The following is a 114,673-nucleotide window of genomic DNA, read 5'->3' as shown; positions in this document are numbered from 1 at the left end:
GGCAAAGTCGTTATCGGCAGCGGCCAGACCGGCATGGACAAGGTTGCAACGCTGCGCTGGGACGGTGCAACTGCTCAGGCCCGCATGGACTCGATCCTTTCGGCCTATTATTCCGACAAGAAGCTCGATGCAGTCCTGTCGCCTTATGACGGCATCTCCATCGGTATCCTGTCGTCCCTCAAGGGTGTAGGCTATGGCAGCGGCGACATGCCAATGCCGGTCGTTTCCGGTCAGGATGCGGAAGTGCCTTCGGTGAAGTCGATCCTCGCTGGCGAACAGAACTCGACCATCTTCAAGGATACGCGCGAACTCGCCAAGGTCACGGTCGATATGGTCGATGCGCTGATGACCGGCAAGGAGCCGGAAGTCAATGACACCAAGACCTATGACAATGGCGTCAAGGTTGTGCCGTCGTATCTGCTCAAGCCGGTGATCGTCGACAAGTCGAACTGGAAGCAGGTTCTGGTCGATAGCGGTTACTACAAGGAAGACCAGATCCAGTAATGCGGTTTTGGGCGTATCGGAGGATATGCCCGTAACCTTTCTGCATGCCATTGCCCCAAATCCCCAGCCTTTCGGCTGGGGTAGGCTCGGCGATTGACAGCGTTGTCTTTTTGTTGAGGGCAATGGCAAAGCAGATTTGTAATGGGAGCGAGCGATGAATGTAGCCAATCCTGTCCCGCGTGAGCAGCCTGACGGTGAGCCGGAAATTGCCGGCAAGCCGCTTCTGGAAATGCGCGGCATCAGCAAGTCTTTCGGCGTCGTCAAAGCGCTGAGCGATGTCAATTTCTCGGTCATGCCGGGCGAGATTCATGCCTTTGTCGGCGAGAACGGAGCAGGCAAGTCGACCTTGATGAAGGTGCTGTCGGGTGTCTATCCGCATGGCAGCTACGAGGGGTCGATCTTCTTCGACGGCGAAGAGCGGCAGTTTCGCGACATCAACGATTCCGAGGCGCTTGGCATCGTCATCATCCATCAGGAGCTGGCGCTCATACCGCTCATGACGATTGCCGAGAACATTTTCCTCGTCAATCCGCCGGCAAGCTACGGCGTCATCGACCGCAGCACGGTGCACAAGCGCACTCGCGAGCTTTTGCAGAAGGTTGGCCTGTCGGAATCGCCCGATACGCTTGTCACCGATATCGGTGTCGGCAAGCAGCAGCTGGTCGAAATCACCAAGGCATTGTCGAAGCGCGTGCGGCTTTTGATCCTTGATGAGCCCACCGCAAGCCTCAACGAGACGGACAGCGCGGCATTGCTGGCGCTTCTGCGTGAGTTTCGTGCTCAAGGCATCACCTCGATCCTCATTTCGCACAAACTCAACGAAATCCGCGAAGTTGCCGACAAGATCACGGTGTTGCGCGATGGCAAGGCAGTGGCGACACTCGACTGTAATGCGGGCGAAGTCGAGGAAGACGACATCATTCGCAAGATGGTCGACCGCGATCTAGAAAGCCGCTACCCAAAGCGCGATCCGAAGATCGGTGAGGTGATTTTCGAAGTCGACAACTGGTCAGTGCATCACCCGCTGCATCCGGAGCGGCACTCGGTCAAGAACGTGTCGTTCAAGGTGAGGGCAGGCGAAATCGTCGGTATTGCCGGATTGATGGGGGCGGGACGCACAGAATTCGCCATGAGTCTGTTCGGGCGTTCATGGGGCACGAATATCAGCGGCGAGGCGCGTATCAACGGCAACAATGCCGATATTTCCACTGTGGCGCGGGCCATCAAAGCGGGGCTTGCCTATGTGACAGAGGATCGCAAGAAGCTCGGCCTGGTCTTAGGTGAAAACATTTCGCGCAATATCTCTCTTGCGCATTTACGCGGTGTCAGCCCGAAAGGCATCATCGACGATATTCGCGAAATGAAGATCGCGAACTCCTATCGCGAACAGATGAGCATTCGCTGCCACAATGTCTATCAGGAGACAGGCACGCTTTCGGGCGGCAACCAGCAGAAGGTGGTGCTGTCGAAGTGGCTCTTCACCGGACCCGACGTGCTGATTCTCGATGAACCGACGCGCGGCATCGATGTCGGTGCGAAATATGACATCTACACAATCATCAATTCACTGGCGGATAGCGGCAAGGGTGTAGTCGTCATTTCTTCGGAAATGCCAGAGCTGATCGGCATCTGCGACCGCATCGTCGTCATGCATGAAGGTGCCTTCGTCGGCGAAGTCGCTGGCGAGGAAGCAACGCAGGAAAACATTATGCGCGCCATCATGCGGAACAAGGGAAAACGGCCATGAGCGAGAATATCATCGGAAGCAGTGGATCGAAAGCTCCGGCGAGCAGCGTGGGGCGGTATCTCAAGAACAATCTGCGCGAATCCGGCATGCTGATCTCGCTGGTCGCGATCATGATCTTTTTCCAGATCGTGACTGGCGGTGTGCTTATGAAGCCGCTGAACCTCACCAATCTAGTTCTACAGAACAGCTATATCGTCATCATGGCGCTTGGTATGCTGCTCATCATCGTCACCGGTCATATCGACCTTTCGGTCGGCTCGGTCTGTGGCTTTATCGGTGCGCTCGCGGCTGTGATGATGGTCAAATGGGGCGTGCCATTTCCTATTGCCGCCATTCTGTGCCTGCTGGCCGGTGGCATCATCGGTGCGATGCAGGGCTTTTGGGTCGCCTATTTCAATATTCCGTCCTTCATCGTCACGCTGGCGGGCATGTTGGTCTTCAAGGGCTTGACACTTGCCGTGCTTGGCGGCCAGTCGGTCGGGCCGTTTCCGGTCGTGTTCCAGAAACTTTCGTCCGGCTTTATTCCGGAAATCATCGGCACGACAGGCGGCGTCTATCTGACATCGCTCATCATCGGCGTGCTACTGGCCGGTTTCATGATCTGGCAGAATGTCAAATCGCGTCAGCGTCATATCGCGCATGAAGTGGAAACCGAGCCTTTTGGACTTTTCGTCATCAAGAACATCCTGTTCTTTTCGGCGATTGCCTATCTGTCGCTTTTGATTTCCATGCATCGCGGCTTGCCGAACGTCCTCATCATTATGGCCGTTCTGATTGCGGCCTATGCGTTCCTCACCAATCGAACCATACTCGGGCGGCAGATTTATGCAGTCGGCGGGAACCGGCATGCAGCCAAGCTTTCGGGCGTGAAGACCGAACGGCTGACATTTCTGGCTTTCGTCAATATGGGTGTGCTGGCGGCGTTGGCCGGTCTGGTCTTTGCGGCGCGCCTCAACACGGCAACGCCCAAGGCCGGTATCGGCTTCGAGCTGGACGTGATCGCGGCCTGCTTCATCGGCGGTGCTTCCGCCTATGGCGGTGTGGGCCGTGTGACAGGTGCCGTGATCGGCGCGCTCATCATGGGCGTGATGAACAACGGCATGTCGATCCTCGGCATCGGCATCGACTATCAGCAGGTCATCAAAGGGATCGTGCTGCTGGGGGCTGTCTGCATCGACGTCTATAACCAGAAACGCTGATATTTCGGCTCTGGCGGCCTGCAAATGGCGTTGTTTTGCGCTTCCGGTGCTCACGTACCTTGTTTAGGCACATAATCTTATCCGAAAAGTCTGCAACTTTTCGGGATTATATTCAGAAGTACGCTGCGCTCCGGTTCTCAAACTTCACCATTTTCGGCTCGCCATAACCAAAATCTTAGCCGCTTCACTGACGTGCGGCGGTTCAGTTTTCAGATTGCCGTTCGGCGCGCGTGATCGAGATAGATCTCGCGCAGGCGCTGGGCAACTGGACCGGGTGTGCCAGTGCCGATGGTCTTCTCGTCGATGACGGTGATCGGTGTGACGAATGTGCCAGCACTGGTGAGGAAAGCTTCCTTCGCCGCATAGGCTTCATCGATGGTGAAGAGGCGCTCTTCCAGCTTCATGCCGGTCTCGGCGATCAGCTGCAGGAGCGAAAGCCGCGTGCAGCCGGGCAGAATGGAATTGCTGTTCGGGCGTGTAACGACGACATCATCTTCGGTCACAATATAGGCGGTCGACGATGCGCCTTCGGTCACATAGCCGTCCTCGATCATCCAGGCTTCATCGCAACCGGCGCTCTTGGCGATTTCCTTGGCAAGCGCTTGCGGCAGCAGACAGACCGTCTTGATGTCGCGGCGCTTCCAGCGCAGATCGCCCAGCGAAAGCACGCGGGCGCCGGTCTTCAGCGCAGGCTTGTCGAGCAGATTGGCTTCCTGCGTGAACAGGACAACCGAAGGCTGCATGCCTTTCGCGGGCACGAAATCACGGTCGCGTCCGTCGCCGCGTGTTACCTGCAGATAGACCAGACCTTCAGTCAGATTGTTGCGGCGGATCAGTTCACGCTCGATGGCCACGATCTCGTCTTCGTTCATCGGCATCGGAATGCCGATTTCACGGGTCGAGCGGCGCAGGCGTCGCATATGCGGCTCGCTGTCGATGAGCTTGCCTTCGAGCACGGCAGTCACTTCGTAAATACCGTCGCCGAACAGGAAGCCACGGTCAAAGATGGAAATGCGCGCATCGCGGGCGGAAACATATTCGCCGTTGACATAGACGATGCGGTTTTCAAGTTCTTCTGCTGAAACGGCCATGATTGGATGTGTCCTGAAATGAAAGGGCCGCGACAAAGGTCGCGGCCCTTTCATAGTTCACTCGATATTCTCAAGGAACCATTAATTTCAGGCAGCCTGCTTTGCCGCCGCAATGGCTTCGCTGCGGATTTCTTCCGTCAACTTCAGGCGTAGTTCGGAGAATTCCGGGCTTGCCTTGACGTGGTAGGTGCGTGGATGCTCGATATCGACCGGCGTGATCGATTTGATCTTGCCGGGACGGGCCGTCATCGTAACCACGCGGGTTGCCATGAATATGGCTTCTTCAATATCGTGGGTGACGAAGATGACCGTCTTGTGCTCCCGCTCCCAGATGCCGAGCAGCAGCTCCTGCATCAGTCCGCGGGTCTGGTTGTCGAGTGCGCCGAACGGCTCGTCGAGAAGCAGGATCTTTGGGTCGTTGGCGAGTGCGCGGGCAATCGCCGTACGCTGCTGCATGCCGCCCGAAAGCTGCTTTGGCCAGTGATCTTCAAAGCCGCGCAGCCCGACCTTGTCGATATAGCTGTCCACGATTTCACGCGCCTGTTTTTCCGGCACGCCTTTCTCACGAAGCCCGAAGCCGACATTCTGCCGGATGGTGAGCCATGGGAACAGCGTGTAGGACTGGAACACCATGCCGCGATCTGCACCCGGTCCGGTGACAGGGTTGCCCTCCAGCGTCACGGTGCCGGTGGTGGGCTTGTCGAGACCGGCAATGATGCGAAGAAGCGTGGACTTGCCGCAGCCCGAGGGGCCGAGGACGGTCACGAAATCATTTTTCGGGATGATGAGGTCGGTCGGCTGCAATGCCAGTGTCGGCTTGCCGCCATGCACGCCCGGAAAGGTGCGGCTCACGCCCTTGATGACAAGTTCCTGGTCGCTTTTGGTAACCATTATGCGAACCTCCATGCAAAGAGCCAGCGGTTGAAATATTTGAAGGCAAGGTCCGAGATCAGACCGATGACGCCGATCACGATGATGCCGAAGATGATCTGGCCCGTGGCCATCAGCGCCTGAGAGTTGATGATCATGTAGCCGATGCCGGACGATGCGCCGATGAGTTCGGCCACGATCACATAGGTCCATGCCCAGCCGAGCACGAGGCGCAATGTTTCGGCAATGTCTGGCGCGCTGGCAGGCATGAGCACGCGGCGAATGATGCCGCTGTTCGACGCGCCGAGCGTGTAGGCTGCTTCGACAAGATCGCGACGCGTATTGGAGACCGTCACGGCGATCATGAGAATGATCTGGAACACCGCGCCGATGAAGATGACGAGCAGCTTCTGTGTTTCACCAATGCCTGACCAGAGGATCAACAGCGGAACGAAAGCCGAAGCGGGAAGATAGCGCGCAAAGGAGACGAAGGGCTCCAGCAGCGCTTCAATCGGCTTGTAAGCACCCATGGCGATCCCGAGCGGAATGGCAACGACGCTAGCGAGTATGAAGCCGCCAAGCACGCGCCAGACAGTCATTCCGATATCGGACATAAAGCCTTGATTGGCGATAAGATCCCAACCGTCTTTGACCATGGTGATCGGGTCGGCGAGGAATGTCGGGGAAACGAAACCGCCCAGAGTGGCGATACCCCAGAACACAAAGAAGAGAACGAAGAATAGAATGCCCAGAAATATTCTGGCTCCATTCCCGATTGGTTGCATAGGCTGCATAGACATATCCGTTCAGTCAGACGGTCGCCTCAAGCGCGAGGCGGAAATGAAACAGACCCGGACGAGCCCCGGATAAGGGCAGGAAAAATGTCCGAGTCTGCTCTCTCGGTGCTGTTACTTGATAAAGCTGGTGTCGACAATGTCGTCGAGATTCGGCTTGGTCTTGATCACACCCGCTTCAAGCAGAAGATCGGCGGCTTCTTTAGAAAACTCCTTGAACTCACCCTCAAAGAATTTCTGATTGGCGGCTTTGTCCTGCCAGCGCAGATAGGCTGCTGATTTGCCGAAGTCTTCGCCAGACTGTTTCACATCCTTCCCCATGATTTCATAGGACTTGGCCTGATCGGTTGCGATCATTTCAAGCGCTTCGAAGTAACTATCGGCCAGTGCTTTGGCTGCTTGCGGATTCTTTTCAAGGAAATCCGGGGTGCAGCCAACGGTGTCCATCACAGCTGGATATTCCAGGGTGGTTGCAAGAATCTTGCCTTTATCGGGTGCTGCACGGACCGTTGAGAGATAAGGTTCATAGGTCATGGCCGCATCGTTCTGCCCGGCAACAAAGGCCTGTGCAGCAGGTCCCGGTTCCATGTTGACGACTTTGACGTCCTTGGTTGTCATGCCGTTCTTTGCCAGCATGAAGGCGAGGAAGAAATAGGGCGACGTACCGGGAGCGGAAGCGGCAATCGTTTTGCCCTTCAGATCGGCGAAGGAATTGACGTCTGCGCGAACGGCGATGCCATCAGCGCCATAGGACTTGTCCATCTGGAAAATCTGCTTGGATTTGACACCGGCCGAGTTCCAGATGATCCATGTTTCAACGGTTGTTGCAGCACATTGAATGTCGCCAGAAGCCAGTGCCAAATGGCGGCTGGCCTGCGGAATTTTATTGAGCGTGACGTTCAGGCCGTTTTTCTTGAAGATGCCTGCTTCCTTGGCAAGTGTCAGCGGTCCAAAACCGGTCCAGCCCGAAAAGCCAATAGAGACATTTGTTTCTGCCTGCGCAGCAGAAGCAAAGGTAAGAGCTGCAACAGCAGCGCCAGCCAACCAAGACGTTTTCATACGCGAGTACCCCTTTTATAGTGTTTTAAGCATATACATATTGCCAGCAACAAATTAGCAGGACCGTGGTTTCTGTCCAGTGCGGCTCTTAAAGAAACCTGTTCTCGGGAATCTGACCAGAAGTCATATAAGTATTTGATTACACTTTCATTATCGCGATCATATAGGCTATTCCCTTGCCGTTAAGTTCTATAGGAATCTGAGTTTTTTCCGACATGATTGAGCAATCATGCAAATTCAGATGCGTGATTCCACTGTCTGTTTTTAGATCCAAACTGCCTTCTGCACAGAAAATAAGCATAAGCTCATCGATTGGCTCGACGATCACTGAGTCGCTAACTGCAAGGCGTTTGACCCGATGGTTAAAGCGTCCGCGTCGTGTCATGACGTTGAGATCGATGATTGTGCCGTCGATCAGACGAGCGCCTGATTTGGCATCGGCGGCAAAAGAAAATGGCTCGGTCGTTGTTGTGAGTAGAGTATCAGTACCCTCTACGTTGAGAACAATGCCATTGCCTTCCAGCACTGACAATGTTCGGTCGATGCCGGGGAAGATAGAAAACGGACCATCATTCGCCACCGTTGCGGTGGAGATGCGCCAGTCGAAATTGTCGACTGACGCTCCTTCCGGATGGACGGCGATTTCGACTGTAACGCCGCCGCCGTTTTTCCACGGCATGCGGCGATGATTTTCGGCTTTGAGGATTTCGACCATCAACCGAGCCATCCATTGGATGCTGCCCAGAAGGCAATTGGTGCCGTAAGCAGAATGCTGAGTGCCGTACGAATATACCAGATAACGATCAGGTCCTGGAACTTGAGCGGGATCGAGGTCGCAAGAATGCAGGGGATCGAGGCTGAAAGGAAGAGAACCTGGCTGACCGAGACGACGGCGGCGACGAACTTCAGAACGACATCGGCGTCCTTCAAGAGGATGGCGGGCAGGAACATTTCTGCAAGGCCGGACGCTATGGATTTTGCGGCAAGCATCGGATCGGCCAGTTGCGCAAGCCATGTAAATGGATAGAGCGCCAGACCGAGAATGTCGAAGATCGGCGTATATTTGGACGCGAGCAGGCCGAGAAGCCCGACCGCCATGATGCTGGGAAGGATCATGGCTGCCATGCGCAGGCCATCAAGGAACGTCGCCCCGAGAAGCGGCAGAAGCTTGGGGGCATTTTGTGCCTGCTGGATGCCGGTGTCGATTGCCGTTTGAATACGGCCCTTGCCTTCAGGCAATGGGGTGTCGCGATCGCCGGGATGATCCATGCGGCTCAATGGCCAGATGCGTGCGGTGATCGCGGAGACAATGAAAGTCACGAAGAAAGTGGTCCAGAAATAGAGGTTCCATGCATCCATAAGGCCCAGCGTCTTTGCGACGATGATCATGAAGGTGGCTGATACCGTTGAAAAGCCGGTAGCGACGATTGCCGCTTCGCGGGCGGTGTATTTGCCTTCCTTGTAGACGCGATCGGTGATGAGAAGTGCCAGCGAATAGCTGCCGACGAACGATGCCACAGCATCGATGGCCGACCAGCCCGGCGTGCGCCAGATCGGACGCATGACTGGTTGTACGATGACGCCGGTAAATTCGAGCAGGCCATAGCCAATCAGGAAAGCCAGTGCCAGCGCACCAATTGGAACAATCAGACCGACCGACAATACGAGCTTGTCGAAAAGAAAGGGCAGCATGTCAGGTGTGAAAAGTGCAGCCGGACCGATATTGGCGAGATACATGGCAGTCGCGATGAGGCCGAGCAGACGCAGAACCGAGAAAATTCTTTCGGTTACATTCTTTTTCCACGTGCCCGTTACGAAAGGTGCAAAGGCTCCATAAGCGATAAGCAAGCAGACGAAAACGAGAGCGGCAGGGCGAAGCTGCGTGGCAATCGCGGTCGCTGCGTGGTCGAGCAGGATGGTCGATTTACCGCCAATGGTGACGGGCACGAAAAAGAAAAATATGCCTATGAAGCTGTACATGACCAGTTTCAAAGCCGCCGATCCACGAGAGGACTCATTACGGCCAAGCGCTACGTCTGTCATCGTTATTCCCCAGTATTTACGTATTATCCAGCTATGAAAAAGGCGGCCCCCGGAAGGACCGCCTTTCATTGATTTCTTAGTTGCCAAGGATGGCTGGAAGGCGCAGGCCCTGCTGCTTCGCCCAGTCGAGCGCGATATCGTAGCCCGCATCGGCATGGCGCATGACGCCGGTGGCCGGGTCGTTCCACAACACGCGACCGATGCGCTGATCGGCATCTTCGGTGCCGTCACAGCAGATGACCATGCCCGAATGCTGGCTGAAGCCCATGCCGACGCCGCCGCCGTGATGGAGCGACACCCATGTTGCGCCCGAAGCCGTGTTGAGCAGCGCATTGAGCAGCGGCCAGTCGGAGACTGCGTCCGAGCCGTCCTTCATGGCTTCCGTTTCGCGGTTCGGCGAAGCCACCGAGCCGCTATCGAGGTGATCGCGACCGATAACGATTGGTGCCTTCAGCTCGCCATTGCGGACCATTTCGTTGAAGGCGAGGCCGAGACGATGGCGGTCGCCGAGACCGACCCAGCAGATGCGTGCTGGCAGGCCCTGAAACTCGATGCGTTCCTTTGCCATGTCGAGCCAGTTGTGCAGGTGCTTGTTGTCTGGCAGCAGCTCCTTCACCTTGGCGTCGGTCTTGGCGATATCTTCCGGATCGCCGGAAAGGGCAGCCCAGCGGAATGGGCCGACGCCGCGGCAGAACAGCGGGCGGATATAGGCAGGCACGAAGCCTGGGAAATCGAAGGCGTTTTCCAGACCTTCTTCCAGCGCCATCTGGCGGATGTTGTTGCCGTAATCGACGGTTGGAATGCCAGCATTCCAGAAGTCGAGCATGGCCTGAACCTGCACCTTCATCGAAGCGCGGGCGGCTTTCGCAACGCCCTTCGGATCGCTTTCCTGCTTGGCGCGCCATTCGGCGACGGTCCAGCCGATTGGCAGATAGCCATGCACCGGATCATGCGCCGAGGTCTGGTCGGTGACGATGTCGGGGCGCACGCCGCGCTTGACGAGTTCCGGATAGATTTCAGCCGCATTGCCGATGAGCGCGATGGACTTGGCTTCACCTGCCTTGGTCCATGCATCGATCTTGGCCAGCGCTTCGTCGAGGCTGTGGGTCTTTTCATCGACGTAACGGGTGCGCAGGCGGAAATCGGCGCGGGTTTCGTCGCATTCGACCGCAAGGCAGCAAGCGCCTGCCATCACAGCTGCCAGAGGCTGTGCGCCGCCCATGCCGCCCAAGCCGCCGGTCAGAATCCACTTGCCCTTGAGATTGCCGTCGTAGTGCTGGCGACCGGCTTCCACGAAGGTTTCGTAGGTGCCCTGAACGATGCCCTGTGCGCCGATGTAAATCCACGAACCGGCGGTCATCTGGCCATACATGGCAAGACCCTTCTTATCCAGTTCGTTGAAGTGATCCCAGGTCGCCCAATGCGGCACGAGGTTGGAATTGGCGATGAGAACGCGCGGTGCATCCTTGTGGGTGCGGAACACGCCCACCGGCTTGCCCGACTGCACCAGCAAGGTTTCGTCGTCATTGAGCGTCTTGAGGGTCGCGACAATCTTGTCGAAATCATCCCATGTGCGCGCAGCGCGACCAATGCCGCCATAGACGACCAGCTCATGCGGGCGTTCGGCGACATCGGGGTCAAGGTTGTTCATCAGCATGCGAAGCGGCGCTTCGGTCAGCCAGCTCTTGGCGTTGAGTTCGTCTCCGCGAGGGCTACGTACTTCGCGCTCGTTATGGCGTGGATTGGACATGGTGTTCTCCTCAGGATTTCAGTTCTGCGGCTATTGTTTCCAGCCGCTGCAAAAGGGTTTTGAGATGTACGCGAAGCTTGTCCGCCTTGGCCTCGTCATAGGCGAAGGGAACCGCTTCGGTCGCAAGATGCGTGGATTGGGCAAGCTCCATCTGGATGGCGTGAACGCCAGTTTCCGGCTTGCCGTAATGGCGCGTCGTCCAGCCACCCTTGAAGCGGCCATTGAGAATCGACGTGTAGCCTTCGGCCCGTCCCATAACCTCAACGGCTGCAGCTTCGATCTTCGGATCGCAGGTCTTGCCCATGTCCGTGCCGATGTTGAAATCCGGCAATTTGCCTTCGAACAGGAACGGAATATGCGAGCGGATCGAATGGCAGTCATAAAGGATGGCGACGCCATGGATCGCCTTCACACGCTCGATCTCGGCTAAAAGCGCGTCGTGATAGGGCTTGTGGAAGCGCGTGATGCGGTCGGCAATATCGGCTTCCTTTGGTGCTTCGCCGTCTTTCCAGATGGCAATGCCGTCAAAGTCGGTTTCCGGGATCAGCGTCGTGGTGTTCTGGCCCGGATAGAGGCTGACACCCGCCGGATCACGATTGGCATCAATGCAATAGCGATGGAAGGTGGCGCGCACCGTGGTTGCGCCATCAATAAGGCCATCATAGAGCTGGTGAATATGCCAGTCGGTATCGGCAAGGATGCGGCCATTGTCGTTGAGCCGTGACCAGATGTCGTCGGGAACATCCGTGCCCGTATGGGGAAGGCCCAGAATGACGGGCGAGGTTCCCTGACGAACTTCGAACGGGCTCATGGTCACGCCTCCAGAGAGGGCAGGATGCCGCTCGAAATCGCCCCGGCAAGCACACCGTCAGCCACCAGCTCAGCGGCATTCCTGAGGTCGTCTGCCATATAGCGGTCGTCTTCCAGCGTCGGCACGCGGCCGCGCAGCGCGGCTATCACCTTGGCAAGCTCGGGGCTGGTGGTCAGCGGTTCGCGCAGTTCGACGCCGAGCGCACCGGTCAGTGCTTCGATGCCGATGATGGCATTGAGGTTGGCGGTCATCTGAAGAAGACGGCGTGCGCCATGGCAAGCCATGGACACATGGTCTTCCTGATTGGCCGAAGTCGGAGTGGAATCGACCGAAGCTGGATGCGCCATCTGCTTGTTTTCACTCATGAGTGCCGCAGAAGTGACTTCTGCGATCATCAGGCCGGAATTGAGGCCCGGCTTGCGAGCCAGGAAGGCCGGTAGGCCGAAGGAGAGGGCCGGATCGACCAGCAACGCGATGCGGCGCTGCGAGATCGCGCCGATTTCACAGACGGCCAGCGCAATCTGATCGGCGGCGAAGGCAACAGGTTCAGCATGGAAATTGCCGCCCGATACGGCGCGACCGTCCGAGAGAACGAGCGGATTGTCGGTGACCGCATTGGCTTCGATTTCCAGCGTGCGGGCTGCCTGACGCAGAATGTCGAGGCAAGCGCCATCGACCTGCGGCTGGCAGCGAATGCAATAGGGGTCCTGCACACGCTGGTCGCCCTCAAGGTGGCTCTGGCGGATGACGGAACCTTCGAGCAGGGCGCGCAGTGCCCGGCCAGCGTCGATCTGGCCCTTATGGCCGCGTAGCGTGTGGATTTCCTCGTGGAAAGGTGCATCCGATCCCATTGCGGCATCGGTGGACAATGCGCCGGTGATGAGCGCTGTCTGTGCGGCGCGATGCGCACGGAAAAGACCTGCCAGTGCCAGAGCAGTCGAGGTCTGCGTGCCGTTGATCAGCGCCAGCCCTTCCTTGGCAGCAAGCACAACTGGCTTCAGCCCGGCCTTTTTGAGTGCCTTCGCGCTCGGCAGGCGTTCGCCCTGATAAAAGGCTTCACCTTCACCGATCATGGCCGCAGTCATGTGCGCCAGCGGTGCAAGGTCACCGGACGCGCCAACGGAACCCTTTTCCGGGATCATCGGGATCACGCCTTTTTCCAGCATGTCTTCGATGAGGGTGATGATTTCAAGCCGCACGCCGGAGGCGCCGCGACCGAGCGAAATCAGCTTCAGCGCCATGATGAGGCGCACGATATTTTCGGAAAGCGGTTCGCCGACGCCGCAGCAATGCGACAGGATCAGATTGCGCTGGAGCGTGGCGACATCGCCCGCCGCAATACGGATCGAGGCAAGTTTTCCGAAGCCGGTATTGATGCCATAAACCGGTTCATCCCCTGCCGCGATTTCCGCAATACGCGCCGCAGCCTTTTCGACGCCTGCGTGAAAAGCAGGGTCGATGCGGACGGGGAGACCCTCGCGATAGATTGTTTCAAGTGTTTCAAGCGGCACGCTGCCGGGCTTCAATACGAGGGTCATGGAAAACTCCCAAAGAGCGCATCTCGAAAAACGTGAAGCGGTTTTCGGATAAGATGCGCGTTGAAACAAAAACTCAGATTTGGCCTTTGAACACCCGCTTCCAGAGCGGGTTGAAGCCGATGCGGTAAACAAGCTCTGCCGGGCGCTCGACGTCCCAGATCGCGAGGTCGGCATCCTTGCCAATTTCCAGCGTGCCGGTCTGATCAAGAAGCCCGAGTGCGCGCGCTGCTTCGCGGGTTACGCCTGCGATGCATTCATCGACCGTCATGCGGAAGAGCGTTGCGCCCATATTCATGGTGAGTAAAAGCGAGGTCAGCGGCGAGGTGCCGGGATTGTTGTCGGTGGCGAGCGCCATCTTGGTACCCGCGGCACGGAAAAGCTCGACCGGCGGCTTTTGTGTTTCGCGAATGAAGTAGTAGGCGCCGGGCAGCAGCACAGCTACCGTTCCGGCCTTGGCCATAGCGGCAGCGCCGTCCGCATCCGTATATTCCAGATGATCGGCTGAAAGCGCATCATAGGAAGCGGCAAGAGCTGCGCCATGCAGATTGGACAACTGGTCGGCATGAAGCTTGATCGGAATATTATGCGCCTTGGCAGCATCGAAGACACGGGCGATTTCATCTGGCAAGAAGGCGATGCCTTCGCAGAAACCGTCAACCGCATCGGCCAGATTTTCAGCGGCGATAGCCGGAAGCATATCGTTGATGACGCGGTCGATATAGGCGGCCTTGTCGCCATTCATTTCCGGTGGCAGGGCGTGCGCGCCAAGAAAGGTGGTGCGGATTGTCACGTCGCGTTCTTCGCCAAGACGGCGGGCGGCTTTCAGTGACTTGATTTCGCTGTCGCGGTCGAGGCCATAGCCGGACTTGACTTCAACGGTGGTGACGCCTTCGGCAATCAGTGCATCGAGACGGGGCAGGGTTTCGCGCACCAGATCGTCTTCGCTGGCAGCGCGCAGGTTCTTGACCGAGGAAACAATGCCGCCGCCTGCACGTGCCACTTCTTCGTAAGTGGCGCCATTCAGGCGCAATTCAAACTCATGCGCGCGGTTGCCGGCATGGACAAGATGCGTGTGGCAGTCGATCAGGCCGGGCGTGATCAGGCGGTTCTTGCAGTCGATTTTCTCGAAAGATGCATATTCAGCAGGCAGAGCATTTTCCGGACCGACATAAACGATCTTACCGTCTTTCACGGCGAGCGCTGCATTGTCGATGAGCCCCAGACCCTCGGCGTTTTCACCCAAGGTGGCGATACGGGCGTTGCTGAAAATGTAGCTTGTTTTATCTGGCATGAGCGTTTTCTCGCTTCCCCTGTTTTTCAATAATGTATATACATATTAACGGAGCCGCCAAGAGAAAAAATGCATCCATTTGCGATCTGTTGAAAGATCGGCGTGTGAATTTGGCGAAATGAGGAGCTTGTTCGAATGTCTGCCGCAGCCACAAAAACGCAATTTATCCATGCCGGTCAGGCGCTTCTGCAAACAGGTTGGGCGGATGATGTGCGTCTTGGCATTGTCGATGGAAAAATCGCATCTGTGGAAATCGGCGTCAGCGCGCAGCCGGGCGACGAACACCATGCAGTGATTGTTTCAGGCATGCCAAATCTGCACAGCCATGCGTTCCAATATGGCATGGCAGGACTGGCTGAGCGGCGTGGACCTTCTGCTGACAGCTTCTGGAGCTGGCGCGAGATCATGTACAAGTTTGCGCTCACCATGTCGCCGGAACAGGCCGAAGCTGTGGCGCTGCGGCTTTATGTTGATATGCTGGAGGCAGGATTTACCCGCGTCGGCGAGTTTCATTATCTGCACCATGATCGCGACGGCACACTTTACGGCAATATTTCCGAGATGGCGGATCGCATTGTTTCCGCGGCCGGAGCAGCGGGTATCGGCCTGACGCTCCTGCCGGTCTTTTATGCGCATTCGACATTTGGCGGTGCTGCTCCGAATGAAGGCCAGCGCCGTTTCATCAATGATGAAGCAAGCTTTTCCCGTTTGATTGAAGGCTGCCAGAAGGCGCTTATCGGTTTCGATGGTGCCGTGCTTGGTGTCGCCCCGCACAGCTTGCGTGCTGTGACGCCGGACGAGCTGGCTTTTGCAGCAAAACTTCTGCCCAATGCACCGATCCACATTCATATTGCCGAGCAGGTGAAGGAAGTGGACGATTGCATCGCATGGTCGGGCCAGCGACCGGTCGAATGGCTGCTCGATCATCAGGAATTGTCTTCGCGCTGGTGTCTCATTCACGCGACCCACATGACCGATGCGGAAACTATGCGCATGGCCGAGGCGGGCGCGATTGCTGGTCTTTGTCCTGTGACGGAGGCCAATCTTGGTGATGGCACGTTCAACGCCACGGTCTTCCATGAAGCAGGCGGCAAGTTCGGTGTCGGCTCGGATTCCAATGTGCTAATCGGCATTAGCGATGAGTTACGCCAGTACGAATATTCGCAGCGTCTCCTGCACCGCGCGCGCAATGTTCTGGCCGAGAACGAAGGCTCGACAGGCCGCGCATTGTTCGATGGCGCGGTGACGGGCGGCAATATCGCCATGGGACGTGCAGGCGATGGCTTAGAGGTCGGAGCTTCAGCCGATTTCATCGCACTTGATGCGGCGCGTCTGCCACATGCAAAAGGCGACGTAGTGCTCGATGGCTGGATTTTTGGCGGTCGCGCACGACCGTCCGATGTGTGGGTGCGCGGCGTTAAACAGGTGGAAGGCGGGCGTCACCGCTTGCGCGATGAAGCCGAGCGTGCTTTCCAGAAAGTGATCGGCGAATTGCTGGATTAAAAAGGGGCGCATGATGCAGGACAATTCATCCAGAAATGGCGATCCGACCATATCGCTGCATCAGCGCATTCTGGATGATATCGAAACACGCATCATCTCTGGCGAATGGCAGCCGGGACATCGCATCCCGTTTGAACATGAACTGACCGAACATTATAATTGCTCGCGTATGACCGTGAACAAGGCGCTGACGCAGCTGGCAAAGGCTGGTCTGATTGAGCGCAAACGCCGTTCGGGCAGTTTTGTGTCTTTTCCGCAATCGCAGGCAGCGATCCTCGAAATCCACGATATTCGCGATGAAGTGGCAGCCCTTGGTGTTCCCTATCGCTATGAACTACTGACACGACGTGATCGTCTGAGCGGCCCAGCGGATGCCAAACATATCGATATGCCGCGCCATACACCATTGATCGAACTCGTCTGTCGGCATTATGCAGGCAAGCGTGTGTTTGCGCTGGAAGAACGCTTCATCAGTCTTGATGCTGTGCCGAGTGCAGATAGTACCAATTTTGCGGAGCAATCGCCGGGGCCTTGGCTGGTTGCTTGCGTGCCATGGAGCAGTGCTCAGCATTCGATTCGGGCAGTCGTTGCCACACAGGACAATGCCGCAATGCTTGGTGTTGCGGCTGGATCACCTTGTCTTGTGGTTGAGCGCCAGACATGGAATGCCGATCAACCGGTCACGCATGTGCGCTTCACCTATCCCGGCGATAGTCATGCACTGGTGGCAAAATTTACGCCATCGCAAGGCTAATCATACCGATGTAATGTTACGTTATTACGCTTTTGATGCCCTCGCGCATAGCGGCCGCTAAAATGGCAATATCCCGAATCCCTTGCGCGACTTTCCACAGAATGCGATTCATAAAAAAGCCGCCGCAAGGGAAGCGGCGGCCAAGTTGCGGCGTCTCTGGGTGGTGATCACGCCGCGCGTTTAAGAGCATCTCCGATCATGGAAACGATGGTGTCGATTTGTTCTTTTTCCACGATAAGTGGTGGTGAAAGGGCAATGACATCACCGGTGACGCGGATCAGAAGGCCCTTCTTGAAGCAATCGACAAAGACATCGTAAGCGCGTGCGCCGATGGCACCTTCGCGTGACGAAAGCTCGATTGCACCAACGAGGCCGAGGTTGCGGATATCGATGACATTCGGCGCATCTTTGAGCGAATGAAGAGCATTCTGCCAATGCTCTGCCAATTCAGCACCACGGGTCAGAAGACCTTCTTCGGCGTAGATTTCAAGCGTGGCAAGACCGGCAGCACAGGCAACGGGATGGCCGGAATAGGTATAGCCGTGGAAGAGTTCGATGGCGTTTTCCGGGCCGGTCATCAGCGCATCATGCACTGCGCGGCTGGCAAAGACTGCACCCATCGGGATTGCGCCGTTGGTGAGGCCCTTGGCGGTTGTGACGAGGTCAGGTTTTACGCCGAAATAATCAACCGCAAATGGTGTGCCGAGACGTCCGAAGCCGGTGATGACTTCGTCATAGATCACCAGAATGCCGTGTTTGTCAGCGGTTGCGCGGATGCGTTCGAGATAGCCCTTTGGTGGCAGAACAACACCGGCAGAGCCGGACATCGGCTCAACGATGACGGCTGCAATCTTTTCTGCGCCGTGCAGCTGAACCAGACGTTCCAGATCGTCAGCCAGTTCAATGCCGTGTGCTGGCAAGCCCTTGGAAAATGCATTGCGGCCAATATCAAGCGTATGACGCATATGATCGGCAGGGATTTGCGGGAAAACGCGGCGGTTGTTGACGAGGCCGCCAACCGAAATACCGCCAAAGCCAACGCCGTGATAGCCTTTTTCACGGCCGATCACGAGGGTGCGGGTGCCCTGACCGATGGCACGCTGATAAGCGATGGCGATCTTCAGTGCTGTATCGACAGATTCCGAACCGGAATTGGTGAAGAACACGCGGTCGAGTTTGGCATCCGGTCCGCCGGGCGCTATGGCTGCGAGCTTTTCTGCAAAGTCGAAAGCAACATTGTGGCCCATCTGGAAGGTCGGCGCGAAGTCCATGGTCGAGATCTGGCGTTCAACAGCCTGTGTGATCTGTTTGCGGCCATGACCGGCATTACAGCACCAAAGACCGGCCGTGCCATCCAGAACCTGCTTGCCGTCGACATCGGTGTAGTACATGCCTGAAGCGCTTGCGAGCAGGCGTGGAGCGGCCTTGAACTGGCGGTTCGCAGTGAACGGCATCCAGAAGTTATCAAGGCTTGGCGCGTTGGTGTTATTCAGCATTAGGACCTCCTATTTGTAGGCTCAGGACCTGTTAATTTGATGGAAATGGCACCTGAAATGACAAGGGCTGCAAGGAGAGACGTGAAGAACGGGGTGGTTCCCCCGGTCGAGCGGCTCGACGTAGCAGAGCGCCAGTCATTTCGGTGTCCGAAGGATGTGGTCCATCCGCCCGGCTACTTTGTCGAAAAAGCTCGAAAATGAACTACATTTCCTTCGCCTCTTCTCCTCGTATCCAAACGGATGTCCTCACACCATTTCCGTCAAATTAATAGGTACTGAGCCTGAGCAGGAGGACACGCTTTGTCGAAAGCAACAAGTCCTTTTCTCTATAAATTTAACTCATTGAAATTACGTGTTTTAAAATTGCAGTTTGTGCTATATCGAACATCATAAACAGTAAGGGGAACTGTCGATGAGCATCGATATTGGCAGCCGGCTTCGCTATGTGCGTATGCGGCAGAATCTGTCGCAGCGAGAGCTGGCAAAACGGGCTGGTGTGACCAACTCTACCATATCGCTGATCGAGGCGAACCAGTCCAATCCATCCGTTGGCGCATTAAAACGCATTCTTGACGGGATTCCTATTGGTATGGCCGAGTTTTTTGCGCTTGAGCCGGATGCGCCGCACAAGGTCTTCTATCAGGCGGACGAGCTGGTGGAGATCGGCAAGGGACCGATTTCCTATCGTCAGGTAGGCGATCATCTCTTTTCGCGATCGTTGCAAATTCTCAAAGAACGCTATGAGCCGGGTTCAGACACGGGCAAGGTTCTGCTCATGCATGAAGGCGAGGAGGGGGGCATCGTCATGTCTGGCCGCATTGAAGTGACGGTCGGCAGCGAACGCCGAATTCTGGGGCCGGGGGATGCTTATTATTTCTCAAGCAAGCTGCCGCACCGGTTTCGCTGTGTCGGTCCGGTCGCCTGCGAAATTGTCAGCGCCTGTACCCCGCCAAGTTTCTAACCATTTGTTATCACAGATTATTTTAAGAAAATTTGGTTCCCGATTTTTCTGGAAATGCTCTATATCGGCACGACCCACGAGCGTTTGATCTGCTGCATTGGAATTTCGGATTTGATATTCCGAACGCCCTTTATCTTGCCGATATATTCCATCTGGAATTTTCTAAAGCCTTCAAGATCCGGTGTAATGACACGCAGCAGAAAGTCGCAATCGCCCGCCATCAGGTGGCATTCAACGATCTGCGGCAGCTTCTCAATTGCCTTGACGAAAGTCGTGACGGTTTCTTCATCCTGTCCTGTCAACCATATGCGGACATAGACCGTAAACCCCATGCCGAGCCTGGCTGCATCGACCAGTGCAACATAACGTTCGATGAAGCCTGCATCTTCGAGTTGCTTTACCCTGCGCAGGCAAGGGGATGGCGAAAGACCAACACGCTCGGCAAGCTCGGTGTTGTTAATCTTGCCTTCTTGCTGCAGTACCCTGAGAATCGCACGATCGATCGCATCGATTGATGTTGGCATTTTAATGCGCCTTATTGATTATTGTTGGCATAATTAATCAATATACTGTGCATTGAGAGCGTAAAAGCAACAAAAATCTATGCGGGTTGGCGTATTTTCCCGCTTCAGAATAAGCGATCTTGTCGCTCTTTCCAGAAGGAAATAATCGATGCGTAGTATGGATTTTGTCGAGGGACAGAGCGGCATCTCCCGGCAATCAGAGGCCTTGCGTGGCTTGCGGGAAGCCATTCCTGTCTTTTTAAGTTTCGTTCCGTTTGCTTTGTTGCTCGGTGCTCAAGCAACCCAGAAGGGCTTGAGTCCGCTTGAAGTGCCGATGATGACGGGCTTGAATTTTGGTGGTGGTTCCGAGTTTGCGGCCATTGGTTTGTGGACATCGCCGCCGCATATTCTGCTGATTGTCGCGATAACATTTCTGGTCAATAGCCGACATTTTCTGATGGGTGCCGCCCTTGCGCCTCTCATCAAGCATTTGCCGAAACGCAAGGCATTTTTGACGCTGTTTTTCATGTGTGACGAGAGCTGGGCCATGGGACTTGCCGATGCGCGTAAGTCTGGTGGAAACTTCAGTATTCGTTATTATTTTGGCGCAGCCCTTGGCCTTTATGCGACGTGGATTTTCTTCACCACCGTCGGCGCATTGGTTGGTCCTGTGTTGGGTGACGTCAAGCGTTTTGGCTTTGATATGGCGTTTCCTGCCGTCTTCATCGTGATCCTCGCCGGTATGTGGAAGGGGCCTGTTGCCGCGCTTCCCTGGCTGGTCAGCCTCATCGTGGCAGGCATAACCTATCTCACTATTCCGGGTGCCTGGTATGTGCCAGCAGGTGTAATCGCTGGGCTTATGGTTGCATGGCGGCAGGCGAAACCAGAATGATGATTGAACCTTCACACGCGATCACGATCCTGCTCATGGCTTCCGTGACCTATATGACGCGCATTGGCGGGTATATTTTTCTACGCAATCGTACACTGAGCCCGCGCGCCCAGCTTTTGCTGGAAAGTGCGCCGGGCTGTGTCCTGATCAGCGTTATTGCGCCGGAGTTTTTCACCGGCAAGCCTGCTGATATGATTGCTCTCGCGCTGACGATTGCTGCTGCAACCCGGTTCCCCATGCTGGTAACTGTGGCCGTGGCCATCACTTCCGCTGGGTTGATACGCCATCTCATCGGCTAAAAGCGAAGCGGAGGAATTTACTCCGCTTCCTCGACACCGTCGATTTATGCGTAACGCGCAATGCTGAGATCGTCTGCTTTGATATCTGGTGTGTTGCCGGAGATGAGATCGGCCAGCAGCTTGCCGGAACCCGGGCCCATGGTCCATCCAAGTGTGCCATGGCCCGCGTTGATAAACACATTGTCGAAGCGGGTCGCGCCGATGATCGGCGTTGAATCAGGCGTCATCGGGCGTAGGCCTGACCAGAAGGTTGCAGCCTTGAGATCACCGCCGGGGAACAGATCGCTCACCGAGAGATCAAGCGTTGCACGACGCGCTGCGGGCAGATCCTTGGTGAAACCTGAGACTTCGGCCATACCCCCCACACGGATACGGTCGCCAAGGCGGGTGATAGCAATTTTGTAGCTTTCATCCAGCACGGTCGAAACCGGAGCCAGATCTTCATTGATGATCGGTGCGGTGATCGAATAGCCTTTGACCGGATAGATCGGCGCATTGAGGCCGAGCGATTTAACCAGCGCAGGCGTATAGCTGCCGAGCGCCACGACATAGCGATCAGCCGTCAGAATGCCTTCCGAGGTTTCGACGCCGGAAACCTTGCCGCCAGTCATCAGCAGCGACTTGATATCGACGCCAAAGCGGAATTTGACGCCGAGACCTTCGGCAATTTTGGCCAGTTCATTGGTGAATTTGAAGCAGTCGCCGGTTTCGTCATGCGGCAGGCGCAGGCCACCGACGAATTTGTCACGAGCTCGGGCCAGAGCAGGCTCAACGCGCACGCAATCTTCGCGGTCAAGCACTTCAAACGGCACGCCGTCCTGACGCAGCACTTCAATATCCTTGCCAATACCGTCAAGTTGATATTGTTCACGGAACAGTTGCAAAGTGCCCTGTGTGCGCTGATCATATTGAATGCCGGTTTCTTCGCGCAGGGCGACAAGGCAATCGCGGCTATATTCGGCCACACGGACCATGCGGGTTTTATTGATCTTGTAGCGGCTCTCAGTGCAGTTCGCGAGCATCTGCAAGAGCCAGCTGTACTGCTTTGGATCGGATGTCAGACGCAGAACCAGTGGCGCATGTTTCTGAAACAGCCATTTGGCGGCTTTCAACGGGATGCCGGGTGCTGCCCATGGCGATGCATAGCCCGGCGAAACCTGTCCGGCATTGGCGAAGCTTGTTTCCAGTGCAGGGCCTTCCTCGCGGTCAACGACAGTGACTTCATGGCCAAGCTTGGCCAGATAATACGCCGTGGTGACGCCGATAACGCCGCTACCTAGGATGGTGATCTGCATGTTCGCCTCTTATAATTATGCTTGTTTGTTTGCCGCCAGACTATCCACGTAAACACGGGCATAGCGGTGGCCTAACGAAGTCAGGATTTCATAAGGAATAGTGTCGCAATCACGCGCCACATCTTCGAGCCGCTGATGCGGGCCAACGAGTTCGACCAGACTGCCGAGCTTGAGTGTGCCTTCCGGCAGTGCTGTGACATCGAGCGTGATCGAATCCATCGAAACGCGACCGACAATCGGCAGGCGCGTATCGCCGTAAAAGGCCGAGCCCTTGTTGCTCAAGGCGCGGAACCAGCCATCGGCATAACCGACTGCAATGGTTGCGACCCGCATGGGCTTGTTGGCAATGAATGTGCTGCCATAACCGACCGCTGCGCCCTTATCGATGTCGCGCACCTGAATGACGCGCGCGGATAGCTCCAGCACGGGTTTGATTGAGCTTTCAGTCCCTTCCGGACCAACGCCATAGAGAACAACGCCCGGACGCGCGAGATTGAAATGATAAGTATTGTCGAGGAAGCAACCACCGGAATTCGAAAAAGCCACAGGCAATTTTGGAAGGCGCGCAAGTGCTGCGTTCATGACCGCAAGCTGGCGAGCATTGGCCGGATTTTTCGGTTCATCGCCGCTCGCCAGATGGCTGATGACGAATTTTACATCGATATGGTCGAGCAGATGCTGGTTATCGACCAGTTGGTCGAGTTCTTTGGCTGACAGGCCAAGGCGTGACATGCCGGTATCGATCTGAAGCAGAGCGGGCAGCTTTTCATTCAGGCTTATAGCAAGTGCCGACCAGTTTTCAATCTGCTCCAGCGAGTTGAGAACGGGCAGAATTTTTTCGCGTGCACAGGCAGCTTCCGTGCCGGGCTGAAGGCCGTTCAGCACATAAAGTGTCGCATCAGGATTGAGAAAAGGGCGCAGAGAAATTGCTTCGCCAAGATGGGCGACGAAGAAATCGCGGCAGCCAGCTTCATAGAAAGCTGGCGCTACGCGGTTTGCACCCAAGCCATAGGAATCGGCTTTGACAACAGCGGCTGCACGGGTCGGCGCAATGCGTTTTGCGATAGTTGAATAATTGTGGCGCAGGGCTGCCAGGTCGATGGTGAGCACGCCGCCTGCGGCGAGGTCCCGTTCAGTTTGAGAAAAATGCATCGACATATCGGTCATTTCCAGCGCACTCGGTTTGTTCGTGGGAGTGACTGGACTCTAATCCGCTTCCTCCCAAAAGCACATTGCTCTGGTGGTGCGGATCACAATTCCTTGCCCCCAAAGCGATAGGCGCAATGATAATCGAAGACTATTCGAATGTTTTTGCATTTTTTCGTAGATTATGCGAATTTATGCATGATTTACGCACTTATTAGCTCATTATTCGAAGAATATTCATGGCGACGCTGGATAACATAGACCGTAATATCATCCGTTCCCTAAGGCGCGATGGCCGTATGACCAATAGCCAGCTTGCAGCGGAAGTAGGCCTTTCGCAGTCGGCCTGTCTGCGTCGCGTACAGATACTCGAAGAAAGTGGCGTTATTCGGGGGTATACAGCGATTGTTGGGTCTTCCGGTGGTGATGAGCGGTTGGTGGCGATTGTTCGCATCACGCTGGACCGGCAGACGGAGGAATATCTCAACCGCTTTGAAGAGGCGGTGCGTCGCCATCCGGAAGTACAGGAATGTTACCTGATGACCGGCGATGCCGATTATATTCTGCGGGTTGAGGCGGAGAATGCCGCTTCTTATGAAATCATTCACAAGGAAATTCTGTCGCGGCTGCCGGGTGTTGCGCGCATTCATTCGAGCTTTGCAATCCGCACAGTGCTGCTCTCGAAAGCGCCGCCGCCACGCGCATAAAAAAGCCCGGCACTTGGCCGGGCTTTCGATTCCATAAAAGGATAGCTCTTAGCGGAATTCGTAGCGAAGACCGGCGCGAACCGTATGGATGTTGAAGCCATTGTCCTTAGCCTGTGCGCCAGTCGCGCCCGGACCTTCGGAGTTACCGTAGGGGTTCGTATTGCGATCGTCAGCGTCATAGCCATAGGCTTTGCCACCGTTGATGCGCAGATAGCGATAGCCAAGGTCGAACTTCAGCTGCTCCGTGAGGTCGTAGCTCACACCAGCCATCAGGCCCATGGCAAAACGCCAGCTGTCGAGACCGCCTTTGTCTGACTGGTAATCGCAATTGCGGGTTGTGAAGTCAGAGCAGACCTGGCGCGTATCCCAATTGCCGTATTTCACATAGGCAGCACCCAGACCGGCGCCAAGATAAGGCGTGACTGCTCCAACCTTTGGCAGATCGACATAGGCATTGGCCATTGCCGTCCAGATATTTGCCGTCGATGCGTCTTCATAATGGCAATTATCTTCGACCGGGTTGAGGCCGTGGGCGCTCTTTACGTAGCTGGTGCAGTTTGTCCGGCCGTTAATATTGGCGCGGAAGAAATCCAGTGTTGCGTCTGTGCGGAACATTTCGTTGAAACGATAACCGACGCCGACGCCGTAGGCTGCGCCGCCTTTCAGTTTGAAGCTATCGTATTTCAACGTGTCGTCGACGCCGCGATAGGGTGGATTTTCCTGGTTCCAGAAATCCCATTCACCATCGGTTTTGTTTTTGAAGTTGTAACCGATGTCGCCACGGATGTACCACCCGGACGCCAAAGGAGTAGGTGCCACAACAACTGGCGCTGGCTCCTCTAGAATAATGTCAGCTGCGTGCGCTCCGTTTGCACCGATCAGCACACCACATGCCATGAGCGCAATCGCGGAAACATATTTCATCTACCCAACTCCAACCGAAAATAATCGCGGTTCCCGAACCGTTGGCCGAAGGTAGTAAATGAATATGCTTAAACTATCGTTACTTCTTATTAGTGAGCACTAAACTTGCGGTAGTAATTTGGGGCAATAATGCCACGTTACAGGCAATGAAAAACCCGGTCTGAGCCGGGTTCTACAATTCTTACTTGAAATCCACCGAGTGTATGATTGACTGGTCGATATCGTTAATATTGCGCTTGCCGCAAAGCGCCATGGTAATATCGAGCTCTTTGCGGATGATCTCCAGCGCCAGCGTCACACCTTCCTTACCCATGGCACCAAGGCCGTAAAGGAACGGACGACCGATGAACACACCCTGTGCACCCAGCGCGCGTGCTTTCAGAACATCCTGACCTGAGCGAACACCGCCATCCATATGCACTTCGATCTTGTCGCCAACAGCATCAACAATTGGCTTGAGCATCGAAATCGAGGAGACAGCACCATCAAGCTGACGGCCGCCATGGTTGGACACGATGATCGCATCGGCGCCGGATTTGGCTGCCATCCGGGCATCTTCTTCATCGAGAATGCCTTTGAGGATCAGCTTGCCGCCCCATTGTTCCTTGATCCACGCGACATCGTTCCAGTTGAGCTGAGGATCAAACTGTTCCGCTGTCCATGATGAGAGCGAAGAAAGGTCAGTGACATTTTTCGCGTGACCGGCAATGTTACGGAATGTGCGGCGCTGCGTCCCCATCATGCCCAGGCACCAGCCGGGACGGGTCGCCATCTGCCAGATGTGCTTCGGTGTGAATTTTGGTGGGGCCGAAAGCCCGTTACGCAGATCCTTATGGCGCTGGCCTAGAATCTGCAGGTCAAGCGTGAGGACCAATGCAGAGCAACCCGCAGCTTTGGCGCGGCTGATCAGGTTTTTTACGAACTCGCGGTCTTTCATCACGTAAAGCTGGAACCAGAATGGCTTCTTGGTCACTGATGCAACATCTTCAATGGAGCAGATGCTCATCGTCGAGAGTGTGAACGGAACACCAAAGGCTTCTGCGGCCTGGGCTGCGAGCATTTCGCCGTCTGCATGCTGCATGCCGGTGAGGCCAGTCGGGGCGAGGGCAACAGGCATTGCGATCTTTTCGCCGACCATCGTTGTTTCAAGCGAACGATTGGTCATATCGACCAGCACGCGCTGACGCAGTTTGATCTTGGCGAAATCGGCTTCGTTTGCCCGATAAGTAGACTCAGTCCAAGCGCCGGAATCTGCATAATCGAAGAACATTTTCGGGACGCGGCGTTGTGCAAGCCGTTTCAGATCGGCGATCTCGACGATGTTGGGCATTCTCCCACCCCTTGTGGTCAGTTTTCTTTACCAATCGCATGACGGATTGCGAGCCTGAAATCAAGTGCGAACAGACAATGCTGCCGCAATCGCTGCTATGTTTTAGTTCGAGGCACATCTTCCGGAAGCCTGTTCGAGCTTCTGAGGGAGTGCATTATTTGATGATCTGTTTAATCCAACTACACTATCAACCACGTTCTGCATTTGCCATTTTCATATCATACAGGATCGAGGAACAGTATCTTTGCGACAGCGGTTGGTCATTTTTGACGCTTGGTGGATGCTAAAAGTGTGAGAAATATTGCATGGTTATGTGATACTCGTTGAGCGCAAAGACTATGCAGTTGAGGATGACAGGATGAGCAAAACTTCGGGAACCAAATTCATCGGCAAGCGATCAAGTGCTGCAGGTGGATGGGGTGCATTGAAGAGCTGCGGTAAGCAACTGCTTGCCAGTGGCGCGCCGCTCACTGGTGCGCGTGCGCTCCTCAAGGCCAACCAGCCCGACGGTTTTGATTGCCCCGGCTGCGCATGGGGTGACCCGGAGCATGGATCTTCGTTCGAGTTCTGCGAGAACGGTGTGAAGGCGGTGGCCTGGGAGGCGACAGAGCGGCGCACAACACCGAAATTCTTTACCGAACATACGGTTTCTGAACTACAGTCCTGGACCGATTATGCGCTTGAGAATACCGGGCGGCTGACGCATCCGATGCGTTACAATGCGTCAACCGACAAATATGAAGCGGTTGAGTGGGATGAAGCTTTTGGCGCTATTGGCGATATATTGAAGAGTTTCGATACGCCGGATCGTGTGGAATTTTACACCTCGGGCCGGGCATCCAATGAAGCGGCATTTCTCTATCAGCTTTTCGTGCGCGCTTATGGCACGAACAATTTTCCTGACTGCTCGAACATGTGCCATGAAGCCAGTGGTGTGGCGCTCAAACAATCGGTAGGTGTTGGCAAGGGAACCGTTCTGCTTGAGGATTTCGAGCAGGCCGACGCGATTTTCGTCGTTGGGCAAAATCCTGGTACCAATCATCCCCGCATGTTGGGTGATCTGCGTCGCGCTGCCGAACGTGGCGCTCAAATCGTTGTTTTCAATCCGGTTCGCGAGCGCGGACTTGAACGCTTCGCTGATCCTCAGAACAAACTTGAAATGATGCATGGCGGCAGCGAAGCTATCGCCAGCGATTATTATCAACCACGTATGGGAGGCGATCTTGCCGCTTTCCGTGGCATGGCCAAAGCGGTGTTCGCGGCTGATGATGCAGCTCTTGCTGCCGGGGAGCCGTCTGTTCTTGATAGAGCGTTTCTGGCCAAACATACGGCTGAATTTGAGGCCTATCGGGCTGCAGTCGATGCGACTTCCTGGGACGAAATTGAAGATCAGTCCGGGCTATTGCGTCAATCACTGGAACATGCCGCGCGTATTTATATGCAAGCCGAAAAGGTCATTTGCACTTGGGCTATGGGCATAACGCAGCATCGCCATTCTGTGATCACGATCCGCGAGATAACCAATTTCATGCTGCTGCGCGGCAATATTGGAAAGCCAGGCGCGGGGCTATGTCCTGTCCGTGGTCATTCCAATGTGCAGGGTGATCGCACGGTTGGGATCAACGAACGTCCATCCGCTGCATTTCTTGATGCACTGGAAAAGGAATTCGACTTCAAAGCGCCGCGCGAGCCGGGCCATAATGTGCTTGGTGCAATCGGGGCCATGCTTGACGGATCGGCGAAAGCCTTCATCGGTCTGGGTGGCAATTTCGCACGTGCGACGCCAGACAGTCCGATGATTATAAAGGCACTTTCCAGCCAGAGGCTGACAGTTCACATCGCAACGAAACTCAACCATTCACATCTTCTGCCTGGGCAGGATTCGTTCATTCTGCCGTGTCTGGGGCGCACCGAGATTGATCTTAATTCCAAAGGCGTGGCGCAGATTGTAACGGTCGAAGATTCCATGAGTATGGTTCATGGATCAGGCGGCATCAACCATCCGGCCTCGGCGCTGCTCCGCTCGGAAGTTGCGATCATCGCCGGTATGGCAAATGCAACATTGGGTCCAAATCCGGTCGATTGGTTGGAACTGGCTGATGACTATGACCTCATCCGGGATCATATTTCGCGGGTTCTGCCCGACTTCTATGACTTTAATGTGCGTGTTCGCGTGCCGCGTGGTTTTCACTTGCGTAATACCGCGCGCGAGCTGGAATGGGTAACGCCAAACGGCAAAGCAACCTTCTGGAGCGGGGCGATACCAGAGGCTGTCGAACATCAACAGGCGCGTGGAAAGCCCGGCCACTATGTCTTGCAGACCTTCCGCAGTCATGATCAGTACAACACGACGATTTATGGCATGGATGATCGCTATCGTGGTGTTTATGGCGAGCGGCAGGTGATTTTCATGAACCCTGCCGACATGTCGGACATTGGTGTTGAAGCAGGTGATCGGGCCGATATCGTCGGTGATTTTGCAGACGGTGTTGAGCGCGTTGCACGTGATTTCCGCTTTGTGCCCTATGATATTCCGCGTGGTTGTATTGCGGGCTATTATCCGGAAATGAACGTTTTGGTGCCGCTTGGTAGTGCTGGCGATGAAAGCTACACTCCAACGTCAAAATCGGTGATTGTTTCATTCCGCCCAGTTCAGGTGGTCAACGCCTGATGGAAGAAGCCGAGTATATGGCACTGGTGGATGCGCTTGAGGCCGCATCGGGCAAGATTTCGCGGCTTGGTGCCGGTATTATTGCTGCGCTCGCGCTCGATATAGCATCGGACAGCCGCAGTTTCTCACGAATACTGGGTATTGCTCACGCTCTTGTGTTGCGGGAGGTTGTCGCTCTTGCCGGTGAGGGCGGCTATATCCGCATCCGACAGCGAGATGAACGCACGCAACGCACACGTTATGAGCTGAATGCGACAGGCAATCGGCTTGTTGAAGAAATGCGCCTATAAATTATCCCGATCTATTATTTAGATTTCAGCGTTTTCCCAAAGTCTGTTTTGCGAGCATGACAATTAATGATGTTTTTTAAAGCATGCTTTTCTCGACATTATTTTGGTTGCATTGTGAACTTCAGGAAACAAGCGAGAATCGTTTATATGACCACAAAACCTTATCCTTTTGTGAAAGCGGCACATAGTGTGCTTCGAGCGGTTGCAGGCGTTCTCGTTGTTACGACAGCGATCCTGGCTTCAGGGCTGCATGCAAATGCTGAAAATAGCGGCGTCGTTCCTGTGGCTGTAACGGAGAGCAAGCTGATTGACTATCAGCCAAAGCTCACGCTCTCAGGGGCGATTGCCGCTCGCTCTCTGGTCAATGTTTCTTTCCGCGTCAATGGACAGGTTGTGGAACGTATGGTCGAAATCGGCCAGCACGTTGAGAAAGGTGCGGTCCTTGCGCGGATCGATAATGCCGAGCAGCAGTCCAATATGCGTGTCGCGCTGGCGTCCAAGGACGCGGCGCAGGCCCAGCTTGTACAGGCTGAAGCCAGTTTCAAACGCCAGGAAGCCTTGCTTGGGCAAGGATTTACGACGCGGTCTCAATACGATCAGTCCGAGCAGGTGTACCGCACGGCCCAAAGTACGCTGATGAATGCTGAAAGCCAGCTTGGCAATGCACGTGACGAGCTTTCCTACACTGAACTTCATGCCCCCGTTTCTGGTGTTCTCACAGCTCGCAATATTGAAACCGGGCAGGTGGTACAGGCCGCGCAAACCGCGTTTTCGATTGCCGAAGACGGCCCCCGTGATGCGATCTTCGACGTTCAGGAAACACTCGTCAACTATGCCAAGATCGGTATGGACTTTACCCTGGCCCTGCTGTCGGATGACAAAGTTCAGGCGGAAGGCAAGATAAGGGAAATTTCGCCGGTGGTTGATGCACAGACCGGTACTGTGCGGGTGAAGGTTGGCATCGCCAATACGCCGGAACAGATGGCGCTGGGCGCGACTGTAACGGGCACGGTCCATATGGAAAATCGGCAGGTTGTCATCTTGCCCTGGAGTGTCATGACCTCCGATTCAGGTCGCACCGCTGTCTGGCGTGTAGCGAAGGACACACAAGTTGCGACCCTCGTGCCGATCAAGGTTTTGGCCTATGAAAAAGAACGAGTGATTGTTGCTTCCGGTTTGGGTGTTGGCGAGCTCATTGTTACAAAAGGCGCACAAATGCTTCGTTCAGGTGCTCAAACAGAGATTGTTAACGGCCTTGAAGGAGCCGGCGCACAATGAAGCCAACCATGAAGCTCCTGAGCTGCCTGGCTCTTGCTGGTTCGCTCGTAACACTTGCGGCATGTGGCAAGGATGATGATCATTCATCTGAAGCTGAACCAATTCGCCCTGTGCTTTACACGATTGCAACGCCCAGGCCCGCCATTCAAACCAGTTTCGCTGGTACGATCGAACCGCGATATTCTACTGACCTCGCCTTCCGTGTTCTTGGCCGTATCATTGCGCGCCCGGTAATCATCGGTGATCTCGTCAAGAAAGACGAAATGGTTGCGATGCTCGATCCATCCACGCTTGATCTTTCGGTGCAGTCCGCAAAGGCTGACCTTTCGAGCGCCGAGGCGCAATATGCCAACGCCGCTGCCAGTGAAGAGCGCCTGAGCATCCTGCTCAAAGGCAACAACATCTCGCAGGCAGATTATGATGCTGCAAAACAGGCGCGTGACAGCGCTCAGGCGGGGCTTGAGAAGGCACAGGCCGGGCTACGCAAAGCTGAAGATCAGCGCGGCTATGCTGTTTTGAGCCCGGATTTTGATGGCGTCATTTCCGCAACCAATGCTGAAGTTGGCCAGGTGGTGGCTGCAGGACAGGCGGTAATGACGGTCGCAAGGCCCGACATTCGTGAAGCTGTTCTCGATATTCCCGACAGTATGACCGAATATTTTGTGACAGGAACGCCGTTTAATGTGCAGCTGCAAGCTGATCCTGCGGTGACCGGACAGGGCACAGTGCGCGAGGTTGCGCCCCAGTCGGATGCACAGACCCGTACGCAACGTGTTCGGATTGCACTTGAGAACCCGCCGGAGGGTTTCAGGCTTGGTGCGACTATCAGGGCGGGACTCGCAACAGCGGAAAAAGATCACGTGGTTTTGCCGATAGAAGCTTTGTTTGAAAAAGACGGCAAGACCGAAATCTGGGTCATTGATCCCAAAACACAGACCGTAAGCCTCCAGGGCATTCAGGTTGTTGAACGCCGCAGCGATAGTTTTGTTGCAGATAATGTCGAGGTCGGCAGCTATGTGGCAACGGCCGGCGTGAACGAGCTCAAACAGGGGCAAAAAGTTCGTCTGGATGCGAAGGGAAGCAGCCTATGAAAAAAGGTTTCAATCTCTCTGATTGGGCTTTGAACCACCGGTCGCTTGTCTGGTATTTCATGCTTGTCTTTCTGGTCGCGGGACTGGTGTCCTATCTCGATCTTGGCCGTGCTGAAGACCCTGAATTCACGGTGAAAACCATGGTGGTGCAGGCCAATTGGCCCGGCGCGTCCATCGATGAAACCATCAACCAGGTTACGGACCGCATAGAGAAGAAACTCGAAGAGCTCGATACGCTCGATTATACGCGCAGCGTTACTACGGCTGGCAAGTCGGTCGTCTTTGTGTTTCTGAAAGATACGGTTCGCAAAGAGCAGGTCACAAAGGCCTGGTCCGAAGTTCGTCATATGCTTGACGACATCAAGCCGAACCTGCCGGACGGCGTTTATGGCCCGTATTACAACGACAAGTTCGGCGATGTGTTCGGCAATATCTTCGCGTTTACCGCCGATGGCTTATCGATGCGGCAGTTGCGAGATTATGCCGAAGATGTGCGTACTAAAATTCTGACCATTCCCAATGCCGGTAAGGTTGAACTCATCGGCGCGCAGGATGAGGCAATCTATCTCGAATTCTCGACGCGACAGGTCGCTGCTCTCGGTCTCGATCAGCAGGCAATCCTCAAAGCACTTCAGGATCAGAATGCGATCACCCCTTCGGGTGTCGTGCAGGCCGGACCGGAGCGGATCAGCGTTCGCGTAAGCGGTCAGTTCAACTCGGAAGCCGATCTTCGTGCGGTCAACCTTCGTGTGAATGATCGCTTCTTCCGCCTGTCTGATGTCGCAACAATCACGCGCGGATATGTTGATCCACCATCATCGATTTTCCGGGTCAATGGCCATGATGCGATTGGTCTTGGCATCGGTATGAAACCTAACGGTAACCTGCTTGAGTTCGGCGAGAAGCTGGACGCAATGATGCAACAGGTGAAAGCGGAACTGCCGATCGGTATTAATGTATCGAAAGTGGCGGACCAGCCTGAAGTCGTTCAGGACGCGGTCTCAGGCTTCACAAAGGCACTCTTTGAAGCGGTTGTGATCGTTCTGGCCGTGAGTTTCATCAGTCTTGGTTTGCGTGCAGGCTTCGTGGTGTCGCTGTCTATCCCGCTGGTGCTGGCAATCACCTTCCTCGCCATGTCACTCATGGATATTTCGCTGCAACGTGTGTCTCTCGGCGCACTGATCATCTCGCTGGGGCTTCTGGTGGATGATGCGATGATTGCGGTTGAAATGATGGTAGCCCGACTGGAGCATGGCGACCCCATCAATAAGGCCGCGACCTATGTTTATTCGCACACTGCCTTTCCGATGTTGACGGGTACGCTTGTAACGATTGCTGGTTTCATTCCGATTGGACTGAACTCGAGTCAGGCCGGCGAATATACATTCACGCTTTTTGTCGTGATTGCAGTTTCGCTGATTGTTTCGTGGATCGTGGCCGTGTTGTTTGCACCACTCCTCGGCGTGACGGTGCTTCCTAAGAAAATGAAGCATCATGAGGAAAAGCGCGGTCGTTTTTTTCAGGCATTTTCGAGAACGCTGCTTCTTGCGATGCGGCACAAATGGATTACGATTGTCACGACAATCGCTCTGTTTGTGGTCTCGGTTTTCGGTATGGGGTTGATTGAACGACAGTTTTTCCCTCAGTCCGACCGTCCGGAACTGGTGATCGACTGGACCCTGCCGCAAAACAGTTCCATCGCCGATACGAAGGCACAGATGGAGCGTTTTGAGCAGACGATGCTCAAGGACAATCCTGATATCGAGCATTGGAGCACCTATGTCGGCCAGAGCGCGATCCGTTTCATTCTGTCTTTCGATGTGCAGCCAGCCAATCCGTATTTCGGACAGATGGTCGTGGTGGCCAAGGATGTGGAAGCGCGCGATCGCCTGAAAGCCAAATTCAATGATGTCTTCCGCAAGGATTATGTCGGCACGGACGTTTATGTGAAGTTCCTCGAACTTGGACCGCCGGTCGGGCGTCCGGTTCAGTATCGTATCTCTGGCCCAGACATTCAGAAGCTGCGCGGTATTGCGCAGGACTTTGCAGGCATCATGAGCGCGGACAAGCGACTTGGTGTCGTCAACTATAACTGGAATGAACCGGGACGTGTTATCCGTGTGGATGTGATGCAGGATAAGGCGCGTAAGCTTGGTATTTCATCCAAGGATATTGCGACGACGCTGAATGGAGTGGTCGGCGGGATCAGTATCACGCAGGTTCGGGATTCGATCTATCTGATCGATGTGATCGTGCGAGCACAGAAGCATGAGCGGGATTCCATCGACACGTTGCAAAGCCTTCAGATTGCAACTGGCAACGGCAGTTCCGTACCGCTCGCAGCGATTGCCAATTTCCGCTACGAGCTGGAACAGCCGGTCGTCTATCGCCGTTCCCGCATTCCAACCATTACGGTTGCAGCCGGTATTGTTGATAAGACGATGCCCGACACGATCGTCAAGGAGCTTGAGCCTTCGGTAAAAGCGTTCGTCGACAAGCTTCCCGCAGGTTATTCCATTGCCACGGCTGGCACCGTCGAAGAAAGCGGCAAGAGTCAGGGGCCGATTGCAGCCGTCGTGCCATTGATGCTGTTTGTCATGGCAACAGTGTTGATGCTGCAATTGCAGAGCTTCCAGCGGCTGTTCCTCGTGGTTGCCGTGGCACCTTTGGGACTGATCGGCGTGGTCGCGGCACTGCTCCCGAGTGGCAAACCGCTCGGCTTCGTGGCAATCCTCGGGGTGCTGGCGCTGATCGGTATTCTTATCCGTAACTCGGTCATTTTGATCGTGCAGGTCGAAGAGCATATCACTGAGGGTATGCATCCGTGGGATGCGGTTGTTCAGGCAAGTCAACATCGTATGCGGCCGATTGCATTGACGGCTGCAGCTGCAAGTCTGGCGCTGATCCCCATTGCGCGTGAAGTGTTCTGGGGGCCGATGGCCTATGCCATGATGGGTGGCATCATTGCCGGTACGGGTATCACTTTGCTGTTCTTGCCAGCACTTTACGTGGCCTGGTTCCGTATTAAGGAACCAGCTGCTGAAAAGAGCGAAACAGCCGTGGAGCCACAGCCACAACACTGATAAGAAGAAGGCCCGCACAAAGCGGGCCTTCCTTTTTGGTTTCGGAGAACGATCATGCAAAATGCTCCATCGCTTATGCTGCAAGAAACCGAACAGTCACCGTCTGTTGTGGCGAAACTTCTTGCAGCAGAAGTCGGGACATTTGCTGAAATCGGACGGCAGTTTGAAAAGGCTGCGCCGAGTGTCATAACGACGGCTGCACGTGGTTCGTCCGATCATGCTGCCACCTTCTTCAAATATCTGATGGAGATTGCTACGGGCATTCCGGTTGCCTCTGTCGGTCCATCGGTGGCTTCCGTTTATGGCGCAGAGCTGAAACTGAAAGGTGGCCTGCATTTCACCGTGTCGCAATCGGGTGCAAGCCCGGACATTATCGCGGTGCAGGATGCAGCAAAACGTGGTGGGGCAACGACAGTTGCCGTTGTTAACGTGACCGATAGTCCGCTTGCGAAGGGTGCCGACATTGTGCTCGCCCTTCATGCAGGCGAAGAGAAAAGTGTTGCCGCCACCAAGTCCTTCATTGCATCAGTCGCAGCGCTTTCAGGCGTGGTGGCTGCCGCCAGCAACGACGTCCGGCTGAAAGATGGTTTGAGCCGCTTGCCAGAAGCGCTGGCTGCAACAAGGCCGGAAGGCCGTGAGGTGGTGGAAGATCTGTTGGTCGAGGCAAAGTCGCTGTTCACGGGCGGACGTGGCACGGCCTATGCCATTTCGCTTGAAGCTGCACTCAAGGCCAAAGAAACTGCGAATATTCATGCGGAAGCGTTCTCGCTTGCCGAGCTGATGCATGGACCGATGCGGCTGGTGGAAACCGGCTTCCCAATTCTGTCGTTCATACCGCAGGATGAGGCGCTTGAAACAAGTATTCAGGCGCTTAACAGGCTTGGATCATTTGGCGCAAACCTTGTTTCGTTTGGGGATGCCGCAGTGCTGGGCCATCGGGTGCCGTCTGTCAGCACCGGTAACGGTCATCTCGACCCGCTGGTTTCGCTCATCAACTATTATCGGATCATCGAGACGGTGACGCGCCGCAAGGGATATGATCCTGATAAGCCACGTCATTTGAACAAGGTAACGTCGACGGTTTGACGAATGAAGCGCATCCCGAAAAGTGGGAACCGGTTTTCGGAACACGATGCGCGTAAAAAAATGTTAGAGCATTTCGAGTTTTCAATCCAAATCCGAAATGCTCTAACCCACAAATTTACTCTTCACGCATTATCGACTTGATAGCGCAATCCGGTCAGTGCATTACGCATTCTGGCATGGTTGGCGCTGCATCGTGCAGTAGAAATGACGATGTAGTCGTGCCGGCGTAATAGAGGAACTCCTATGCATAACTTTGTCCTGACCGTCACCTGTAAATCCACTCGCGGTATTGTTGCCGCCATCTCGGGTTATCTTGCGGGCAAAGGGTGCAATATCATCGACAGCGCCCAGTTCGACGATCTGGACACCGGTCGCTTCTTCATGCGTGTCAGCTTCATTTCCGAAGACGGTGTGGCGCTTGATGTCTTGCGTGATGGCTTTGTGCCAGTCGCAGCACCGTTCGAGATGGAATTTGAATTCCACGACAATGCCCATCGCACGAAGACATTGTTGATGGTGTCGCGGTTTGGCCACTGCCTGAACGATCTTCTCTATCGCTGGAAAATCGGCGCCCTGCCAATCGATATTGTTGGTGTCGTGTCGAACCACTTCGATTATCAGAAGGTCGTCGTCAATCACGACATTCCGTTCCATCATGTGGCTGTCACCAAGGCCAATAAGCCGGAAGCCGAACAACGTCTTCTGGATATCATCGATAATACCGGCACCGAACTGGTGGTTCTTGCACGCTATATGCAGGTTCTGTCCGATCAGCTTTGCCAGAAGATGTCGGGCAAGATCATCAACATCCACCACTCTTTCCTGCCGTCCTTCAAGGGTGCAAACCCTTACAAGCAGGCCTATGAGCGTGGTGTGAAGCTGATTGGTGCTACGGCGCATTATGTAACCGCCGATCTTGATGAAGGTCCGATCATCGAGCAGGATGTCGCCCGTATCACGCACGCGCAGAGTGCCGCCGATTATGTGTCGATTGGCCGTGATGTTGAAGCGCAGGTTCTGGCACGCGCCGTTCACGCGCATATTCATCACCGTTCATTCCTCAACGGCAATCGTACCGTCGTATTCCCGGCCTCTCCCGGTTCCTTCGCTTCCGAACGTATGGGGTGATATTGCCGCTCTGACGGCCTGCAAATCGCGTCTTTTTGCGCTTCCGGTGCTCACGTACTTAAGTACGCTGCGCGCCGGTTCTCAAAAGCCACGATTTTCGGCACGCCATAACCACAATCTCGCTAATCGCATGGCTTAGTGAAGCATCGGTCGATGCGTTGTGCCAATTCAAAGTTTAAGCCAATAAAAAACCCCACTGAAAAGCGGGGTTTTCTTTTGATCTGAAATCAGACCGATTAGTCGATGTCGAAGGAAACGCCCTGTGCGAGCGGCAGAGCCTTCGAGTAGTTGATGGTGTTGGTTGCGCGGCGCATATAGCCCTTCCACGCATCTGAGCCCGATTCACGGCCGCCACCAGTTTCCTTTTCGCCGCCGAATGCGCCGCCGATTTCAGCACCGGAAGTACCGATATTGACGTTAGCAATACCGCAATCCGAACCTTCAACCGAAAGGAAGCGCTCTGCTTCCTGCAGGTTGAGCGTGAAGATCGACGAGGACAGGCCTGCGCCAACTTCGTTGTGGCTCGCCAGCACGTCGTCGAAGTCGGAATACTTCATGACGTAAAGGATCGGTGCGAAGGTTTCTTCGAGAACCGGACCCTGCTGCTTTGGCATTTCAACGATTGCGGGACGCACGTAGTAAGCATTTTCATGGCCAGCTTCGACGCGTTCGCCGCCCTGTACCTTACCGCCGTGAGCGGCTGCTTCCTTGAGTGCCTTCTGCATGTTGTCGAAAGCTACCTTGTCGATCAATGGACCAACCAGAGCTGTGGTTTCGAGCGGCGAACCAACGGTAACGCTGGCATATGCCTTCTGCAGACGTGGAACGAGAGCGTCGTAAACGCTTTCATGCACGAACAGACGACGGAGCGTGGTGCAACGCTGACCAGCGGTGCCCATTGCACCGAAAGCGATTGCGCGCAGTGCCATGTCGAGATCGGCTGATGGGCAGACGATACCGGCATTGTTGCCGCCGAGTTCGAGGATTGCACGCGCAAAACGCTTTGCAAGACGTGGACCAACTTCGCGGCCCATGCGGGTCGAACCGGTTGCCGAAAGAACAGGAACCTTCGGGCTGTCAACGAGAACTTCACCAACAGTACGGTCGCCGAGTACGACTTCAGCCAGACCTTCTGGAGCATCGCCAAAACGCTTGATGGCGCGCTTCAGGATCGCGTCACATGCAATAGCGGTGAGCAGGGTCTTTTCCGATGGCTTCCAGACAACCGAGTTACCGCAAACGATAGCGAGAGCGGAGTTCCATGCCCAGACAGCGACAGGGAAGTTGAAGGCCGAGATAACGCCAACAACGCCGAGCGGATGCCAGGTTTCCATCATGCGATGGCCGGCGCGCTCGGTTGCGATGGTGAGACCGTAGAGCTGACGCGACAGACCGACTGCGAAATCGCAGATGTCGATCATTTCCTGAACTTCGCCGAGGCCTTCCGAAGGAATCTTGCCAGCTTCGAGCGAAACGAGACGGCCGAGATCTTCCTTGGAAGCGCGGAGCTCTTCACCCAGAAGGCGGATCAGTTCGCCACGCTTTGGAGCTGGAACAGTGCGCCAAGCGCGGAAAGCTTCGTCAGCCTTGTCGATGATCTTGACGGCATCTTCTTTGCTGTGAGTCTTGATCGAAGCGATCTGTTCACCGGAGACCGGGCTGAAGCCAGCGAGGTCGCCCGACGTGTAAATGGCTGCGTCAACGCCAAGCTTTGAAAGCAGATCAGCGGCTTCTTTTTTCACGTCGAGTTTTTTAACAGCGGTGTTCATGTTTATCCTCTTAACCTGTCGGTTCACTAGAGCAGTTCAAATTAAACTGGGTATCTTAGATACTGCTCTAGTTGTTTATATTTACGCATTGTCCTACGCAAAACCGCTTCGCACTTTTGCTGGAAATGCTTTATTCTGCTGCTTCAAGACCGCTCAGGCGGGCCAGTACAGCTTCGATGGATTCGCGTTCGATACGAGCATAATGCTCGAATTCATTAAGAACTTTGGCGCCAAGGTCTTCCTCGAAACGCTTCTGGTTCGGGCTTTCCACAAAATCCTGCGCGTCGTCGTCGCCCAGATTGGACTGGAAGATACCAGCGGCACTGACCGGCAGGAAGTCTTCATAGATGATCGGATCGAACTGGACTGCGCCGCCTTCGATCAGAGTTTCAATATCGGTATCAGGCTTGAATGCTGCAAGACGTGCGGCATCCTTGACCGAATAGGCGAAATAGCCAAGCGCTTCTTCACGCACGCCTGCCCATGTGTCAGGGAAAGCGGCAAAGGTGTCGCTTAGTGCCTTCACATATTCAGCCGAGTTCGAACCATCTGGAGCAGGGCGTGCAACTGCGCGGGTGTCATTGAGCAGCTTGTCGTAAAGCGCGCGGCCCTTTGGTGTGAGAGCAACGCCACGCTGTTCGATTTCACCGAAACGGGCAGTGTGGGAGCCTGGGGTCCAGGTGCCGTCTGCGCTGACGAACGAAACTTCTTCTTCCAGTGCCTTGAACGAGGTCTGGCGCAGAAGGATCGGGCATTTGCGGGTTGGCGGACCTTCGACAACTGCCTTCGGGTTGATGCCGCGATCTGGCATCTGAACCTGCACGGCGTCGATGTCGAGCGTGCGTGGTGTCAGGTGGTTGATGTGCGGACCCTTGAAGGAAACAACGTCGGCGATCAGGCGATGCGCATCGTGGAGGCGATGGTAAAGCTCGGCGCTGACATTGGCATGATCGTGCCAGCGGAAAGTCTCTAACACTTCTGCAACGAAGACCTTCGCATCACCTTCATCAAGGCCACCATTGGCTTCTGCCTTTTCGACGAGAGCAATTGCGCCCGGCGTGAAGATTTGGCGCTTCGCGAGAACCTCTTCCGATTCTGCACGCAGCTTTTCGTCTGAAATCAGGTCAAGGCGTAGGAGCGACGTGAAAACACGGAATGGATTGTGCTTGAGTGCTGCATCGTCGATCGGGCGGAAGGCGGTGGAATGCACTGGCACGCCAGCAGCACTCAAATCGTAGTAACCAACCGGAAACATGCCCATGACCGCGAAAACGCGGCGCATCATCGACAGCTCAGCGGCAGTGCCCAAACGAATTGCACCGTGACGTTCTTCGGAAATGCGTTCAAGCGAATCTGTTTCCGTCAGACGCTCATGCAGATGCTTGTCGTCTGCGAGAACCTTTGCGTTCACATCGGAGACGAGTTCCATCAATGTGCCATAAGCAGGCACTTCTTCCTTATACATGGCCGACATGGCTGCCGAAAAGGCGGAGCGAATGGCGTCCGGTGAAACGAATTTCTGCGCGTTCATTGCAAGAGCTTCCGTAGAAGTTGGATCGTCTGCTTGGGAGGTATGTTAGAAAATAAAAAACATACCGCGATTATGATGAAAATGTATCATATCAGCCGTTTTGCCGTTATGATCGCGACGAACGCAACTATGTTAATGCGAGATTGGAATGAAGCTTAGCAGGAGACTGATCCCCGACATTGCCACGCTGCAAGCGTTTGAATGTGCGGCCCGACATGGCAGTTTCACGCAAGCCGCCAACGAACTTAACCTCACGCAGAGTGCTGTCAGCCGTCAGATCAAGGATCTCGAAAGCCAGCTCGGTGTATTGCTGTTTGAGCGCATCCGCCAGCGCATTCTTTTGTCTGATGCAGGGCGAAAATTCCTGCCGGAAGTGCGGCGTCTGCTTAACCAGACTGAGGACACGATGCTGCGCGCCATGGCGTCGGCACAGTCGACCTCTTCATTTAGCGTAGCAACGTTGCCGACATTCGGCACGCGTTGGCTGATGCCGCGCATTCCGGATTTCGTAGAAAAACATCCCGGCATTGCAATTAACGTGGCTTCGCGTTCCGGCGTTTTTGATTTTGAGGAGCAGCCATTCGATCTCGCTATTCACTATGGACAGCCGGTCTGGGCGCATGCGACCTGCACCTTCCTGTGTTCAGAAGTGATTGTGCCTGTTGCAAGCCCAAGTCTTCTCAAAGCGCGCCATCCGGCAACCCCGGAAGAACTGGAAAATGAACCGCTGCTGCATCTCGCGACACGTCCTAAAATGTGGGCGCAATGGTTTGAAAGCTGTGGTGTTGAAGGCAAGTCCGCTTATCGTGGCCACCGTTTCGACCAGTTTTCGATGGTGATCGGGGCGGCACTTGCAGGCCTTGGCTTCGCACTGTTGCCGCTTTATCTGATTGAACAGGAATTGCGCAACGGCGAACTGGTCATGCTTTTCGAGCAGCCGATGCGGACCGAGAATGACTATTATCTGGTGGTTCCGGAAGGCAAACTTGAGAACCCGCTGACGCAGGTCTTCTGTCAGTGGATTGCAGGGCAGGTGGGGAACGTTGTTCTTTAGTCTAGGTCATTCCGAATGGGAATGAATTGTTGCATAAATATTGCTGTCATTGAGGCTTCCGGCGCGTGAAATAGTTTTGGCGGTAAAAGCCGTCTGTTTTTCATTATATAAAATGGTTGCCGTTCATGCTCAACGATCCGCGCTCTCATGGCCTTTGGGAAAAGACCGCTCCAGCTGCACCGAAGACCACCGCGCTTAAAGGCGATCTCACTGCTGATGTGGTGATTGTGGGTGGCGGATTTACCGGACTTTCTACCGCATTGCATCTTGCGGAAAAGGGCACGAAAGCAATTGTGCTGGAAGGGATCGAAATCGGATATGGCGGTTCGGGTCGCAATGTCGGTCTCGTCAATGCGGGCATGTGGGTCATGCCCGACGATCTGCCGGGTGTGTTGGGCCAGAAGCACGGCGACCGTTTGCTCGACGTTCTTGGTAATGCACCGAAGCTGGTTTTTGAAATCATCGAAAAACACAAGATCGCCTGTGAAGTCGAGAAGCAGGGCACGCTTCATTGCGCTGTTGGCAAGAAGGGCCTGAAGGAACTTGAAGACCGCCATGAGCAATGGGCGCGTCGTGGCGCCAATGTGAAGCTGCTTGATGCGAAAGAAACCGAAGCCAAGGTTGGCACCAAGGCTTATGCCGGATCACTGCTCGATCTGCGTGCCGGGACAATTCAGCCGCTCGCCTATGTGCGCGGGCTTGCCCATGCAGCGGTTGCTGCAGGTGCGCAAATTTTTACGGCAAGCCCTGTAACGGGTGCCAGCGAGCAGAACGGTAAATGGGTGGTGAAGACCGCTGCCGGTACTGTGACAGCTGACTGGGTTGTGGTTGCAACCAACGCCTATACCAATGTGCCTTGGGCAGAGGTGCGCGCTGAGCTGGTGCATCTGCCGTATTTCAATATGGCCACCAAGCCTCTATCGGACAACATCAAGCGCTCGATTCTGCCGGAACGTCAGGGGGCATGGGATACGAAGGAAGTTCTCTCTTCTTTCCGTTTCGATCAGCAGGGCCGTCTTGTGTTTGGCAGCGTCGGTGCACTGCGCAATACCGGTGCTGCCGTGCACAAGGCATGGGCGAAGAAATCGTTGAAACGTCTGTTCCCGCAGATTGGCGAAGTTGAGTTTGAAGCAGAATGGTATGGCAAAATCGGCATGACCAACGACAGCTTGCCGAAATTCCATCGCCTTGCCCGCAATGTGGTTGGGTTCTCCGGTTATAATGGCCGAGGTATTGCACCCGGTACGGTATTCGGGCGTTTGTTGGCACAACTCGTTTCAGGTGCGATTTCTGAAGATGATCTGCCGTTGCCTGTCACTGATCCAAAGGAGCAGAATTTCCGCAGCCTGCGAGAAGCCTATTATGAGACTGGTGCGCAGGTTGCGCATATCGCCGAGATTGTTATCTGATCTGCTGGTCTTTTTACCGGGAATGCGTTTGCGGTTGTCATAAAACCGCATTGCAATTCCTCTAATGCCATCCGCATCTTCTCCATGCTGGGAGATACGGGTGGCTGTTCGGCAAATCATTCACTGCCTTACAAGCCTTCCGATGGATATGATTCCGCCGGGAGGCTTTTGCTTTTCCGGGTTCACGTTGCAGGATATTTGACAGGTGCACCATGAATGGAAATGATCGTGCCTATCGCCATGGCAGTATCTGCGCGCTATCACTTCGCACGCGTCAGGATTGTACCGGCATCGCTGGTCATGCTGGCGAACATTATACAGAAATTCGAGGAGCGAATCCCATGAACAAGATGATGAAGCGGGCTGCTGTCGTACCTGCGCTTCTTGCTCTTTCCATCGCCGTGGCGCAGGCCGATACGCTGACGCTTTATACCTCGCAGCCGGAAGCGGATGCGACCAAGACCGTTGAAGCTTTCCGCAAGGCTAATCCAGACACCGATGTGCAGATTTTCCGCTCTGGCACGAGCGAACTCCTCACCAAGCTTGCCGCTGAGTTTTCGGCTGGCGCACCGCAGCCTGACGTTCTGCTGATCGCTGATGCGGTGACGATGGAAGGTCTGAAGAAGGACAAGCGTCTGCTTAGCTATCCGGAAGCCAAGGTTGATGGTTTTTCTGCCGATAGCTATGACGCCGACAAGGCCTATTTCGGCTCCAAGCTGATCACCACCGGCATTGCCTACAACACGGGTGCTGCACAGAAGCCAGAACATTGGGCCGATCTCACGAAAGCCGACTACAAAGGCCAGGTCGTCATGCCAAGCCCGCTTTATTCGGGCGCTGCGGCCTATCTCCTGAGCGGTTTTGCGCTCGATAAGGATCTCGGCTGGGATTATTTCAAGAACCTCAAGACCAATGAACTTGCAAGCGTCAAGGGCAATGGCGCCGTGCTGAAGTCGGTTGCGAGTGGTGAAAAGCCATATGGCATCCTCGTTGACTTCATGGCGCTGAACGCCAAGGCCAAGGGCTCGCCGATCGAGTTCGTCTTCCCATCGGAAGGCGTGCCTGCCGTGACTGAACCGGTTGCGATCATGGCAACTGCAAAAAACGTCGATGGTGCCAAGAAGTTCGTTGATTTCATCCTGTCGGATGATGGCCAGAAGCTGGCACTTGAGCAGGGCTATCTGCCTGCCAAGGAAGGCGTTGGTCGCCCGGCATGGCTGCCGGAAGGCACCAAGATTAACATCATGTCGATTGATACTCAGAAGGTTCTGGGTCAGACGGATGCCGACAAGAAGCAGTTCTCCGAGCTGTTCGGCGGATAAGGCATTTTAATGCGCATGTTTCGAGATCTTCAGGGCCGTGATGCGGCCCTGATTATTGGTGTAACGCTTATTGTTGCAGTGCTGTCGCTTCTGCCAATGGGCAGGCTGCTGGTCGAACTGGTCGCGCCGCAGGGACAGCTTTCGACATCCGTTCTTACTGAAACGCTGAGCAGCCGTTCGACATGGGTTGCCACATGGCATTCGCTGCAGATCGGTATTGGCGGCACGTTGCTGGCGCTGGTCTTTGGCATCGTTGCGGCGTTGCTTGTTGGCCTCACAGATATGCGCGGGCGCAATGTCTTTGTGCTATTTTATGTGACTCCGCTCTTGATCGCCCCGCAGGTAACAGCGCTGGCGTGGCTCCAACTCTTCGGGCCTTCCAGCCAGTTCCTCAAGATCATCGGCATGGCGCCGCCGCTTGGCAGCCGCAATCCGCTCTATTCTGTCTGGGGCATTATTTTTCTGCTTGGCGTGCAATATGGACCGCTGGTCTTTCTGATCGTGCGGGCAGGCCTGCGCAAACTCCCACGCGAACTAGTGGAAGCGGGTCTGAGTGCCGGTGCCAGCAAATGGACCGTTCTGCGCACCATCATCCTGCCGTTGATGACGCCGTCGATCATCGGCGCTGCCGCTCTGGCCTTCGTCTCCTGCGTCGGCAATTTCGGCATCCCAGCCTTCTTGGGAATTCCGTCCAATTATCTGGTTCTGCCGACGCTGATTTATCAGCGTCTTGCAGGCGGTGGGCCAGCGGTGCTCTCCAGCGTCGCCGTGCTTTCTGTGCTGATCGGTCTGATTGCCATGGCGGGTATCGCAGCGCAGGAATATGCCTCGCGCCGTCGTGATTTCCGCATTGTGTCAACGTCGCTTCCAGCTGCACCTTTCGTGCTTGGCGTATGGCGTGTGTGGGCGGAGCTGGCTGCATGGCTGTTGATCGTGATCGTGCTGTTTCTGCCGCTGATCGGCTTGACACTTTCAGCGCTGGTTCCGGCCTATGGCGTGCCGCTGACGTTTGCGACGGCAACTGCCGAGAATTTCCGTTTCGTGCTGCTTGAACATGCTGGTGCTGCACGTGCTTTCCGCAACAGTGCGGTTCTGTCGCTGGCGGCAGCATTCTTTGCGGTGCTGATAGCAGTTCCGCTTGCCTATATGCTGGCATGGCGTAAACGGCGCTGGACGCCGATCCTCAACTTTGCAGCCGAGATGCCCTATGCTTTGCCGGGTGTCGTGCTGGCCATCGCCTGTCTGCTTATGTTCTTGAAGCCGCTGCCAGTGGTCGGTGTCAGCCTCTATAATACACTCTGGATCATCCTGTTTGCCTATCTCGCACGCTTCTTCGTGTTGGCGCTGCGGCCAACGGTTGCTGGCCTCCACCAGATTGACCGTGCGCTGGAAGAAGCGGCCCGTGTTGCAGGCGCTGGTCTTTTCTATCGCCTCAGGACCATTATATTTCCTCTTGTCGCACCAGCGACGCTTGCAGGCGGCGTGCTCATTTTCATGACCGCATTCTGTGAGCTGACGGTTTCCGCGCTTCTCTGGGCGTCGGGATCTGAAACGCTGGGCGTGGTGATGTTTTCTTTTGAACAGGCGGGCGATTCCGCCTATGCGGCTGCCATATCCATTCTGGCCGTTGCGGTGACATTCATGCTGATGCTTGCAACAAATCTGTTTGCGCGGCGTCTTCCAAACGGAGTGCTGCCATGGCGCGACTGAAAATCGCTTCTGTTTCCAAGGCCTTCAACGAGTTTCAGGCTCTGTCTGAAGTGTCGCTTGATGTGAAGGATGGCGAGTTTGTTGCTATTCTCGGACCATCCGGCTGCGGCAAGACCACGCTTCTGCGGATGATTGCAGGTTTTGAAGACGTCGATGGCGGCGAAATCCATATTGGTGACAGCCGCGTTTCCCATGTTGATGGCAGTGTGCCGCCGGAGAAGCGGCAGGTCGGTATCGTCTTCCAGAACTATGCGCTCTGGCCGCATATGACGGTCGCCGAGAATGTCGGCTATAGTCTGCGGGTGGCGAAGGTTGCCAAAGCCGAGCGCGAGCGCCGCGTTAGGCAAGCACTTGCGCTGGTCGATCTTGACGGTTTCGGTGATCGCCGCCCGGCCAATCTTTCGGGCGGTCAGCGGCAGCGTGTGGCACTGGCCCGCTGTCTGGTGGCGGCCCCTTCGCTGGTATTGTTTGATGAACCGCTGGCCAATCTCGACGTGCATTTGCGTGCTTCGATGGAAAACGAGTTTGCTGCTTTCCACAAGCGCACCGGTACGACGATTATCTACATCACGCATGATCAGGCTGAGGCCATGGCGCTTGCCGACCGGATTGCGGTTCTCGACCATGGCAAGCTTCAGCAGTTCGATACGCCGCGCAAGCTTTACGAGGAACCGGCCAGCGAAATGGTCGCGTCCTTCATCGCGCATGGCATGGTTCTGCCTGCTGAGGTCGTGTCCTTTGCGCAAGCGGGACAGTGCGAGGCGCTGGTGCTGGGAAGCCGTGCGCAGGTGCGTTGTTCCGGCATTGAAATGCCGCGTGCCAATGCGCAGTTATGCGTTCGTTCAGAAGACTTGCAACTGGTGGAGACCGGCGGCATCCCTGTGCGCGTCAAGCGTTCGGTTTATCGGGGTGGCGGTTCGCGCATCGAGGCACATCCGCTCACCAAGCCGGATATTCACCTGCATTTTGAAGTGCGCGATCCGGTAAGACTGGAAGAAGGCGACGAGGTTCGCATCGCCATTCGCGGTGGCTGGATTATTCCCACCGATGAAATGCCGGTGAGAAAAGTCTCAACCGGCTTTCCAATCGGCAACAAGATTTAGCTTATTTTTTCTTCATCGCTTCCAAAAGTGCTGCACCGAAACCGCCGGTTGACGGCTGTTCCTGTTTGCGCGCAGCGAAGTTTTGCTTCTGTGCAGGTTTCGTGTCGCGCTGCGCATTGTTGCGCGGGGCAGGGGCTTCGCCGCCGTCCTTTCTCATCGTCAGGCCGATGCGCTTGCGTGGCACATCCACTTCCGTCACGCGCACCTTCACCACATCGCCAGCCTTGACCACCTCATGCGGGTCTTTGACAAATTTATCCGCAAGCTGGGAGACATGGACAAGTCCGTCCTGATGCACGCCGATATCGACAAAGGCACCAAAGGCCGCAACATTTGTGACGGTGCCTTCAAGCATCATGCCGGGTTTCAGGTCCTTGATGTCATCGATGCCATCGGCAAAGGTCGCGGTCTTGAATTCAGGGCGTGGATCGCGGCCCGGCTTGTCGAGCTCGGCGATGATGTCACGCACGGTTGGCAGACCAAACCGCTCATCGACAAAGACGCGCGGATCGAGGCTTTTAAGTGCTGCGCTATCACCCATGAGGCTGCGCACATCGCGGCCGCAGGCGGAAACGATCTTTTTGGCAACGCCATAGGCTTCCGGGTGAACGGAGGACGCATCAAGCGGCTCGGTGCCGTTGGCGATACGCAGGAAGCCTGCGCATTGCTCAAAGGCGCGGTTGCCAAGGCGTGCGACTTTCAGCAGTTCCTTGCGGTTCTTGAAAGCCCCGGCTGCATCACGATGCGCGACGATTGCTTCGGCAAGAGACTTTCCAAGACCCGATACGCGCGCGAGCAGTGGCGCGGATGCCATGTTGAGATCAACGCCGACAGCGTTCACCGCATCTTCGACCATCGCATCGAGCGAACGTGCCAGACGCGATTGATCGACGTCATGCTGATACTGGCCAACACCGATGGATTTCGGTTCGATCTTGACGAGTTCCGCCAGTGGGTCCTGCAAACGGCGGGCGATGGAAACGGCACCGCGCAGCGAAACGTCGAGTTGCGGGAATTCGGCGGCTGCGGCTTCGGATGCCGAATAGACCGACGCACCTGCTTCCGACACGATGACTTTGAGCGGTTTTGGTGCTGGAAGCTCGTTGAGCATATCCACGACAAGACGTTCGGTTTCGCGGCTGCCTGTGCCGTTGCCAATCGCAATCAGTTCGATCTTGTGTTTGCGGATCAGGCTTGCAAGCTCCGCCTGGGTGCCGCGCACATCGTTCTTCGGCGGAAACGGATAGACCGTCGTTGTGTCGAGCAGTTTGCCAGTGTCATCGACGATTGCGACCTTAACGCCGGTGCGGATGCCCGGATCAAGGCCCATGGTGGCACGCGAACCGGCAGGCGCGGCCAACAGCAGGTCTTTGAGGTTGCGGGCGAAGACGTTGATGGCTTCTTCCTCGGCGCGTTCACGCAGGTCGCGCATGAGGTCGAGTGACAAGGAGAGCGAGAGTTTGACGCGCCATGTCCAGCTTGCAACTTCCATTAGCCAGCGATCGCCGGGCAGGGTTGCGCCGATATTATAGGCGGCGGCGATCTTGCGTTCGACCGGCTTTACCGGCGAGGTGTCGTCGGCGTCGATTTCAATGTCGAGCGACAGAAAATCCTCGTTGCGACCGCGCAGCATGGCCAGAGCCCGGTGGCCTGCAACATTTGCCCAGCGTTCGAAATGGTCGAAATAATCCGAGAATTTTGCGCCTGCGTCCTGTTTACCATCGACAACGCGGGAGCGGAGAACAGCACGTTCCTTGAGATAGTTGCGCAGATTGCCGATCAGTTCGGCATTTTCCGCAAAGCCTTCTGCGATGATGTCGCGCGCACCATCCAGTGCTGCCTTCACATCGGCAACTTCACCGGTGACATATTGCGCAGCAATCTCGGTGGGGACCAGCCTGCGGTCGGTCAGAATGGCTTCGGCAAGCGGTCCAAGGCCGCGTTCGCGGGCGATTTCCGCCTTGGTGCGGCGCTTGGGCTTATAGGGAAGATAGAGGTCTTCAAGCTCGGCCTTGGTCTGAACGCCTGCGATTTTCAGTTCGAGTTCTGGTGTGAGCTTTTCCTGTCCGCGGATCGATTCCAGAATGGACGAGCGCCGCGCCTCAAGTTCACGCAAGTAGGCGAGGCGCTCTGAAAGCTGGCGCAGCTGCGTATCATCAAGGCCGCCGGTGACTTCCTTGCGGTAACGGGCGACGAATGGCACGGTTGAGCCTTCGTCCAGCAAACCAATGGCGGCGATTGCCTGTTCTGGCTTTGCATTGATCTCAGCGGCTATAATCCCGGCAATGCGCTTAATATCGTTGGCCATATTCATTCCAATCTCAAATCTTTACGGCGAACATAGTCGGATGCCCGTTTGACGCAATCAAGGCCGTTGTAATGTTCCACAGGAAAGGCGTTGATTGGAGCGGTTCCAGCTAGGATTGAATTGTTGGAACCGCTCTAATTATCTGCTTACGCATTATCCAACATCCAACGCAAAACCGCTTCGCATTTTTGTTGGAAATGCTTTTTACCTGCTCACGCGCATGTGAACGGCGTCCCTCTGTTCAAATCGAATACAAACGATACTTATATCGTGAAATGACGATATGAATGAAGATCAGCGAGGTGAACGTGATGTCGGACATTCAAACCATAGTCTCAACTATGCCTTTGGACGAAACCCTCAAGGCGCTCGCTCATCCTGTTCGTCTCGACATTTTGAGCTGGCTCAAGGAACCGGAGAACCATTTTTCCGATCAGCACATGCCTCTGGAGATGGGTGTGTGCGCGGGCCAGTTCGAACGGTGTGGCCTCTCCCAGTCCACCGTTTCTGCCCATTTGTCCGTGCTGACGAAGGCGGGGCTGATTACGCCCCATCGTGTTGGCCAGTGGACTTTCTACAAGCGCAATGAGGAGGTGATTGCCGCCTTGCTCAAATCGCTGTCCGATCTTTGACCTCCCTTAAATCGATCCCTCCCATTTGCCCAATCTTTCCAACTTGAAGGAATGCATCCATGGCTACATTGTTTGATCCAGTTACAATCGGCGATCTGAAGCTTGCCAATCGTATTGTTATGGCACCCTTGACGCGCAATCGCTCACCGCGCGCCGTGCCAAACGATCTCAACGTCACCTATTACGAACAGCGCGCCAGTGCCGGTCTTATCATCACCGAGGCAACGCCGATCAGCCATCAGGGACAGGGCTACGCCGATGTACCGGGCCTTTATTCTGATGAGCAGCTTGCCGGTTGGAAGCGCGTGACGGATGCTGTTCATGGCGCAGGTGGCAAGATCGTCGTGCAAATGTGGCATGTGGGCCGTATTTCGCATGACAGCCTGCAACCAAATGGCGGCAAGCCGGTTGCACCTTCGGCCATTACGGCCAAGTCGAAGACCTATCTCGTGCATCCCGATGGCACCGGCGAATTTGCACCAACCTCAGAGCCACGCGCGCTTGAAAAGAGCGAGCTTCCAGAAATCGTTGCGACCTATGCCAAGGCTGCAAAGGATGCGATTGAAGTGGCTGGTTTTGACGGCATCGAAATCCATGCGGCAAACGGCTATTTGATCGATCAGTTCCTGCGTTCGGACAGCAATCACCGCACCGATGAATATGGCGGCTCCATTGAAAACCGCGCCCGCTTTCTGTCTGAAGTGGTTGATGCGATTACCAAGTCGGTTGCGCCGGGCAAGGTCGGCATTCGTCTTTCGCCAGTAACGCCTGCCAATGACGTGTCGGATTCCGATCCGCAGCCGCTGTTCGACTATGTGGTCGAAAAGCTCGCCGCTTACGGTCTTGCATATGTTCATATCATTGAAGGTGCGACCGGTGGTCCACGTGACTTCCAGCAGGGCCCGCAGCCATTCGACTATGCGCGTCTCAAGCAGGTTTATCGCGATGCTGGTGGCGAAGCTGCCTGGATGGTTAACAATGGCTATGATCGCGAACTGGCTGAACAGGAAATCGAAAGCGGCCGCGCTGATGTGGTTGCCTTTGGCAAGCCGTTCATCTCCAACCCTGACCTTGTCCGTCGTTTGAAGGACAATTCACCGCTCAACGAGCTGGATCAGCAGCATATGTATGGCGGTGGCGCCAAGGGTTATACGGATTATCCGATCCTCGCCTAATAGAAGTGAAAAAAGCCGCCATGCCGGTCTGCAAATGGCAATTTGTCTGCGTTCCGATGCTCATGTACCCAAAAGTACACTCCGCTTCGGTACTCGAAAATCACCATTTTCGCCACGGCCTGCCGCTTTTTAATTCAGACACTTACTCATAAAATAAAAAGTCCGGCCTTGAGCCGGGCTTTTTTATTACAGACGCGCGCGCGTTGAGCGCGGTGTTGCCAACAGTAGATTGGTTTCGCTGGCCTTGATCCCCGGCACCAGTCGGATGCGGCGCAATACGGCATCGAAATCGGTCAGTGTTGCAGCACCCAGTTCCACCACCAGATCGAAACGACCATTGGTGGTGTGGATGGCTGAAATTTCGGAGAAGCCGCCGAGTGCCTTGACCACACGATCAGCAACATGGCCTTCGATTTCGATCATCATGATACCGCGCACCGGCAGATCAACCGCATCGGACCGCAGGATCACTGTGTAGCCAATGATGTCACCGGACTGTTCCAACCGTTCCATGCGCGAGCGAACAGTCGCACGCGAGACGCCGAGATCGATTGCCACATCCGAAATGCTGCGCCGTCCGTTGTGACGTAAAAGCGTGATGAGCTTTTCATCCAGATCGTCCATGTTTTCTCCATTTTGAAAAGCCAATCCGACATTCTGATAAACCAAACCGTTAAAATTGCCAATCCGGTTGCTTCACATCGCCAAGCGTAAATGGTCAATTTAGGGCAATAATTTCTCTGGAGTAGCACTTTATGCATTGCAAGATTTTGGGATTGCCGGTTCAGGAAGGCACTGGACGTCTGGGCTGCAATATGGGCCCCGACGGTTATCGCGCTGCTGGTATTGCGGAAGCGATTCGCGAACTTGGTCATGAGTTTACCGATCTGGGTAATCTGGCTCCGGCCGAACTGCGCCCTTTGACCCATCCCAATCCTGCGATCAAGGCTTTGCCGCAGGCTGTCGCCTGGATCGAAGCAATCAGCGAAGCTGCTTATCGTGAGAGTGAAGACGGTTTTCCGATCTTCCTCGGTGGCGATCATCTGCTTGCAGCAGGCACTGTTCCCGGCATTGCGCGCCGCGCGGCGGAAAAGGGCCGCAAGCAATTTGTGCTGTGGCTTGATGCGCATACGGATTTCCACACGCTGGAAACGACGGGCAGCGGCAATCTGCACGGCACGCCTGTTGCCTATTACACGGGCCAGAAGGGCTTTGAGGGCTATTTCCCAGCCCTGGCAGCGCCGATTGATCCCGCTAATGTCTGCATGATGGGTATTCGCAGTGTTGATCCGGCAGAACGCGCCGCGATCAAGCAGACGGATGTTGCCGTCTATGACATGCGCCTTATCGACGAGCATGGTGTTGCAGCCCTGTTGCGCCGCTTCCTTAAGCGCGTGAAGGACGAAAACGGCCTTCTGCATGTGAGCCTCGATGTCGATTTCCTTGAACCTTCGATTGCGCCCGCTGTCGGCACCACGGTTCCGGGTGGCGCCACCTTCCGTGAAGCGCATCTCATCATGGAAATGCTGCATGACAGCGATCTGGTGACGAGCCTCGATCTCGTCGAGCTCAATCCATTTCTCGATGAACGCGGACGTACCGCAACTGTGATGGTCGACCTGATGGCGAGCCTTTTGGGCCGCAGCGTCATGGACCGCCCAACCATCAACTATTGATTTCAAAACTGCATTCACTGCTGGCGGGATCAAATGGTCTGCCGCTGAATGTTAAGGAGCAAGAATGACCCAACCGAACCTGAATATCGTCCCTTTTGTCAGTGTCGATCACATGATGAAGCTGGTGCTTTCCGTCGGCGTCGAGACCTTCCTCAAGGAGCTCGCCGATTACGTGGAAGAGGACTTCCGCCGCTGGGAAAGCTTCGACAAGACGCCGCGCGTGGCTTCGCATTCCGATGAGGGCGTGATCGAGCTGATGCCGACAAGCGACGGTACGATGTACGGCTTCAAATATGTGAACGGTCATCCGAAGAATACGCGCGACGGCCTGCAGACAGTTACGGCTTTTGGTGTTCTTTCGGATGTTGGCAGCGGCTATCCGATGCTTCTGACCGAAATGACCATCCTGACAGCGCTGCGCACGGCTGCTACCTCAGCGGTTGCCGCAAAGCATCTTGCGCCAAAGAACGCACGCACGATGGCGATCATCGGCAATGGCGCACAGAGCGAGTTTCAGGCCTTAGCGTTCAAGGCAATTCTTGGCATCGACAAGCTGCGTCTTTACGATATTGACCGTACGGCTTCGGAAAAATGCGCACGCAATCTTGAAGGTGCAGGTTTTGACATCGTGATCTGCAAGGATGTCGAAGAAGTGGTCGAGGGTGCGGACATCATCACGACCGTAACTGCCGACAAGCTCAATGCGACGATCCTGACCGACAACATGGTTGGTGCTGGTGTGCATATCAACGCGGTTGGCGGTGATTGCCCTGGAAAGACCGAACTGCACGGTGATATCCTTCGCCGTTCGGACATCTTCGTCGAATATCCGCCTCAGACCCGTATTGAAGGTGAAATCCAGCAGCTGCCGGAAGATTATCCCGTCAATGAATTGTGGGAAGTGATCACCGGCAAGACTGAAGGCCGCAAGGATGCGCGTCAGATTACGCTGTTCGACTCAGTCGGCTTTGCAACGGAAGACTTTTCGGCACTGCGCTATGTTCGCGACAAGCTTCAGGATACGGGCTTCTATGAGCAGCTCGATCTTCTGGCTGATCCGGATGAGCCTCGCGATCTATACGGCATGTTGCTGCGACATAAGCAGCAGCTGAAGGCAGAAAAGACCAAACCTGCTGCATAATAAGCGCGCGTTCCGAAAAGTGTGTAGCGGTTTTCGGATAAGACGCGCGTTGAAAACTATTGAACCGCCTGCTTCTGTTATCAGAGGCAGGCGGTTTCTTTTACAATGGCTTGCGCGAATGACGTGGTGCCGCAATCTGCCCAGAATGCGTGGCGATTGCCATTTCAAAACTATCGGCAATCCGGCGGGCGCGATCAATGAAAATAATTGCGCCGTCCGGCGGGAAAATGTCGCGTGCTGTCTGCTCAAACAATTGCAACCAACGATCAAAATGTTCGTTTTTAAGGCCCAGGCGAATGTGTGGGGGCATTGGGCGCCCATCGTAACGTCCGGTTTTCAAGATCACGGATGACCAGAACTCGCTGATGCGTTCAATATGATGATCCCAGTCATCTACGGCCTCTGAAAAGATTGGGCCTATAACGTCATCTTCGCGGGCTTTTCCATAAAAAGTGCTGACCAATCTGTCGATGGACGCTCTGTCGATGGATGGGTGGGGCTGATTGATAAGAACGGTCATTCTCTCTTGCCAGTTTGCGTTGCGCCAAGGGTGCGCAACCATCTCTGATATAGTCCGGCGCCACGGTTCTATCCAGTGAAGCATTGCCGCATCATTGTGTTGAGACGGGTGGTTCATCGCTGCAGGTGATGACTAAGCTAAAAGCTGCTCGCACCGCGCGCGTTCAACATAGAGACAAATAGGGGTGATTGGGCTTCCAGAGCCTGCAGTAGCTGAAACACTGTTTCTGGGTGCTGTTGGTAGCGGAGGACGGATTCGAACCGCCGACACAAGGATTATGATTCCTCTGCTCTAACCTACTGAGCTACTCCGCCACACATTGCAGTGAAACAGTTTTCGGCGCTGTCTCCAGCGTTTCACGAACCGTGTTCATGCAAGGAATGGCGGCGGTATATGTGGGGAACGGGACCCTGTCAAGCACTCTTCGCATAGCTTTCGTCTTGTTTTCCACGATTTGCGTAGATAAGTAACTAGCGGAAAGCAAAGGCTTAGTTTTATGGCACCTCGTATTGCGGTTTTGGGTTGTGGCTATTGGGGCGGCAACCATATTCGTACCTTGAAGAGCCTCGGGGCCCTTCACGGTGTTTCTGACGCCAATCCACAGAATGCGGAACGATTCGCTTCTGAGTTCGGTGTTCCCAACATTCCGGTCGACGAACTTTTCTCGCGCGCCGATATTGATGGCATCGTTTTGGCGCTGCCTGCGCAGTTTCACGCGCAATACGCAATTGAAGCAGTGAAGAACGGCAAGGACGTTCTGGTTGAAAAGCCGATCGCGCTGGAAGTTGCCGATGCAGAAGCAGAAGTTGCGGCTGCACGCGAAAATGGTCGCGTGTTCATGGTCGGGCATATTCTGCGCTTCCATCCGGCGTTTGAGAAGCTGCTCGACATGGTGAAGAGCGGTGAGCTCGGCGATATTCGCTACGTGCATTCACACCGCGTCGGTTTCGGTAAGTTCCACGACAAGTTCGATGCGCTCTGGGATCTTGCACCGCACGATCTTTCGATGGTTCTTGCCATCACCGGCGAAGAGCCTTCAGCCGTTCGCGGTGAGGGCACGGCAATCATCGATAAGATCAGCGATTTCGCCCATGTGCATCTCGAATTCCCGAGTGGTATTCGCGGCCATCTCTTCGCTTCCCGAATGAACTCCTATCGTGAGCGTCGCCTGAGCGTGACGGGGACCAAGGGTATGCTGGTTTTTGACGATGCCGAACCTTGGGATCGCAAGCTTGCATTCTACAAGCACGAAGTATGGCGCGAGAATGATCAGTGGGCTTTCAAATCGGTCGATCCGATCTATATCCCTGTCGAAGAAGGGATGCCGCTGACCCGCGAATTACAGCATTTCCTGCACTGCATCGAAACGCGCGAAAATCCGCGCACCGATGGGCGGGAAGCAATCAACGTATTGCGCATTCTGACCGAAGGATCGGTCAGTCATTCCCGATAACACGCGCTTGACGGAAATTTCTGTCAAGCGGTGTTACGGGAATAGCAAAACTTTGAACGCTCCACCCATGGTAGGGCAGAGCGTGAAGGAATAAACAGGTTGCCGTGGATTCGCTTTTGATAGGGCGAACCAGATAAATTGGAGCCAACATGCAGTTCATTGATCTTGGAGCGCAACGCGCGCGTATCGAAGACCGTCTTAATGCCGCCGTTTCCAAGGTTGTTGCGGAAGGCCGTTACATTCTCGGTCCTGAAGTGGCTGAGTTCGAAAAGAAGCTCGGCGAATATCTGGGCGTAGAACATGTTATCGCCTGCGCCAACGGCACCGACGCCTTGCAGATGCCTTTGATGGCGCGCGGCATCGGTCCGGGTCATGCAGTTTTCGTTCCGTCGTTCACGTTCGCTGCAACCGCTGAAGTTGTTGCCCTTGTTGGTGCAGAGCCGGTTTTCGTTGATGTCGACGCCGACACCTACAACATAAATATTGAACAGCTGGAAGCTGCCATTTCCGCCGTCCGCAAGGAAGGTCGTCTTGAGCCAAAGGCAATCATTCCAGTCGATCTGTTTGGTCTTACTGCTGACTACAACCGCATCACTGCAGTTGCCGATCGCGAAAATCTGTTCGTGATTGAAGATGCGGCGCAGTCGATTGGTGGCAAGCGTGACAACGTGATGTGTGGCGCTTTCGGCCATGTTGGTGCGACAAGCTTCTATCCTGCCAAGCCGCTCGGCTGCTATGGCGACGGTGGTGCAATGTTCACCAATGATGCTGAATTGGCTGACACGCTGCGCTCCGTGCTGTTCCACGGCAAGGGTGAAACGCAGTATGACAATGTTCGCATTGGTCTCAACTCGCGTCTCGACACCATCCAGGCAGCTATTCTTCTGGAAAAGCTTGCGATCCTCGAAGACGAAATGGAAGCGCGCGACCGTATTGCCAAGCGCTATAATGAGCTGCTCAAGGACGTGGTCAAGGTTCCGGGTCTGCCTGCTGGCAATCGTTCGGCCTGGGCACAGTATTCGATTGAAAGCGAAAACCGTGACGGTCTGAAGGCGCATCTTCAGGCTGCTGGCGTTCCATCGGTCATCTACTACGTGAAACCACTGCATCTGCAGACCGCATACAAGCATTATCCGATTGCACCGGGCGGTCTGCCTGTTTCAGAAGCACTGCCTGCGCGTATTCTGAGCCTGCCGATGCATCCTTACCTTTCGGAAGAAGATCAGGACAAGATCATCGGCGCGATCCGTGGTTTCCACGGCAAATAAGCTGATCTATCAGTGATTGTGAAAAGCCCGGCGAAAGCCGGGTTTTTTATTTTTGACGCTTCGCAATGCGTGAAGCGACGAAGCGGGCAATTGCCGGGCCTGCAAGAAGAACGATGAAAAAGCGGCTGGTTTGCATGGCGATGATGAATGGCAGATCGACATTGCTTGATGCTGCAATAATGGCCACGGTATCTGCACCGCCGGGGCTGGTGGCGAGATAAGCGGTGAGGGGATCAAGGCCCAGCACATGACCAAGCGCCATGCCGAAGAGTCCGCAGACAGCAATCAGAATGAGTGTTGATCCGAGTATCGCCGGAAAAGCGCGTGCCGCATGTGCAATGATCGCGCGAGTAAAGCCAAGGCCAATGCGCCAGCCGATGAAGATATAGCTTCCCGCCAGCAACCATGGCGGCAGGTCAATGACCATAAGGCCCAAATCCTGCAACATTGCTCCGAGTGCGAGTGGTACGAGCATTGCTCCGGTTGGAATGCGAGATAATTCGCCCAGAAAGGCGCCGCAGACGATCAAGGCGAGGGTCGGGCCCAGAGTGTGCCAGTTTATCGCCGGAAACCATTCCACGGCCGCTGGAGCGACTGTTTCGATATCGGCGGTAAACATCACCACAAGCGAAGCAGTCGTTGCGACCAGTACCACGCGCAAATATTGCATGAAAGCGATGAGCCGTGCGTCAGACCCGAAGGATTCAGCCATAAGCACGATTGCTGTTGCGGCCCCCGGTGAGACACCCCATACGGCAGTTGTTCCGGGCAAAACGCGAAAGCGTGCCAGAAGATAGCCAATCGTCGTGCTGGCAAGCAGCGTGAAGCCTGTTGAAAACAGGATGATCGGCAGGTGTTGTCCCATATTGCTGAAGAATTCAGCAGTCATGGCCCGCGCGATCAGCAGGCCGACGATTGCCTGCGCGAGCAGTGAGAAATTTTTGTGAACCCTGATCGTGCTTTCACGCGAAGCAAGGATGATCGCTCCAAGCATCGCACCGAGAAGCAGTGCGGCTGGCAGTCCCAGCTTTTCTCCAATAAAGATAAGAAATGCAGATATGATCAGCAACACACCCCATTGAATGGGCTTAGGCGTCTTGCTGAAATTGAATTTATTGGGGGCTTTTTCTTGCCCTGAGGAGACGAGTTTCTGCATCGCGCTTCTTCCCTACAACTAGCCAAGGTGGGAATGCAAACGCGTTTTTTCCCGAGGGCATATATGCCGCGAGAAGAAACTCTCGCGGCGCATGTCATCGGAGGATGGTGCCGAATTCCATGCTGACGGGATCAATCAGCGACAGGAAAGCATCGCAGTCAACATTGCCTTGCCAGCTTGCGCAGATTTCGGTGGCGATGGTCTGGTTGTCGGCGAAGGCCAGATCGACAAATGTTCCATCCGCGAGCTTTACCAGATGCTGCGCCTGCCAGCCTGGCTGATGCGAAAGGTGGTTGCTCACCATCGCTGTGTAAGCATCACGCATGGCTTGTTCCTGTACACCAGCTTTCAATCGGAAGCGCCCGAGTTCTATCCCGTTGTCTGATGATGTGGTCATGTTTTTCTCCTGCTTGTTGGAGTGCTGCATATACACTGAGCCCCTGACAGTTTTTGTCAGGGATGTGCTATAGGCTTGTCACATGAAAACACTGCGGCTTTTTTCTCTGCTTGATCGGCTTCGATCTGCGTCCGTGCCTGTTTCGGCGGACACTCTTGCGGAGATGATGGTGGTTTCTCCCCGAACGATTTATCGCGATATGGCGACGCTGCAGGCCATGGGCGCGCCGATCAGAGGCGAATCCGGGTTGGGCTATCAGCTTGAGAAAGGTTACTTTCTGCCGCCGCTTCATTTCGATGCCGATGAACTTGAAGCCATCATGCTCGGCGTCAGGCTGGTTATCGCGAGAGGTGATGAGGAGCTGGCCTCAGCGGCCCAGCGTGTCTCGGGAAAGATCAGCTCAACGATGCAGGCCGGGCTAGGAGATCGTTATAACAGCCTGCCGCTGAGAGCCGTGTCGAAAATGACCGAGGAGAATAGCAAGGCGAACCTGCATCTTCCATTTTTACGGCGTGCGGTTCGTGATCGTGTGATTATAAAGCTGGAATATCTGGATCTGCGGGAAAAGATGACCGAACGCACCGTCAGGCCGCTCGGACTGACGATGTTTGATGCCATCTGGTTACTGACGGGCTGGTGTGAAAGCCGCAATGATTTCCGGAATTTTCGCCTGGACCGTATCAGTAAGATCGAAACTGTCGGAAAGGTCTTTCGGCATCAGAAGGGGCAGCGTTTTGAGGATTACCTGCTGACATTGTCCTAGAGCATTTCCTGCTTTTCTTGAATCATTGGAAATGCTCTATCTCTTTGTTTTTTCACATTATCCAACGCAAAACTGCTTCGCTCTTTTGCTGGAAATGCTCTAGCCAGAGCAGCAGCGAGAATACAGAAGGCACGGCTCCCCCTCAGAAGCCGTGCCTCATTTTTCGAAATCCGATGATTTCGCGAACCGTAATCTTAGCCGATCATTGCGCGGCGCTGGTTCACCGGGCGCTCGACGATTTCACGAGGCGCTTTACCGCCGTCACGTTCTTCGAGTGCTTCGGCCTTTGACAGCTCGGTTTCCGCATAGACCAATTCTGCTTCTGCAGCTTCTTTCTGAGACATCAAATCGCGAATCGATCCGAACAGGTTGTCGCGTCGCTGGCGTGCAGCCTTCGCGAAGGTCGGGTAGGCGAAATGATTGATGTCAGTGATGCCTGCCTTCTTCTCTTCCGATAGAATCTGAGCGTCGAGTTCTCCCGCCATACGTTCGAACTCGCCGATCATCAGGTCGAGCTGGCCCAGCTGACGGCGCTTTTCCTTCACCTGGAACAGTTTAAGCCTGACGAGGCTTTCACGTGGCTTCATACGCAATACTCCTTGAACACCAACCAGCTTTATCAGAGCCTGTCTCGATCTGATTTGATCAGATCGGCGCTCTAACATTTTGTATTAACGCGCATCTTGTCCGAAAACCGTTCCGCGCTTTTCGGGATGCGCTCTAATGTTGGGGCGTTCCCCCCGACTTTATTAACAGGCATATATGCTGGCGATTTTCCTGCATTATGCCGCGAAATCCGTTGCAATGCCTTGCTTTTCAGGGCTTCGGCTTTGCCGCCAAACATAAGAACAGTCTCCATAAGCGAAACAAAAAGTTAAGATTTTGCTCTTTTGGTAACCATTCCTTTACCGGCAACGTTAATCATACGCGTTAGGAATTAAGGCTCGGTAAATCTTGTGTGGTTTTTGGGTAACAGGTGAAACATAGAGTCGAATGAATCACTTAAGAGGATTTCTTAATGTGATTCATAAGGGTCAATCGAATTGAATAATTACATATGATTCAGTTGGATAAGAGTTTTTTCTAAACAGGATAGAATTATGCTTGCCAACAGGAATCATATTTTGTTAACCATTTGCAGGCACCTTCATGCTAAGGCAACGACAGTTCCGTCAGCTGCCGTGAGGGAAAACTGGTCAGCGGCGGAAAGGGGATAAGATATGCGCGTCCTTTTAATTGAAGACGACAGTGCTATCGCACAGAGCATTGAGTTGATGCTGAAGTCCGAGAGCTTCAATGTCTACACCACCGATCTGGGTGAAGAGGGCATCGATCTCGGCAAGCTTTATGATTATGACATCATCTTGCTGGACCTGAATTTGCCGGATATGTCCGGTTACGAAGTTCTGCGTACCTTGCGCCTCTCGAAGGTCAAGACGCCAATCCTGATCCTTTCCGGTATGGCCGGTATTGAGGATAAGGTTCGCGGTCTGGGCTTTGGCGCAGATGACTATATGACGAAGCCGTTCCACAAGGACGAGTTGATCGCCCGTATTCATGCGATTGTTCGTCGTTCCAAGGGCCATGCCCAGTCGGTCATTACCACTGGCGACCTGATTGTTAACCTCGACGCCAAGACGGTTGAGGTTGGTGGTCAGCGCGTTCACCTGACCGGCAAAGAATATCAGATGCTCGAGCTTCTCTCGCTCCGCAAGGGCACGACGCTCACCAAGGAAATGTTCCTCAACCACCTTTATGGCGGCATGGACGAGCCTGAGCTGAAGATCATCGACGTGTTTATCTGCAAGCTGCGCAAGAAGCTTGATGCCGTTTCCGGCAGCCAGAGCTACATCGAAACCGTTTGGGGCCGTGGTTATGTGCTGCGTGAACCGGATGGCAGCGAGCTGCGTGAAAGCGCGTAAGCGTTTTTCAGGTGATGAAATGAAAAAGGCTCCGTTTGTGCGGGGCCTTTTCTTTTGGAACTGAGCCAGCAAAAAAAAGGCGCAGGTTTTACCTGCGCCTTTCTTGTGTTTGATGAGAACGGGTTACTCGGCGGCGAAAACGATGTCTTCTGCAGTCGCGTGAATAGAAATCTTCATGCCAGCTTCTTCGGCGAGCAGCAGCGTATAATATGGCTGCACCGAATGCGCATCGATTGGCTCTTCTGGCTCTGCTCCTGAATGCAGTTCCAGGAATTTCGGCGGCACGCGCAACATGCGACCCTTAACAGTAATGACGAAGCGCGGATCGGTATCGCCATTTTCAAGACGAACGGCCAGCGAACCACCACGCGGGATGGCGGCGTTGCCGATCAGCAGCATATTGAGCAGAAGCTTGACCTTGTTCTTTGGCAGAAGGACGCGTGAGCCTTCCCAGGTCAGTTCTGGTTTCTCATTTGCGAAATACTGTGTGGCAACATGCTGGGCATCACCGGTATCGATCTGCACACCAGCTGATCCAGCTGCACCAAAAGCGATGCGGGCAAATTGCAGGCGGGCCGAAGCATTGCGCGCACTTGATTTGATGAGCGCCATCGCGTCTTCGTCTGCGCCGCCTTCTTCCAGCAGCTCGAGACCATTGTTGATCGCGCCGACCGGCGAGATGATGTCATGACAGATCCTGCTGCACAGAAGCGCACCGAGATCGAGTGCGGAAAGGGTAACGGGCAATGGCATGATGATTTCTCCAGGCACGAACCGACCCTGAGAATCGACATTCAAGCCGAATGACGGGTCGCTATCAGTTGGTGAGCGTAAACCCTGACGAATCATCATCAGGAACCTTGGGAATCTGGATACACGCGACATCCGGTTGCCGCAACAAAGCTGTTTTTTGCCGCCATTCTAAAGCCAATTTCGCGGCATAAAGATTTAGACAATAAATTCGCGGTTAGAATAAGCGCGATTCGGCCAAAGCGTTCGCAAGAGACGTAGTAGCCAGGCTTTTAACAGGGCCGTCAGACAGAGAAGCTGGTAGGCAAAAGGAATTATAAATGGCCATACCGTCCCTGTCGCAGATCAGGTTCCGCAACGCGGCGTATTTTGTAGCGTTTTTTGCGGCGTTTCTGATCTCCATTATCGTCGTGCCGCACAAAGCGCAGGCACAGAGCAGCAACGCATATACAGCCGAGGAAGTTGTTGAATCGGGGCACCGGTTCTTTGGTTCCACGTCTGGTGGAATCGCCAGTGCCGTCGAAAAAGCGTTTCAGAGTTTTGGTCTTCCGAATGGCTATATTCTGGGCGAGGAAGGTTCCGGCGCGTTTATCGGCGGTCTCACCTATGGTGAAGGCACGCTTTATACGAAAAATGCTGGTGATCATCGTACATTCTGGCAGGGTCCATCGCTGGGCTGGGATTTTGGCGGACAAGGTTCACGTGTGATGATGCTTGTCTATAATCTTGACGACATCCAGAGCCTTTACGGCCGTTATGCAGGCGTTGCAGGTTCGGCCTATGTGATCGCGGGTGCAGGCTTTAACGTGCTGAAGCGTCAGAACATCATGCTGGTGCCCATCCGTACGGGTGTTGGCGCAAGATTGGGTGTCAATATTGGGTATCTTAAGCTTTCGGCTGCGCCGACCTGGAACCCATTCTGATACGTGTTGCGCGATATGAGTCGCATGGGCGGAGTGGTTCCCCATTGAAACCGCTCTGCCTGGCTGTTTTGAAACATTCATCTTGCGCAAAACCGCTTCGCACTTTTGCTGAAAATGTTCTAGCATCGCGGGTGACGATCTATGAATAGTTGCCAGCCATTATCCTTTGGCTGGTCCTTTTTTCTTTTTGTGACAAAGTCGTGATCCAGTCTGCGCTCATTTTCATACTTGGCGTTCTCGTGGCGGTTTTCGTCGTGGTTCTGCTTGGCCCTTCGGTTTGGCGCCGTGCCTTTTTTCTGGCACGACGGCAGGTGCACGCCGAACTTCCGGTAACGCTTGCTGAAATCAGGGCGGATCGTGATGGTTTACGTGCTGAGCATGCCGTGGCTTTCAGCAAACTTGAACAGCAACTCAAGCAGGAACGAGGAAAATCGTCCGAGCAACTAATCAAACTTGGAAAGCAGCATGATGAACTCAGGCGCTTTGCATTGCTCGAGAACGACATAGCCCAGCTGAGAAAGACGCTGGCTGAACGCGACAAGACTGTTGAAGAGACGGTCGTCGAACGCGATAATGCTGAGGAAAAGGCTGAAATCGTCGAGGCTGAAGTGGAGCGACTTCAGAAACATCTTTCATCTCTGCAAGATCTGGCCGATACGCTTCGTATCGAGATAAGCGCCAAGGAGGTCGAACACGGCCGCGTGGCGAATGAGATGAGTGAGATGCGTCGGGAACGTAAAGATGCATCTGCACGCTATAATGAGGTTTCGACGCAATTGACCGCAGCACAAACCGAACTGAAAAGCGAAAGGCGTCGTAACGCCGAACTCCAGCAAAGATTGGATAAACTGATTTCCGATTTTTCGGACGCGCAGGAGAAACTCGAGCGTTATACACGTAACGGTTCAGCCCCCGCAGCGGGAGGTGATCGGCCTACAGAGTTTTCAAAGGAAAATGCTGCACTTCGCGAGGAAATGGCAGCTTTAGCGGCCCGCATGGTTGCAACGACTGCTGAAAAAGAGGGTCAAGGTTCGCCCATCGACGCTCTTGTGAATGCAGACAAATCGGAAGACGGAGACGAGGTCAACAAAGGACGCCCTCAAAGCCTTGCAAGCCGCATTCGCGATTTACGCTAAAGCTGGAGCTGGGAGTTAAAAACACTCGCCCCTTATTCAGCTTCGATGACGTCGGACCAATCGGCATGCCGTTTGACCTGTGCCTGCATGAAGCTGCAGCGTGGGATGATTTTCCAGCCGGTTTTACGAGCATTTTCAACAGCGTTCAATGCCAGTGCCTGCGCGATGCCTTTACCGCGCATCGAACCGGGCACGAAGGTGTGATCGATGGAAATCAGCGCTGGACCCAGCTTCGTGTAGGTCATTTCTGCATCGTCGCCGTTGATGACGACAAAGTAACGTCCGCTATCCGTATTGTCACTTTTCCGAATCTGGATGTTTTCGCTCATCTGAGAACTCCATCAAAAGGCTTGGCTGCTCTCTTCATATAGGTGGGATTGATCAAAGAAAAACCCCGGCCGATTGACCCGGCCGGGGTTTGGTTTGCGTATCTGCTGCTTCCGAGGAAGCTGGCAGAATCTTAGTGTCTGTACTGCTGGATACGTGTGGTCCTAAGACCGGCGAGACCATGCTCATCGATCGAGGACTGCCAGCCAAGAAATTCCTCCACCGTCAATGTATAACGCTGGCATGCTTCCTCAAGGCTGAGAAGGCCACCGCGTACAGCGGCGACAACTTCAGCCTTTCGGCGAATGACCCAGCGCCTCGTAGTGGCGGGGGGGAGGTCTGCGATGGTCAGCGGACTGCCATCGGGACCAATAACATATTTTATACGCGGTCTTGTCAGATCGGTCATTGTACTCTCTACACAACACTCAAGGACCTAATCGAGACCGAGACTAGCGCCACAGCTTTAAGAATTACCTAAACAGCCGGTAACTCTCTGGTAACACTTGCAAAAAAATGCCTTATTTAGAGAGAAAGTCATAAAAAAACCTGCTTATGCTGAGATTTTCCTGGATGTCTCACGCGAAATTGTGACCGCAACGCTGCAAAATGCGCGTTGTTTTTGCTGCGACATCTTGGCAATCACCCTTTGTGTGACCTATATAGGGCGCAAACTTAAACTTTGAGAAGCAGGGCGTTTGCCCGGAAGCTGGAATCAATCATGAGCCTGAACAGCCTCGATCTGCCGGGAAAGCCGGAAGACACGCGCGTTGTCGTCGCCATGTCGGGCGGCGTCGATTCATCCGTTGTGGCGGGGATCCTCAAACGTGAGGGCTATGATGTTGTTGGCGTGACGCTGCAGCTTTATGATCACGGTGCGGCTGTGCATCGCGCTGGTTCGTGCTGCGCTGGCCAGGACATCGAAGATGCCCGCCGTGTTTCTGAAAGCCTCGGCATCCCGCATTATGTACTGGATTATGAAGCGCGTTTCCGTGAAGCTGTTATCGATCCATTTGCAAATTCCTATGTGAGCGGTGAGACGCCGATTCCTTGCGTTTCCTGCAATCAGACCGTCAAATTTGCAGATCTTTTACAGACTGCGCGCGAGCTTGGTGCAGATGCGCTGGCAACTGGGCACTATATCCGCAGCCGTGCCAATGGCGCGCATCGCGCGATGTTCCGCCCGGAAGATTCTGATCGTGATCAGAGCTACTTCCTGTTTGCGACCACGCAGGATCAGGTTGATTATCTGCGCTTTCCGCTCGGTCATCTGCCAAAGGCGCAGGTGCGCGAAATCGCCGAAGAAATGGGGCTGACCGTCGCCAAAAAGCAGGATAGCCAGGACATTTGTTTTGTGCCGCAAGGCAAATACTCAGACATCATCTCCAAGTTGAAGCCGGAAGCGGCGACGCCCGGTGATATTGTGCATATTGATGGCCGGGTGCTGGGCCGTCATGACGGTATCGTGCATTATACGGTTGGCCAGCGCCGGGGTATCGGTGTTGCAACGGGTGAGCCGCTTTATGTGGTGCATCTGGACGCCGCCAATACGCGCGTTATCGTCGGTCCGCGTGAAGCGCTCGAAACGCACAAGGTATTCCTGCGCGACGTGAACTGGCTGGGTGATGGTTCCCTTGATGCGCTGCCAGAAGGTGGGGTCGAGGTCTTCGCCAAGGTTCGCTCGACACGTCCGCCACGTCCTGCTGTTCTCCATCATGTTGATGGGAAGACATGGGTCGAGCTCGTTGACGGTGAAAGCGGCATTGCGCCCGGACAGGCCTGTGTTCTTTATTCTGATGACAGTAATACGGCGCGCGTATTCGGCGGCGGATTTATCGGGCGCTCAGAGCGTGAACCGCAGGCTGAAGAAATGCTTCGTCGTCTGGTCGCCAATAACTCAAAAGAATCCGCAGCCTAAAACAGCGCTACATGAGTTTGAATTTTGAAGCCTTCGGACATTGTTCGGAGGCTTTTCATTTCGGAGTTTATTTTAGAGCGCGTTTCGACCTGATTGGATCAGATCGGCACTCTAAATATTTGTTTTAACACGCATCTTTGTCCGAAAACCGCTTCGCACTTTTCGGGATGCGCTCTAATCGAACCGGCTGAAGTGGGATAAAGCGATGCCGGAAGCGGTCGCCACATTCAGGCTGTCAAACTCTTTCGACATTGGGATACGTGCTCCGGTCAGTTGCTTTAGCAGATGAGCCGGAAGGCCTTCTCCCTCTGTGCCGAGCAGCAGAGCTTGGCGCTTGTGGTTCGGTGCCTGATAAATGCTCATGGTAGAAGAGGGGCTCAACGCCAGTATGTCAAAATTGGCTGACTGCAATGCGCCGATAATCTCTTCGATGGCGGAGCCGTGGAAATAGGGCATCTTCAGCGTGGCACCTACAGAAACGCGGATTGCTTTTCGATAAAGCGGGTCGCAACAGGTTTCGTCAAGGAGAACGCAGTCAGCTTCGAATGCAGCCGCATTGCGAAAGATGGATCCCACATTGTCATGGTTGGAAATGCCGCACAAAACCACCACGAGCGCCGTTTCCGGTAGGCGGCTGATCATCTCGGAAAGTGTGGGCTGGGCTTTTCGTCGTCCAACGGCAAGAATTCCGCGATGGACATGGAACCCCGCGACCTCATCCATGACGGATTGAGGCACGGAATAAACCGTTACCCCTGCTGGTAAATGCCTGAATTGCTCTTTTAACCCATTCAGGCGATTTTCGAGAACGAGCAGCGACTCTGTTTCGAACCGGGCTTGAGCCGAAAACAGAACATTCAGGACGACTCTGCCTTCAGCAATGAAGCGCTGTTGGCGGCCTACGAGGTCTTTTTCGCGAATATTCGTATAGGGGGATAAACGATTATCGCCAGAATCGAAAATTCTTACGACAACGCCGTGCGATCCGGTTTCTTCTTCCTTCATCGCACGACGTATGCCTCATGGATGTGCGTTATTGATGTATGACTGCTGCCATTTCGCGTCGACGCGGAACAGGACTCATATAGAGACTTGAAAGCGTAGACAACATCAACTCGATGTGGGGTGAAGATACCATATAATAAATTGTCTGCGCATCACGTCGCGTGGATACGAGGTCAAGTGCCCGTAGTTTTGCCAGGTGCTGGGATAACGCCGATTGGCTAAGATCTATTGCTTTTGCCAAAGCACCAACAGACATCTCATTGTGAAGTAACTTGCACAAAATGAGTAGTCTTTTGTTATTGGCAAGAGCTGAAAGAAAATCAGCTGCTTCATCTACATTTTCTATTAAATCAAAAAAATTATTTTCATTGGTCATTTGCAGTCATACCCCCGTAAGACAGCATTAGGTTAAAAAAAAGCCCGCGCAACATTTGTCGAAGGCACCCCGAAATTAATGCTCTACGGAGAAATTGAAAAGGGCTTGCTTATATTTACCGGCCAAAAAAACTAGAAATTTGTCCCAAAACTATCGGGGTTTTGTTTCAGTTGTCGCTTTTCAGCACACCTGTCAACATTTCCAGTGCTAGCTCGATAGAATCGGCTTGTACTGGAAAATGAGATCGAATGACGTGGTCACCATTGGACAGATTGAAACCGTCGGGATCAAGGCTCGTTATTTTCCAGCGACCCTTCGCGTGAATATGACGTTTCGCATGCAGGCTGATCTCGGTTTCGTGTTTGCTGTTGAGATCATCAATGTCGTCTTGTTCCGATAAGGCAATGATACGCGCTATTTTGGGCGAATTTATTAGGTCGGTGTGACTAAGGTTGAAGGCTTTGCCGAAGCCGCCATTGAGACTGGCAGATTCTACAGCAAGTCGGAAAAAGACGAAGTCGCCCAAGTTGACATACAGTGAGCCTTTGGGATTGTGATTGAGATAACGCCGTCTTGTGTGGGCGTAATCTGCTGAGTTTCGCTCAACCTTGAGAGCGGTGCAATGGAGTGTAATGCGGGGATGAGCGAGGGGATCTCCCTTGCCAACCTCGCCAAGTAACAACGAACAGGCCGGATGAGCGATCAAGCCAGGTGTATGCGCTGCCAGTCCGGATACAAGAATGATAGGTGTCCCATCAACATCCGTGGCGACGGCGACGCGGCTGGCCAAAGGCCTGTCTGTTGATGAATCAAGTACGGCGAGTGCACCATAGCGGGAGGTGCGCATCAACGTTTTTGCCAGCTGGATTGCTTCTGGAGTGGTGGGGCGGATGGGGCTTTTGTCTTCTGACATGAAAGCAGGCTCAAATATGAGGACAACTCACCAGTTAATAGCCAGTGAGGATGCAGGAGTATAGCGCTATATCAATTTTGTTTATCTAGGATCGGGATCCGACCGAGGTATAATTGCTGCGTCGCATTTGATGAGACGGTTTTGTATATATTTTAAGCGCGAAGATTATTATAATTTGACGGCATTTAGCGCAATTTTCTAAAACATGCCGATGCCGAGGAATAAAAATCTAATAATTTTGGGCAAAATCAGTTGAGAATATGACGGGATTCTAAAAATTGCGCTTGCAATGTGACAAGGCAAGCGTTTCGATAGCGTCAGATTGCGCGCTTAGGGTGCGCGCAATGTTATTTCCGTGGAGGCGGGCACCAAATGAAATTCTATAAAACACTTCTGGCGGCAACGGCAGTTGTCGCTCTGATGAGCGGCGCGGCATCGGCAAAGACCTTTGTATATTGTTCGCCAGCATCTCCCGAGGGTTTCGATCCAGCAGCCTATACCGGCGGTGACACGTTCGATGCGTCGGCGCATCCGGTCTATAACCGCCTTGCAGAATTCAAAAACGGCACGACAGAAGTCGTACCGGGCCTGGCAGAAAGCTGGGAAGTTTCGGAAGACGGTAAGGAATATACCTTCCATCTTCGCAAGGGCGTAAAGTTTCATTCGAGCGAAAACTTCACGCCAACCCGTGAGTTCAACGCTGATGACGTGATCTTTTCCTTCGACCGTATGGGTAACAAGGAAAATCCTTGGCACGAATACACGGCTGGTATCACCTACGAATATTTCGATTCGATGGAAATGGGTTCGCTGATCAAGGAAATCCAGAAGGTCGACGACAACACGGTCAAGTTCGTCCTGAACCGTCCTGAAGCTGCATTCCTCGCCAATATCTCGATGCCTTTCGCTTCGATCATCTCGAAGGAATACACTGACAAGCTCGCTGCTGACGGTAAGAAGGACGACCTCAACCAGTTCCCGGTTGGCACTGGTCCGTTCCAGTTCGTAGCCTACCAGAAGGACGCTGTCGTTCGCTTCAAGGCTAATCAGGACTATTGGGGCGAAAAGCCAAAGATCGACGATCTGGTTTTCGCAATCACGACCGATCCTGCAGTGCGTGCACAGAAGCTCAAGGCCGGCGAGTGCCACCTGATGTCCTATCCTGCACCGGCAGACATCAAGGGTCTTCAAGCTGATTCCAATCTCAAGGTTGACGAACAGGCTGGTCTGAACGTCGCATACTTTGCTTACAACACGATGGTCGCTCCATACGATAAGCCAGAAGTGCGCAAGGCACTCAATCAGGCTGTCAACAAGCAGGCAATCGTTGATGCGGTCTATCAGGGTCAGGGACAGGTCGCCAAGAACCCGATTCCGCCGACAATGTGGAGCTATAACGACAAGATCGAGGACGACAAGTACGATCCGGAAGCTGCCAAGAAGGCTCTTGAAGCCGCAGGCGTCAAGGATCTGAAGATGAAGCTCTGGGCGATGCCTGTCAGCCGTCCTTATATGCCAAACGCACGTCGTACTGCTGAGCTCATGCAGTCTGATTTTGCAAAGGTTGGCGTAAGTGCTGAGATCGTATCGATGGAATGGGGTGAATACCTCAAGAAGTCGGGCGAAAAGGACCGCGACGGCGCAGTCATTCTTGGCTGGACCGGTGACAATGGTGATCCGGACAACTTCCTCGGCACGCTCCTCGGCTGTGCGGGTGTTGGTACGAACAACCGTGCGCAGTGGTGCTACAAGCCGTTCGAAGACCTGATCCAGAAGGCCAAGGTCTCGACCAGCCATGAAGAGCGCGTCAAGCTTTATGAAGAAGCTCAGGTGATCTTCAAGGAGCAGGCTCCGTGGAACACCATTGCCCACTCGACCGTATTTGTGCCGATGTCGGCCAAGGTCACGGGCTTCAAGCAGAGCCCGCTTGGTGATTATCGCTTCGAAGATGTCGATATCTCCGAGTAAAATCTGACAACACCAGCGGCCGGGTGTGGAGGTTTCCTCCGCACCCGGTCGGAGTTTTTGTATGTTTCGTTTTATATTAAACAAACTCATCTATCTGGTGCCGACTTTCATCGGCATCACGATCGTTGCTTTCGCATTCGTCCGCGTTCTACCGGGCGATCCTGTACTGCTGATGGCAGGCGAACGCGGTGTCAGCCCGGAGCGCCATGCACAGTTGCTGGCTCAGCTCGGGTTTGATCGTCCGTTGTGGGAGCAATATATCAACTATGTCTGGAACCTTCTCCATGGTGATTTCGGCCAGTCTTTGGTCACGAAAAAGCCGGTTCTGACGGAGTTCTTTGCTCTGTTCCCAGCGACTGTCGAGCTTTCGATTTGCGCGATTATTGTGGCTGTTCTCTTCGGCATCCCTGCCGGCGTCATCGCTGCTGTCAAGCGTGGCTCGTGGTTCGATCAGGGCCTTATGGGCATCTCGCTTGTTGGTTATTCGATGCCGATCTTTTGGTGGGCCTTGTTGCTGATCATCCTGTTCTCAGGTGTTCTGCAATGGACGCCGGTCTCAGGTCGCATCTCGCTGCTATATTACTTCCCGCCGGTAACAGGATTCATGCTGATTGACAGCTTGCTGTCAGGTCAGAAGGGCGCGTTCACTTCCGCGGCTTCGCATTTAATCCTGCCGACCATCGTGCTTGCAACAATCCCGCTTGCGGTGATTGCGCGCCAGACACGTTCGGCGATGCTTGAAGTGCTCGGTGAAGATTATGTGCGTACGGCACGCGCAAAGGGCCTGCCGATTCGCCGTGTTATCGGTGTTCATGCGTTGCGTAATGCAATGATCCCCGTCATTACCACGATCGGCCTTCAGGTCGGTGTGCTTATGGCGGGTGCTATCCTGACTGAGACCATTTTCTCATGGCCCGGAATTGGCAAGTGGATGCTCGATTCCATTTCGCGTCGCGACTATCCGGTCGTGCAGAGCGGACTGCTGATTATCGCGTTCATCATCATGATCGTGAATCTGGTTGTCGATCTGCTTTACGGCCTGATCAATCCGCGTATCCGGCATAAGTGAGGGTATCATGACACACTCAGCAATTCAGCCGGAAGCTGCAAACGAAGTCGGGAAAATCCGCGCTTTGAAAGATTTCTGGTTCTATTTCAGCGTCAATCGCGGCGCTGTCATCGGTCTTTTCGTATTTCTGGCGCTTGTTATCGTCGCTATCCTCGCACCGGTTCTCGCTCCGCATAACCCTTCGGAACAGTTCCGTGATTTCCTTTTGACGCCTCCGTTCTGGGAACAGGGCGGCACAACGCAGTTCCTTCTCGGAACTGATGCGGTCGGTCGCGATATCCTGTCTCGCCTGATCTATGGTGCTCAGTATTCGCTGCTGGTCGGTTTTGTCATCGTTATCATTTCGATGTGCCTTGGCATTACGATCGGTGTCATCTCAGGCTATTTCGGTGGTGGTGTCGATACGGTCTTCATGCGTATCATGGACGTCATTCTGGCGTTCCCGTCGCTGTTGCTCGCACTGGTCCTGGTTGCGATCCTGGGACCAGGCCTCATAAACGCGGTTCTCGCGATCACACTGGTTCTGCTTCCGCATTTCTCGCGTTTGACCCGCGCCGCAGTGATGGCCGAAAAGGAGCGTGAATATGTGACGGCTGCCAAGCTTGCCGGTGCAAGCAAGCTGCGTCTTATGTTCAAGACCATTCTGCCAAACTGCCTTGCACCGCTGGTTGTTCAGGCAACCATGTCGTTCTCCAACGCTATTCTCGACGTTGCAGCACTTGGCTTCCTTGGCATGGGTGCACAGCCGCCGACACCGGAATGGGGCACGATGCTTGCAGAAGCACGCGAATTCATCATGCGTGCGTGGTGGGTTGTGACTTTCCCGGGTCTTGCGATCCTGATCACTGTTCTCGCGATCAATCTGGTCGGCGATGGTCTGCGCGATGCGCTTGACCCGAAACTGAAGAGGAGCTGATCGATGGCTCTGCTTGAAATCAAGAACCTTACGGTTTCGTTTGATACCTCGACTGGCCCGTTCAAGGCGGTCGATGGCATCGATATCTCGGTGGACAAGGGCGAAGTGCTTGCCATCGTGGGTGAGTCGGGCTCCGGAAAATCGGTCGGTATGCTTGCAGTCATGGGTTTGTTGCCCAAGACCGCAACCGTGACCGCTGACAGCATGACATTTGACGGCAAAGACTTGAAGGGGATGTCCGACAAGGAACGTCGCCAGATCATCGGACGCGATATTTCGATGATCTTTCAGGAACCCGTTGCCAGCCTCAATCCGTGTTTCACGGTAGGCTATCAGCTTGAAGAAGTGCTTAAGCGCCATCTGGGCCTTAAAGGCGCTGCAAGCCGTGCCCGTGCGATTGAACTGCTCGAACTGGTTGGCATCCGCGATGCCGGTGAACGCCTGTCGAGCTTCCCACATCAGATGTCGGGTGGTCAGTGCCAGCGCGTCATGATCGCGATTGCGATTGCCTGCAACCCGAAGCTATTGATTGCCGACGAGCCGACAACCGCGCTTGATGTGACGATCCAGAAGCAGATCCTTGATCTGCTGATGCGTCTTCAGGTCGAACACGGCATGGGCCTCATCATGATCACTCATGATATGGGCGTTGTTGCTGAAACTGCGGATCGTGTGATCGTGCAGTATAAGGGGCATAAGATGGAAGACTCCGACGTGTTGTCGTTGTTTACCGAGCCTAAGCATCCTTATACGCGCGCGCTGCTTTCGGCTCTGCCGGAAAATGCGACGGGTGATCGTCTGCCGACGGTTTCCGATTTTGTATTTAACACCAATGCCGCAGGAGAAGCGTGATGAGCGAGATTGTTCTCGAAGCGCGCGATATCAAGCGCGATTACCATGTTGGTGGTGGTCTTTTTGGAAAGCCGAAGGTTGTTCATGCTGTTAAAGGCGTGAGCTTCAAACTTGAAAAGGGCAAGACGCTGGCAATCGTCGGTGAATCAGGTTGCGGCAAGTCTACCCTTGCCCGTATCCTGACCATGATCGACCCGCAGACGTCCGGTGATCTGATGATCGGCGGCAAGGATGTGAACATTGCCCGCGACGGCCTGACACCCGAAATGCGCCAGAAGGTGCAGATCGTGTTTCAGAACCCTTACGGATCGCTCAATCCGCGCCAGAAAATTGGCGATGTGCTTGCTGAGCCTTTGCTGCTCAACACCAACATGTCGGCCGCAGAACGCCGTGAAAAATCGATGGAAATGCTGCTCAAGGTTGGCCTTGGTAAGGAGCATTTTAATCGCTACCCGCATATGTTTTCGGGTGGTCAACGTCAGCGTATTGCTATTGCACGCGCGCTGATGCTCAATCCGAAACTGCTCATTCTCGATGAGCCGGTTTCGGCGCTTGATCTTTCGGTGCAGGCACAGGTGCTTAATATTCTTGCGGATTTGCAGGAAGAGTTTGGCCTGACTTACGTTTTCATCAGCCATGATCTTTCGGTCGTGCGTTACATTGCTGACGATGTAATGGTGATGTATTTCGGTGAAGTTGTTGAATATGGCTCGCGTGACGAGGTTTTCAACAACCCGCAGCACGACTACACGAAGAAGCTTTTTGCAGCCACGCCGCGTGCGGATGTGGATGCAATCCGGGCCCGTGTGGAAGCGCGTACTGCAGCAAGACAGGCAGCACAGGCTTAAAATCCCTGCCGTATGAGAATAAGAAACGCCGCCCTTTCGAGGCGGCGTTTTTGTTTGAAGCTTGTCAGCAACTAATGTTGTCCGCGTTGCTGATGCCAGGCCAGTGCGCGCACAATGTCATCAGCGGCAATTTTTCCGATGATGGCGCCATTTTCGACAATACCCACATCGCCGCTGCTGTCTGCAACCACGCCCATCAGATCGCGAATGAGTGTTTCGCGTCGGGCTGTTGCCGCAAAGGGGCGAGGTGCAGCAGCGCGGTCAAATGGCGTCATGATATCGCCTGCGCACAAAACACCAAGCGGATTCATATGCGCTACGAAATCGGCGACATATTTATCCGCTGGCTGCAGAAGAATTTCCTGCGGCGTGCCACATTGAACGATGCGTCCGCCTTCCATGATGGCGATGCGATTGCCAATTTTCATGGCTTCGTCGAGATCATGACTCACGAAAACGATTGTTTTCTTGAGCCGCGACTGGAAAGCCAGAAGCTCATCCTGCAAACGCGTGCGGATGAGCGGATCGAGCGCGGAAAATGGCTCATCCATGAGCAGAATCGGTGCGCCGGTTGCAAAGGCACGAGCCAGGCCGACACGCTGCTGCATACCGCCGGAAAGCTCGCCAACCTTGCGCTTGGCCCAATCCTGCAGGCCAACCAGTTCGAGCTGCTTGCGCGCCTGTGCAAGCCGCTCGTCCTTGCGCATACCCGAAATTTCCAGTCCAAACGCGACGTTCTCTTCAACTGTGCGCCATGGCAGCAGACCAAACTGCTGAAACACCATTGAAACGAGTTCGGTTCGCAGATGGCGAAGCGTTCCGCGATCGGCTTTGCCGACATCGATAGTCCGCTCACCATCACGCACGAGAACGCGGCCGCGTGAAATCGGGTTGAGCCGGTTGATGGCGCGCAGGAGCGTTGATTTTCCCGAACCCGACAGACCCATGAGGACAAGAATCTCGCCTTCCTGAATATTGAGTGCGCAGTCATGCACGCCTAAAACAAGATCGGTTTCAGCCTGAATTTCCGAACGCGAAGCACCGCGATCAGCCAATTCAAGCGCATTATCGACATTCTCGCCGAAAATGATGCTGACATCTTCCAATGCAATGATTGTCATGGTCGTGTCTCCTATTTCTCGCGTCCGGCGCGGAAGATGCGGTCGAGCACGATGGCGACGACGACGATGACAAAGCCCGACTCAAAACCCAGCGCGGTATTGACCGAGTTAAGGGCTCGTACCACCGGCACGCCAAGACCGTCAGCACCGACGAGCGCCGCAATAACCACCATAGAGAGCGACAACATGATCGTTTGCGTGAGACCAGCAAGGATTTGCGGCGTTGCGTAAGGCAGCTCGATTTTCCAGAGAAGCTGGGTACGCGACGCCCCAAAAGCTTCACCGGCTTCTATCAGGGAGGAAGGTGTCGATGAAATGCCGAGATGGGTGAGTCGCACTGGTGCGGGTAGCACGAAGATCGCGGTTGCCAGCAGCCCCGGCACCATGCCGATGCCAAAGAAGACGATGGCCGGGATCAGATACACAAAGGTCGGCAATGTCTGCATCAGGTCGAGAATCGGTCGCAGGATTGCATAAAGGGTAGGGCGATGCGCGGCGGCGATGCCGAGCGGGACGCCAATTGCCATACAGAGGAAGCAGGCCGACAAAACCAGCGTTAGTGTTTTGAGCGTGCCGTCCCAATAGCCTTGATTGATGATGAACAGAAAGCCGATAATGGTGAGGATCACCACCGAAATGCGGCGCTGGATGAACCAGGCGATCACCGCAAAAATGGCGATCAGGATGAGGGGATGGGGGAGCTGTAACAAGTATAACAACCCATCGATGAGCCACTGCATGATCGCAGCCAGCGTATCGAAGAAACCACCCATATTGTTCGTAAGCCAATCGACCACCGACTTTGCGGTTGGTCCGACTGGAATCTTATAATCCGTCAGCCAGTTCAACGATCATGTCTCCTGCTGCGTGCTTCTTCTATTTTGTTTGACCCGCAAAAGAGTAGGCCGCGGTAATCCGCGGCCTGACTTTCTGAGGATTTACAGGCCCAGTTCCGATTTAACGGCTGGCAGACCTTCCTTGCCATCAACGGTGGTCACACCATCGAGCCATTTGTCGAGAACAGCAGGATTTGCCTTGAGCCACGCGGTTGCGGCCTTTGCAGGATCTTCGCCATCATCCAGAATCTTGCCCATGATCTCGTTTTCCATTTCAAGCTGGAATTCGAGATTGGTGAGGAACTTGCCAACATTCGGGCATTCCTGCGTATAGCCTGCGCGGACATTCGTCTCGACTGTTGCGCCGCCGAGGTTAGGGCCGAAGAAGTCGTCGCCACCGGTCAGATAGGCAATTTCAAAGCGCTTGTTCATCGGGTGCGGTTCCCAGGCGAGGAACACGATTGGCTCCTTACCACGGACGCTCTTGCCGACCTGTGCAAGCATGCCCTGTTCAGAGGATTCAGCGAGCTCAAACGACTTCAGACCAAAAGCATCTTTGCTGATCATATCGAGAATCAGTCGATTGCCGTCATTGCCCGGTTCAATGCCGTAAATCTTGCCGCCAAGCTTGTCCTTGAAGGTGGCGATATCTTTGAAATCCTTTAGGCCCTCGTCATAGGCATATTTTGGTACGGCGAGGGTGTATTTCGCACCTGTCAGATTGGTGCGGAGCGTTTCGACGGTCTTGTCATCCAGATAAGGCTTGAGATCGGCGCTCATGGAAGGGTTCCAATAGCCGAGGAACACGTCGATGTCCTTCTTGCTGAGCGACGCATAGGTCACCGGCACGGAGAGCACCTTGATGTCGGTCTTGTAGCCGAGACCCTTGAGAATCTCGGTGGCGACTGCCGTGGTCGAGGTGATGTCGGTCCAGCCCACATCGGAAAAGCGAACGGTGGAGCAGCTTGCCGGCTCGGCCGCGAAGCTGGTGCCAGGCAGTGCGAAAATAGCTGTCGTGAAGGCTAGCGTACTCAAGGCGCACTTGAGGGTAGACGTCGATGTGGACTTCATTTTTCTCTCCATTAACCGGGCCGTTTTGACGGTTGATTGTTTTTCCGGTTCCGGCTTTTAGCAAACACCAAAGATTTCGCCGATCAAGTACCATTGCGGCGAAAATATTTCTGATTGCGACTTTGGGGTGTGTTGTACTCGTTTTTCTGGACCGTCAGACAAAAAGATTCTGCAAACGAGACTTTTAAAGCCGAAGCAGTGCGAAGTGGCGCCATGTTACGCAAGGGGCATCCTGTTTCAACCCTTGAGCGCTGAAAACACGCGATAAAGTCGGAGACCGGCTGGTTCAAGGTTGTCGAAAAGCTTGCAGCACTCTATTTGAGATGTGTGAAGCTGATCAGAATATGCTGATCATTGGTCAGCCGCGTTTCGGGCCAGTTACCCGGATAAGCCAAAATGTCGGATAGCCTGCAATTGCGGGCAAGAGGAAGGAATATTTACGGTGTGGAATGCAGTACAGGGCGTTTTCTCCTTCCTTGGTCGATTTATCGCGGCATTGGCCCGCTTGATTGCAGTGCCGCTCGGTGGTTTATGGCGGCTTTTTCTGCAACTGGGAAATTTGTGGAAAGTTGCGATTGCCGTCGTCGTGATCGGACTCGGCGGCCTTTACGTCTACTTTATCTGGCAAACGCAGGTCTGGACCAATTTCAATCCCGACTACCCAGCCAAGTACAGCTATCAAACGGCGGTTACGCCCGGCGAAGCAGTGCAGACGGCGCCTGCGCCGCTAACTGCAACGCCCGAACCGGCAACGCCTGCTTCTTCTGAAAATAGTGCGAACGGCACGGATGCGACACCTGCTGCTGGTAACGGCGACACCAGCACGCAATCCGAAGCCCCGACAGAATCACAGTCGCAGCCGATGCAGGCCGCGCAAATTCCGCCCAATTCGCGTAAGTGTTCGCCTTCCGCAATTGCCGAAGTCGCGGCTGACCTTACCGATTTCAATGTGAACCAGAATGCGTGGATTTCCTCCATGCTGCTTTACAAGGTTGGTTTCTTTGGCCTTGATTGGGATCGTACGCCGTTTCTCGATAACAAGGCATCCTTCCAGCGCGGCATCAATGCTGCCGTGCGCCGTACAGCCATCGAGTTGGTGGACAATATTGGTCGTCTGCGCGGCACATCCCAGATCGATGGCGATCTGCAGAAGGCACGCGGCAACCTGCAGTTTGCTGAAGATGCCTGGTATTTCGGCCTGAGTCCGTTTGGACCAAAGACCCCGACACCGAGCTATTACCGCTCAGCTATCAAGGACTTGCGTTCGTTCAACACGCGTCTTGAAAACTGTCAGGCAACGTTTGATGCGCGCGCCGACAATCTGATCCAGTTTGTCGACCGTATTGCCAGTGATCTTGGCTCGACCTCTGCAATCCTCAAGGATCGTGCCGAAAACTATCATGCCGGTTGGTTCGATACGCGTGCCGATGATCGCTTCTGGTTCGCCTATGGTCAGCTTTATGCCTATTACGGTCTGCTGCGTGCTGCCCATTCGGATTTCCGCGGTGTTCTGGCTGAAAAGCATCTTGATGGTGTGTGGGACGAAATGGAGCGGCAGTTGCGCTCGGCGCTCGACATGCAGCCGTTTATCGTTTCCAACGGAAGCCCGGATGCATGGTTCACGCCGTCGCATCTGACGACCATGGGCTTTTATATCCTGCGCGTTCGCTCCAATCTGGTCGACGTGAAGCAGGTTCTGGAGCGCTAATTTCTAATGGAACTGCCATCACTATTGCGTCAGGCTGTGGACGCGGCGCTTGAAGGGGTGGCTCTGACTGACCTCAAGCGTGCGTCTGAGGTTCTTTCGCGGCGCTATCGCGCGGAAACGCGCGATGGTCGTCTGCATATTTCGGACGAACTCGCAGCGAAAGCCTATCTGGCTGCGCGACTGCCTGCGACCTATGCGGCAGTGCGTGCAAGCCTTGAGAGTGTTGCGGAGGTGTGCCCGGATTTCACACCTCAGACCATGCTTGATGTTGGCTGTGGGCCGGGGACCGCACTTTGGGCAGCACGCGGATGCTGGTCTGACTTGCAATCGGCCACGATGATCGAAGCAAGCCCGGCAATCCGTGCCGTGGGAAGCAAGCTTGCAGAAAATGTGGGGCTTCAAACCGAGTGGCGTGCAGGCGATCTGGTTAAGGAAAAGATTGATTTTCCGCAAGCCGATCTCGTGACGATTGCCTATGTTCTGGACGAACTCGCTCCCCTTGATCGTAAGGCGCTTGTCGAACGGCTATGGGCCTCGGCTCGCCATGTGTTTGTGATTGTGGAGCCGGGAACACCTGCCGGTTGGCAACGTATTCTTGATGCCCGGGCAGCGCTGATTGCGCAGGGTGCGCATATTGCAGCGCCATGTGCGCATCAGCAGGAATGCCCGTTGGTTGCGCCTGACTGGTGCCATTTTTCTCGCCGTGTTGCCCGTTCGCGCATTCATCGTCTGACCAAGGATGCCGAGGTGCCATGGGAAGATGAGAAATTCATCTACCTGGCTGCAACACGCGATCTGTCGCTGACGGCTATGGCGCGGGTGATCGCGCCAACGCGTATCGGTGGCGGCAAGGTCACATTGAAGCTCTGCAATGACGACGGGAGTGCTGAAGAGCGTCTCGTCACCAAGCGGGATGGTGAGTTTTTCCGCTGGGCGCGTCGTGCCGATTGGGGCGATGCTTTGCTATGAAGCTTGCAATGCTGTCTGCAACTTGGGGCGATTGATGAGAAACACCATCGCCGCTGCGGCGAAGCACATGGCACCTGCCAGAATAAGCGCTGGCGTGTAGCTGTCGTAATCGGTGCGGACGTAGCCTGCGAAAGCTGCAGCTGCAGCCGCACCCACCTGATGGCCAGTGAATACCCAGCCAAACACCATGCCAGCTTTTTCAGGACCGAACTGTTCAGCCGCAAGCTTTACGGTTGGTGGCACGGTGGCTACCCAGTCGAGGCCATAGAAGACTGCGAAGAGTGCAAGCTCGTAAAGTGTGAAGTCGGTAAATGTCAGATAGATCAGTGACAGGCCACGCAGGGCGTAGAACCAGAACAAGAGCCAGCGATTGTCGAAGCGGTCGGTAAGCCAACCAGACGCAATTGTACCGATGAGATCGAATGCACCGATGACTGCCAGAATACCTGCTGCCCCAACAGGAACAATTCCGAAGTCTCCGCAAAGTGCAATCCAGTGGGTCTGGATCAAGCCGTTTGTAGAAAAGCCGCAGACGAAGAATGTGATGAACAGCACCCAGAAAGTGGTTGTGGATGAGGCCTCACGCAAGGTTACCAGAGGCGAGAGCAACATCGAAGCAAAGCGCTTCTTTGGTTCTGGCGCAGGCATGGGTGCGGTGCGGCCATAAGGCTTGAGACCGATGTCGGCTGGATTGTCGCGCATTAGCGCCAGCACCAGCAAAAGGGCCGCCAGCAAGAACGAAATTACAATTGTCAGCGATGAGCGCCAGCCGATGTTTTGGCTTACACTTGCCAGAATTGGCATAAAAATAAGCTGTCCGGTCGCGTTGCTGGCTGTCATCATGCCGACGACGAGGCCACGGCGCTTTTCAAACCAGCGCGCGGCAACGGTCGCGCCCAGCACGAGTGCAGTCATGCCAGTGCCAAGTCCGATGACAACGCCCCAAAGTGCAACCATCTGCCATTGCTCCGTCATGAAAATCGAGCCGACAAGGCCCAATGAGATCATGATCAGCGCTGTCATGACCACCCGACGAAGACCAAACTGGTTCATGAAGGCAGCTGCAAATGGTCCCATGAGTCCGAATAGAACCAGACGCAGGGCCATGGCGAAGGAAATATCCGCATTGGTCCAGCCGAATTCACTCTGAAGCGGTTCAATCAATATGCCTGCTGATCCCATCGCCGCAGCTGTTGCCAGCATGGTGAGGAAGGTGATAGCAGCGACGACCCATCCGTAATGGATGTTTCTTTGTGCAAGAAAGCTGGCAAGGCTGGCTGAAATCATTTTTGGCGCTTTCGAGTTCGAGCTGGGTTTCGACCAGTGGCATATTGTAAGGCGGAACCGCTCGCCACCTATCGGCTACACGGATTCCTGTCATTGTTCGTAGTCAATTCGGTCAGGAACGGACCTTCAGGAGATGGCGCGGAGCAGAGTTTGCAACTGCTCAACTCCGTTATCGCCTAGTCGCACTTCTATTTCATCTTGCGCTTTGTCCCACAGCGGTGCACCGCGTTCGACTATGTCTCGCCCTTCGTTGGTGAGCATGACACTGGCTTCGCGATGGTCATCACTCGCCGCGGGCTCAATCAATCCCATGCGCTGCAATACTTTTGCATTGCGACCCATCGTTGATCGATCAAGTTCAGCCTTGTGGGCAAGTTCGGTCAGCGAAATTGAACCGGCGCGCGAGATTTTTCGCAACAGGCTGAATTGCGCGATATTGATGTCGAGGGGGGCCAGCGCCTCATCGTAAATAGCTGAGGATTTGCGGGCCGCTTGACGCAGAAGGATGCAGATACAAGGGTTAGACATCATGCGGGTATATACCCGTAAATAAGAATTTGCAAGATAGCCCGGATGAAAATGTTGGGGCGACGCGGTCAGGCAGTTGCGAGGCTATGCGCTGACCGGGGATGAGAAGGGTTTCTGTCTAGTGGAACAAAGGTCTAAAATTGCCCGGATCAGACCGCGATATGTGAAGTTTCCTTGACCTCTTCCATAACGGCATAGGTGTGGGACTCCCGCACACCGGGCAACGACAGCAGTGCCTCCGACAAAAAACGCCGATAGTGGTCCATGTCGGAAACACGCGCTTTGATCAGATAGTCGAAGCCACCTGCAACCATGTGGCATTCCAGAATATCGGGATTGCCACGCGTAAAAGTGGAGAACGTTTCAAAGACTTCCGGTGTGGTGCGGTCGAGTTTGATCTCGATAAAGACCAACATTGAACGATCAAGCATTTTGGGCGACAGATGCGCTGAATAGCCGAGAATGTAACCCTCTCGCGTCAGGCGCTTGACACGTTCTGCGGTTGCAGTCTGAGAAAGATTAATGCGATCAGCGAGTTCAGTGTTGGTCAGTCGGCCATTTTCCTGAAGCGCGTGCAGAATACTCCTGTCCATCGCATCGATATTTTTCATCGTTGTCCCCATTCGACTGCCTGCTTGGGCGTCTTTTTATTGTTTAATTATAAATGATTTGCTTGCGAAATGAATCCGAATTCTGCGCTTCGTGCAAGGCAAATTTTGACACATGTATAAGTTTGAGCCCATTCCCAATGTGGAGAAGAGGGGACCAACGAAAGAATTAGCAGTTGCGCTACAAATGCAATCTATGGTAGTAGTATTGTGTACTTAAAGTGATATTGCACGTATAAAGTTATGCTTCTGGTAAGTGTTATACCTACCGCTCGCCGGTAAAGGTACACCGACCATAAGTCGAGTTGTCCTGAACAAGGACGAGAGCAGTTTCAGTCGTGGCTGAGGCTGCTCAATCCGTTTGCTTTGGCTCTTTTGTGCCATGCAAAGCCGCTTTGCGTTTTCGGCTTATGTTCTGACGAAGAGCCAGGACCGGTTCAAAGGTCCAGGTTTTCTCTTTGCGGAACGATCCGGCGTAATCTGGAAAACTTCACTTTATAACGAAACTGACAACGTTGACCTGAATGATTTGCTTTATTCAGGAGTTCAAATTTCCAGTTGCAAGCGATGCGAGGGAAGGCTAACAGTATCGCCATGAACATTTCGCGCATTGATACAAAAATCTGGTGGTGGGCTCGCTAAAAGCGGCCACGCAGGCGTTTGTGCATTTGCGTTTTAGATAAGGCCGCTGGGATTATCCGGGCGGCCTTTTTGTTTGGCTATCCGAATAATGCCGGGTTTTGGAAGTGCTCGATAACGTATAACACTTGGGAATTGCCAGTCATGAATGCGAAGATTGCGGATAGCGAGATATTCAGGCACGAGACAGCGGGCGGCGTTGTTGTCGAACGCGTGCGCCATCTGACTGCTTATAAGGGAGCCATCGAAACTTATATCGATGCTCTCAATGAGCGGCGGGGCGCGGTCTTTTCTTCCAACTACGAATATCCGGGCCGCTACACGCGATGGGACACGGCAATTGTCGATCCGCCAGTCGTGATCACTTCACGCGCTCGCCAGATGCGTATCGAAGCGCTGAACAAGCGAGGCACGATTCTGCTGCGTCCGATCTTAAAGACGGTTCAGGCGCTCTCCGAAGTGAAAGTCGATAAGGCTGATGAAGATCTTATCGAGCTGACGATTGCTGAGCCAACTGGCACATTCACTGAAGAAGAACGCTCACGTATGCCGTCGGTCTTTACCGTCCTGCGTGCGATTGTGGGCCTTTTCTTCTCCGAAGAAGATGCAAATCTCGGCCTTTACGGTGCGTTCGGCTACGATCTCGCATTCCAGTTCGATCCAATCCAGTACAAGTTGAAGCGTCCGGACGATCAGCGCGATCTGGTGCTTTTCATCCCGGACGAAATCTTCGTGGCCGATCACTACTCGGCGCGGGCATGGGTGGATCGCTATGAGTTTGTCTGCGGCGGTTCTTCAACGCATGATTTGGCTCGGGCGACGCCAGCGCAGCCTTTCAAGCCTGCTGAACGTGATCTGCCGCGTGGCGATCACAATCCGGGCGAATATGCCAAGCTGGTCGAACGTGCAAAGGAAAGCTTCAAGCGCGGTGATCTGTTTGAAGTGGTGCCGGGACAGACTTTTTACGAGCGTTGCCACACGGCCCCTTCGGAAATCTTCCGTCGTCTGAAGTCGATCAATCCATCGCCTTATTCGTTCTTCATCAATCTTGGTGAGAACGAGTATCTGGTGGGTGCTTCGCCGGAAATGTTCGTGCGCGTCAATGGACGGCGTATTGAAACCTGTCCGATTTCCGGCACGATCAAGCGCGGTGAAGATGCGATTTCAGATTCCGAGCAGATTCTGAAACTGCTCAATTCTAAAAAGGACGAGTCCGAGTTGACCATGTGCTCGGACGTGGACCGCAACGACAAGAGCCGCGTCTGCGAGCCGGGTTCTGTACGCGTGATCGGTCGCCGTCAGATCGAGATGTATTCGCGCCTGATCCACACGGTTGACCATATCGAAGGCCGTTTGCGCGATGGTATGGATGCCTTTGACGGCTTCCTCAGCCATGCATGGGCTGTAACCGTAACCGGCGCGCCAAAGCTTTGGGCAATGCGTTTCCTTGAGGAAAACGAGCGCAGCCCGCGTGCATGGTACGGCGGTGCCGTTGGCATGATGCATTTCAATGGCGACATGAATACTGGCCTTACGCTGCGTACGATCCGCGTCAAGGATGGCGTGGCGCAGATCCGTGCTGGTGCGACGCTGCTGTTTGATTCCAATCCTGAAGAGGAAGAAGCTGAAACCGAACTGAAGGCGTCCGCAATGATTGCAGCTGTGCGTGAAGCACAGAAGAGCAATCAGGTTGCAGAAGAACGCGTTGCGGCAAAGGTGGGCGAGGGAATTTCGATCCTGCTGGTCGATCACGAAGATTCCTTTGTGCATACACTTGCCAATTATTTCCGCCAGACGGGTGCAACTGTTTCGACCGTGCGTTCGCCTGTTGCGGAAGATGTGTTCGACAGGGTCAAGCCTGACCTTGTGGTCCTGTCGCCAGGACCGGGTACGCCGCAGGATTTCGATTGCAAGGCGACCATCGATAAGGCGCGCAAGCGGGAACTGCCGATCTTCGGTGTCTGCCTTGGGCTTCAGGCGCTGGCCGAAGCCTATGGCGGTACGCTGCGTCAGCTGCGCATTCCGATGCATGGCAAGCCTTCGCGTATTCGGGTGTCAAAGCCGGAGCGGATATTCTCGGGCCTGCCGAAGGAAGTGACGGTTGGTCGCTATCACTCGATCTTTGCCGATCCTGAACGCCTGCCGGATGATTTTCTGGTGACGGCGGAGACGGAAGATGGTGTCATCATGGCGTTTGAGCACAAGAAAGAGCCTGTGGCAGCGGTTCAGTTCCATCCCGAATCCATCATGACGCTCGGTCATAATGCGGGGATGCGAATGATCGAAAATGTTGTCACGCATCTGGCAAGAAAGCACAAAGCGCGTCGTACCAACTACTAACAGCGTCTCCAACTGACAAAATAATCAACCGGTCGTGGTGAAAACTGCGGCCGGTTTCGCATTTATGGCCTTATAAAATCATCGTTTTCCGGAGCTGCTTTAGCGAACCATTTGCAACTGTAATGCCTTGCATTTGCAGGAGAAAATTAAATGCCGGAAGTGCAGAAGAGGGGTTCGATACTCGAACTTTCTGGGCTATAGAACGGCTATCGAAATGCTGCTGACTGGCTTGGCCAGAGTGAATACGCAGTGAGCTTCTTATTGAGCTCAACCCGCGGGTCGGGACAAGAATTTAAGTATCTGAAGGTTCGTGATGGACGCGAGTGTAAAAGTTCGGCGGCTCGCCGCTTGGTCGATTCCTGTTGCGCTGGGCGTAATGGGGCTGAAATATATGGCCTATGTGCTGACCGGTTCCGTGGCACTTTATTCGGATGCTCTGGAATCGATTGTCAATGTCATCGCGGCGCTCGGTGCATGGTGGGCAATTAGCGTCAGCTACAAGCCTGCTGACGAAAACCATCCATTTGGTCATCACAAGGCTGAATATATTTCAGCTGTTGTCGAAGGTGTGCTGATTACGATTGCAGCGCTTTTGATTGCAAAAGAAGCATGGTCTGCGCTTGAGGCTCCGCGTCAACTCAATGAACCCTGGCTGGGCCTCGCGATCAATATGGGCGCTGCTGTCATCAACGGCTTGTGGGCCATGCTGCTCATTCGCACTGGTCGCAGTGCACGTTCGCCTGCTTTGGAAGCAGATGGCCGACATATTATGACTGACGTGTTTACGTCGGTCGGTGTTCTTGTTGGGCTTGTCGGTGCGGTCGTTACGGGTTGGACAATCCTCGATCCGCTGCTCGCAATTCTGGTTGCAATCAACATTCTCTGGCAGGGCTGGGGCGTTATCAATAAATCCGTACAGGGTTTGATGGATATTGGTGTCGAGCCTGCTGAAGAAATGCGGATTCGCGATGTGATTTCAGCGAATGCCGGAGGCGCGATTGAGGTTCATGATCTCAAGACCCGTATTGCTGGCCGTGTCACCTTCATCGAGTTTCATCTAGTTGTGGCCGCCGATATGAGTGTGGGCGACGCACATATCATCTGTGACCGAATCGAAGATGCACTGAAAGCGCAGATCGAAAGCGCGCGCGTCGTGATCCATGTTGAACCGGAAGATGAGGCAAAGCTGCCGATTGGCACGAGTTCCGTGCCATTTGCATAAAACAAATAGCGGCTTGCGCGTTTTGAACCTCGCGTGTAAAAGCGTCTCCATGGTTATGAAGAACGCAACATCTTTGGAACATTCCGCAGCCGCTTCCAGCGCGCGCGTGAACGTTTGCGTTCTAAACTCGCTTCTTACCCTCGGCCTTAGCGGCGATCGCCGGGCTCGTTGAAAGGAGCGTCCGGCGGTCGATTGAAGTCCCGCTGACGCATGCTCCTTTCTCAAAATCCATATTTGAATTTTAAGACGAGATATCCGTGTCGTTACAGCAGTACAGAACTGCTCAGTACGCCGGGAGGATGAGAAGACCATGAACCAGACCGTAAACACATCGAATTCCGCCTCAACGCATAAAGGCCCAAACAAGGGTATGCCTGATGCGGCTGTAAAATATTCGCCGTTTCCATTTCCAAAGCTCGACAACCGCACTTGGCCATCAAAGCGCATTGAAAAAGCCCCGATTTGGTGTTCGGTCGATCTGCGCGATGGCAATCAGGCTTTGATCGACCCGATGGGCCACGACCGCAAGGAACGCATGTTCCGCTTGCTGGTCGATATGGGTTTCCCTGAAATTGAAATCGGCTTCCCATCGGCTTCGCAGACGGATTTCGACTTCTGCCGCTGGGCAATCGAACAGGGCGATACACCTGATGAAGTTGATTTGCAGGTGCTGGTGCAGTGCCGCCCTGAACTGATCACGCGTACTTTTGAAGCGCTGGAGGGCGCGAAGACGCCAATCATCCACTTCTACAATTCGACCAGTGAATTGCAGCGTCGCGTCGTTTTCAACAAGGATGTCAAGGGCATCAAGCAGATTGCGACCGATGCTGCCAAGATGATCATGGATATGGCTGCGAAAGCAGCCAATGCTGAGGGGGGTGGCTATCGCTTCCAGTATTCGCCGGAAAGCTTCACCGGCACTGAGCTGGAAGTGGCGCTGGAAATCTGCAATGCGGTGACAGAAATTGTCAAACCGACTGCTGAGAACAAGCTGATCCTCAATCTGCCTTCAACAGTCGAGATGAACACGCCAAATGTTTATGCCGACCAGATCGAATGGATGTGCCGTAATCTCGATAATCGCGAAAACCTGATCATTTCGCTGCATCCGCATAATGACCGTGGCACGGGCATCGCTGCGACCGAACTGGGTCTGATGGCCGGTGCTGACCGTGTTGAAGGTACGCTGTTCGGCAATGGCGAGCGTACGGGCAATGTCGACGTGGTGACGTTGGCACTTAACATGTACACGCAGGGCATCGATCCTGAACTGGATTGCCGCGACATCAATCGCATGAAGGATGTCTATGAGTACTCGAACCAGCTGAAGATTGCCGAACGCCATCCTTATGTGGGTGAGCTGGTCTATACCGCCTTCTCAGGTTCGCATCAGGATGCGATCAACAAGGGCATGAAGGTTCGCAAGACCGCCAATTCGCCGGTCTGGGAAGTGCCTTACCTGCCTATCGATCCGCAGGATGTTGGTCGCTCTTACGAAGCGATCATCCGCATCAATTCGCAGTCGGGCAAGGGCGGTATCGCTTACATTCTCCAGGCTGATTATGGCTTGAACCTGCCACGCAATCTGCAGGTGGAGTTCCGCGAAATCATCCAGAATATTACGGATGAAGAAGGTAAGGAACTGCCATCCAAGCGTATTCATGAAGAGTTCCAGAAACTCTATGTCGAGCAGGCGGAAGGCCGTATCAAATTCGTGGATCACCACACCTATCCCGATCCAGAACAGAAGGGTCGTCGTGTTCTGACTGCTGAGATCACCGATAATGGTGTGACCAAGAATATCGAAGGTAAAGGTACAGGCCCGATTGATGGCTTCATCGATGCGCTGTCGAAATATCTCGGTGTGAAAATGTCGGTTGTTGATTATTCCGAGCATTCACTAAAGCAGGGTTCGGACGCAGCGGCAATTTCTTATGTCGAAGTCGCGTATGAAGATGGCAAATTGTTCGGTGCCGGTATCAACGACAATATCGTGAGTGCCTCGCTCGAAGCAATTGTTTCGGCTGCCAATCGCGTGGTTGCAAAGTAATCAAACAAAAAAGGCGGCACTATGTGCCGCCTTTTTTAGTAGAGCTCTTGCTCTGAAATCTTAATGATGCGCTCGCTCTCATCTTCGATACCGTGCTGCTCCCACTCACACAACCAGCCGCCTTCCGGCTTACGGTCGATATTGAAGATGTTATAACGTGCGGGTGGCTTATGCCCGCCGAAATTCTGGCTTGCCGATGGCACACAGACGACTGGAATTTTGCCGTTAGGCCCATCAATGTCATAGCGCGTGGCGAGATGCGTGTGGCCATGAATGACCAGTTCCGCACCATGTTGGCGTATGACTTTCTGAAAACGACGGATGCCATAAAGCCGCTTATGCGTGGGAGTTGCACCGTGAATTGGCGGATGGTGGATCATCACGACACGAAAAAGACCTTGCGAACCAGCTTCGTCAAGCAGCTTTGCAAGACGTTTGGCTTGCGCGGAGCGAAAATCGCCACTGGCCATAAAAGGTGCTGTGGCGCGTGCCGACGAAACCCCGATCATGGCGACGGGGCCGCGTATGCGCATATAGGGGAATATCGGTCGCTCGCTGTGGTTGTCGATGCCATCGCCGCGCATCCATGGTTCCCATTTGCGGCAGGATTTATCGAGCGCACCCGGAACATATGCATCGTGATTGCCGGGTACAACAGAAACATCGTTGGGGTTGCCGAGGCCGGTAAGCCAATCGTGAGCGATGTCGATTTCAAGATTGAGCGCCAGATTGACAAGATCGCCGGTGACCGCAATATGATCGGGGTTCTGCGCCAACATATCGGCAATCAGGCTGTCCAGCACTGTGCCATGCATTGCGTTCTTACGGTTTCGCAGCCAGTTGATGTAGCCGGTAATACGTTTTGACGCCAGTTCGCGATAGCGAATGCGTGGCAGAGGTGACAGATGGATGTCTGAGATATGGGCAAGCCGAAACATATAGTCGGTGTACTGTATTATTTTTTAAACCGAAACCGTGTTTAGCGACTTTTTGTTGAGGTCTTTGCTGCAATGATCTCATCAGGAATATTTGTTCAGGATCGACGGTATGCGCTTCCGCCACTTTTTGTTTCATACATATTTCTTATTGAGGCGCCCTATGACCTTGGGCGTCAGGGCAATTGTATTTGATGAAAAGAACAATTCCATATTTCTGGTGAAGCATACTTATGTTCCCGGCTGGCAATTGCCCGGTGGTGGCGTTGATAGCGGCGAGACATTCGGACAGGCGCTTGAAAAGGAACTGCGTGAGGAAGGCAATATCTACCTCACCGATAGGCCCGAGCTTTTCGCCCTTTACAAGAATGCTCATGCGTCACCGCGAGATCATGTAGCGCTTTATGTCTGTCGGGCCTTTGAACAGACCGAGCCAAAAAAGCGTGACAGAGAAATTGCAGAGGCAGGCTTTTTTCCGCTCGATAACTTGCCGGAAGGCACGACACCTTCAACCAAGCGTCGCTTGCAGGAAGCGCTTCACGATCTCGACCCGCTCCCAACGTGGTAATGAAAAGGGCGCCTTCGCGCCCTTATTTATTAGAGCATTTCCAGCAAAAGTGCGAAGCGGTTTTGCGTCGGATAATGCGAAAAAACAAAGAGATAGAGCATTTCCAATGATTCAAGAAAAACAGGAAATGCTCTAAAGATCAGAAGCGGTACGTGATACCGGTGCCGATCAGCCAAGGATTGAGCTTGGCCTTGCCGCTGACCTGGGTGCCACCAGCCAGTGTTGCGTCGAATTTTGGTTCGAGAAAGAGCTTCTTTACGTCGAAGTTGACACCCCAGTGCTCATCAATCATGTAGTCGAAGCCGACCTGAAGCGCGCCGCCAAACGTGTTCTTGACCTTGAGATAGTCAACGCCCACAGCATCCTGATTGTAGAAGATCGTGTAGTTTACGCCTGCACCGACATATGGCTTGAATGCGCCAAAATTGGTGAAATGATATTGCATGGTCAGGGTCGGAGGCAGCATCCAGACCTTGCCAATCTTGCCAAGACCTTCGATGGAACCGGTGCCATTGATGTTGGCATAGGTCGTGCCGAGGATGAGTTCAGCAGCCAGATTGTCGGTAAAGTAATAGGTGATATCGAGTTCTGGGGTGATCGACTTCGAGTAATCAAGACCAGAGCCATCAACGCCGTTTACATAACCCTTGTTTTCAGCGATGACGCCGAGAGCGCGGACACGGATCTGCCACGGCGACAGGGCCTGCGGGACGGCAACGATTTCGGTTGCTGGCTGGGCGACAATCGCATCGGCGGCAAATGCGGCTGGTGCTGCAAAGCTGAGCGCGGTTGCAGCCAGAAGCCCTTTGGCAAAGCGGTTCATCATTCTCTCCTTCAAGTCTTGGGTAGTGATGCGCGCAATCTGGACTGCGTCGCAGGACGCCCCATTGATCCAGATCAAAGAGGCGCCCAAGATTTGAGGAAGTGCTGATGTTCTCGCCAGACTGTTGCAGGAAAGGCTCAGTCGCCTAATCGAGCCCGGTCATGTGGGGCTGAGAAATCGCTATCTGGACCAAGCGGAACAATGCCTGTTGGATTGATTGTCTTGTGGCTACGGTAATAATGGCCCTTGATGTGCTCCATATCGACGGTCGAGGCTACGCCCGGCATCTGATAGAGTTCACGTGTGTAGTTCCAGAGGTTCGAGTAGTCCGCGATACGACGCTGGTTGCATTTGAAATGTCCGACATAAACCGGATCAAAGCGTAAGAGCGTCGTGAACAGACGCCAGTCGGCTTCTGTCAGACTGGAGCCTGCCAGATAGCGTTGTTTGGAAAGTTTTTCCTCAAGCGTATCGAGTGCTGCAAAGACCTGCCCGAAGGCTTCCTCATAGGCCTCCTGTGACGTTGCGAAACCCGCCCGGTAAACACCATTATTAATGTTTGGATAGACAAACTCGTTGAGTGCATCGATCTCACCACGCAGGGTTTCCGGATAAAGGTCGAGCGTTGCATCACCAAACTCATCAAAGGCGCTGTTGAGCATGCGAATGATTTCAGCCGATTCGTTGGAAACGATTGTTTCGCGTTGCTTGTCCCACAGAACTGGCACCGTCACGCGACCGGAATAATGCGGATCGGCGCGTGTATAGATTTCATGCAGGCGCTTTGAGCCGTATAAAGCGTCGCCAGTACTGCCGGTTGTGCCGTAGAACGTCCAGCCTTCTTCGAGCATGAGATAATCGACAACCGAGACGGAGATGACGTCTTCAAGTTTTTTCAATGCGCGGAAGATCAGCGTACGATGTGCCCACGGGCAAGCGTAGGATACATAGAGATGATAGCGGCCGGGCTCAGCTTTGAAGCCACCTTCACCGCTTGGACCTGCGCTGCCATCCTTCGTCACCCAGTTGCGAAACTGCGATTTTGAGCGTTCAAAGCGGCCCTTTGTATTTGCGGTGTCATACCAGACATCGTGCCACTTGCCGTCTACTAGAAGTCCCATGTGATTTCTCCTTTTGATAAGGAAAATAGTGGGAAAACTGCCATTTGACAGCCTCCCAAGCCGTGAACAGTGCGTAACGGTGCCAAAAAGATAAACCAAAGCTGCCGTTTTGAAAGAAATCGTTTTACCTCTGACCAATTTGGTGTTAGGCAACTGTCAAATTGCGGCATTTCTCATTTTCCCGCCGCGAAGGAGAGACCTATGACCGGAATGCGTTTCATCCGACGATGAAATTAGAACTGTGCTCAAGGTGCACAGAATGCATTCCATTGGCTTCCTCTGGCCATCGACTTCTCTCTTCAGGCAATTCTCCCATGCAACAGCTTGAACTGACCTACGCGCCGGAAGATCCCGCGCATGACATCGAGATTGAGGATATGAATGCGGAAGCGTTTGGTCCCGGTCGTTTCACCCGTGCAGCGCATTTTATTCGGGAAGGTGGGCCACACGACAATAGCCTGTCTTTTGTGGCACTGATGGGCGGCATCGTTATCGGGTCGCTGCGTATGACACCGGTTGTGGTTGGTAAAACACCAGCCTTATTGCTTGGCCCTCTTGCTGTGCGGCCTGATTGGAAAAAGCGCGGCATTGGTGGCACATTGATGCGGATGTCATTGGAAGCGGCCAAGAATGCCGGTCACAAGCTGGTCATTCTTGTTGGCGACCAGCCTTATTATGGTCCGTTCGGATTTAATATGGTGCAGCCGGGTTCTATGATCATGCCTGCGCCGGTCGATCCGCAGCGGATGCTCGCTTGTGAGCTTGTGTCCGGTGCATTGAGTGGTGTTGGCGGCATCGTGCGCCACGCCAATAGAGCGTAGCAGTTATTAAGCAAGCCGGTGTTCGCGAAGGCGTTTTACCGCCCTTCGCGATACCACATGCTGCCGAATATGAAGAGCAGCGCTGCGAGAGCAGCCAAACCAGAGAACAGTGGCAGGCGGTTTACGCTTTTGAGTTGAGTATCGGCTGTCTCACGCAAACCAATCCAGTCATTGCCGCTTGCAGAACGACCCGCAGCGACTGCTGTGATCGCCGGCACCTGAACCGAACTGTTGGCACTCGCATGCACGCGATGAACTGATCCGCCGGTTGCATCGGCAAGCGGCTTCAGACGACCTGGGGTCGAGATACTGTCCGAGAACTCGGGCGCGTCCACCGGACCTATATGGGCAAGTGTTTCATAGTCGCCATTTTTGATGCGGAAGATGCCGATCTCATCGGTCTGTAGTGTAGCATCGAACAGGCCCGGTTTGTTTTGTGTGAGATTGACCTGCAGTTCTTTGCCGGAAGGTGTGGTGACTGAAGCTGTGCCGGGATTATCGCCCATCGTCTGACGATGAATGGTCAGGGTACGACCATTGCCGCCAGCGGTCAGGGCTTCTTCTTCAAGTTCCGGTTCCTGCATCAGCCAGTGGGCGATACGGCGATAAAGTGCTGCATAAGGGCCGCCGCCTTCAAACCCGCGTGCCCAGAGCCAACCCTGATCCGATAGGAACATCCCAACACGCCCCTTGCCGACCCGATCCAGCACCAGAAGCGGTTTGCCATCGGCGCCACTCATGACGGTTTCACCGCGTGGCTGGCCAATATCGATGGTGCGGAACCAGCGGCTCCAATGTGGCGGCTCCTGCTCGCTACCATCAAGGCCGCGCGTGACGGGGTGGCGTTTGCCAAGCTCAGTCAGGCGCGGATAGAAGGCTTTCTCCGTGAGCGTACCCGTGGGCATGGCGGGCAGGGCGCTATAAAGCGGTGTGCGCGCAATCGACATGTCGCCCGCATATTCGGGACCGGCGGCAACCAGCAAAGCACCACCATCTTCCACATATTGAGCGATGTAATCATAATAAAGCAGCGGCAGCACATCGCGATGCTGATAGCGATCAAGAATGATGAGATCGAACTCATTGACTTTGTCGACGAAAAGCTCGCGCGTTGGGAAGGCGATCAGAGAAAGCTCGTTGATCGGAGTCCCATCCTGCTTTTCCGGTGGGCGCAGAATGGTGAAGTGGACAAGGTCTACGGCTGCGTCAGACTTCAAAAGATTACGCCAGGTCCGCTCGCCATTATGCGGTTCACCGGATACGAGCAACACACGCAGGTTTTCGCGAATGCCATCGACTGTAGCGACCGCGCGATTGTTGGCATCCGTTATTTCGCCCGGAAGGGTTGGGGTGATGATTTCGACGATATTGACGCCTGCACGCGGCAGTTCGATGGTGACGGGGGTCTCCTGACCGACTTGTGCCTGCACTTCGCTTACGGCTTCTCCGTTGACGCGGATTTCTACAGGTGCTGAGCTTCCAAGGCTCTTGCCTTCATCGATGACCGTGAAAGACATTTCCATTGGCTTGCCGCTGATGCCGTAGCGCGGAGCTTTGTTGAAGCGAATGCGGCGGTCGAATTCGTCCGGTTTACCCGTAATCAATGCGTGAACGGGTGCATCGAAGCCAAGGGCATTTTTGTTGGCCGGAATGTCGTGCACCTGACCATCTGTGATCACGATTGCACCAGCCACGCGTGACGGTGGTACATCCAGCAACGTACGGGCGAGCGGGCCGAACAGACGGGTCGCATAACCGTCTTCATTCTCACTCGGTTGAGCGGCTTCAACCACGCGCGTTTCAAACTGCGGCATAGTTGCCAGCTGGTCCTGCACAACCTTAAGGGCTGCATCCGTATCAGTCCGACGGTTGCCCAGTTCCTGACTCTGGCTGCGATCAACAACAAGAGCGACGACGCTTTTCAGAGGCTCACGTTCTTCACTGATGATGACCGGATTGAGCAGCGCCAGGGCAAGGGCTGCGGTTGCAAGTAAACGGATCAGCCCGCCGCGCATGCGCAGCACGATTGTTGCCAATACGAGCAGTGCCAGTGGGACCAGAATGCCAATGAGCCATGGCAGAGAGAGGAACGGTTCGAATTCTATATTCATGTTAGTTACCCAGCCGCTCAAGCAGGGCCGGAACATGGACCTGATCAGATTTGTAATTGCCGGTGAGCATATACATGACAATATTCACGCCGCCGCGGATCGCATAAATCCGCTGCATTGGATCATTCGGCACGGTTGGCAATAACGGGTTGCCTTGCTCGTCCACAGCCCATGCACCTGCAAAATCATTTGCAGTGATCATGATCGGTGAAACACCGTCGCCGGTGCGCACAGGCCGGTCTTGTGCTGCATTGGTGGGCGCGGTGGCTTCTACCCAAAGCGGGCTACCCTCATAACGACCGGGAAAATCCGGCATGATAAAGAAGGATTTGGTCAGCACATGATCGTCTGGCACAGGTTCAAGCGGCGGCACATTCATGCCATTGAGAATGGCGCGGAGGCGCTGGTTGGCTGGTGAAGCAGCCGGATCAAGACTTGCGCCCGCCTGCAATTGATCGCGTGTATCGAACAAAACCGTACCGCCCTGCTGCATATAGGCATCAACCTTGGCGATGGCCTCGGGATTTGGCATTTGGGCATCGGGATCAATCGGCCAATAGATCAGGGGATAGAATGCGAGTTCGTCCTTTGCAGGATCGACACCGATTGGATCACCGGGTTCCAGCGCTGTCTTGTCCAAGAGGGCAAAGCTCAAACCACGCAGGCCAGCCTTGCTGATATCATCGGTCGCGGCATTGCCGGTGATGATATAGGCAAGATGAGTCTTTGAAACGGAATTGATAATTGCCTCATCGCCCGGCTTACTGTCGTCGTGCGTTTGCTGTTCTTGCGCGTGCGCTGAAGGGATTGCTGCAGGCAAAAGGCTGATGGCAGATGTCGCGGCAAGCAAAATGGCGATACCGGCGACTTTCGAACGAATTTTCATGCGGCGGCGGAATGCGCCGCGTAGCCAGAGCATCAGCAATGTGTCGAGCGCCAGCAGCATGGCGGCTGCCGCAAAAAATGCGCCGCGCAGCGAAATGGATTGATCAGCACTGTAAGTTGTCGGGGCTATGCCGACTGAAAGTGCGGGCTGGCTGATTGGCTGAAGCTTGACGTCGTTACCCCCGAAGATATTCAACGCTTTCAGGCCGTCTTCATTGCCGTAAAAACCGGGCGGCGTGTTGATGCTGACGTCAGGCAGCTTGTCTTTTTCCACGATCAAGGGTTTTGCTTCCGATGATGGAGGCGCCAGTTCACCAGATGCCGAAAGGAGCTGATATGGCGGCAGCGAAATGGATTGCTGATTGTCCTGCGAGCCCATGCGTTGCGACAGCGTTACGATACGGCGCAGCATGTCAACAAACGACCCGGAAATCGGCAAGCTTGACCATGTTGCATCAGGGGAAATGTGGAAGAGCACGACATTGCCGCGACCGCGGCTTTCGCCGGTAACAAGCGGCGTTCCGTCAGCCAGCGTTGCATAGGCCTTGTCATTGAGATCAAAGGACGGTTCGGCGAGAACTTGCCGGCTGATCGTCACGTCATCAGGAACAGGAAGGCCTGCAAAGGGGCCCTTGTCGGAAAATGAACGCAGTTTCTGCGGCTCTGACCATGACAGGGTGCCGCCAAGCGCGCGTTCTCCCTTACGAAGACGGACGGGCAGAAGCGGATCATTTTCGCTGGCACCGGCAAGGCGTGGGCCTGCAAACCGGACCAGCGTCCCGCCATCTTCAACCCATTTGGAAAGCTGTTCTTCAACAGGCTTGGGCAAAGTGCCGATGTCCGCCATGATGAGGATCGACGGCCTGGCATCCAGCAATTCCGGTACGGTCTTCATCAAATCTGCGGAACGCGGTTCGATCAGATTGGCAAAGGGGGAAAGCGCACGCGAAATATAATGAAGCGGGGACAGAAGCGGCTGTGCGAGGTCTCCATCGCCACTGGCCAGAAGCCCAATGGTGCGGCGCTCGGAACCGGCATCGATCAAACGCGTGGCACCAGCCTGCTGAATGCTATCCAAACGGATCAGGCGGAAATCGTTGCGCAACTCGACTGGCAGGCTGAAGCGGGCCGTCCCCTCATTGCTTCCAACCGCAAAGGTCAGCGGTGCTTCTGCAATGCGTCGGCCTTTGTCGTCATAAGCTGAAGCCGTCAGCCTGCGCGGCATGGCTATGCCATCGGGGCGTATGGCGATGACTTCAAGACTGTCGGCCTTGTTCTCGATACCCGTCAGAGCAAGAACACGGTCCAGATCGGTGACATACCAAAGCACAGAAGTAAGACGATCATTCTGATCGAGCTTTATGAAGGCGTCTTTGTCAGAGGCCTGTGCCAAGCCATCATTCATGAAAGCCAGACGGATTTTTTCGCCCTGTGGTACAGTCGATGCGAGGCGGTCCAGTGTGGCTTTACGATCAACGGGAATCGGGCGTGGCTGCAAGGCTTGCAGGCGCTCGGTTGCGCGATTGCTGTCATAAGGGCCGATCTCAGCATTGGCAGGCTCTGCAGTGCCAAGCACGTAAATTTGCGTATTGGTGCCTTCTGCATCGGCAATCAGTTTTTCCGCAGCGATGACGCGCTGTGTCCATTCTTCCGCTGACGCCCAACCGTTATCAATGACGATCGCCAGCGGCTCATTGCCAGAAAGTGCGATAGGGCGTGGGTTCCACACCGGTGAAGCAAGGGCGAGAATAACCAATGCGGCGATAAGGAGACGCAGAAGTGTCATCCACCATGGGCTTTTGGATGGTACCTCCTCGCGCTTGAAGACCTGCGCCAGAAGCAGCAAAGGTGCGAATGTCTCTTCCTGTGGGCGTGGTGGCGTCATGCGCAGCAACCACCAGATAACCGGCAGCGCGATGAGGCCAGCCAGAATCAATGGCGATCCGAATGCGAGCGGAAGAAAATTCATGAGCGCGCGCCTCCAAAGGAGGATGCGCTGAGAGCATCATGCAGTCGCGACAATGCCTGCGTGGCGGGTGTGTCCGTACGATGCACGATAAAGCTCCAACCAAGGCGCTTGCAAAAATCGGCCAGTGTATCCCGACGAGCTAAATAAAGGCGACGGTAGTCCTCGGCATAGGTTTCGGCGCGGCCTGCGACAAGTGTGGCTCCCGTTTCAGGATCACGAAATTCGGTGCGGCCGGAATAGGGGAATGTTTCCTCTACAGGGTCTGCCACTTCCACCAGATGTGCGCGCACACCACGACGCGCCAGACTATCGAGCAATTCCGTCAACTCATCGAGCGGATGCAGGAAATCGGAAACGAGCACCACTTCAGAGAAACGGCGTATCTGATCGATATCGGGCAAAGGGCGGGCAGAAGTGTCATGCATTAAGGCGCCCGCCAGACGTTCTGCACCATTGCGGGCCGAAAAGGGCTGCAACAGGGATGGGACCGCGATGCGTTCACCTGAGCGGGAGAGCAGTTCTGCCAGTGCCAGCGTGAGCACTAACGAACGCGCTTCTTTCGAAACAGGCGAGAGTTGTGAACGATAAAGCATGGAGGGCGAGAAATCGCACCATAGCCAGACTGTGTGTGCCGACTCCCATTCGCGGTCGCGGACATAGGTATGATCGTCGCGCGCTGAGCGGCGCCAGTCGATGTGGACGAGAGATTCGCCCTGTACATAGGGCCGGAACTGCCAGAAATTTTCGCCGGGGCCGCGTTTGCGGCGGCCATGCCAGCCATTCATCACGGTGTTGACGACGCGCTGCGCTTCGACCAGCAGATCAGGAATACTGGATGCCCGCGCACGGGCACGGGCCAGTGTATCCTTGCGATCTGACGATGAAACTTCCGCGCCGATCACCATCAGGCCGCAGCCTTCACCAGATTGGCAATCACATCCCGAACGTGCATACCATCGGCACGCGCGGCGAAATTGAGCGCCATACGATGCTGCAGAACCGGTTCGGCCAAAGCTTTTACATCGTCAACGGATGGGGCGAGACGCCCCTCATAAAGTGCGCGTGCACGCGCACAGAGCATCAGGGCCTGACTTGCACGAGGACCTGGACCCCATGCGATGTGCTTTTGAGCGTGATCATTGTCCGCATCTGGTCGCGCCGAGCGCACCAATTTCAGGATTGAATCGACCACGCTTTCTGAAACCGGCATGCGACGCACCAGCGCCTGCATCTGGCGTAGACGATCCGCATCGAGAATTGCATGAGCCTTGGCTTCGGTTACGCCTGTGGTTTCAAGCAGGATACGACGCTCAGCGTCCAGTTCAGGATAGAGAATATCGATCTGCATCAGGAAACGATCAAGCTGCGCTTCAGGCAGAGGATAGGTGCCTTCCTGTTCAAGCGGATTTTGCGTGGCAAGCACGTGGAATGGGGCTGGCAGGTCATAACGCTGACCGGCAACGGTCACGTGATATTCCTGCATGGCCTGCAACAGGGCGGACTGGGTACGTGGCGAGGCACGGTTGATTTCGTCGGCCATCAGAAGCTGGGTGAATATCGGTCCTTTGAGATAACGGAAGGAACGGCGACCGTCAGTGTCCTGTTCCATCACTTCCGACCCGATAATGTCGGATGGCATCAGGTCGGGCGTGAACTGGATGCGTTGGCCCGACAAGCCTAGAACGGTTCCCAGTGTTTCAACGAGCTTAGTCTTGGCAAGACCAGGTACGCCGACGAGCAGCGCATGACCGCCAGCCAGAATTGCCACGAGCGCGCGTTCGATGACGCTCTCCTGTCCGAAAATAACGGTGGCGACATTTTCTTTGATGCGTGCGATGTCAGCGAGGGCGCGTTCGGCCTCGGCGACGATTTCATCGGGGTTAGTGGCTTCGGGCGTAACAACAACGCTCATAGGGACCTCACAATATTTCCGCGTATGATTTGGCGGAGAACCAGATTGAAGGCGACTGCCTGTGAAACTTAAATCGCACTATAATGCTGACAAGCCGTGAAACGGTGACTATTTCATGACTCTATGCATTTTAATCACATTCGAACAGGAATAACCGAGTCGGATGACAAAAAGCACCCCTAACGGCAAACATGAGCCGCAAAGTTCAATGAAGGCGGGGGCGAGCGCCAGCGGACTGGAAGCTCTGATTGCACGCGCCCATGCAGATTCTCATAGTGGACCGGCGACGAAAGAACGTGAAATTCCACCTGTGGAACGCTGGAATCCGGAGTTTTGCGGCGATCTGGATATGGAAATCCGGGCTGATGGAACATGGTTCTATATGGGAACGCCCATCGGGCGCCCTCAGCTAGTGCGACTGTTCTCGACTGTGCTGCGCAAGGATGAAGATGGGAAAACCTATCTTGTAACGCCGGTGGAGAAAGTTGGGATCCGTGTGGAAGATGCGCATTTCATTGCCGTTGAAATGCAGGTTTCGGGAGAAGGCAACACACAGACGCTGACTTTTCGGACCAATGTCGGAGATGTGATCGAAGCGGGTGATGAGCATCCGCTGCGCTTTATTATTGAAAAGAATAGCAACGGTCTTAAGCCTTATGTGCTCGTTCGCGGTCGACTGGAAGCATTGCTGACGCGGGCCGTGATGTATGATCTCGTAGCACTCGGCGAAGAGATCGACATGGATGGTGAAACGATGTTTGTGGTACGTTCGAATGGAGTGATTTTTCCCATTATGCCGGTCGATGCGCTGGAGGCCGCTCTCCAATGAATAGCCGTACTCCGCATCTCTTTCCGGCTTTTTCTGCAGGTGATTTTGTCGAGCGTGTACGTCACTGGCAGCCGGATCATGCCGATCTAACCGGAGACCATTTGCTCAATCCGGAATTCACACAGGCCATGGTCACATCGAAAATGCGCGATGCCGCCGTGCTCGTACCAGTGGTGGATCGTGGGCCAGAGGCGACATTGCTGCTGACACGGCGCACAGAAAAACTGCGCAAACATTCTGGCCAGATTGCTTTTCCGGGCGGCGCGATCGACCCGGAAGACGGTACGGCTGAAAATGCAGCGCTGCGCGAAGCCAACGAGGAAATCGGGCTTATCTCCGAACGGGCTGAAATCATCGGGCATATGCCGCGCTATCTGACGGGCAGCGGGTTTTCGATCACCCCTGTTCTGGCGGTCGTTAACACGCCTTTTGACGTGTATCCCAATCCGGACGAGGTGGCGGATATATTTGAAGTGCCGCTTTCATTCCTTATGAACCCGGCCAACCATCGGCGCGAAAGCCGGCTGTTCAACGGTCAGGAACGTTTTTATTACGCAATGCCATATCACGAACGATTCATCTGGGGCGTGACCGCAGGGATCATTCGCGGACTTTATGAAAGGCTCTACGCTTGAGCGAAACACTTATTATTTCCAGCAATATTTCTGACAGGGCTGGGTGGCTGAAAGCCAAGCCACTTCAGGCGCTTTTTGCAGCACTGAATCGTGATGGCGGCGAGGCACGTGTCGTTGGCGGTGCTGTGCGCAACACACTGCTGGGCACAAAAGTCAGTGATATCGATTTGGCTACCACGCATCTGCCGCAGGATACCGTGCGGCTTGCGCAGGAAGCGGGCTTCAAGCCCGTACCGACCGGTATCGAGCACGGCACGGTAACGGTTGTCGTTCACGGGCACCCCTTTGAAGTGACGACATTGCGCAAGGATATTGAGACCAACGGACGTCATGCCAAAGTGGCTTTCGGTACGGACTGGAAAGCCGATGCCGAGCGACGCGATTTCACGATCAATGCACTTTACGCGACAGCCAATGGCGAGGTGATCGATTATGTCGGCGGACTGACCGATATTGAAACGCAGACACTGCGTTTCATTGGTGATGCCGAAGCGCGCATTCGGGAAGACTATTTACGTATCCTGCGTTTCTTCCGCTTCTTTGCCTGGTATGGTTCCGGTCGTCCGGAAACTGATGGTCTGCGTGCCAGTGCGCGTCTCAAGGATGGTCTCGATCAGCTTTCCGCCGAGCGTGTCTGGTCGGAGCTTAAGAAGCTTCTTGCTGCCCCTGATCCTTCGCGTGCGCTTTTGTGGATGCGGCAGGCAGGTGTCCTCACGGCCATTCTGCCTGAAAGTGAAAAATGGGGTATCGACGCCATTCACGGCCTTGTTCGCACGGAAGCTGATCTTGGCTGGCCTGTGGATGCCTTGTTGCGGCTTGAAAGCATGATTCCGCCGGATACGGCTCGCGTCGATGCTATGGGCAAGCGGCTTAAAATGTCGAACGCAGAACGGGCACGGCTTGAAGCATGGGCGCGGGCTGATGCCATCAAGTCGGAAATGTCTGAACAGGCGTTGAAAAAGCTCGTCTATCGTGGCAGTAAGCAGGCAGTCCTGGATCGCATTCAGCTTAGCTATGCCCAAGCACGCAATGACGCGATCGGCAGTGATGAGGCCATGATCCGTGCAGGTGGTTACGCGCGTCTGCTTGAGGCTGTTCAAAGCTATGAAGCGCCGGTGTTCCCGGTTACGGGTGGCGACCTTCTTCGCCTTGGCGTCGAGAAAGGCCCTGTTTTGGGGGAAAAGCTGCGCGAGTTGGAAACTCTCTGGATTGACTCAGGTTTTAGTCTTGACCACGAAGCGCTTCTGGACAAACTTGATCGCAATAAAATGAACGATTGACGGTTGATTGTACAAAATCATGCCGCGATTTTCTGAGTTTATATCGTAAGTTCCATTTTAGAGCATAATCCGACCGGAGTGAAACGGGGATCGATAAGATTATGCTTCAATAAAAGGGGTTGAGACGCGCCGATCTGATTCAATCAAATCGGCGCGTCTCAAGCGCCTGATTTGAAAGAGCAAAGAATGTCCTCTTCCGATACATCGACTTCGCAGAATGCCAGCTCTGACCCCAAGCAGAATTTTGGTACTGACGGTATCGCGCCTATGGAGCGTCCGGGTGCGGTAACTCGTTTCTTCATGGGGATCGTTGCCTGGGCGGAGCGGCTTAATCTCAAATATGCGAAGCTTGGCAATCCGCCTGTTTATGACAATGCCACCTTTCCTTGGGTGGCAGAGGTTGAGAAGGCCTATCCAGCCATTCGCGCCGAGCTTGAAACGGTTTTGCTCCGACAGAGCGAACTGCCGTCCTTCCAGGATATTTCATCAGACGTGAAAACGATTTCAACCGACAATCACTGGAAGACGTTCTTCCTGCTCGGCTTCGGCGTGAAGTCCGAACAGAATGTTCGCGCGTGTCCCAATACATGGAATGCTGTGCAGAAAATTCCGGGTCTGACCACTGCCATGTTCTCGATCTTCGAGCCGGGCAAGCATCTGCCGCCGCATCGCGGTCCTTACAATGGCGTTCTGCGTCTGCATATGGGCATGATCGTGCCGGAGCCTGCCGACAAACTTGCAATCCGGGTCGACAAGCAGGTCTGCCATTGGCAGGAAGGAAAGGTTCTTATTTTCGACGATGCCTATGAGCATGAAGCCTGGAACCACACCGAGCATACGCGCGTGGTGCTATTCGTGGATTTCGTGAAGCCGCTGAAGTTTCCAGCCCGTTTCGTGAACTGGGCTTTGATGAATCTTGCGATCTTCACGCCCTTCATCAAGGAAGGGCTGGACAACCACAATGAGTGGGAAAAGAAGTTCTATGCGCAAGCTGAAAAGCTCCGCAATCAGCCAAAAGCCTGAACGATTTGACTTCAAGCTACAGCACTCTTAAATAATCTTCTGGAGGGCTTTTGAGCCCTCCTGTCTTTTGTGACCCACCATTAGTCTGGGTCTGTGTTAACGGGAATTGTTGATGCTGGAGATTGTCGGAAGCCTCTGATCGTTCCGAACAATAACTGCGGATTTTAGAGCGCGTTTCGATCTGATTGGATCAGATCGGCGCTCTAATCATTTGTTTTAACGCGTATCTTTGTCCGAAAACCGTTTCACACTTTTCGGGATGCGCTCTAATCCACGCAGATGTTCAGGGACGGGAACGGCATTGGCCGTGGGTGAACTTTTGTTTGTCCGCGAGAGCTGGTGCTTGTCATGGTTTCCATCCAGGCATTAACGACAATGAATATCTCACGCATTGAACAGCGCGTACTGCACGTGCTGGCGCAGGGCGGCTATATCCGCCATCTGCGCGAAGACGGACGTATCTTCGAAATCGAATGTTATACGCGGGAAGGCTATCTGCTTTCCGATTGCACAATGGCTGTCTTTCAGCAGTTGCGCCGGAAGCGGCTGATCGAATCCCGCGCAGGCGGCGCGTATCGTATTTCGCTCAAAGGACGCATCAACGTCCGCGCACAAGCCAATAATCGATGAGGAGGACATGATGCATATCCGCAAGGAACAACCAGGGGACATCGCTGCAATTCGTCGCCTGACTGATGAGGCATTCCGCGGGGTACCTTATAGTAATCAGAAAGAGGCTGCTATCATCGATGCACTTCGTTCGGCATCGGCACTGACTTTGTCACTGGTTGCTGAGGACGATGTGTCTCTTCTTGGCCACGTGGCTTTTTCGCCCGTGCTCATCGATGGTACTGATTGCAACTGGTATGGGCTCGGACCCGTCTCAGTGCGGCCGGGCCGGCAGGGTGAGGGAATTGGTAGCACGCTCATCTGCGAAGGTCTTTTGCGACTGAAAGAGGCGGGAGCCAGAGGCTGCGTGCTGCTCGGTGCCCCGGGCTATTATCAACGGTTTGGTTTTAAAGCCGATGAACGGCTAACGCTTGACGGTGTTCCGCCTGAGTATTTCCAATGCCTTCTGATTGACGGTGAAATGCCGAAAGGCAAAGTGACCTATCACGCAGCATTTGATGCATAAAGAAAGGGCGGGAAATTCCCGCCCTTTTATTTAGTTCACTGTACCTGTTACGGCCATTTCACCACGGGTGGCATGGATGAGAGAATAGAATTCACATTGCCGCCGGTCTTGAGGCCAAAGATCGTGCCACGATCATAAAGCAGGTTGAACTCGACATAGCGTCCGCGACGGATCAGCTGTTCTTCGCGCTCTTCCGGTGTCCATTCCTTGTTGAAGTTCTGGCGCACGAGATGCGGATAGACCACCGAGAAACCACGGCCAACATCGCGGGTGAAAGCGAAGTCCTTGTCCCAGCCGCCCTGTTCCTCGGTTGAGTGCAGCCAGTCATAAAAGATGCCGCCAATGCCGCGTGCTTCATTACGGTGCGAGAGATAGAAATATTCGTCGCACCATTCTTTCAGGCGTTCATAGTCGACGATGTCCTTGTGCTTTTCGCAGATGAAGCGGAACGCCTTGTGAAAAGCGAGGGTGTCCGGGTCTTCTTGTGTGCGGCGGTTGTCGAGAACGGGCGTGAGATCAGCGCCACCACCGAACCATTGACGCGTTGTCACCACCATGCGTGTGTTCATATGGACGGCCGGTACATTCGGGTTTTGCGGATGCGCGATCAGCGAAATGCCGCTTGCCCAATAGCGTGGGTCCTCTTCGGCGCCCGGTATCTGCTTGCGGAACTCAGGAGAAAATTCGCCATAGACGGTCGAGACATGCACGCCGACTTTTTCAAAGACACGGCCATGCATGATGGACATGACGCCACCGCCGCCCTTGCCTTCATCCTTCTGCCAGGGCGTGCGAACAAAGCGGCCCGGCTCCTGATCGGAAAGCTGTCCCTGTAAATCGTCTTCGAGCTGTTCGAAGCTCGTGCAGATACGGTCACGCAGTTCCTCAAACCAGCTCTGGGCGGCTTGCTTTTTCTCTTCGATATCTTGCGGGATGATTGCCGGAATTTCGTCGCGCTGCATTTGGATATCCTCTCACGCAATGTACCGAGCGGCCCGAAAGGCCACAAAAATTCAAACGTCTGTCTTCCTGACTTAGCAAAGTCCTGCAGTCTGGCAAAGCACGAAGAGTGCGTGGCTTGCGAGCGTGAAATCCTCTCCCCAAGAAAAGACTCGTCATCAAGTCGTTGCTTCCCTATCTTAAGCTTCCAAGGGATTGGAATTTTCGAGTTTTTCCCTTGTTTCGGGAGGCATTGCATGGCCGCATCTTCGCCCCGCCCGCCGCTTGAAGGTTTGCGCAAGCAGCTTGAAAAAGGCCGCGCGAATAAAAGTCGTCTTCCGCGCGATGGCTTCATCCGCGAGACATTTGCTCTTCCGCGGCAGGCAGCACGCGATAAGGCGCGGGAATGGTTTGAGGCTTTTCCCAAGGCTGCATACTGGACAGAAATCGAAAGCTGGTGCGAACGACCCGATGACGTGATCGAATTTACGATGCGCCGATTGCCGACATCGGATTAGAGCGCCGTTTGGTCTGTTTCGGGAACTGATTCAGTTTGTGCTACTAAGTTGTTGAAACCAGATTCAAATCGGGCATTTGCAAAACCTCCCTCCAGTTTTGCTGAAGGGCGGTTTCATTTCTGAGTCGTTATAGCATTACGAGACGCTACTAACTCTTACGCGCATTTTCCCGAAAACCGGGTTCCATTTTTCGGAATGCGCTATTTCGCTTCCGTTTGAGGGGCTTGCTCCCACGACTTCCAATCCTTGATGATGCTGTCGGCGTAGACCTTGCCGACGCGATAGGCATTGGTTGTGGCCAGCGGGAAGCCGCCAGACTTTGCAGCGAGCGATTCTGCCGCCGTCTGGTCTTTGCCCTGACGGTCGAAGTTGGAGGCGGTGCGCAGCAGAGCGATACGGTTGTAATCGAGTTTGCCTGCGTCTGCTGCACGCTTCAGCGAAGTAAGCGTGGCATTGTCTTCCATCTGCGATGTGCAGTAGTCAGCCTTGCCGTCGGTCAGGAGTTTTGCCCACTGTTCCATGGCTTCACCGAGCTTGGTGCCATGCCAGTAAGTATCGCCCGATGCTGTGTCGCAGATGGTAACCATTGGAGCGCTGGTCGCAGCTTCCTCTGTGTAGTGTTTGCGATATTCCTTGGCATCGTCACCGTCGAGAAGTTCAACGTTCTTGGTTGTTTTAAGCGCGTAATCGGCGAGTTTGCCGTTGAGCTCAAAGACCTCTGTGCCCGCTGCCCATTTTGGCTTTTCACCCGGCTTTTCTGCGCCAAGGCCAAAGAAGTCTGTTGGCCAGCCTTCAGGTGCTTCGCGAATATCGATGCGATGGTTGAGGTTGGCATCGACTGCGTATTTTGCCCAATGCGCCGAACCAAGCGTGCCATGCTTCGGATCAACGCCTGCGATACCGGCGATGAGGAAATAGGTGTGGCTCAGATCAAGTTTGTCGCTCAGCGCCATAGCCGAGACCGCACTGGCTGCATTGGCAAAACCCATGGCCGTGGTCATGTGGCAGAGGCCTTCAGCCGTACAATCGATCTCAGGATATTCAGGGCTCAAGCCCGGCAGCTTCAGCTTCTGCGTGAACTTTTCGCCTTCCAGCCAAGGCTTTGCTTCTTCACCGAACATGGTGATGACCATGACCTTTGGCGAAATGGTTTCAGCAGTTTGTGCAAATGCAGGAGCTGCCGCGAGCAGCGAGAGAGCGGATACAGCAAAAGTGAGATTGCGGAGCGATGGCTTCATCGAAAGATAACCTTTCAGACCGGAGAGTAAGGGGGGAGCGCTCGCACAACCGGCATTGTGCAAAGCATATTAAACCTGCTTCAGGAACGGATTCCACTTGTCCCTCTAGAGGGTTGAAAGGGAATCGCTTTCCAGTTTTTGCTGGCGCATAGCTTCGCCTGCGGTCAGCGCTACGGAAACTGCAAGATTGAGGGATCTTGCGCGCGGCACCATGGGAATAATCAGCCGCTTATCCGCGAGATCCTGAATGCTGTCTGGCACTCCAGCGGATTCACGACCAAAGAGCAGGATGTCATTTTTCTGAAACTGATAATCCGTATAGGGAACCGCGGCTTTGGTTGAAAGCAACACAAGGCGTTTGCCCGCTTGCTCGCGCCAGTCATTGAAATGCTGCCAGTCGGCATGGCGGGTGAGGGCGGCCTGTTCCAGATAATCCATGCCCGCGCGCTTCAACGATCTGTCGGAGACGTCGAAGCCTGCAGGCTCGATCAAATCCACCGCGAAGCCAAGGCATGCGGCCATGCGTAGGATGGTTCCCGTGTTGCCGGGAATGTCAGGCTGGTAAAGAGCGACACGCAGTTCCATATGACGCGGGTAACGCACAAATCCGATGGCTGCAAGTGTTCAGATTGGTTGCGTCTCTCGCGTCAACACATCAATTAACGGATGATGCCTGGTACGAGGATGAAAGTTCTCCTATCACGAAAATATTCCCTTTTTGTTCCTATTCTGTCTTGGCAATTTTTTCGGAGGCACATAAAAGGATCGCCATGTTCAGATGGTTTGAAAAACGACTCGAAGCCTATCCCGAAGAGCCTCCGCGCGAGCCTCCGCGCGGGCTCGTGGCCTTCTGCCTTTATTATACCCGTGGCGCATGGCCATGGATTATCGGCATGGCAATTTTCACAACGCTGATCGCGATCATTGAAGTGTCGCTCTTTGCCTTCATGGGCAATATTGTCGACTGGCTTTCGCATCAGTCGCGTGAGACATTCCTGAGCAACGAGGGCTGGCGGCTTGCGATGATTGCAGGCGTTGTGCTGGTTGGCTTGCCCGGTGTGGTGCTGATCCATTCGCTGCTCATTCATCAGACGTTGCTCGGCAACTATCCGATGCGCGTGCGCTGGCTGATGCATCGATATCTGATCCGTCAGTCCATGTCGTTCTTTCAGGACGAGTTTGCCGGGCGTATTTCGACCAAGTTGATGCAGACCGCTCTCGCCGTGCGCGAAACGGTGATGAAGCTGCTCGACGTGCTGAACTACGTCATCGTCTATTTCGCGGGTACGCTGTTTATCGCGGCCTCGGCGGATATTGTTCTGATGATCCCGTTTGCTGTCTGGCTGATCGTTTACATTGTCCTGTTGCGCTTCTTCATTCCGCGTCTCAGAGTGATTTCTGAACAGCAGGCCGATGCTCGTTCATCGATGACCGGACGTATTGTCGACAGCTATACCAATATTGCGACGGTCAAGCTGTTTTCGCATTCAAGCCGCGAAGAGTCTTACGTGAAGGAAAGCCTCGATGGTTTCCTGGGTACGGTGCATCGGCAGATGCGACTCGTTACGATGTTCCATTTCACGCTCTATATGGCGAACTGCATTCTGCTATTTGCTGTGGGTGCGATTGGCATCAAGCTCTGGATGAGTGAAGCCATTTCGGTTGGTGCGGTTGCTGTTGGTATTGGCCTTGTTCTGCGCCTTAACGGCATGTCGCAGTGGATCATGTGGGAAATGTCTGCGCTGTTCGAGAATATTGGAACAGTAGAAGACGGTATCACGACGATTGCACGTGCACATGAAGTGGTGGACGCGCCGAATGCCCCTGCGCTGCATGTCAGCAAGGGTGCGCTGGATTTCGACAAGATCGGGTTCCATTACGGCAAGGGCAAGGGCGTGATCGAAGGTCTGTCGCTCGATATTCAGGCCGGGCAGAAGGTCGGTCTTGTCGGGCGTTCGGGTGCGGGTAAGTCCACGCTGGTCAATCTGTTGTTGCGCTTCTACGATCTCGAGAAGGGTCGCATCCTGATCGACGGGCAGGACATTGCCAGGGTCACGCAGGATTCGCTACGCGCAAGCATCGGCATGGTCACACAGGATACGTCTTTGCTGCATCGCTCGGTGCGTGAGAACATCATGTATGGCCGTCCAGACGCCACCGATGAAATGGTCGAGCGGGCAATCCGTCTTGCGCAGGCTGATCAGTTCATTCCGCTGTTGACCGACGCGAAAGGTCGTCGTGGGCTTGATGCGCATGTCGGTGAGCGTGGTGTGAAGCTTTCCGGCGGTCAGCGTCAACGTATCGCGATTGCGCGGGTGATGTTGAAGGATGCGCCGATCCTCATTCTGGACGAAGCAACGTCGGCGCTCGACTCGGAAGTGGAGGCAGCCATTCAGGACAGCCTTAACACGCTGATGGAGGGCAAGACGGTTATTGCGATTGCACATCGGCTTTCAACCATTGCGGCACTTGATCGCCTGGTCGTGATGGACAAGGGCCGGATCCTTGAAGATGGCACCCATGAGGAACTCGTTGCGCTTGGCGGCATCTATGCCGGCCTATGGGCGCGTCAATCAGGCGGCTTCCTAGGCATTAGCAGTTAATTCAAAACAATTTCGTACGATGTTTTGTAAGTCGCTTAAGGTAAGATTTGAGCGACTTGGTTTGTTCTGTCGCTTTTAAATCATCCCAATAATGCAGCCTGCGACATGGTGCCGTCCTATGGGGTTGGCGTCTGGACAAGGCTTTTCAACCTGCCTAAACCTCAATGTTGAGATGGAGGGAATATCGTTCTGCAAGCACTTGCGGGACTGCTTTTGCGCAAGTGCAAAAGGGACGAGGGGAGTTTTCAATTGGATATCCAGGTTAAAAAGGAACTGGCACGTGAGCGCACACGACACGGCTGAGCCGACACGGCGTGATTTTTTGTATATTGCGACGGGAATGGCCGGTGTCGTCGGTGTCGGCGGACTGGCATGGCCGTTTATCGACCAGATGCGCCCCGACGCTTCGACGCTTGCTGCAGCGTCCATTGAGGTTGATGTGTCTTCTCTCGCAGAAGGCGCGTCACTCACCGTCAAATGGCGCGGAAAGCCGGTTTTCATCCGTAACCGTACGGCAAAGGAAATAGAAGACGCCAAGACAACAGCGCTTGGTGATCTTAAAGATCCGAATGCCCGTAACGCCAATCTTGCTTCGGACGCACAGGCGACCGACGTTGCGCGTTCTGCCGGTGAAGGTAAAGAAAACTGGATCATCATGATCGGCGTCTGTACCCACCTTGGTTGCGTGCCGCTCGGGGAGTCGGGTTCTTTCGGGGGCTGGTTCTGCCCATGCCACGGTTCGACCTATGATACCGCAGGTCGTATCCGCAGTGGTCCAGCACCGGAAAACATGCACATTCCGGCATACGCATTCGCTTCCGATACGGTCATCAGGATCGGCTAAAACAGATCTTGGGGAGAGAAAACATGAGTGGTGGACACTCCACATATACGCCCTCGACCGGCATCGAAAAATGGGTCGACGAACGGCTGCCTTTACCGCGCCTGGTCTATGATTCCTTTGTTGCCTATCCGACGCCGCGTAACCTGAACTATATGTATACGTTTGGCGGCATTCTGAGCTTTATGCTCATTGCGCAGCTCATCACCGGCATTGTGCTGGCAATGCACTATGCAGCTGATACGGGCATTGCGTTTAATTCCGTCGAAAAGATTATGCGCGACGTCAATTCCGGCTGGCTGCTGCGCTACATGCACGCCAACGGCGCGTCGTTCTTCTTCATTGCGGTTTATCTGCATATCGCTCGCGGTCTGTATTATGGCTCCTACAAGGCGCCGCGTGAGCTTCTGTGGATTCTCGGTGTGGTCATCTTCCTGCTTATGATGGCAACCGCCTTCATGGGATATGTGCTGCCATGGGGACAGATGTCCTTCTGGGGTGCGACGGTTATCACGGGCTTCTTCACCGCGTTTCCGGTGATAGGTGAACCGATTCAGCAACTGTTGCTTGGTGGCTTTGCCGTCGATAATCCGACGCTGAACCGTTTCTTCTCGCTGCATTATTTGCTGCCGTTCATGATTGCAGGTGTTGTTATCCTGCACGTCTGGGCGCTGCATGTGACAGGCCAGACGAACCCGACAGGCATTGAAGTCAAGTCGAAGACAGACACGCTGCCGTTCACGCCTTATGCGACCATCAAGGACGCTTTTGGCGCGCTCGTCTTCTTCATCTTCTTCGCTTATTTCGTTTTCTACATGCCGAATTTCCTCGGCCATCCGGATAACTATATTCCGGCAGACTCGCTGAAGACGCCTGCTCACATCGTTCCGGAATGGTACTTCCTGCCATTCTACGCGATGCTGCGCGCGATCACTTTCAACATCGGCCCGATCGACTCGAAGCTCGGCGGCGTTCTGACCATGTTCGGTTCGATCGCTATCCTCTTCGTGGTTCCGTGGCTCGATACGTCGAAGGTTCGTTCGGCTGTCTATCGCCCTTGGTTCAAGCTGTTCTTCTGGCTGTTCGTCATCAATGCCATCTTCCTTGGCTGGCTTGGTTCACGTCCTGCGGAAGGCACTTATGTCTTCATGGCTCAATTGGGTACGCTTTACTACTTCGCATTCTTTATTGTCATCATGCCGGTTCTTGGCCTGATTGAGACGCCAAAGCGTCTGCCGAACTCGATTACCGAGGCGGTACTGGAGAAGGGTGCAGGCAAAGCTGAGATTACCCCAGTGGATATCAAGGCTTGAAGCAGCGAGAGATGAAGGACGTAACAATGAAAAACATCCTCAAGAGTTTCGCTGCCTTCGGTATTGCTCCGCTGGTTGCGCTGGGTGTGACGATGGGCGGTGCTTTTGCCGCTGGCGGTGGCGAGGGAGAGCCTGAGCATTTCCCGATTCACCATCCAAAGCAGGAAAAATGGACCTTCTCAGGTCCATTCGGAACCTATGACAAAGGGCAGCTTCAGCGTGGCCTCAAAGTCTATAAGGAAGTCTGCTCTGCTTGCCATTCGATGAATCTGGTGGCCTTCCGCACGTTGGAAGACCTTGGTTATTCGCCGGAGCAGGTGAAGGCATTTGCTGCGGAATATGAAGTGCAGGATGGCCCCAATGCGGATGGTGAAATGTTCACCCGTAAGGCAATCCCGACAGATCATTTCCCGTCGCCATTTGCGAATGCCAATGCAGCTGCTGCGGCTAACAATGGTGCGGCTCCGCCAGACTTTTCGCTAATCGCGAAGGCACGTGCCGTTGAGCGTGGTTTCCCGACTTTCGTCTTCGATATATTCACACAATATGCCGAAGCAGGTCCGGACTACATTCATTCGCTTCTGACCGGCTATGATGAACAGCCGCCAGCAGGTATGCATGTACCGGAAGGTACGCACTACAACCCGTATTTCATCGCGGGCAAGTCGCTTGCCATGGCCAAGCCGCTGAGCGACGATCAGGTGACATATGATGATGGTTCGCCGCAGACGGTGGATCAGTATGCGCGTGACGTTTCGGCATTCCTGATGTGGGCTGCTGAACCGCATTTGGAGGACCGCAAGAAAACGGGCTTCCGGGTCATCATCTTCCTGATCCTGTTCGCGGGCCTTGTCTATATTGCAAAGCGTTCGGTTTGGGCGAATGTGAAGCATTAATTGTTTGATCAAGTCGATGTGTTTCGGAGGGCGCCGTGAGGCGCCCTTTTTCTTTGAACACCGCAGAAGCCGTTCAAAATAGTGTAAACGCGCTTGGCGTGGTGCGCATATCGTGATTGAAGAGAGTTCAATATAATTGAGTCAGCCGACACTGCATTTGTGACAGCGCGTGGGCTTATCCTCTGAAAGGACTGAAAATGGAATCCGGACTCAAAGCGACGTTGAAGGACGCGATCAGAACGATTCCTGATTATCCGAAACCCGGAGTTCAGTTCCGTGATGTGACAACGCTCATGGGTGATGCGCAGGCTTTCCGCCGCGCTGTGGATGAGCTGGTCTATCCTTATGCAGGCAACAAGGTAGACAAGATTGCGGGTATTGAAGCGCGCGGCTTCATTCTTGGTGGCGCGATTGCGCATCAGCTTTCCGCTGGTTTCGTACCGATCCGCAAGAAAGGCAAGCTGCCGCGCGATACCGTGCGTATTGCCTACAGTCTTGAATACGGCATTGATGAAATGGAAATGCATCGTGACGCCATCGTTCCGGGCGAGCGCATTGTGCTGGTGGATGATCTGATAGCAACCGGCGGCACAGCGGAAGCTGCGGCGAAGCTGCTTCTTCAGATGGGTGCCGAGATTGTGGCGGCGTGCTTCATCATCGACCTGCCGGACCTTGGTGGACGTAAAAAGCTTGAAGCTCTTGGCGTGCCAGTGCGCACGCTTGTCGAGTTCGAAGGCGATTGAGCCCGAACAGATAAAAAAACGCCCGGATCAACCCGGGCGTTTTTTATTATGAAGGCAGCTTTACCATCGCCGCGTTATCGAAGGCCAGAACCTGCTGGCCGTCCTGATTAAAGGCACTGGTACTCATGCTCAACATCGACCAACCTGGACGCGAGGTGAGAGGGCGTACCGCGTGCACGATGCGCTTATAGGTGATCGTATCACCGGCAAAGACTGGCCTCATCCATTTCAGGTTTTCAAAGCCGGGGGAGGGACCGAACGTCGGTGGAACTTCGCCGCGCTTCATTACCTCTTTTGTCGCTGCAACGATGGACATGACGTTCAGTTTCATAAACACCGCCGTCGTGTGCCAGCCCGAGGCGCAGAGGCCACCGAAGACGCTGTTCTTTGCCGCTTCGCTATCCAGGTGAAATGGCTGTGGATCATACTTTCTGGCGAAGTCGACGATTTCTTCGGTGGTGAAAGTATAGCTTCCGATGACAAGATCCTGTCCGAGATTTTCTTCAAGGAAACTCATGCCACACCTCCCGGGGTCGCACCTTCCGGAATTGCATTATGATCGCGCCGCAGCATCATGCATGGATGCTGCATCTCACAGACGCTTTCACCACGTTGATTGAACAGTTCATGATGGAAGGTGATCAAGCCGATTGTCGGACGAGACTTAGAGATGCGTTTGTCCTTAACCGTCGTTATGCCGTTCAGCGTATCT

General features: G+C 54.4%; 104 protein-coding genes and 1 tRNA gene (2 of these 105 only partly in view). 56 read left to right on the top strand and 49 right to left on the bottom strand.

Translation table 11 applies throughout. The annotated features are described in order from the left end of the window. The 3 genes from chvE to mmsB form a co-directional block, all read left to right on the top strand. Positions 1–504 carry the end of a multiple monosaccharide ABC transporter substrate-binding protein gene (gene chvE, locus CEV33_RS09075; protein WP_010659493.1) on the top strand. Its footprint begins 561 nt before the window's first position, so the window shows 504 of its 1,065 coding nt (coding positions 562–1,065); the start codon falls outside the window, past its left edge; the stop codon is at positions 502–504. 154 nt (positions 505–658) lie between these two features. Continuing rightward, complete coding sequence (gene mmsA / locus CEV33_RS09070) at positions 659–2,251, top strand: multiple monosaccharide ABC transporter ATP-binding protein (protein ID WP_094540163.1); 1,593 nt, start codon at positions 659–661, stop codon at positions 2,249–2,251. Beyond that, a complete protein-coding gene (gene mmsB, locus CEV33_RS09065; RefSeq protein ID WP_094540162.1) occupies positions 2,248–3,450 on the top strand; it encodes a multiple monosaccharide ABC transporter permease in 1,203 nt (400 codons plus the stop codon). Before mmsA ends, mmsB begins: the two co-directional genes overlap by 4 nt. A 209-nt stretch (positions 3,451–3,659) precedes the next feature. Here mmsB and CEV33_RS09060 read toward each other — a convergent pair whose 3' ends face one another. The 10 genes from CEV33_RS09060 to hutI form a co-directional block, all read right to left on the bottom strand. After that, a complete protein-coding gene (locus CEV33_RS09060; RefSeq protein ID WP_094540161.1) occupies positions 3,660–4,541 on the bottom strand; it encodes a D-amino-acid transaminase in 882 nt (293 codons plus the stop codon). A gap of 87 nt (positions 4,542–4,628) precedes the next feature. Next, positions 4,629–5,432 (bottom strand): ABC transporter ATP-binding protein, encoded by an 804-nt coding sequence (locus tag CEV33_RS09055; RefSeq protein WP_094540160.1) that lies wholly within the window; start codon positions 5,430–5,432, stop codon positions 4,629–4,631. Beyond that, entirely contained in the window at positions 5,432–6,205 is a 774-nt protein-coding gene (locus tag CEV33_RS09050) for an ABC transporter permease (RefSeq protein ID WP_094540159.1), read from the bottom strand. The genes CEV33_RS09055 and CEV33_RS09050 overlap by 1 nt, the downstream gene beginning before the upstream one ends. A gap of 114 nt (positions 6,206–6,319) precedes the next feature. Beyond that, complete coding sequence (locus CEV33_RS09045) at positions 6,320–7,264, bottom strand: ABC transporter substrate-binding protein (protein WP_094540158.1); 945 nt, start codon at positions 7,262–7,264, stop codon at positions 6,320–6,322. 139 nt (positions 7,265–7,403) lie between these two features. Continuing rightward, positions 7,404–7,982 (bottom strand): HutD/Ves family protein, encoded by a 579-nt coding sequence (locus CEV33_RS09040; RefSeq protein WP_094540284.1) that lies wholly within the window; start codon positions 7,980–7,982, stop codon positions 7,404–7,406. Beyond that, positions 7,979–9,307: a YjiH family protein gene (locus tag CEV33_RS09035; RefSeq protein WP_094540157.1), complete on the bottom strand. Its 1,329-nt coding sequence runs from the start codon at positions 9,305–9,307 to the stop codon at positions 7,979–7,981. The genes CEV33_RS09040 and CEV33_RS09035 overlap by 4 nt, the downstream gene beginning before the upstream one ends. A gap of 76 nt (positions 9,308–9,383) precedes the next feature. Further along, a complete protein-coding gene (gene hutU / locus CEV33_RS09030) occupies positions 9,384–11,057 on the bottom strand; it encodes a urocanate hydratase (RefSeq protein WP_094540156.1) in 1,674 nt (557 codons plus the stop codon). Positions 11,058–11,067: 10 nt separating this feature from the next. Then, positions 11,068–11,868 carry an N-formylglutamate deformylase gene (gene hutG / locus CEV33_RS09025; RefSeq protein WP_094540155.1) on the bottom strand — a complete coding sequence of 267 codons (801 nt, stop codon included), beginning with the start codon at positions 11,866–11,868 and terminating at the stop codon, positions 11,068–11,070. Between the two features lie 2 nt (positions 11,869–11,870). Beyond that, the gene (hutH, locus tag CEV33_RS09020; RefSeq protein WP_094540154.1) at positions 11,871–13,406 is read right to left on the bottom strand and encodes a histidine ammonia-lyase; all 1,536 of its coding nucleotides are present in this window, start codon (positions 13,404–13,406) and stop codon (positions 11,871–11,873) included. A gap of 73 nt (positions 13,407–13,479) precedes the next feature. Beyond that, the gene (hutI, locus tag CEV33_RS09015; protein ID WP_094540153.1) at positions 13,480–14,697 is read right to left on the bottom strand and encodes an imidazolonepropionase; all 1,218 of its coding nucleotides are present in this window, start codon (positions 14,695–14,697) and stop codon (positions 13,480–13,482) included. Between the two features lie 135 nt (positions 14,698–14,832). Between hutI and CEV33_RS09010 the strand changes: the two genes are divergently transcribed. Then, positions 14,833–16,200 (top strand): formimidoylglutamate deiminase, encoded by a 1,368-nt coding sequence (locus tag CEV33_RS09010; RefSeq protein WP_094540152.1) that lies wholly within the window; start codon positions 14,833–14,835, stop codon positions 16,198–16,200. 13 nt (positions 16,201–16,213) lie between these two features. Next, positions 16,214–16,954, top strand: a complete 741-nt coding sequence (gene hutC, locus CEV33_RS09005) for a histidine utilization repressor (protein ID WP_094540283.1) — start codon at positions 16,214–16,216, stop codon at positions 16,952–16,954. Between the two features lie 167 nt (positions 16,955–17,121). On the opposite strand, the gene CEV33_RS09000 is transcribed toward hutC, so the two are convergent. Then, entirely contained in the window at positions 17,122–18,450 is a 1,329-nt protein-coding gene (locus tag CEV33_RS09000) for an aspartate aminotransferase family protein (protein WP_094540151.1), read from the bottom strand. A 412-nt stretch (positions 18,451–18,862) separates the two neighbouring features. On the opposite strand from CEV33_RS09000, the gene CEV33_RS08995 reads away from it, so the two are divergent. Further along, positions 18,863–19,411, top strand: a complete 549-nt coding sequence (locus tag CEV33_RS08995) for a cupin domain-containing protein (RefSeq protein WP_094540150.1) — start codon at positions 18,863–18,865, stop codon at positions 19,409–19,411. Positions 19,412–19,470: 59 nt separating this feature from the next. Here the strand turns inward: CEV33_RS08995 and CEV33_RS08990 are convergent, their stop codons facing one another. Next, positions 19,471–19,935 carry an Lrp/AsnC family transcriptional regulator gene (locus tag CEV33_RS08990; protein ID WP_094540149.1) on the bottom strand — a complete coding sequence of 155 codons (465 nt, stop codon included), beginning with the start codon at positions 19,933–19,935 and terminating at the stop codon, positions 19,471–19,473. Between the two features lie 157 nt (positions 19,936–20,092). Here CEV33_RS08990 and CEV33_RS08985 point away from each other — a divergent pair, with 157 nt between their 5' ends. Together CEV33_RS08985 and CEV33_RS08980 are read left to right on the top strand one after the other, a co-directional pair. Beyond that, entirely contained in the window at positions 20,093–20,806 is a 714-nt protein-coding gene (locus CEV33_RS08985; protein ID WP_094540148.1) for an AzlC family ABC transporter permease, read from the top strand. Beyond that, positions 20,806–21,105, top strand: a complete 300-nt coding sequence (locus CEV33_RS08980; RefSeq protein ID WP_094540282.1) for an AzlD family protein — start codon at positions 20,806–20,808, stop codon at positions 21,103–21,105. Before CEV33_RS08985 ends, CEV33_RS08980 begins: the two co-directional genes overlap by 1 nt. Before the next feature lie 44 nt (positions 21,106–21,149). Here CEV33_RS08980 and CEV33_RS08975 read toward each other — a convergent pair whose 3' ends face one another. Together CEV33_RS08975 and alr are read right to left on the bottom strand one after the other, a co-directional pair. Then, entirely contained in the window at positions 21,150–22,400 is a 1,251-nt protein-coding gene (locus CEV33_RS08975) for a D-amino acid dehydrogenase (RefSeq protein ID WP_094540147.1), read from the bottom strand. A 15-nt stretch (positions 22,401–22,415) separates the two neighbouring features. After that, positions 22,416–23,567, bottom strand: coding sequence for an alanine racemase (alr, locus tag CEV33_RS08970; protein WP_094540146.1), 1,152 nt, complete (start codon positions 23,565–23,567; stop codon positions 22,416–22,418). A gap of 218 nt (positions 23,568–23,785) precedes the next feature. On the opposite strand from alr, the gene CEV33_RS08965 reads away from it, so the two are divergent. Further along, entirely contained in the window at positions 23,786–24,253 is a 468-nt protein-coding gene (locus CEV33_RS08965; protein WP_094540145.1) for an Lrp/AsnC family transcriptional regulator, read from the top strand. Positions 24,254–24,301: 48 nt separating this feature from the next. Here CEV33_RS08965 and CEV33_RS08960 read toward each other — a convergent pair whose 3' ends face one another. Beyond that, positions 24,302–25,177 carry an outer membrane protein gene (locus CEV33_RS08960; RefSeq protein ID WP_094540144.1) on the bottom strand — a complete coding sequence of 292 codons (876 nt, stop codon included), beginning with the start codon at positions 25,175–25,177 and terminating at the stop codon, positions 24,302–24,304. Between the two features lie 181 nt (positions 25,178–25,358). Beyond that, positions 25,359–26,507, bottom strand: coding sequence for an alpha-hydroxy acid oxidase (locus tag CEV33_RS08955; protein WP_094540143.1), 1,149 nt, complete (start codon positions 26,505–26,507; stop codon positions 25,359–25,361). 358 nt (positions 26,508–26,865) lie between these two features. On the opposite strand from CEV33_RS08955, the gene CEV33_RS08950 reads away from it, so the two are divergent. From CEV33_RS08950 to purU, 7 genes are all read left to right on the top strand, one after another. Continuing rightward, positions 26,866–29,178 (top strand): FdhF/YdeP family oxidoreductase, encoded by a 2,313-nt coding sequence (locus tag CEV33_RS08950; protein ID WP_094540281.1) that lies wholly within the window; start codon positions 26,866–26,868, stop codon positions 29,176–29,178. Beyond that, positions 29,178–29,468, top strand: a complete 291-nt coding sequence (locus CEV33_RS08945; protein WP_374816792.1) for a hypothetical protein — start codon at positions 29,178–29,180, stop codon at positions 29,466–29,468. Before CEV33_RS08950 ends, CEV33_RS08945 begins: the two co-directional genes overlap by 1 nt. Positions 29,469–29,615: 147 nt before the next feature. After that, positions 29,616–30,746, top strand: coding sequence for an efflux RND transporter periplasmic adaptor subunit (locus CEV33_RS08940; RefSeq protein ID WP_235818384.1), 1,131 nt, complete (start codon positions 29,616–29,618; stop codon positions 30,744–30,746). After that, complete coding sequence (locus CEV33_RS08935; protein WP_094540141.1) at positions 30,743–31,837, top strand: efflux RND transporter periplasmic adaptor subunit; 1,095 nt, start codon at positions 30,743–30,745, stop codon at positions 31,835–31,837. The genes CEV33_RS08940 and CEV33_RS08935 overlap by 4 nt, the downstream gene beginning before the upstream one ends. After that, on the top strand, positions 31,834–34,920 hold the full coding sequence (locus tag CEV33_RS08930; protein ID WP_094540140.1) for an efflux RND transporter permease subunit: 3,087 nt from the start codon (positions 31,834–31,836) through the stop codon (positions 34,918–34,920). The genes CEV33_RS08935 and CEV33_RS08930 overlap by 4 nt, the downstream gene beginning before the upstream one ends. 54 nt (positions 34,921–34,974) lie before the next feature. Further along, positions 34,975–36,006 carry an SIS domain-containing protein gene (locus CEV33_RS08925; protein WP_094540139.1) on the top strand — a complete coding sequence of 344 codons (1,032 nt, stop codon included), beginning with the start codon at positions 34,975–34,977 and terminating at the stop codon, positions 36,004–36,006. A gap of 243 nt (positions 36,007–36,249) precedes the next feature. After that, a complete protein-coding gene (gene purU / locus CEV33_RS08920) occupies positions 36,250–37,134 on the top strand; it encodes a formyltetrahydrofolate deformylase (protein ID WP_094540138.1) in 885 nt (294 codons plus the stop codon). Positions 37,135–37,370: 236 nt separating this feature from the next. Here purU and amaB read toward each other — a convergent pair whose 3' ends face one another. Beyond that, positions 37,371–38,903: an L-piperidine-6-carboxylate dehydrogenase gene (amaB, locus tag CEV33_RS08910; RefSeq protein WP_094540137.1), complete on the bottom strand. Its 1,533-nt coding sequence runs from the start codon at positions 38,901–38,903 to the stop codon at positions 37,371–37,373. Positions 38,904–39,033: 130 nt separating this feature from the next. Next, positions 39,034–40,434 (bottom strand): 2-oxoadipate dioxygenase/decarboxylase HglS, encoded by a 1,401-nt coding sequence (hglS, locus tag CEV33_RS08905; RefSeq protein ID WP_094540136.1) that lies wholly within the window; start codon positions 40,432–40,434, stop codon positions 39,034–39,036. Between the two features lie 148 nt (positions 40,435–40,582). Between hglS and CEV33_RS08900 the strand changes: the two genes are divergently transcribed. From CEV33_RS08900 to CEV33_RS08880, 5 genes are all read left to right on the top strand, one after another. Further along, on the top strand, positions 40,583–41,488 hold the full coding sequence (locus CEV33_RS08900; protein ID WP_007876178.1) for a LysR family transcriptional regulator: 906 nt from the start codon (positions 40,583–40,585) through the stop codon (positions 41,486–41,488). Positions 41,489–41,613: 125 nt separating this feature from the next. Further along, a complete protein-coding gene (locus CEV33_RS08895) occupies positions 41,614–42,897 on the top strand; it encodes an NAD(P)/FAD-dependent oxidoreductase (protein ID WP_094540279.1) in 1,284 nt (427 codons plus the stop codon). Between the two features lie 341 nt (positions 42,898–43,238). Further along, positions 43,239–44,219 carry an ABC transporter substrate-binding protein gene (locus CEV33_RS08890; protein ID WP_094540278.1) on the top strand — a complete coding sequence of 327 codons (981 nt, stop codon included), beginning with the start codon at positions 43,239–43,241 and terminating at the stop codon, positions 44,217–44,219. A 9-nt stretch (positions 44,220–44,228) separates the two neighbouring features. After that, positions 44,229–45,929, top strand: a complete 1,701-nt coding sequence (locus tag CEV33_RS08885) for an ABC transporter permease (protein ID WP_094540135.1) — start codon at positions 44,229–44,231, stop codon at positions 45,927–45,929. After that, positions 45,917–47,032 carry an ABC transporter ATP-binding protein gene (locus tag CEV33_RS08880; RefSeq protein WP_094540134.1) on the top strand — a complete coding sequence of 372 codons (1,116 nt, stop codon included), beginning with the start codon at positions 45,917–45,919 and terminating at the stop codon, positions 47,030–47,032. Before CEV33_RS08885 ends, CEV33_RS08880 begins: the two co-directional genes overlap by 13 nt. 1 nt (position 47,033) lies before the next feature. On the opposite strand, the gene CEV33_RS08875 is transcribed toward CEV33_RS08880, so the two are convergent. Then, positions 47,034–49,340, bottom strand: a complete 2,307-nt coding sequence (locus tag CEV33_RS08875; RefSeq protein ID WP_094540277.1) for a Tex family protein — start codon at positions 49,338–49,340, stop codon at positions 47,034–47,036. Between the two features lie 311 nt (positions 49,341–49,651). Here CEV33_RS08875 and CEV33_RS08870 point away from each other — a divergent pair, with 311 nt between their 5' ends. Continuing rightward, positions 49,652–49,972 (top strand): ArsR/SmtB family transcription factor, encoded by a 321-nt coding sequence (locus CEV33_RS08870; RefSeq protein WP_094540276.1) that lies wholly within the window; start codon positions 49,652–49,654, stop codon positions 49,970–49,972. A 59-nt stretch (positions 49,973–50,031) separates the two neighbouring features. After that, positions 50,032–51,147 carry an alkene reductase gene (locus CEV33_RS08865; RefSeq protein WP_094540133.1) on the top strand — a complete coding sequence of 372 codons (1,116 nt, stop codon included), beginning with the start codon at positions 50,032–50,034 and terminating at the stop codon, positions 51,145–51,147. A gap of 186 nt (positions 51,148–51,333) precedes the next feature. On the opposite strand, the gene CEV33_RS08860 is transcribed toward CEV33_RS08865, so the two are convergent. Beyond that, on the bottom strand, positions 51,334–51,771 hold the full coding sequence (locus tag CEV33_RS08860; RefSeq protein ID WP_007876167.1) for an Lrp/AsnC family transcriptional regulator: 438 nt from the start codon (positions 51,769–51,771) through the stop codon (positions 51,334–51,336). A 131-nt stretch (positions 51,772–51,902) separates the two neighbouring features. Between CEV33_RS08860 and rocF the strand changes: the two genes are divergently transcribed. Together rocF and CEV33_RS08850 are read left to right on the top strand one after the other, a co-directional pair. Next, positions 51,903–52,823 carry an arginase gene (gene rocF, locus CEV33_RS08855; protein ID WP_094540132.1) on the top strand — a complete coding sequence of 307 codons (921 nt, stop codon included), beginning with the start codon at positions 51,903–51,905 and terminating at the stop codon, positions 52,821–52,823. Between the two features lie 64 nt (positions 52,824–52,887). Further along, positions 52,888–53,964: an ornithine cyclodeaminase gene (locus CEV33_RS08850; protein ID WP_094540131.1), complete on the top strand. Its 1,077-nt coding sequence runs from the start codon at positions 52,888–52,890 to the stop codon at positions 53,962–53,964. A 100-nt stretch (positions 53,965–54,064) separates the two neighbouring features. Here the strand turns inward: CEV33_RS08850 and CEV33_RS08845 are convergent, their stop codons facing one another. Next, a complete protein-coding gene (locus CEV33_RS08845; protein ID WP_094540130.1) occupies positions 54,065–54,484 on the bottom strand; it encodes a group III truncated hemoglobin in 420 nt (139 codons plus the stop codon). Positions 54,485–54,721: 237 nt separating this feature from the next. Then, positions 54,722–54,798, bottom strand: a tRNA-Met gene (locus CEV33_RS08840). Between the two features lie 182 nt (positions 54,799–54,980). On the opposite strand from CEV33_RS08840, the gene CEV33_RS08835 reads away from it, so the two are divergent. After that, entirely contained in the window at positions 54,981–55,937 is a 957-nt protein-coding gene (locus tag CEV33_RS08835; protein WP_094540129.1) for a Gfo/Idh/MocA family protein, read from the top strand. Positions 55,938–56,086: 149 nt separating this feature from the next. Next, complete coding sequence (locus tag CEV33_RS08830) at positions 56,087–57,205, top strand: DegT/DnrJ/EryC1/StrS family aminotransferase (protein ID WP_094540128.1); 1,119 nt, start codon at positions 56,087–56,089, stop codon at positions 57,203–57,205. 46 nt (positions 57,206–57,251) lie between these two features. On the opposite strand, the gene CEV33_RS08825 is transcribed toward CEV33_RS08830, so the two are convergent. Both CEV33_RS08825 and CEV33_RS08820 read right to left on the bottom strand, forming a co-directional pair. Then, complete coding sequence (locus tag CEV33_RS08825) at positions 57,252–58,361, bottom strand: AbrB family transcriptional regulator (RefSeq protein WP_094540127.1); 1,110 nt, start codon at positions 58,359–58,361, stop codon at positions 57,252–57,254. 94 nt (positions 58,362–58,455) lie between these two features. Continuing rightward, positions 58,456–58,758, bottom strand: a complete 303-nt coding sequence (locus CEV33_RS08820; RefSeq protein WP_208620173.1) for a hypothetical protein — start codon at positions 58,756–58,758, stop codon at positions 58,456–58,458. An 82-nt stretch (positions 58,759–58,840) separates the two neighbouring features. Between CEV33_RS08820 and CEV33_RS08815 the strand changes: the two genes are divergently transcribed. After that, on the top strand, positions 58,841–59,521 hold the full coding sequence (locus CEV33_RS08815) for a helix-turn-helix transcriptional regulator (RefSeq protein ID WP_094540126.1): 681 nt from the start codon (positions 58,841–58,843) through the stop codon (positions 59,519–59,521). A 194-nt stretch (positions 59,522–59,715) separates the two neighbouring features. Here CEV33_RS08815 and CEV33_RS08810 read toward each other — a convergent pair whose 3' ends face one another. After that, positions 59,716–60,108 (bottom strand): hypothetical protein, encoded by a 393-nt coding sequence (locus tag CEV33_RS08810; protein ID WP_024899365.1) that lies wholly within the window; start codon positions 60,106–60,108, stop codon positions 59,716–59,718. A 633-nt stretch (positions 60,109–60,741) separates the two neighbouring features. Between CEV33_RS08810 and ctrA the strand changes: the two genes are divergently transcribed. Then, positions 60,742–61,443: a response regulator transcription factor CtrA gene (gene ctrA / locus CEV33_RS08800; protein WP_024899367.1), complete on the top strand. Its 702-nt coding sequence runs from the start codon at positions 60,742–60,744 to the stop codon at positions 61,441–61,443. Between the two features lie 123 nt (positions 61,444–61,566). On the opposite strand, the gene chpT is transcribed toward ctrA, so the two are convergent. Further along, positions 61,567–62,196, bottom strand: a complete 630-nt coding sequence (chpT, locus tag CEV33_RS08795) for a histidine phosphotransferase ChpT (RefSeq protein ID WP_024899368.1) — start codon at positions 62,194–62,196, stop codon at positions 61,567–61,569. 317 nt (positions 62,197–62,513) lie between these two features. Here chpT and CEV33_RS08790 point away from each other — a divergent pair, with 317 nt between their 5' ends. Together CEV33_RS08790 and CEV33_RS08785 are read left to right on the top strand one after the other, a co-directional pair. Then, positions 62,514–63,116, top strand: coding sequence for a DUF1134 domain-containing protein (locus CEV33_RS08790; protein ID WP_024899369.1), 603 nt, complete (start codon positions 62,514–62,516; stop codon positions 63,114–63,116). Positions 63,117–63,340: 224 nt separating this feature from the next. Further along, positions 63,341–64,252, top strand: coding sequence for an adenovirus L4-33K/L4-22K family protein (locus tag CEV33_RS08785; protein WP_208620180.1), 912 nt, complete (start codon positions 63,341–63,343; stop codon positions 64,250–64,252). 32 nt (positions 64,253–64,284) lie between these two features. Here the strand turns inward: CEV33_RS08785 and CEV33_RS08780 are convergent, their stop codons facing one another. Both CEV33_RS08780 and sciP read right to left on the bottom strand, forming a co-directional pair. After that, positions 64,285–64,581 carry a GNAT family N-acetyltransferase gene (locus CEV33_RS08780; RefSeq protein WP_094540124.1) on the bottom strand — a complete coding sequence of 99 codons (297 nt, stop codon included), beginning with the start codon at positions 64,579–64,581 and terminating at the stop codon, positions 64,285–64,287. Between the two features lie 131 nt (positions 64,582–64,712). Continuing rightward, positions 64,713–64,988: a CtrA inhibitor SciP gene (gene sciP / locus CEV33_RS08775; protein ID WP_007876112.1), complete on the bottom strand. Its 276-nt coding sequence runs from the start codon at positions 64,986–64,988 to the stop codon at positions 64,713–64,715. Positions 64,989–65,300: 312 nt separating this feature from the next. Between sciP and mnmA the strand changes: the two genes are divergently transcribed. Next, positions 65,301–66,497 carry a tRNA 2-thiouridine(34) synthase MnmA gene (gene mnmA / locus CEV33_RS08770; protein WP_208620172.1) on the top strand — a complete coding sequence of 399 codons (1,197 nt, stop codon included), beginning with the start codon at positions 65,301–65,303 and terminating at the stop codon, positions 66,495–66,497. Between the two features lie 174 nt (positions 66,498–66,671). Here the strand turns inward: mnmA and CEV33_RS08765 are convergent, their stop codons facing one another. The 3 genes from CEV33_RS08765 to CEV33_RS08755 all read right to left on the bottom strand — a co-directional run bounded on the left by CEV33_RS08765 (position 66,672) and on the right by CEV33_RS08755 (position 68,791). Next, positions 66,672–67,502 carry a TrmH family RNA methyltransferase gene (locus CEV33_RS08765; protein WP_094540123.1) on the bottom strand — a complete coding sequence of 277 codons (831 nt, stop codon included), beginning with the start codon at positions 67,500–67,502 and terminating at the stop codon, positions 66,672–66,674. A 28-nt stretch (positions 67,503–67,530) separates the two neighbouring features. Continuing rightward, positions 67,531–67,878 (bottom strand): ArsR/SmtB family transcription factor, encoded by a 348-nt coding sequence (locus CEV33_RS08760; RefSeq protein ID WP_094540122.1) that lies wholly within the window; start codon positions 67,876–67,878, stop codon positions 67,531–67,533. A 166-nt stretch (positions 67,879–68,044) separates the two neighbouring features. Then, positions 68,045–68,791 carry a HugZ family pyridoxamine 5'-phosphate oxidase gene (locus tag CEV33_RS08755; RefSeq protein ID WP_094540121.1) on the bottom strand — a complete coding sequence of 249 codons (747 nt, stop codon included), beginning with the start codon at positions 68,789–68,791 and terminating at the stop codon, positions 68,045–68,047. Between the two features lie 372 nt (positions 68,792–69,163). On the opposite strand from CEV33_RS08755, the gene CEV33_RS08750 reads away from it, so the two are divergent. The 5 genes from CEV33_RS08750 to CEV33_RS08730 all read left to right on the top strand — a co-directional run bounded on the left by CEV33_RS08750 (position 69,164) and on the right by CEV33_RS08730 (position 74,444). Beyond that, entirely contained in the window at positions 69,164–70,759 is a 1,596-nt protein-coding gene (locus CEV33_RS08750; RefSeq protein WP_094540120.1) for an ABC transporter substrate-binding protein, read from the top strand. Positions 70,760–70,820: 61 nt separating this feature from the next. Next, positions 70,821–71,828: an ABC transporter permease subunit gene (locus CEV33_RS08745; RefSeq protein ID WP_094540119.1), complete on the top strand. Its 1,008-nt coding sequence runs from the start codon at positions 70,821–70,823 to the stop codon at positions 71,826–71,828. A 7-nt stretch (positions 71,829–71,835) separates the two neighbouring features. After that, positions 71,836–72,744, top strand: coding sequence for an ABC transporter permease subunit (locus CEV33_RS08740; RefSeq protein ID WP_094540118.1), 909 nt, complete (start codon positions 71,836–71,838; stop codon positions 72,742–72,744). 3 nt (positions 72,745–72,747) lie between these two features. Further along, positions 72,748–73,596 carry an ABC transporter ATP-binding protein gene (locus tag CEV33_RS08735; RefSeq protein WP_094540117.1) on the top strand — a complete coding sequence of 283 codons (849 nt, stop codon included), beginning with the start codon at positions 72,748–72,750 and terminating at the stop codon, positions 73,594–73,596. Beyond that, positions 73,596–74,444 carry a dipeptide ABC transporter ATP-binding protein gene (locus CEV33_RS08730; RefSeq protein ID WP_094540116.1) on the top strand — a complete coding sequence of 283 codons (849 nt, stop codon included), beginning with the start codon at positions 73,596–73,598 and terminating at the stop codon, positions 74,442–74,444. The genes CEV33_RS08735 and CEV33_RS08730 overlap by 1 nt, the downstream gene beginning before the upstream one ends. A 71-nt stretch (positions 74,445–74,515) precedes the next feature. Here the strand turns inward: CEV33_RS08730 and choV are convergent, their stop codons facing one another. The 3 genes from choV to CEV33_RS08715 all read right to left on the bottom strand — a co-directional run bounded on the left by choV (position 74,516) and on the right by CEV33_RS08715 (position 77,472). Beyond that, complete coding sequence (choV, locus tag CEV33_RS08725) at positions 74,516–75,565, bottom strand: choline ABC transporter ATP-binding protein (RefSeq protein WP_094540115.1); 1,050 nt, start codon at positions 75,563–75,565, stop codon at positions 74,516–74,518. An 11-nt stretch (positions 75,566–75,576) separates the two neighbouring features. Next, positions 75,577–76,413, bottom strand: coding sequence for a choline ABC transporter permease subunit (gene choW, locus CEV33_RS08720; protein ID WP_094540114.1), 837 nt, complete (start codon positions 76,411–76,413; stop codon positions 75,577–75,579). 90 nt (positions 76,414–76,503) lie between these two features. Beyond that, the gene (locus CEV33_RS08715) at positions 76,504–77,472 is read right to left on the bottom strand and encodes a choline ABC transporter substrate-binding protein (protein ID WP_094540113.1); all 969 of its coding nucleotides are present in this window, start codon (positions 77,470–77,472) and stop codon (positions 76,504–76,506) included. 442 nt (positions 77,473–77,914) lie between these two features. Here CEV33_RS08715 and CEV33_RS08710 point away from each other — a divergent pair, with 442 nt between their 5' ends. Continuing rightward, positions 77,915–79,180: a DUF2333 family protein gene (locus tag CEV33_RS08710; protein ID WP_094540112.1), complete on the top strand. Its 1,266-nt coding sequence runs from the start codon at positions 77,915–77,917 to the stop codon at positions 79,178–79,180. 6 nt (positions 79,181–79,186) lie between these two features. Then, complete coding sequence (locus CEV33_RS08705) at positions 79,187–80,149, top strand: small ribosomal subunit Rsm22 family protein (RefSeq protein WP_094540111.1); 963 nt, start codon at positions 79,187–79,189, stop codon at positions 80,147–80,149. Here the strand turns inward: CEV33_RS08705 and CEV33_RS08700 are convergent. From CEV33_RS08700 to CEV33_RS08690, 3 genes are all read right to left on the bottom strand, one after another. Further along, positions 80,144–81,436, bottom strand: a complete 1,293-nt coding sequence (locus tag CEV33_RS08700) for an MFS transporter (RefSeq protein WP_094540110.1) — start codon at positions 81,434–81,436, stop codon at positions 80,144–80,146. The two genes, CEV33_RS08705 and CEV33_RS08700, sit on opposite strands and share 6 nt — an antisense overlap. Before the next feature lie 126 nt (positions 81,437–81,562). Then, positions 81,563–81,964 carry a MarR family winged helix-turn-helix transcriptional regulator gene (locus CEV33_RS08695; RefSeq protein WP_094540273.1) on the bottom strand — a complete coding sequence of 134 codons (402 nt, stop codon included), beginning with the start codon at positions 81,962–81,964 and terminating at the stop codon, positions 81,563–81,565. 149 nt (positions 81,965–82,113) lie between these two features. Then, complete coding sequence (locus tag CEV33_RS08690) at positions 82,114–82,575, bottom strand: Lrp/AsnC ligand binding domain-containing protein (RefSeq protein WP_024899391.1); 462 nt, start codon at positions 82,573–82,575, stop codon at positions 82,114–82,116. Positions 82,576–83,355: 780 nt separating this feature from the next. Here CEV33_RS08690 and CEV33_RS08685 point away from each other — a divergent pair. The 3 genes from CEV33_RS08685 to leuA all read left to right on the top strand — a co-directional run bounded on the left by CEV33_RS08685 (position 83,356) and on the right by leuA (position 88,823). Next, on the top strand, positions 83,356–85,551 hold the full coding sequence (locus CEV33_RS08685; protein WP_094540109.1) for an anthranilate synthase component I: 2,196 nt from the start codon (positions 83,356–83,358) through the stop codon (positions 85,549–85,551). Between the two features lie 313 nt (positions 85,552–85,864). Then, positions 85,865–86,773 (top strand): cation diffusion facilitator family transporter, encoded by a 909-nt coding sequence (locus tag CEV33_RS08680; protein WP_094540108.1) that lies wholly within the window; start codon positions 85,865–85,867, stop codon positions 86,771–86,773. A 310-nt stretch (positions 86,774–87,083) separates the two neighbouring features. Then, positions 87,084–88,823, top strand: a complete 1,740-nt coding sequence (gene leuA / locus CEV33_RS08670; RefSeq protein WP_094540106.1) for a 2-isopropylmalate synthase — start codon at positions 87,084–87,086, stop codon at positions 88,821–88,823. A 35-nt stretch (positions 88,824–88,858) separates the two neighbouring features. On the opposite strand, the gene CEV33_RS08665 is transcribed toward leuA, so the two are convergent. Beyond that, on the bottom strand, positions 88,859–89,761 hold the full coding sequence (locus CEV33_RS08665; RefSeq protein WP_094540105.1) for a metallophosphoesterase family protein: 903 nt from the start codon (positions 89,759–89,761) through the stop codon (positions 88,859–88,861). Between the two features lie 109 nt (positions 89,762–89,870). Between CEV33_RS08665 and CEV33_RS08660 the strand changes: the two genes are divergently transcribed. Beyond that, positions 89,871–90,326, top strand: a complete 456-nt coding sequence (locus tag CEV33_RS08660; RefSeq protein WP_094540104.1) for an NUDIX domain-containing protein — start codon at positions 89,871–89,873, stop codon at positions 90,324–90,326. Between the two features lie 139 nt (positions 90,327–90,465). Here the strand turns inward: CEV33_RS08660 and CEV33_RS08655 are convergent, their stop codons facing one another. After that, positions 90,466–91,149, bottom strand: coding sequence for an OmpW/AlkL family protein (locus tag CEV33_RS08655; protein ID WP_094540103.1), 684 nt, complete (start codon positions 91,147–91,149; stop codon positions 90,466–90,468). Positions 91,150–91,286: 137 nt separating this feature from the next. After that, positions 91,287–92,270, bottom strand: a complete 984-nt coding sequence (locus CEV33_RS08650) for a glutathione S-transferase family protein (protein ID WP_094540102.1) — start codon at positions 92,268–92,270, stop codon at positions 91,287–91,289. A 314-nt stretch (positions 92,271–92,584) separates the two neighbouring features. Between CEV33_RS08650 and CEV33_RS08645 the strand changes: the two genes are divergently transcribed. Beyond that, on the top strand, positions 92,585–93,091 hold the full coding sequence (locus CEV33_RS08645) for a GNAT family N-acetyltransferase (RefSeq protein ID WP_094540101.1): 507 nt from the start codon (positions 92,585–92,587) through the stop codon (positions 93,089–93,091). A gap of 35 nt (positions 93,092–93,126) precedes the next feature. Here the strand turns inward: CEV33_RS08645 and CEV33_RS08640 are convergent, their stop codons facing one another. From CEV33_RS08640 to CEV33_RS08625, 4 genes are read right to left on the bottom strand one after another with little or no spacing between them, the layout of a single operon-like run. Then, positions 93,127–95,202: a hypothetical protein gene (locus tag CEV33_RS08640; RefSeq protein WP_094540100.1), complete on the bottom strand. Its 2,076-nt coding sequence runs from the start codon at positions 95,200–95,202 to the stop codon at positions 93,127–93,129. Between the two features lies 1 nt (position 95,203). Then, positions 95,204–98,056 (bottom strand): DUF4159 domain-containing protein, encoded by a 2,853-nt coding sequence (locus CEV33_RS08635; RefSeq protein ID WP_094540099.1) that lies wholly within the window; start codon positions 98,054–98,056, stop codon positions 95,204–95,206. Next, complete coding sequence (locus CEV33_RS08630) at positions 98,053–98,961, bottom strand: DUF58 domain-containing protein (RefSeq protein ID WP_094540096.1); 909 nt, start codon at positions 98,959–98,961, stop codon at positions 98,053–98,055. Before CEV33_RS08630 ends, CEV33_RS08635 begins: the two co-directional genes overlap by 4 nt. After that, positions 98,961–99,968: an AAA family ATPase gene (locus CEV33_RS08625; protein ID WP_094540093.1), complete on the bottom strand. Its 1,008-nt coding sequence runs from the start codon at positions 99,966–99,968 to the stop codon at positions 98,961–98,963. Before CEV33_RS08625 ends, CEV33_RS08630 begins: the two co-directional genes overlap by 1 nt. Positions 99,969–100,131: 163 nt before the next feature. On the opposite strand from CEV33_RS08625, the gene CEV33_RS08620 reads away from it, so the two are divergent. The 6 genes from CEV33_RS08620 to CEV33_RS08595 all read left to right on the top strand — a co-directional run bounded on the left by CEV33_RS08620 (position 100,132) and on the right by CEV33_RS08595 (position 104,870). Then, on the top strand, positions 100,132–100,797 hold the full coding sequence (locus tag CEV33_RS08620; protein WP_094540090.1) for a DUF1285 domain-containing protein: 666 nt from the start codon (positions 100,132–100,134) through the stop codon (positions 100,795–100,797). Then, a complete protein-coding gene (locus CEV33_RS08615) occupies positions 100,794–101,432 on the top strand; it encodes a CoA pyrophosphatase (RefSeq protein ID WP_094540088.1) in 639 nt (212 codons plus the stop codon). Before CEV33_RS08620 ends, CEV33_RS08615 begins: the two co-directional genes overlap by 4 nt. Positions 101,433–101,446: 14 nt before the next feature. Continuing rightward, a complete protein-coding gene (locus CEV33_RS08610) occupies positions 101,447–102,712 on the top strand; it encodes a CCA tRNA nucleotidyltransferase (RefSeq protein ID WP_374816814.1) in 1,266 nt (421 codons plus the stop codon). 186 nt (positions 102,713–102,898) lie between these two features. Then, positions 102,899–103,735: an aspartyl/asparaginyl beta-hydroxylase domain-containing protein gene (locus tag CEV33_RS08605; protein ID WP_094540082.1), complete on the top strand. Its 837-nt coding sequence runs from the start codon at positions 102,899–102,901 to the stop codon at positions 103,733–103,735. A 375-nt stretch (positions 103,736–104,110) separates the two neighbouring features. Then, a complete protein-coding gene (locus CEV33_RS08600; protein ID WP_094540272.1) occupies positions 104,111–104,365 on the top strand; it encodes a YjhX family toxin in 255 nt (84 codons plus the stop codon). A 10-nt stretch (positions 104,366–104,375) separates the two neighbouring features. Next, positions 104,376–104,870, top strand: coding sequence for a GNAT family N-acetyltransferase (locus CEV33_RS08595; RefSeq protein ID WP_094540271.1), 495 nt, complete (start codon positions 104,376–104,378; stop codon positions 104,868–104,870). 47 nt (positions 104,871–104,917) lie between these two features. Here CEV33_RS08595 and hemF read toward each other — a convergent pair whose 3' ends face one another. Further along, on the bottom strand, positions 104,918–105,832 hold the full coding sequence (gene hemF, locus CEV33_RS08590; protein ID WP_094540080.1) for an oxygen-dependent coproporphyrinogen oxidase: 915 nt from the start codon (positions 105,830–105,832) through the stop codon (positions 104,918–104,920). 234 nt (positions 105,833–106,066) lie between these two features. On the opposite strand from hemF, the gene CEV33_RS08585 reads away from it, so the two are divergent. Then, positions 106,067–106,327 carry a hypothetical protein gene (locus tag CEV33_RS08585; protein ID WP_094540078.1) on the top strand — a complete coding sequence of 87 codons (261 nt, stop codon included), beginning with the start codon at positions 106,067–106,069 and terminating at the stop codon, positions 106,325–106,327. A gap of 200 nt (positions 106,328–106,527) precedes the next feature. On the opposite strand, the gene CEV33_RS08580 is transcribed toward CEV33_RS08585, so the two are convergent. Together CEV33_RS08580 and CEV33_RS08575 are read right to left on the bottom strand one after the other, a co-directional pair. Further along, positions 106,528–107,565 (bottom strand): purine-nucleoside phosphorylase, encoded by a 1,038-nt coding sequence (locus CEV33_RS08580; protein ID WP_094540076.1) that lies wholly within the window; start codon positions 107,563–107,565, stop codon positions 106,528–106,530. A gap of 105 nt (positions 107,566–107,670) precedes the next feature. Beyond that, complete coding sequence (locus CEV33_RS08575; protein ID WP_094540073.1) at positions 107,671–108,150, bottom strand: tRNA (cytidine(34)-2'-O)-methyltransferase; 480 nt, start codon at positions 108,148–108,150, stop codon at positions 107,671–107,673. Between the two features lie 185 nt (positions 108,151–108,335). On the opposite strand from CEV33_RS08575, the gene CEV33_RS08570 reads away from it, so the two are divergent. The 5 genes from CEV33_RS08570 (at position 108,336) to CEV33_RS08550 (ending at position 113,961) form a co-directional block, all read left to right on the top strand. Beyond that, positions 108,336–110,168, top strand: a complete 1,833-nt coding sequence (locus tag CEV33_RS08570; RefSeq protein ID WP_094540071.1) for an ABC transporter ATP-binding protein — start codon at positions 108,336–108,338, stop codon at positions 110,166–110,168. A 280-nt stretch (positions 110,169–110,448) separates the two neighbouring features. Next, the gene (petA, locus tag CEV33_RS08565; protein WP_094540068.1) at positions 110,449–111,012 is read left to right on the top strand and encodes a ubiquinol-cytochrome c reductase iron-sulfur subunit; all 564 of its coding nucleotides are present in this window, start codon (positions 110,449–110,451) and stop codon (positions 111,010–111,012) included. A 23-nt stretch (positions 111,013–111,035) separates the two neighbouring features. Beyond that, entirely contained in the window at positions 111,036–112,322 is a 1,287-nt protein-coding gene (locus CEV33_RS08560) for a cytochrome b (protein ID WP_094540066.1), read from the top strand. A 26-nt stretch (positions 112,323–112,348) separates the two neighbouring features. After that, positions 112,349–113,218, top strand: a complete 870-nt coding sequence (locus tag CEV33_RS08555; protein ID WP_208620170.1) for a cytochrome c1 — start codon at positions 112,349–112,351, stop codon at positions 113,216–113,218. Positions 113,219–113,415: 197 nt separating this feature from the next. Beyond that, positions 113,416–113,961 carry an adenine phosphoribosyltransferase gene (locus CEV33_RS08550; protein WP_094540063.1) on the top strand — a complete coding sequence of 182 codons (546 nt, stop codon included), beginning with the start codon at positions 113,416–113,418 and terminating at the stop codon, positions 113,959–113,961. 46 nt (positions 113,962–114,007) lie between these two features. Here CEV33_RS08550 and CEV33_RS08545 read toward each other — a convergent pair whose 3' ends face one another. Both CEV33_RS08545 and CEV33_RS08540 read right to left on the bottom strand, forming a co-directional pair. After that, positions 114,008–114,478, bottom strand: a complete 471-nt coding sequence (locus CEV33_RS08545; protein WP_094540060.1) for a MaoC family dehydratase — start codon at positions 114,476–114,478, stop codon at positions 114,008–114,010. Then, positions 114,475–114,673 carry the final stretch of a MaoC family dehydratase gene (locus CEV33_RS08540; RefSeq protein ID WP_094540058.1) on the bottom strand. The gene runs 302 nt beyond the window's last position, so 199 of the gene's 501 nt are visible here — the last part of the coding sequence; the start codon falls outside the window, past its right edge; the stop codon is at positions 114,475–114,477. The genes CEV33_RS08545 and CEV33_RS08540 overlap by 4 nt, the downstream gene beginning before the upstream one ends.

The sequence above is a fragment of the Brucella grignonensis genome, from assembly GCF_002252505.1.
Taxonomy (GTDB): domain Bacteria; phylum Pseudomonadota; class Alphaproteobacteria; order Rhizobiales; family Rhizobiaceae; genus Brucella; species Brucella grignonensis.
Note: the sequence above shows the minus strand (reverse complement) of the source record. Positions and strands in the feature narration are given on the sequence as shown.

Excerpts from the sequence above, each read along its gene's own strand:
- mmsA (WP_094540163.1), top strand. The coding sequence starts at position 659 with ATGAATGTAGCCAATCCTGTCCCGCGTGAGCAGCCTGACGGTGAGCCG.
- mmsB (WP_094540162.1), top strand. The coding sequence starts at position 2,248 with ATGAGCGAGAATATCATCGGAAGCAGTGGATCGAAAGCTCCGGCGAGC.
- CEV33_RS09060 (WP_094540161.1), bottom strand. The coding sequence starts at position 4,541 with ATGGCCGTTTCAGCAGAAGAACTTGAAAACCGCATCGTCTATGTCAAC.
- CEV33_RS09055 (WP_094540160.1), bottom strand. The coding sequence starts at position 5,432 with ATGGTTACCAAAAGCGACCAGGAACTTGTCATCAAGGGCGTGAGCCGC.
- CEV33_RS09050 (WP_094540159.1), bottom strand. The coding sequence starts at position 6,205 with ATGCAGCCTATGCAACCAATCGGGAATGGAGCCAGAATATTTCTGGGC.
- CEV33_RS09045 (WP_094540158.1), bottom strand. The coding sequence starts at position 7,264 with ATGAAAACGTCTTGGTTGGCTGGCGCTGCTGTTGCAGCTCTTACCTTT.
- CEV33_RS09035 (WP_094540157.1), bottom strand. The coding sequence starts at position 9,307 with ATGACAGACGTAGCGCTTGGCCGTAATGAGTCCTCTCGTGGATCGGCG.
- hutU (WP_094540156.1), bottom strand. The coding sequence starts at position 11,057 with ATGTCCAATCCACGCCATAACGAGCGCGAAGTACGTAGCCCTCGCGGA.
- hutG (WP_094540155.1), bottom strand. The coding sequence starts at position 11,868 with ATGAGCCCGTTCGAAGTTCGTCAGGGAACCTCGCCCGTCATTCTGGGC.
- hutH (WP_094540154.1), bottom strand. The coding sequence starts at position 13,406 with ATGACCCTCGTATTGAAGCCCGGCAGCGTGCCGCTTGAAACACTTGAA.
- hutI (WP_094540153.1), bottom strand. The coding sequence starts at position 14,697 with ATGCCAGATAAAACAAGCTACATTTTCAGCAACGCCCGTATCGCCACC.
- CEV33_RS09010 (WP_094540152.1), top strand. The coding sequence starts at position 14,833 with ATGTCTGCCGCAGCCACAAAAACGCAATTTATCCATGCCGGTCAGGCG.
- hutC (WP_094540283.1), top strand. The coding sequence starts at position 16,214 with ATGCAGGACAATTCATCCAGAAATGGCGATCCGACCATATCGCTGCAT.
- CEV33_RS09000 (WP_094540151.1), bottom strand. The coding sequence starts at position 18,450 with ATGCTGAATAACACCAACGCGCCAAGCCTTGATAACTTCTGGATGCCG.
- CEV33_RS08995 (WP_094540150.1), top strand. The coding sequence starts at position 18,863 with ATGAGCATCGATATTGGCAGCCGGCTTCGCTATGTGCGTATGCGGCAG.
- CEV33_RS08990 (WP_094540149.1), bottom strand. The coding sequence starts at position 19,935 with ATGCCAACATCAATCGATGCGATCGATCGTGCGATTCTCAGGGTACTG.
- CEV33_RS08985 (WP_094540148.1), top strand. The coding sequence starts at position 20,093 with ATGGATTTTGTCGAGGGACAGAGCGGCATCTCCCGGCAATCAGAGGCC.
- CEV33_RS08980 (WP_094540282.1), top strand. The coding sequence starts at position 20,806 with ATGATTGAACCTTCACACGCGATCACGATCCTGCTCATGGCTTCCGTG.
- CEV33_RS08975 (WP_094540147.1), bottom strand. The coding sequence starts at position 22,400 with ATGCAGATCACCATCCTAGGTAGCGGCGTTATCGGCGTCACCACGGCG.
- alr (WP_094540146.1), bottom strand. The coding sequence starts at position 23,567 with ATGACCGATATGTCGATGCATTTTTCTCAAACTGAACGGGACCTCGCC.
- CEV33_RS08965 (WP_094540145.1), top strand. The coding sequence starts at position 23,786 with ATGGCGACGCTGGATAACATAGACCGTAATATCATCCGTTCCCTAAGG.
- CEV33_RS08960 (WP_094540144.1), bottom strand. The coding sequence starts at position 25,177 with ATGAAATATGTTTCCGCGATTGCGCTCATGGCATGTGGTGTGCTGATC.
- CEV33_RS08955 (WP_094540143.1), bottom strand. The coding sequence starts at position 26,507 with ATGCCCAACATCGTCGAGATCGCCGATCTGAAACGGCTTGCACAACGC.
- CEV33_RS08950 (WP_094540281.1), top strand. The coding sequence starts at position 26,866 with ATGAGCAAAACTTCGGGAACCAAATTCATCGGCAAGCGATCAAGTGCT.
- CEV33_RS08945 (WP_374816792.1), top strand. The coding sequence starts at position 29,178 with ATGGAAGAAGCCGAGTATATGGCACTGGTGGATGCGCTTGAGGCCGCA.
- CEV33_RS08940 (WP_235818384.1), top strand. The coding sequence starts at position 29,616 with ATGACCACAAAACCTTATCCTTTTGTGAAAGCGGCACATAGTGTGCTT.
- CEV33_RS08935 (WP_094540141.1), top strand. The coding sequence starts at position 30,743 with ATGAAGCCAACCATGAAGCTCCTGAGCTGCCTGGCTCTTGCTGGTTCG.
- CEV33_RS08930 (WP_094540140.1), top strand. The coding sequence starts at position 31,834 with ATGAAAAAAGGTTTCAATCTCTCTGATTGGGCTTTGAACCACCGGTCG.
- CEV33_RS08925 (WP_094540139.1), top strand. The coding sequence starts at position 34,975 with ATGCAAAATGCTCCATCGCTTATGCTGCAAGAAACCGAACAGTCACCG.
- purU (WP_094540138.1), top strand. The coding sequence starts at position 36,250 with ATGCATAACTTTGTCCTGACCGTCACCTGTAAATCCACTCGCGGTATT.
- amaB (WP_094540137.1), bottom strand. The coding sequence starts at position 38,903 with ATGAACACCGCTGTTAAAAAACTCGACGTGAAAAAAGAAGCCGCTGAT.
- hglS (WP_094540136.1), bottom strand. The coding sequence starts at position 40,434 with ATGAACGCGCAGAAATTCGTTTCACCGGACGCCATTCGCTCCGCCTTT.
- CEV33_RS08900 (WP_007876178.1), top strand. The coding sequence starts at position 40,583 with ATGAAGCTTAGCAGGAGACTGATCCCCGACATTGCCACGCTGCAAGCG.
- CEV33_RS08895 (WP_094540279.1), top strand. The coding sequence starts at position 41,614 with ATGCTCAACGATCCGCGCTCTCATGGCCTTTGGGAAAAGACCGCTCCA.
- CEV33_RS08890 (WP_094540278.1), top strand. The coding sequence starts at position 43,239 with ATGAACAAGATGATGAAGCGGGCTGCTGTCGTACCTGCGCTTCTTGCT.
- CEV33_RS08885 (WP_094540135.1), top strand. The coding sequence starts at position 44,229 with ATGCGCATGTTTCGAGATCTTCAGGGCCGTGATGCGGCCCTGATTATT.
- CEV33_RS08880 (WP_094540134.1), top strand. The coding sequence starts at position 45,917 with ATGGCGCGACTGAAAATCGCTTCTGTTTCCAAGGCCTTCAACGAGTTT.
- CEV33_RS08875 (WP_094540277.1), bottom strand. The coding sequence starts at position 49,340 with ATGGCCAACGATATTAAGCGCATTGCCGGGATTATAGCCGCTGAGATC.
- CEV33_RS08870 (WP_094540276.1), top strand. The coding sequence starts at position 49,652 with ATGTCGGACATTCAAACCATAGTCTCAACTATGCCTTTGGACGAAACC.
- CEV33_RS08865 (WP_094540133.1), top strand. The coding sequence starts at position 50,032 with ATGGCTACATTGTTTGATCCAGTTACAATCGGCGATCTGAAGCTTGCC.
- CEV33_RS08860 (WP_007876167.1), bottom strand. The coding sequence starts at position 51,771 with ATGGACGATCTGGATGAAAAGCTCATCACGCTTTTACGTCACAACGGA.
- rocF (WP_094540132.1), top strand. The coding sequence starts at position 51,903 with ATGCATTGCAAGATTTTGGGATTGCCGGTTCAGGAAGGCACTGGACGT.
- CEV33_RS08850 (WP_094540131.1), top strand. The coding sequence starts at position 52,888 with ATGACCCAACCGAACCTGAATATCGTCCCTTTTGTCAGTGTCGATCAC.
- CEV33_RS08845 (WP_094540130.1), bottom strand. The coding sequence starts at position 54,484 with ATGACCGTTCTTATCAATCAGCCCCACCCATCCATCGACAGAGCGTCC.
- CEV33_RS08835 (WP_094540129.1), top strand. The coding sequence starts at position 54,981 with ATGGCACCTCGTATTGCGGTTTTGGGTTGTGGCTATTGGGGCGGCAAC.
- CEV33_RS08830 (WP_094540128.1), top strand. The coding sequence starts at position 56,087 with ATGCAGTTCATTGATCTTGGAGCGCAACGCGCGCGTATCGAAGACCGT.
- CEV33_RS08825 (WP_094540127.1), bottom strand. The coding sequence starts at position 58,361 with ATGCAGAAACTCGTCTCCTCAGGGCAAGAAAAAGCCCCCAATAAATTC.
- CEV33_RS08820 (WP_208620173.1), bottom strand. The coding sequence starts at position 58,758 with ATGACCACATCATCAGACAACGGGATAGAACTCGGGCGCTTCCGATTG.
- CEV33_RS08815 (WP_094540126.1), top strand. The coding sequence starts at position 58,841 with ATGAAAACACTGCGGCTTTTTTCTCTGCTTGATCGGCTTCGATCTGCG.
- CEV33_RS08810 (WP_024899365.1), bottom strand. The coding sequence starts at position 60,108 with ATGAAGCCACGTGAAAGCCTCGTCAGGCTTAAACTGTTCCAGGTGAAG.
- ctrA (WP_024899367.1), top strand. The coding sequence starts at position 60,742 with ATGCGCGTCCTTTTAATTGAAGACGACAGTGCTATCGCACAGAGCATT.
- chpT (WP_024899368.1), bottom strand. The coding sequence starts at position 62,196 with ATGCCATTGCCCGTTACCCTTTCCGCACTCGATCTCGGTGCGCTTCTG.
- CEV33_RS08790 (WP_024899369.1), top strand. The coding sequence starts at position 62,514 with ATGGCCATACCGTCCCTGTCGCAGATCAGGTTCCGCAACGCGGCGTAT.
- CEV33_RS08780 (WP_094540124.1), bottom strand. The coding sequence starts at position 64,581 with ATGAGCGAAAACATCCAGATTCGGAAAAGTGACAATACGGATAGCGGA.
- sciP (WP_007876112.1), bottom strand. The coding sequence starts at position 64,988 with ATGACCGATCTGACAAGACCGCGTATAAAATATGTTATTGGTCCCGAT.
- mnmA (WP_208620172.1), top strand. The coding sequence starts at position 65,301 with ATGAGCCTGAACAGCCTCGATCTGCCGGGAAAGCCGGAAGACACGCGC.
- CEV33_RS08765 (WP_094540123.1), bottom strand. The coding sequence starts at position 67,502 with ATGAAGGAAGAAGAAACCGGATCGCACGGCGTTGTCGTAAGAATTTTC.
- CEV33_RS08760 (WP_094540122.1), bottom strand. The coding sequence starts at position 67,878 with ATGACCAATGAAAATAATTTTTTTGATTTAATAGAAAATGTAGATGAA.
- CEV33_RS08755 (WP_094540121.1), bottom strand. The coding sequence starts at position 68,791 with ATGTCAGAAGACAAAAGCCCCATCCGCCCCACCACTCCAGAAGCAATC.
- CEV33_RS08750 (WP_094540120.1), top strand. The coding sequence starts at position 69,164 with ATGAAATTCTATAAAACACTTCTGGCGGCAACGGCAGTTGTCGCTCTG.
- CEV33_RS08745 (WP_094540119.1), top strand. The coding sequence starts at position 70,821 with ATGTTTCGTTTTATATTAAACAAACTCATCTATCTGGTGCCGACTTTC.
- CEV33_RS08740 (WP_094540118.1), top strand. The coding sequence starts at position 71,836 with ATGACACACTCAGCAATTCAGCCGGAAGCTGCAAACGAAGTCGGGAAA.
- CEV33_RS08735 (WP_094540117.1), top strand. The coding sequence starts at position 72,748 with ATGGCTCTGCTTGAAATCAAGAACCTTACGGTTTCGTTTGATACCTCG.
- CEV33_RS08730 (WP_094540116.1), top strand. The coding sequence starts at position 73,596 with ATGAGCGAGATTGTTCTCGAAGCGCGCGATATCAAGCGCGATTACCAT.
- choV (WP_094540115.1), bottom strand. The coding sequence starts at position 75,565 with ATGACAATCATTGCATTGGAAGATGTCAGCATCATTTTCGGCGAGAAT.
- CEV33_RS08715 (WP_094540113.1), bottom strand. The coding sequence starts at position 77,472 with ATGAAGTCCACATCGACGTCTACCCTCAAGTGCGCCTTGAGTACGCTA.
- CEV33_RS08705 (WP_094540111.1), top strand. The coding sequence starts at position 79,187 with ATGGAACTGCCATCACTATTGCGTCAGGCTGTGGACGCGGCGCTTGAA.
- CEV33_RS08700 (WP_094540110.1), bottom strand. The coding sequence starts at position 81,436 with ATGATTTCAGCCAGCCTTGCCAGCTTTCTTGCACAAAGAAACATCCAT.
- CEV33_RS08695 (WP_094540273.1), bottom strand. The coding sequence starts at position 81,964 with ATGTCTAACCCTTGTATCTGCATCCTTCTGCGTCAAGCGGCCCGCAAA.
- CEV33_RS08690 (WP_024899391.1), bottom strand. The coding sequence starts at position 82,575 with ATGAAAAATATCGATGCGATGGACAGGAGTATTCTGCACGCGCTTCAG.
- CEV33_RS08685 (WP_094540109.1), top strand. The coding sequence starts at position 83,356 with ATGAATGCGAAGATTGCGGATAGCGAGATATTCAGGCACGAGACAGCG.
- CEV33_RS08680 (WP_094540108.1), top strand. The coding sequence starts at position 85,865 with ATGGACGCGAGTGTAAAAGTTCGGCGGCTCGCCGCTTGGTCGATTCCT.
- leuA (WP_094540106.1), top strand. The coding sequence starts at position 87,084 with ATGAACCAGACCGTAAACACATCGAATTCCGCCTCAACGCATAAAGGC.
- CEV33_RS08665 (WP_094540105.1), bottom strand. The coding sequence starts at position 89,761 with ATGTTTCGGCTTGCCCATATCTCAGACATCCATCTGTCACCTCTGCCA.
- CEV33_RS08660 (WP_094540104.1), top strand. The coding sequence starts at position 89,871 with ATGCGCTTCCGCCACTTTTTGTTTCATACATATTTCTTATTGAGGCGC.
- CEV33_RS08655 (WP_094540103.1), bottom strand. The coding sequence starts at position 91,149 with ATGAACCGCTTTGCCAAAGGGCTTCTGGCTGCAACCGCGCTCAGCTTT.
- CEV33_RS08650 (WP_094540102.1), bottom strand. The coding sequence starts at position 92,270 with ATGGGACTTCTAGTAGACGGCAAGTGGCACGATGTCTGGTATGACACC.
- CEV33_RS08645 (WP_094540101.1), top strand. The coding sequence starts at position 92,585 with ATGCAACAGCTTGAACTGACCTACGCGCCGGAAGATCCCGCGCATGAC.
- CEV33_RS08640 (WP_094540100.1), bottom strand. The coding sequence starts at position 95,202 with ATGAATATAGAATTCGAACCGTTCCTCTCTCTGCCATGGCTCATTGGC.
- CEV33_RS08635 (WP_094540099.1), bottom strand. The coding sequence starts at position 98,056 with ATGAATTTTCTTCCGCTCGCATTCGGATCGCCATTGATTCTGGCTGGC.
- CEV33_RS08630 (WP_094540096.1), bottom strand. The coding sequence starts at position 98,961 with ATGGTGATCGGCGCGGAAGTTTCATCGTCAGATCGCAAGGATACACTG.
- CEV33_RS08625 (WP_094540093.1), bottom strand. The coding sequence starts at position 99,968 with ATGAGCGTTGTTGTTACGCCCGAAGCCACTAACCCCGATGAAATCGTC.
- CEV33_RS08620 (WP_094540090.1), top strand. The coding sequence starts at position 100,132 with ATGACAAAAAGCACCCCTAACGGCAAACATGAGCCGCAAAGTTCAATG.
- CEV33_RS08615 (WP_094540088.1), top strand. The coding sequence starts at position 100,794 with ATGAATAGCCGTACTCCGCATCTCTTTCCGGCTTTTTCTGCAGGTGAT.
- CEV33_RS08605 (WP_094540082.1), top strand. The coding sequence starts at position 102,899 with ATGTCCTCTTCCGATACATCGACTTCGCAGAATGCCAGCTCTGACCCC.
- CEV33_RS08600 (WP_094540272.1), top strand. The coding sequence starts at position 104,111 with ATGAATATCTCACGCATTGAACAGCGCGTACTGCACGTGCTGGCGCAG.
- CEV33_RS08595 (WP_094540271.1), top strand. The coding sequence starts at position 104,376 with ATGCATATCCGCAAGGAACAACCAGGGGACATCGCTGCAATTCGTCGC.
- hemF (WP_094540080.1), bottom strand. The coding sequence starts at position 105,832 with ATGCAGCGCGACGAAATTCCGGCAATCATCCCGCAAGATATCGAAGAG.
- CEV33_RS08585 (WP_094540078.1), top strand. The coding sequence starts at position 106,067 with ATGGCCGCATCTTCGCCCCGCCCGCCGCTTGAAGGTTTGCGCAAGCAG.
- CEV33_RS08580 (WP_094540076.1), bottom strand. The coding sequence starts at position 107,565 with ATGAAGCCATCGCTCCGCAATCTCACTTTTGCTGTATCCGCTCTCTCG.
- CEV33_RS08575 (WP_094540073.1), bottom strand. The coding sequence starts at position 108,150 with ATGGAACTGCGTGTCGCTCTTTACCAGCCTGACATTCCCGGCAACACG.
- CEV33_RS08570 (WP_094540071.1), top strand. The coding sequence starts at position 108,336 with ATGTTCAGATGGTTTGAAAAACGACTCGAAGCCTATCCCGAAGAGCCT.
- CEV33_RS08560 (WP_094540066.1), top strand. The coding sequence starts at position 111,036 with ATGAGTGGTGGACACTCCACATATACGCCCTCGACCGGCATCGAAAAA.
- CEV33_RS08555 (WP_208620170.1), top strand. The coding sequence starts at position 112,349 with ATGAAAAACATCCTCAAGAGTTTCGCTGCCTTCGGTATTGCTCCGCTG.
- CEV33_RS08550 (WP_094540063.1), top strand. The coding sequence starts at position 113,416 with ATGGAATCCGGACTCAAAGCGACGTTGAAGGACGCGATCAGAACGATT.
- CEV33_RS08545 (WP_094540060.1), bottom strand. The coding sequence starts at position 114,478 with ATGAGTTTCCTTGAAGAAAATCTCGGACAGGATCTTGTCATCGGAAGC.